At 32.4% G+C, this 115343-nt stretch carries 102 protein-coding genes, 1 tRNA gene and 3 pseudogenes (1 of these 106 running past the window's edge); 69 read left to right on the top strand and 37 right to left on the bottom strand.

Going from position 1 to position 115343, the window contains the following annotated elements; translation table 11 throughout:
- Positions 1 to 1455, bottom strand: a 1455-nt coding sequence (locus LBP67_04055) for an IgGFc-binding protein (protein MDR2084149.1), incomplete at its 3' end; no start/stop codon positions are given.
- A gap of 329 nt (positions 1456 to 1784) precedes the next feature.
- On the opposite strand from LBP67_04055, the gene LBP67_04060 reads away from it, so the two are divergent.
- Both LBP67_04060 and LBP67_04065 read left to right on the top strand, forming a co-directional pair.
- The gene (locus LBP67_04060; protein MDR2084150.1) at positions 1785 to 3482 is read left to right on the top strand and encodes an alpha/beta hydrolase fold domain-containing protein; all 1698 of its coding nucleotides are present in this window, start codon (positions 1785 to 1787) and stop codon (positions 3480 to 3482) included.
- A complete protein-coding gene (locus LBP67_04065) occupies positions 3472 to 4419 on the top strand; it encodes a DMT family transporter (GenBank protein ID MDR2084151.1) in 948 nt (315 codons plus the stop codon). The genes LBP67_04060 and LBP67_04065 overlap by 11 nt, the downstream gene beginning before the upstream one ends.
- A gap of 33 nt (positions 4420 to 4452) precedes the next feature.
- Here the strand turns inward: LBP67_04065 and LBP67_04070 are convergent, their stop codons facing one another.
- From LBP67_04070 to LBP67_04080, 3 genes are read right to left on the bottom strand one after another with little or no spacing between them, the layout of a single operon-like run.
- Positions 4453 to 4929, bottom strand: a complete 477-nt coding sequence (locus LBP67_04070) for a DUF456 domain-containing protein (protein MDR2084152.1) — start codon at positions 4927 to 4929, stop codon at positions 4453 to 4455.
- Between the two features lie 2 nt (positions 4930 to 4931).
- Positions 4932 to 5939, bottom strand: coding sequence for a DUF3078 domain-containing protein (locus LBP67_04075; GenBank protein ID MDR2084153.1), 1008 nt, complete (start codon positions 5937 to 5939; stop codon positions 4932 to 4934).
- A gap of 29 nt (positions 5940 to 5968) precedes the next feature.
- Positions 5969 to 7999 (bottom strand): S9 family peptidase, encoded by a 2031-nt coding sequence (locus LBP67_04080; GenBank protein MDR2084154.1) that lies wholly within the window; start codon positions 7997 to 7999, stop codon positions 5969 to 5971.
- Between the two features lie 299 nt (positions 8000 to 8298).
- On the opposite strand from LBP67_04080, the gene LBP67_04085 reads away from it, so the two are divergent.
- The 10 genes and pseudogenes from LBP67_04085 to LBP67_04130 all read left to right on the top strand — a co-directional run bounded on the left by LBP67_04085 (position 8299) and on the right by LBP67_04130 (position 16591).
- Entirely contained in the window at positions 8299 to 8559 is a 261-nt protein-coding gene (locus LBP67_04085) for a hypothetical protein (GenBank protein ID MDR2084155.1), read from the top strand.
- 21 nt (positions 8560 to 8580) lie between these two features.
- Positions 8581 to 10416: a DNA mismatch repair endonuclease MutL gene (gene mutL, locus LBP67_04090; GenBank protein ID MDR2084156.1), complete on the top strand. Its 1836-nt coding sequence runs from the start codon at positions 8581 to 8583 to the stop codon at positions 10414 to 10416.
- A gap of 17 nt (positions 10417 to 10433) precedes the next feature.
- Positions 10434 to 11291, top strand: a complete 858-nt coding sequence (locus LBP67_04095; GenBank protein MDR2084157.1) for a rhomboid family intramembrane serine protease — start codon at positions 10434 to 10436, stop codon at positions 11289 to 11291.
- Between the two features lie 4 nt (positions 11292 to 11295).
- Positions 11296 to 12198 (top strand): rhomboid family intramembrane serine protease, encoded by a 903-nt coding sequence (locus LBP67_04100; protein MDR2084158.1) that lies wholly within the window; start codon positions 11296 to 11298, stop codon positions 12196 to 12198.
- Between the two features lie 37 nt (positions 12199 to 12235).
- The gene (locus tag LBP67_04105; protein ID MDR2084159.1) at positions 12236 to 13315 is read left to right on the top strand and encodes an endonuclease/exonuclease/phosphatase family protein; all 1080 of its coding nucleotides are present in this window, start codon (positions 12236 to 12238) and stop codon (positions 13313 to 13315) included.
- Complete coding sequence (uvrB, locus tag LBP67_04110; GenBank protein MDR2084160.1) at positions 13312 to 15345, top strand: excinuclease ABC subunit UvrB; 2034 nt, start codon at positions 13312 to 13314, stop codon at positions 15343 to 15345. The genes LBP67_04105 and uvrB overlap by 4 nt, the downstream gene beginning before the upstream one ends.
- Positions 15326 to 15766, top strand: coding sequence for an SsrA-binding protein SmpB (smpB, locus tag LBP67_04115; GenBank protein ID MDR2084161.1), 441 nt, complete (start codon positions 15326 to 15328; stop codon positions 15764 to 15766). Before uvrB ends, smpB begins: the two co-directional genes overlap by 20 nt.
- Positions 15767 to 15836: 70 nt before the next feature.
- Positions 15837 to 16058: pseudogene (locus LBP67_04120) on the top strand ((4Fe-4S)-binding protein).
- A gap of 75 nt (positions 16059 to 16133) precedes the next feature.
- Positions 16134 to 16277, top strand: a complete 144-nt coding sequence (locus LBP67_04125; GenBank protein ID MDR2084162.1) for a CDGSH iron-sulfur domain-containing protein — start codon at positions 16134 to 16136, stop codon at positions 16275 to 16277.
- A gap of 17 nt (positions 16278 to 16294) precedes the next feature.
- The gene (locus LBP67_04130) at positions 16295 to 16591 is read left to right on the top strand and encodes an N-acetyltransferase (GenBank protein ID MDR2084163.1); all 297 of its coding nucleotides are present in this window, start codon (positions 16295 to 16297) and stop codon (positions 16589 to 16591) included.
- Positions 16592 to 16728: 137 nt separating this feature from the next.
- On the opposite strand, the gene LBP67_04135 is transcribed toward LBP67_04130, so the two are convergent.
- Positions 16729 to 17457 (bottom strand): hypothetical protein, encoded by a 729-nt coding sequence (locus LBP67_04135; GenBank protein MDR2084164.1) that lies wholly within the window; start codon positions 17455 to 17457, stop codon positions 16729 to 16731.
- 243 nt (positions 17458 to 17700) lie between these two features.
- Here LBP67_04135 and LBP67_04140 point away from each other — a divergent pair.
- From LBP67_04140 to LBP67_04210, 15 genes are all read left to right on the top strand, one after another.
- Positions 17701 to 17772: transfer RNA gene (locus LBP67_04140), tRNA-Met, on the top strand.
- Positions 17773 to 17830: 58 nt separating this feature from the next.
- Complete coding sequence (gene era / locus LBP67_04145; protein MDR2084165.1) at positions 17831 to 18724, top strand: GTPase Era; 894 nt, start codon at positions 17831 to 17833, stop codon at positions 18722 to 18724.
- 7 nt (positions 18725 to 18731) lie between these two features.
- Entirely contained in the window at positions 18732 to 20036 is a 1305-nt protein-coding gene (gene der / locus LBP67_04150) for a ribosome biogenesis GTPase Der (GenBank protein ID MDR2084166.1), read from the top strand.
- A 9-nt stretch (positions 20037 to 20045) separates the two neighbouring features.
- The gene (locus LBP67_04155) at positions 20046 to 20414 is read left to right on the top strand and encodes an RNA-binding S4 domain-containing protein (GenBank protein ID MDR2084167.1); all 369 of its coding nucleotides are present in this window, start codon (positions 20046 to 20048) and stop codon (positions 20412 to 20414) included.
- A gap of 455 nt (positions 20415 to 20869) precedes the next feature.
- Positions 20870 to 21682, top strand: a complete 813-nt coding sequence (locus LBP67_04160; GenBank protein MDR2084168.1) for a hypothetical protein — start codon at positions 20870 to 20872, stop codon at positions 21680 to 21682.
- Between the two features lie 152 nt (positions 21683 to 21834).
- Positions 21835 to 22653, top strand: coding sequence for a class D beta-lactamase (gene blaOXA, locus LBP67_04165; protein ID MDR2084169.1), 819 nt, complete (start codon positions 21835 to 21837; stop codon positions 22651 to 22653).
- Between the two features lie 193 nt (positions 22654 to 22846).
- Complete coding sequence (locus tag LBP67_04170; protein ID MDR2084170.1) at positions 22847 to 23521, top strand: DUF1963 domain-containing protein; 675 nt, start codon at positions 22847 to 22849, stop codon at positions 23519 to 23521.
- 179 nt (positions 23522 to 23700) lie between these two features.
- Complete coding sequence (gene nudC / locus LBP67_04175) at positions 23701 to 24525, top strand: NAD(+) diphosphatase (GenBank protein ID MDR2084171.1); 825 nt, start codon at positions 23701 to 23703, stop codon at positions 24523 to 24525.
- Positions 24526 to 24605: 80 nt separating this feature from the next.
- Positions 24606 to 25277, top strand: a complete 672-nt coding sequence (locus tag LBP67_04180; GenBank protein MDR2084172.1) for a hypothetical protein — start codon at positions 24606 to 24608, stop codon at positions 25275 to 25277.
- Between the two features lie 195 nt (positions 25278 to 25472).
- Positions 25473 to 26303: a hypothetical protein gene (locus LBP67_04185; protein ID MDR2084173.1), complete on the top strand. Its 831-nt coding sequence runs from the start codon at positions 25473 to 25475 to the stop codon at positions 26301 to 26303.
- A gap of 249 nt (positions 26304 to 26552) precedes the next feature.
- On the top strand, positions 26553 to 27770 hold the full coding sequence (locus LBP67_04190; GenBank protein ID MDR2084174.1) for a C45 family peptidase: 1218 nt from the start codon (positions 26553 to 26555) through the stop codon (positions 27768 to 27770).
- Positions 27771 to 27851: 81 nt separating this feature from the next.
- Entirely contained in the window at positions 27852 to 28718 is an 867-nt protein-coding gene (locus LBP67_04195; protein MDR2084175.1) for a hypothetical protein, read from the top strand.
- Between the two features lie 172 nt (positions 28719 to 28890).
- A complete protein-coding gene (locus LBP67_04200) occupies positions 28891 to 29964 on the top strand; it encodes an alpha/beta hydrolase (protein MDR2084176.1) in 1074 nt (357 codons plus the stop codon).
- Positions 29965 to 29993: 29 nt separating this feature from the next.
- Positions 29994 to 30446, top strand: a complete 453-nt coding sequence (locus tag LBP67_04205; protein ID MDR2084177.1) for a GNAT family N-acetyltransferase — start codon at positions 29994 to 29996, stop codon at positions 30444 to 30446.
- A gap of 141 nt (positions 30447 to 30587) precedes the next feature.
- A complete protein-coding gene (locus LBP67_04210) occupies positions 30588 to 31472 on the top strand; it encodes a class I SAM-dependent methyltransferase (protein MDR2084178.1) in 885 nt (294 codons plus the stop codon).
- A 5-nt stretch (positions 31473 to 31477) separates the two neighbouring features.
- Here the strand turns inward: LBP67_04210 and LBP67_04215 are convergent, their stop codons facing one another.
- Entirely contained in the window at positions 31478 to 31663 is a 186-nt protein-coding gene (locus tag LBP67_04215; GenBank protein ID MDR2084179.1) for a hypothetical protein, read from the bottom strand.
- Between the two features lie 58 nt (positions 31664 to 31721).
- Here LBP67_04215 and LBP67_04220 point away from each other — a divergent pair, with 58 nt between their 5' ends.
- The 7 genes from LBP67_04220 to LBP67_04250 all read left to right on the top strand — a co-directional run bounded on the left by LBP67_04220 (position 31722) and on the right by LBP67_04250 (position 38130).
- Complete coding sequence (locus LBP67_04220) at positions 31722 to 33335, top strand: beta-lactamase family protein (protein MDR2084180.1); 1614 nt, start codon at positions 31722 to 31724, stop codon at positions 33333 to 33335.
- A gap of 219 nt (positions 33336 to 33554) precedes the next feature.
- Positions 33555 to 33866, top strand: a complete 312-nt coding sequence (locus tag LBP67_04225; protein MDR2084181.1) for a DUF1905 domain-containing protein — start codon at positions 33555 to 33557, stop codon at positions 33864 to 33866.
- A 152-nt stretch (positions 33867 to 34018) separates the two neighbouring features.
- Positions 34019 to 34768: a GNAT family N-acetyltransferase gene (locus tag LBP67_04230; GenBank protein ID MDR2084182.1), complete on the top strand. Its 750-nt coding sequence runs from the start codon at positions 34019 to 34021 to the stop codon at positions 34766 to 34768.
- Positions 34765 to 35373 carry a GrpB family protein gene (locus tag LBP67_04235; protein ID MDR2084183.1) on the top strand — a complete coding sequence of 203 codons (609 nt, stop codon included), beginning with the start codon at positions 34765 to 34767 and terminating at the stop codon, positions 35371 to 35373. Before LBP67_04230 ends, LBP67_04235 begins: the two co-directional genes overlap by 4 nt.
- A 90-nt stretch (positions 35374 to 35463) precedes the next feature.
- Positions 35464 to 36186: a class I SAM-dependent methyltransferase gene (locus LBP67_04240; protein MDR2084184.1), complete on the top strand. Its 723-nt coding sequence runs from the start codon at positions 35464 to 35466 to the stop codon at positions 36184 to 36186.
- Positions 36187 to 36568: 382 nt separating this feature from the next.
- Positions 36569 to 37153: a hypothetical protein gene (locus tag LBP67_04245; protein ID MDR2084185.1), complete on the top strand. Its 585-nt coding sequence runs from the start codon at positions 36569 to 36571 to the stop codon at positions 37151 to 37153.
- 125 nt (positions 37154 to 37278) lie between these two features.
- Positions 37279 to 38130 carry a GNAT family N-acetyltransferase gene (locus tag LBP67_04250; protein MDR2084186.1) on the top strand — a complete coding sequence of 284 codons (852 nt, stop codon included), beginning with the start codon at positions 37279 to 37281 and terminating at the stop codon, positions 38128 to 38130.
- Between the two features lie 145 nt (positions 38131 to 38275).
- Here the strand turns inward: LBP67_04250 and LBP67_04255 are convergent, their stop codons facing one another.
- The 3 genes from LBP67_04255 to LBP67_04265 all read right to left on the bottom strand — a co-directional run bounded on the left by LBP67_04255 (position 38276) and on the right by LBP67_04265 (position 40750).
- Positions 38276 to 39625 (bottom strand): HAMP domain-containing histidine kinase, encoded by a 1350-nt coding sequence (locus LBP67_04255; GenBank protein MDR2084187.1) that lies wholly within the window; start codon positions 39623 to 39625, stop codon positions 38276 to 38278.
- 83 nt (positions 39626 to 39708) lie between these two features.
- Positions 39709 to 40017, bottom strand: a complete 309-nt coding sequence (locus LBP67_04260; GenBank protein MDR2084188.1) for a four helix bundle protein — start codon at positions 40015 to 40017, stop codon at positions 39709 to 39711.
- A gap of 49 nt (positions 40018 to 40066) precedes the next feature.
- Positions 40067 to 40750, bottom strand: coding sequence for a response regulator transcription factor (locus tag LBP67_04265; GenBank protein MDR2084189.1), 684 nt, complete (start codon positions 40748 to 40750; stop codon positions 40067 to 40069).
- Between the two features lie 223 nt (positions 40751 to 40973).
- Here LBP67_04265 and LBP67_04270 point away from each other — a divergent pair, with 223 nt between their 5' ends.
- Complete coding sequence (locus LBP67_04270) at positions 40974 to 41378, top strand: hypothetical protein (GenBank protein ID MDR2084190.1); 405 nt, start codon at positions 40974 to 40976, stop codon at positions 41376 to 41378.
- A gap of 243 nt (positions 41379 to 41621) precedes the next feature.
- On the opposite strand, the gene LBP67_04275 is transcribed toward LBP67_04270, so the two are convergent.
- Positions 41622 to 42161, bottom strand: coding sequence for a methylated-DNA--[protein]-cysteine S-methyltransferase (locus LBP67_04275; GenBank protein MDR2084191.1), 540 nt, complete (start codon positions 42159 to 42161; stop codon positions 41622 to 41624).
- 292 nt (positions 42162 to 42453) lie between these two features.
- Between LBP67_04275 and LBP67_04280 the strand changes: the two genes are divergently transcribed.
- Entirely contained in the window at positions 42454 to 43653 is a 1200-nt protein-coding gene (locus LBP67_04280; GenBank protein ID MDR2084192.1) for an acyloxyacyl hydrolase, read from the top strand.
- A gap of 203 nt (positions 43654 to 43856) precedes the next feature.
- Positions 43857 to 44753, top strand: a complete 897-nt coding sequence (locus LBP67_04285) for a DMT family transporter (protein ID MDR2084193.1) — start codon at positions 43857 to 43859, stop codon at positions 44751 to 44753.
- Positions 44754 to 44794: 41 nt separating this feature from the next.
- On the opposite strand, the gene LBP67_04290 is transcribed toward LBP67_04285, so the two are convergent.
- A complete protein-coding gene (locus LBP67_04290; GenBank protein ID MDR2084194.1) occupies positions 44795 to 47890 on the bottom strand; it encodes a CusA/CzcA family heavy metal efflux RND transporter in 3096 nt (1031 codons plus the stop codon).
- A 585-nt stretch (positions 47891 to 48475) separates the two neighbouring features.
- Here LBP67_04290 and LBP67_04295 point away from each other — a divergent pair.
- From LBP67_04295 to LBP67_04320, 6 genes are all read left to right on the top strand, one after another.
- Positions 48476 to 48820, top strand: a complete 345-nt coding sequence (locus tag LBP67_04295) for a hypothetical protein (protein MDR2084195.1) — start codon at positions 48476 to 48478, stop codon at positions 48818 to 48820.
- A 75-nt stretch (positions 48821 to 48895) separates the two neighbouring features.
- On the top strand, positions 48896 to 49129 hold the full coding sequence (locus LBP67_04300) for a 4Fe-4S binding protein (protein ID MDR2084196.1): 234 nt from the start codon (positions 48896 to 48898) through the stop codon (positions 49127 to 49129).
- Between the two features lie 177 nt (positions 49130 to 49306).
- A complete protein-coding gene (locus tag LBP67_04305; protein ID MDR2084197.1) occupies positions 49307 to 49699 on the top strand; it encodes a hypothetical protein in 393 nt (130 codons plus the stop codon).
- The gene (locus tag LBP67_04310; GenBank protein MDR2084198.1) at positions 49692 to 50261 is read left to right on the top strand and encodes an RNA polymerase sigma factor; all 570 of its coding nucleotides are present in this window, start codon (positions 49692 to 49694) and stop codon (positions 50259 to 50261) included. Before LBP67_04305 ends, LBP67_04310 begins: the two co-directional genes overlap by 8 nt.
- Before the next feature lie 274 nt (positions 50262 to 50535).
- Entirely contained in the window at positions 50536 to 52866 is a 2331-nt protein-coding gene (locus LBP67_04315) for a glycoside hydrolase family 3 C-terminal domain-containing protein (protein MDR2084199.1), read from the top strand.
- 260 nt (positions 52867 to 53126) lie between these two features.
- On the top strand, positions 53127 to 55073 hold the full coding sequence (locus tag LBP67_04320; protein ID MDR2084200.1) for a Na+/H+ antiporter: 1947 nt from the start codon (positions 53127 to 53129) through the stop codon (positions 55071 to 55073).
- 37 nt (positions 55074 to 55110) lie between these two features.
- Here LBP67_04320 and LBP67_04325 read toward each other — a convergent pair whose 3' ends face one another.
- A complete protein-coding gene (locus LBP67_04325; GenBank protein ID MDR2084201.1) occupies positions 55111 to 56214 on the bottom strand; it encodes an efflux RND transporter periplasmic adaptor subunit in 1104 nt (367 codons plus the stop codon).
- A 241-nt stretch (positions 56215 to 56455) separates the two neighbouring features.
- Positions 56456 to 57754 (bottom strand): TolC family protein, encoded by a 1299-nt coding sequence (locus LBP67_04330; protein MDR2084202.1) that lies wholly within the window; start codon positions 57752 to 57754, stop codon positions 56456 to 56458.
- 294 nt (positions 57755 to 58048) lie between these two features.
- Between LBP67_04330 and LBP67_04335 the strand changes: the two genes are divergently transcribed.
- The 4 genes from LBP67_04335 to pruA all read left to right on the top strand — a co-directional run bounded on the left by LBP67_04335 (position 58049) and on the right by pruA (position 62873).
- On the top strand, positions 58049 to 59524 hold the full coding sequence (locus LBP67_04335) for an alpha/beta fold hydrolase (GenBank protein ID MDR2084203.1): 1476 nt from the start codon (positions 58049 to 58051) through the stop codon (positions 59522 to 59524).
- Positions 59525 to 59881: 357 nt separating this feature from the next.
- Positions 59882 to 60607, top strand: coding sequence for a hypothetical protein (locus LBP67_04340; GenBank protein MDR2084204.1), 726 nt, complete (start codon positions 59882 to 59884; stop codon positions 60605 to 60607).
- Positions 60608 to 60632: 25 nt separating this feature from the next.
- Entirely contained in the window at positions 60633 to 61058 is a 426-nt protein-coding gene (locus LBP67_04345; GenBank protein MDR2084205.1) for a GNAT family N-acetyltransferase, read from the top strand.
- Between the two features lie 189 nt (positions 61059 to 61247).
- On the top strand, positions 61248 to 62873 hold the full coding sequence (gene pruA / locus LBP67_04350) for an L-glutamate gamma-semialdehyde dehydrogenase (protein MDR2084206.1): 1626 nt from the start codon (positions 61248 to 61250) through the stop codon (positions 62871 to 62873).
- Positions 62874 to 63090: 217 nt separating this feature from the next.
- Here the strand turns inward: pruA and xth are convergent, their stop codons facing one another.
- The 3 genes from xth to LBP67_04365 form a co-directional block, all read right to left on the bottom strand.
- Positions 63091 to 63852, bottom strand: a complete 762-nt coding sequence (gene xth / locus LBP67_04355; GenBank protein ID MDR2084207.1) for an exodeoxyribonuclease III — start codon at positions 63850 to 63852, stop codon at positions 63091 to 63093.
- A 5-nt stretch (positions 63853 to 63857) separates the two neighbouring features.
- Positions 63858 to 65150, bottom strand: coding sequence for a methionine adenosyltransferase (metK, locus tag LBP67_04360; GenBank protein MDR2084208.1), 1293 nt, complete (start codon positions 65148 to 65150; stop codon positions 63858 to 63860).
- A gap of 336 nt (positions 65151 to 65486) precedes the next feature.
- Positions 65487 to 65840: a hypothetical protein gene (locus LBP67_04365; protein MDR2084209.1), complete on the bottom strand. Its 354-nt coding sequence runs from the start codon at positions 65838 to 65840 to the stop codon at positions 65487 to 65489.
- 223 nt (positions 65841 to 66063) lie between these two features.
- Here LBP67_04365 and LBP67_04370 point away from each other — a divergent pair, with 223 nt between their 5' ends.
- Positions 66064 to 66762, top strand: a complete 699-nt coding sequence (locus tag LBP67_04370; protein MDR2084210.1) for a class I SAM-dependent methyltransferase — start codon at positions 66064 to 66066, stop codon at positions 66760 to 66762.
- On the opposite strand, the gene LBP67_04375 is transcribed toward LBP67_04370, so the two are convergent.
- Positions 66759 to 67301, bottom strand: a complete 543-nt coding sequence (locus tag LBP67_04375) for a GNAT family N-acetyltransferase (GenBank protein ID MDR2084211.1) — start codon at positions 67299 to 67301, stop codon at positions 66759 to 66761. The two genes, LBP67_04370 and LBP67_04375, sit on opposite strands and share 4 nt — an antisense overlap.
- 142 nt (positions 67302 to 67443) lie before the next feature.
- Between LBP67_04375 and LBP67_04380 the strand changes: the two genes are divergently transcribed.
- Positions 67444 to 68235 (top strand): patatin-like phospholipase family protein, encoded by a 792-nt coding sequence (locus LBP67_04380; GenBank protein MDR2084212.1) that lies wholly within the window; start codon positions 67444 to 67446, stop codon positions 68233 to 68235.
- Between the two features lie 93 nt (positions 68236 to 68328).
- Here LBP67_04380 and LBP67_04385 read toward each other — a convergent pair whose 3' ends face one another.
- The 3 genes from LBP67_04385 to LBP67_04395 are packed head-to-tail and all read right to left on the bottom strand — an operon-like array spanning position 68329 to position 72378.
- Positions 68329 to 69225: an alpha/beta hydrolase gene (locus tag LBP67_04385; protein MDR2084213.1), complete on the bottom strand. Its 897-nt coding sequence runs from the start codon at positions 69223 to 69225 to the stop codon at positions 68329 to 68331.
- A 48-nt stretch (positions 69226 to 69273) separates the two neighbouring features.
- Positions 69274 to 70386: a glycosyltransferase family 4 protein gene (locus LBP67_04390; protein ID MDR2084214.1), complete on the bottom strand. Its 1113-nt coding sequence runs from the start codon at positions 70384 to 70386 to the stop codon at positions 69274 to 69276.
- A complete protein-coding gene (locus LBP67_04395) occupies positions 70387 to 72378 on the bottom strand; it encodes a DUF4954 family protein (GenBank protein MDR2084215.1) in 1992 nt (663 codons plus the stop codon).
- Positions 72379 to 72679: 301 nt separating this feature from the next.
- Between LBP67_04395 and LBP67_04400 the strand changes: the two genes are divergently transcribed.
- The 4 genes from LBP67_04400 (at position 72680) to LBP67_04415 (ending at position 77765) form a co-directional block, all read left to right on the top strand.
- Positions 72680 to 74395, top strand: a complete 1716-nt coding sequence (locus LBP67_04400; protein MDR2084216.1) for a Na/Pi cotransporter family protein — start codon at positions 72680 to 72682, stop codon at positions 74393 to 74395.
- Between the two features lie 17 nt (positions 74396 to 74412).
- Positions 74413 to 76131 (top strand): Na/Pi cotransporter family protein, encoded by a 1719-nt coding sequence (locus LBP67_04405; protein ID MDR2084217.1) that lies wholly within the window; start codon positions 74413 to 74415, stop codon positions 76129 to 76131.
- On the top strand, positions 76124 to 76900 hold the full coding sequence (truA, locus tag LBP67_04410; GenBank protein ID MDR2084218.1) for a tRNA pseudouridine(38-40) synthase TruA: 777 nt from the start codon (positions 76124 to 76126) through the stop codon (positions 76898 to 76900). Before LBP67_04405 ends, truA begins: the two co-directional genes overlap by 8 nt.
- A 127-nt stretch (positions 76901 to 77027) precedes the next feature.
- Complete coding sequence (locus LBP67_04415) at positions 77028 to 77765, top strand: WYL domain-containing protein (GenBank protein MDR2084219.1); 738 nt, start codon at positions 77028 to 77030, stop codon at positions 77763 to 77765.
- Here the strand turns inward: LBP67_04415 and LBP67_04420 are convergent.
- From LBP67_04420 to LBP67_04430, 3 genes are read right to left on the bottom strand one after another with little or no spacing between them, the layout of a single operon-like run.
- A complete protein-coding gene (locus LBP67_04420; protein MDR2084220.1) occupies positions 77749 to 78774 on the bottom strand; it encodes a deoxyhypusine synthase in 1026 nt (341 codons plus the stop codon). The genes LBP67_04415 and LBP67_04420 overlap by 17 nt on opposite strands.
- A 29-nt stretch (positions 78775 to 78803) precedes the next feature.
- Positions 78804 to 79655, bottom strand: a complete 852-nt coding sequence (gene speB, locus LBP67_04425) for an agmatinase (GenBank protein MDR2084221.1) — start codon at positions 79653 to 79655, stop codon at positions 78804 to 78806.
- Between the two features lie 12 nt (positions 79656 to 79667).
- Positions 79668 to 80042 (bottom strand): DUF3127 domain-containing protein, encoded by a 375-nt coding sequence (locus LBP67_04430; GenBank protein ID MDR2084222.1) that lies wholly within the window; start codon positions 80040 to 80042, stop codon positions 79668 to 79670.
- Positions 80043 to 80370: 328 nt separating this feature from the next.
- On the opposite strand from LBP67_04430, the gene LBP67_04435 reads away from it, so the two are divergent.
- From LBP67_04435 to LBP67_04450, 4 genes and pseudogenes are all read left to right on the top strand, one after another.
- A complete protein-coding gene (locus LBP67_04435) occupies positions 80371 to 82041 on the top strand; it encodes a hypothetical protein (GenBank protein ID MDR2084223.1) in 1671 nt (556 codons plus the stop codon).
- Positions 82042 to 82188: 147 nt separating this feature from the next.
- Positions 82189 to 83370, top strand: a pseudogene (locus LBP67_04440) (DUF5723 family protein).
- Positions 83371 to 83493: 123 nt separating this feature from the next.
- A pseudogene (locus LBP67_04445) lies at positions 83494 to 83637 on the top strand (thrombospondin type 3 repeat-containing protein).
- 39 nt (positions 83638 to 83676) lie between these two features.
- Positions 83677 to 84438: an OmpA family protein gene (locus tag LBP67_04450; GenBank protein ID MDR2084224.1), complete on the top strand. Its 762-nt coding sequence runs from the start codon at positions 83677 to 83679 to the stop codon at positions 84436 to 84438.
- 243 nt (positions 84439 to 84681) lie between these two features.
- Here LBP67_04450 and LBP67_04455 read toward each other — a convergent pair whose 3' ends face one another.
- The 5 genes from LBP67_04455 to LBP67_04475 form a co-directional block, all read right to left on the bottom strand.
- Positions 84682 to 85338: a YggS family pyridoxal phosphate-dependent enzyme gene (locus LBP67_04455; protein MDR2084225.1), complete on the bottom strand. Its 657-nt coding sequence runs from the start codon at positions 85336 to 85338 to the stop codon at positions 84682 to 84684.
- The gene (locus tag LBP67_04460; protein MDR2084226.1) at positions 85286 to 86752 is read right to left on the bottom strand and encodes an O-antigen ligase family protein; all 1467 of its coding nucleotides are present in this window, start codon (positions 86750 to 86752) and stop codon (positions 85286 to 85288) included. The genes LBP67_04455 and LBP67_04460 overlap by 53 nt, the downstream gene beginning before the upstream one ends.
- Complete coding sequence (locus LBP67_04465; protein ID MDR2084227.1) at positions 86739 to 87734, bottom strand: hypothetical protein; 996 nt, start codon at positions 87732 to 87734, stop codon at positions 86739 to 86741. The genes LBP67_04460 and LBP67_04465 overlap by 14 nt, the downstream gene beginning before the upstream one ends.
- Positions 87735 to 87762: 28 nt before the next feature.
- Positions 87763 to 88872: a hypothetical protein gene (locus tag LBP67_04470; GenBank protein MDR2084228.1), complete on the bottom strand. Its 1110-nt coding sequence runs from the start codon at positions 88870 to 88872 to the stop codon at positions 87763 to 87765.
- Positions 88873 to 88947: 75 nt separating this feature from the next.
- The gene (locus LBP67_04475) at positions 88948 to 90405 is read right to left on the bottom strand and encodes an oligosaccharide flippase family protein (protein MDR2084229.1); all 1458 of its coding nucleotides are present in this window, start codon (positions 90403 to 90405) and stop codon (positions 88948 to 88950) included.
- A gap of 86 nt (positions 90406 to 90491) precedes the next feature.
- Between LBP67_04475 and purD the strand changes: the two genes are divergently transcribed.
- From purD to LBP67_04495, 4 genes are read left to right on the top strand one after another with little or no spacing between them, the layout of a single operon-like run.
- Positions 90492 to 91766, top strand: a complete 1275-nt coding sequence (gene purD, locus LBP67_04480; protein MDR2084230.1) for a phosphoribosylamine--glycine ligase — start codon at positions 90492 to 90494, stop codon at positions 91764 to 91766.
- Positions 91763 to 92740 carry a hypothetical protein gene (locus tag LBP67_04485; protein MDR2084231.1) on the top strand — a complete coding sequence of 326 codons (978 nt, stop codon included), beginning with the start codon at positions 91763 to 91765 and terminating at the stop codon, positions 92738 to 92740. The genes purD and LBP67_04485 overlap by 4 nt, the downstream gene beginning before the upstream one ends.
- Positions 92733 to 93326 carry a ribonuclease HII gene (locus LBP67_04490; protein ID MDR2084232.1) on the top strand — a complete coding sequence of 198 codons (594 nt, stop codon included), beginning with the start codon at positions 92733 to 92735 and terminating at the stop codon, positions 93324 to 93326. The genes LBP67_04485 and LBP67_04490 overlap by 8 nt, the downstream gene beginning before the upstream one ends.
- Before the next feature lie 51 nt (positions 93327 to 93377).
- The gene (locus LBP67_04495; GenBank protein MDR2084233.1) at positions 93378 to 95300 is read left to right on the top strand and encodes a hypothetical protein; all 1923 of its coding nucleotides are present in this window, start codon (positions 93378 to 93380) and stop codon (positions 95298 to 95300) included.
- 4 nt (positions 95301 to 95304) lie between these two features.
- Here the strand turns inward: LBP67_04495 and LBP67_04500 are convergent, their stop codons facing one another.
- From LBP67_04500 to LBP67_04510, 3 genes are all read right to left on the bottom strand, one after another.
- Positions 95305 to 96189, bottom strand: coding sequence for a LytTR family transcriptional regulator DNA-binding domain-containing protein (locus LBP67_04500; GenBank protein MDR2084234.1), 885 nt, complete (start codon positions 96187 to 96189; stop codon positions 95305 to 95307).
- 292 nt (positions 96190 to 96481) lie between these two features.
- Positions 96482 to 100303, bottom strand: a complete 3822-nt coding sequence (locus LBP67_04505; protein ID MDR2084235.1) for a C25 family cysteine peptidase — start codon at positions 100301 to 100303, stop codon at positions 96482 to 96484.
- 166 nt (positions 100304 to 100469) lie between these two features.
- Complete coding sequence (locus LBP67_04510) at positions 100470 to 101141, bottom strand: hypothetical protein (protein ID MDR2084236.1); 672 nt, start codon at positions 101139 to 101141, stop codon at positions 100470 to 100472.
- Positions 101142 to 101343: 202 nt separating this feature from the next.
- On the opposite strand from LBP67_04510, the gene LBP67_04515 reads away from it, so the two are divergent.
- The 6 genes from LBP67_04515 (at position 101344) to LBP67_04540 (ending at position 108479) form a co-directional block, all read left to right on the top strand.
- Positions 101344 to 102066, top strand: a complete 723-nt coding sequence (locus LBP67_04515) for a (Fe-S)-binding protein (protein ID MDR2084237.1) — start codon at positions 101344 to 101346, stop codon at positions 102064 to 102066.
- 8 nt (positions 102067 to 102074) lie between these two features.
- Positions 102075 to 104210: an RNA-binding transcriptional accessory protein gene (locus LBP67_04520; GenBank protein ID MDR2084238.1), complete on the top strand. Its 2136-nt coding sequence runs from the start codon at positions 102075 to 102077 to the stop codon at positions 104208 to 104210.
- Between the two features lie 197 nt (positions 104211 to 104407).
- A complete protein-coding gene (locus tag LBP67_04525) occupies positions 104408 to 105262 on the top strand; it encodes a PorT family protein (protein ID MDR2084239.1) in 855 nt (284 codons plus the stop codon).
- Positions 105262 to 105753, top strand: coding sequence for a C-GCAxxG-C-C family protein (locus LBP67_04530; protein MDR2084240.1), 492 nt, complete (start codon positions 105262 to 105264; stop codon positions 105751 to 105753). The genes LBP67_04525 and LBP67_04530 overlap by 1 nt, the downstream gene beginning before the upstream one ends.
- A 162-nt stretch (positions 105754 to 105915) precedes the next feature.
- A complete protein-coding gene (gene rpsO / locus LBP67_04535; protein ID MDR2084241.1) occupies positions 105916 to 106185 on the top strand; it encodes a 30S ribosomal protein S15 in 270 nt (89 codons plus the stop codon).
- Positions 106186 to 106271: 86 nt separating this feature from the next.
- Positions 106272 to 108479: a polyribonucleotide nucleotidyltransferase gene (locus LBP67_04540; protein ID MDR2084242.1), complete on the top strand. Its 2208-nt coding sequence runs from the start codon at positions 106272 to 106274 to the stop codon at positions 108477 to 108479.
- Positions 108480 to 108591: 112 nt separating this feature from the next.
- Here the strand turns inward: LBP67_04540 and LBP67_04545 are convergent, their stop codons facing one another.
- The 4 genes from LBP67_04545 to LBP67_04560 form a co-directional block, all read right to left on the bottom strand.
- A complete protein-coding gene (locus tag LBP67_04545) occupies positions 108592 to 109407 on the bottom strand; it encodes a ZIP family metal transporter (protein MDR2084243.1) in 816 nt (271 codons plus the stop codon).
- A gap of 6 nt (positions 109408 to 109413) precedes the next feature.
- On the bottom strand, positions 109414 to 109926 hold the full coding sequence (locus tag LBP67_04550; GenBank protein ID MDR2084244.1) for a ferritin: 513 nt from the start codon (positions 109924 to 109926) through the stop codon (positions 109414 to 109416).
- Positions 109927 to 109952: 26 nt separating this feature from the next.
- The gene (locus tag LBP67_04555; protein MDR2084245.1) at positions 109953 to 110783 is read right to left on the bottom strand and encodes a deoxyribonuclease IV; all 831 of its coding nucleotides are present in this window, start codon (positions 110781 to 110783) and stop codon (positions 109953 to 109955) included.
- A 128-nt stretch (positions 110784 to 110911) separates the two neighbouring features.
- Positions 110912 to 112420: a potassium/proton antiporter gene (locus LBP67_04560; GenBank protein MDR2084246.1), complete on the bottom strand. Its 1509-nt coding sequence runs from the start codon at positions 112418 to 112420 to the stop codon at positions 110912 to 110914.
- Positions 112421 to 112556: 136 nt separating this feature from the next.
- Here LBP67_04560 and LBP67_04565 point away from each other — a divergent pair, with 136 nt between their 5' ends.
- On the top strand, positions 112557 to 113273 hold the full coding sequence (locus LBP67_04565; GenBank protein MDR2084247.1) for a 2-C-methyl-D-erythritol 4-phosphate cytidylyltransferase: 717 nt from the start codon (positions 112557 to 112559) through the stop codon (positions 113271 to 113273).
- Positions 113274 to 113389: 116 nt separating this feature from the next.
- Complete coding sequence (gene ubiE / locus LBP67_04570; GenBank protein ID MDR2084248.1) at positions 113390 to 114121, top strand: bifunctional demethylmenaquinone methyltransferase/2-methoxy-6-polyprenyl-1,4-benzoquinol methylase UbiE; 732 nt, start codon at positions 113390 to 113392, stop codon at positions 114119 to 114121.
- Between the two features lie 181 nt (positions 114122 to 114302).
- Here the strand turns inward: ubiE and LBP67_04575 are convergent, their stop codons facing one another.
- Both LBP67_04575 and LBP67_04580 read right to left on the bottom strand, forming a co-directional pair.
- Positions 114303 to 114497 (bottom strand): hypothetical protein, encoded by a 195-nt coding sequence (locus LBP67_04575; GenBank protein ID MDR2084249.1) that lies wholly within the window; start codon positions 114495 to 114497, stop codon positions 114303 to 114305.
- 613 nt (positions 114498 to 115110) lie between these two features.
- Positions 115111 to 115343, bottom strand: partial view of an epoxyqueuosine reductase QueH gene (locus LBP67_04580; GenBank protein MDR2084250.1) — the end only. It continues 436 nt past the right edge of the window; 233 of the gene's 669 nt are visible here — the last part of the coding sequence; its start codon lies off the right edge, out of view; it ends in the stop codon at positions 115111 to 115113.

The raw sequence follows: 115343 nt of genomic DNA on the forward strand, positions 1-115343 counted from the left end.
CTCTGAACGGAAATCTATAGGTACATCTACACAATATTTTTGATTGCTCGCTATCTCGTTGCTCAAAATGTCATCTATGTACATAAACTGTGTTAACATACTGCCTCCAATTGAACACATAAAACCATAAGACATATTAGTTGATACGACACTTGCAATAACGCCGCTTTGGCTGGTAACGGTATACACCTGATTAGTCAAAATGTCTGTATATCCATAAGAATATTCAGGTGTTTCAGGGATAGGATTCATATAAATATTCGCATTATTAACTTGTACACTATTTGCATGAGCGGTAAGAGCAATAATATCAATAAAGGCGCCTGTCGCATTCCCATGCTCCGGTGTAGTAATAATAAAATCTTTACAGGCTTGTTCTCTGGAAGCAATCATAGTAATAGATGGATTAATATTATATGTGGAATGTATTGTACAAGGTTTATCTGCATTTAATGCAATAGCATCAATATCATAAAAATTTCCATTAGATTCACCCTTATTCAGATTATCAAAAGGATTTCCGCTTGTATGCACAATTGAAGTATTATCGTACAAACCTGTAATTGTGAGAAATATTGGAGAAGTGGGATTAGAATCAATCATAACAGAAGCTAACTGTTTACCACAATATTTTATTGGAAATGTTTGATCATATGTATGTGAAGATTTCATTTGATATTGAGGATCCGGAGATTGAGACAATTCATAAGTCTGAGAATTACCCTGAAAAACCGCAATCTGTCCGCCTTGAACAACCTCAACCCAGGAGCCGGTTAAGCCGACTTTATATTCCGCTAACTGGCTTGATCCCGCCGGATGCTCCGCACCAACCATATATACCTGTCCCCGGTTTAGGGTTATCTCAAAAGGAACATTTTTTGGCTTGCCGTCATTGGTAGCTAACTTCGGCGTAATACGGACCCGGGTATTATTGGTCGTAGCAAGGATTGCAAATTGTGCAGCAAAAACCCCTCCGCAATTATCAAGATAATATCTCGTACCTGCGGTTGTTATAGAATATTCTTTCCCCAAACATCTAACTGGGAGTACAATTGTTGCATCAAAAGAAGTATTTGCTTGATTTGAAGCATATATACTAATATTATCAAGTGATGTGATAACTAAACCGGTGCTTACAACACTACCATAAACATCAGTATATGCTTCGTTATATGGAATGGTAACTTCTGTTACTTGCATAGCACCGACAACAAAATTTTGTGTGTAACCTGTGTTAGGATTAACAATAGTACCCGTTGTAGCATTTCGAGCAATAATTGTTAAGCGTAATTTCTCCATATTTGGATCGCCCCCGGCATTAGGATAACATCCTTTTTTCGCATTCTTCATAAAAGTTACCCAAAACTCTTTACCCTCTGTTGATGGAGCCGCACTTTGAGGAAATACTTTTATTACAATTAAAGAAAAAATAATTAAGATTAATATTTTTTTCATAAACATCTTTGTAGAACCAATTGAAAATAATAAAAATAAAAACAAAATAAAGTCTAATAAAACATTAAACAACTATCATTTGACTTTAAATTAAATATATGAATAACAATGTAAACATTACATCATTTTTTAGAAAAAAAATACTTACAAATGTATAAAATTTTTATAAAAAAACAAAACAATCTTTTAATTTAATAAAAATTTCTTTTCCCCATTTCAATATATTAACAAAATTGATACGACAAAAAATAATTATTAAAAATAAAACAACGTTATTTATAAAATATTTAAGCATAAAAATATTATTTTTGCAGGCAAAATCATGTTTCATGAAACATCTATTTTTCTATATTGTTTTTTTTATAATCATATTCGTATCTTGTGATTCAAACACACCTGTTAACTCAAACACTGATAATGTTTCTGGTAAAAACCATATAATTGTTGAAACAGGAAATAAAACTGATAACGGATTAATGTATTCGGACTTCTTCTATAGTGATAATTTTTATAAACCTATTAATAAAGATTGTCCTATATATATTATTCCGGCAAATAAAAACAGTAATGTTTACGCTTACTTTTTTATTAATGATAAATCTGATAAAACCTCTTTAATTCCTATATTCAGTGATGATAATGGAAACCTGTTTCATGAGGAATGTAAATTTAAAATCAATTATATTGATTTACAAAACAATGATAAAATTACTGTTAATTATACCGAAACTAAAAAGAAGTTATTTTTTAAATCTAAAAAAGAATATAATCATACTTTTACCAAAAATATATCTAATAATAATTTCGTAAAAAACAGGTACAAAAATGAAGTGTTTGATAGTTACAAGTTAATAGATGATATTAAATATGGCACTGCTGTAGGATATTGGACAAATTATTCTACCGAAGGAGACAATGATAATTATATTGATATTGTTAAAAGTCAGGCTAAACATTTGGTAAAATCTCAAAAAAAACTTGATCTTTACATGGATATATATTATCCTGAAAATGACTTTGTAGAAAAGAGGCCTTTGATTATGATGATTCATGGAGGCGGATTTTTTATTGGTGACAAAAAGAATTCCTTTATGCAAGATATGTGCCCATATCTGGCAAAATGCGGTTATACGGTTGCTTCAATAGATTATCGTTTAGGATATATTCCTTCTCAAGCCAACATAGACAGAATCGGTTATCAAGCTCTACAAGATGCAAGAGCTGCAATGAGATATCTTGTTAAAAATGCAAATAAATACAACATTGATACTGCAAGAATTTATGTGGCCGGCACAAGTGCAGGCGCAATTACAGGTTTAAATATGGCCTTCATGGAAGAAGAATTTATTCCAGAAAGTGTAAAAGGCGGATTTTTAAGGTCTCCATTGGGTGGATTGGATGACAGCGGCAATAAACATAAAGAGTCTTTCAAGGTTAAAGCTGTTATTAATATGTGGGGCGCCGTACATGACTCTGCTATGATATCACCAAATAAAGATATTGCAATTCTATCTGTTCACGGCGATGCCGATATGGTGGTTCCTTACGAGCACGCAAATCCATTTTTAGATGCTGGAAAAATTGCAGAATGGCTTACTAATAAACTTTGCGGCTCTAAAGTAATTCATCGCAGAGCAAAGGAAAATAAATATTCTTCCGAAAAATTAATTCCGATTCAGGGAGGAGGACATGGCCCCATATATGATGAGAAAAATCAACTCAATGACAATTATTATATGATTAAAGATGAAATGACTTCTTTTCTTTATAACTTAAACAATAAAGATCTTAATGAAATAACTATTGATGATCTTAATGTTAATTTCGAAGATAATATCATCAAGATCAATCCGACACATGAAAGCATTCACAGTTATTATATAAATGTTGTCGGTGGCTGTATAACTCAAGATAAAAAAAATAATTATAATACTACCTGGTTCTCAAATGTAAATGATAGATTCTACGAATTTCATATTACAAATAAAATCGGGGCGTGTAAAACTTTAAAACTTTATGTCAACTAATATAGAAAACAAAAATATCAGTAAAAAAACTGCAATATCAATATCAGGAAGTATCGCTGTTGCTATCGCTGCAATAATGTGGGGCGTTGACGGCGTATTATTAACGCCAAGATTACTCGATAACACCGGTCATCCTCTGAATACGAGCTTCGTTGTTTTTATATTACACCTAATTCCTTTTATTATAATGAATTTTGTGTTTTATAAACAATATAGCACTCTTAAGCAATTTAATTTAAAGGATTATATATACATGACCTTAGTTGCACTTCTGGGCGGCGCACTGGGAACAATGTGTATTGTGAAAGCTTTGTTTTTGGTAAATTTTCAAAATCTTACTATTGTTGCATTATTACAAAAACTACAACCGATATTCGCAATAATTCTTTCCGTAATTATACTTAAAGAAAAATTATCAAAGCAATATTTCCTTTGGGCTGCATTAGCTTTAGTTTCAGGATATATTATGACATTCGGGTTCAATTTACCTGCATCGGCCGACGATAATATTATTCAAGCATCGCTATATGCCCTTGGCGCAGCGTTTTGCTTTGGCTCATCAACAGTTTTCTCAAAAATATTGCTTAATAAGTACACATCGCCTACCATCACGTTTTTCAGATACGGATTTACTACGATTATAGCCTTAATTATATGTTTAATCTCCGGATCTCTCCTTCAATTTCAGATAGTTCCGATGAAAACTTGGGCGATATTTTTATTGATTGGTTTTACAACCGGTTCGGGCGCAATATTTCTTTATTATTACGGTTTAAAGAAAATCAAAGCTTCTGTATCAAGTATTTTAGAATTATTTTTCCCAATTACTGCGGCTCTTTTGGATTATTTCATCAATAATAATACGATGACTGCCGTTCAATGGATTGCTGCTGCAATAATGATATTCTCAATAGTCAGATTATCCAAGAAAGAATAAATTTATATTTGTAACTTAAGATTTACAAATTCATTAAAACAAGTTCGAAAAAAATTCATAGGTAATCCAACCTGATGTAGCAATTTTCAAACCGGTACCGAAGACAAATCCTAATAGTGAAGCAAATCCGGATTTAAAAGCTATTGCCGAATCTTTTCCGCTTATTAATTCTCCTACCACTGCTCCAAGAAACGGGCCAACAATAATTCCCCATGGAGCAAAAAAGAATCCTATAATCAATCCTATTGCCGAGCCCCAAGTGCCCCATTTACTACCTCCGAGTTTTTTCGTACTCCAAACCGGAACTACATTATCAATAACAGTAACAATTACCACTATTCCGGCCAACAACCACATATATTCAGAAGTAAAAGGGTGCCTACTGCTCAACTGCAACATTAACAATCCGATAAAAGAAATAGGCGGTCCAGGAAGTACAGGCAAAACGCATCCCAAAAGTCCGACAATAATAAAAATAGCCCCCAATATATACAAAAATATATCCATAATTATCAAAATTTAAATTTTATTCCTAAACCGAAACTTTCATGAAATTGTACTTTTGGAACATTTTTTACAACAACCTGCACACCGTTAATCTCCTCATATACAGGAAATTTTATATCATCATCGTAAACCAATCGCCAAAATAAATTAGTACTAAAATGTTTAGTTATTGAAAATACGAATTTTCCTTCCCAATCAATATCAAAATTCCATCTATTAGCTTCTTTTTCATCCAAATAATTATTATGTAACTCAAGTTTGGATGAAATATCAATTCTTTTTGCAACAGTTTGATTATATTTAATCACAAAATTAAACCCGATCTCCGACCTGAATTTTTTACCGGGATTTATCATAACTCCAAACTCATCATATACGGCAGGCGTTACTCCGAATGAACCTTTATTTGCCAGTTCTTCATTCAACACAAAAGTAAATTTACCTGAAAGCGCAGATGCAAATATTGAAAGCGGCTTAACCGGAATAATTTCCACGCCCCAAGAAATCGTCAAATAAGCAGGAGCAAAAAAAGCCGAAATATAAACGGAATCATTGGGATAAGTATAACCGTAATCAAATTGCGATTTCAAATCAACAAGTAAAGAGTAAGATAATACTTTATTTAGTCGGTAATTCAATTGAGAATAATAATTGAGTTTATCATCAGTTTTTCTTATTGGCGCATCAACTTCGGCGAGCAACATTTTACCGTAACCCAATGAAAGAGAGTTGATATAAGTAATTGTTTCACGTTCATAGCTCACTTTGCCGTCGAATAAAACAGTTCCGGCGATGGAATTATTACCGCCAGCCGACCAATTTGTATATGAATATTGATTGAAAGTTAAGCTCGTGATAAAGGAATGTTTCCAATATGAAACTTTTTTGATACTATCTGCAGTCGGAATACTATCTTGCGTAACTAAGAGTAATGTATCCGTGCTATACCGGGCGAATACAACATTACTACATATCAACATGCATAATACCAATATCAATTTCCGACTAAACATTTTATTTTAACGCTGTATTAGAATTAATATTATTTTAAATATTTATCAAGCCAATTTTTAAATTCCCGCTGCCATAAAACAGCATTTTGCGGTTTCAGAACAAAATGTGTTTCATCATTAAAAAATAATAGACGAGCCGGAATATCCTGCAGTCTCGCACAATTGAAGGCTTCCAAACTTTGTGTGTAAGGAATTCTATAATCATGTTCTCCAACAATAATTAAAATCGGAGTATCCCATTTGTTTGCAAAAAGATGCGGAGAAAATTCCGCATAACTTTTTGGTTGCGGATTTAACCAATAAGCTCCTTCATAATCGTAATTAGTGAAAAAGTTTTCTTCAGTTGAACCGTACATGCTGTAAAAATTGAAAATTCCACAATGAGATATGAAAGTCTTGAAGCGTTTATCATGGTTTCCGGCCAACCAGTAAACAGAATAACCGCCGTAACTCGCACCCACGGCTCCGAGTCTATCTTCATCAATAAATGGTTCTTTTGATAAAATATCAACAGTTTGCAGATAATCTTGCTGATTCAATCCGCCGTAATCACCCGAAATCTGATCATTCCATTCCTGTCCGAAAGTCGGTAATCCCCTCCTATTCGGCGCCATTACAATATAACCGTTAGCAGCCATCATTTGAAAATTCCAACGATACGACCAGCCATTAGTAACATCCGATTGCGGACCGCCCTGGCAAAATAAAATTGCCGGATATTTATCATTTTCATCAAAAAATGGAGGATAAATTACCCAAACAAGCATATCCTTATCGTCAACGGTTTTAATCCATCTTTCTTCAACCTTTCCCATTTCCAAAGTCGATAATAAGTTATCATTAACATGAGTAATCTGCATTTCTTTTCCCGTTTTGATATCAATTTTAAATATTTCATTGGGATATGACATTGTTTGTTTTACACCGATAATAAATTTACCGGCAGGAATATATTCTACATAATTATGTGAGCCATTTGTGATTTGAGATATTTTATTTCCCTTTAAATTTAATTCATAAATATTATATGCCGCATGACGGCCGCTGATAAAATATATTTTATCGCCGTTTTTACTCCACTTAAAATCATGACTGCTCTGATCAAAACCTTCGGAAAGGTCTTTTACTTCATTTGTTTTAAGATTGATAAGCATTATGCGTTCCTTATCGGCTTCAAAACCCGGAGTTTCCATACTTCTCCAGACAATATAATTATTATCTGGGGAAAATACGGGATCAAAGTCGTAACCTTCATTAAATTCAGTAATATTCTTAGTTGTCTTATTGTGAACATCATAAAGATAAATATCCGAATTTGTACTAATTGAATATTCTTTTCCTGTTAACTTTTTGCAAGTATAAGCAAGGAGTTTACCATCGTCAGACCACGCAACCTGCTCCATTCCGCCAAAAGGATTCATAGGCGAATCAAATTTCATATTTTTTAGAATATCAGTACCGGCGCTGATATTTCCGTCAGCAGATAGAATTGTAACAAATAAATGACTATAAGCGTAATCATGCCATGAATCCCAATGCCTATACATCAAATCATCAAAAATACGTGCATTAATCAAAGGTAAATCAGGATTTTCCTCAGCCGGAGTTTTATCTAATTTCACATCTTGCGCATATACAATTTGTTTTCCGTCGGTAGAAAATTTGAAAGAGTTTATTCCATCCTTAATATTACTGACTTGAGTAACATTTGCACCTTGATAATCGGCAGAAAATATTTGCATTCCGTTATTATCACTTAAGGCAAGAAAATATATAAGATTATTTGTAGGATGAAATACAGCATTATAAATTGATCCTGTAAAATCTATAAGTTTGTGTGAAACATCATCTTTCAGATTTAGCAGGTAAATATCTCTATTACCGGTGTTTTTTTGAAGATCATAGTTAGTAATTCCGTAGATAATTTTAGATTGGTCGGGCGATAACTGTACATCGTTTAATCTGCCGAAACGCCATAAATCTTCAGGAGTCATTGCTCTTTTTTGTGCAAAAGAACAAAACGACAATAATACTAATGAGATTAATAAGAATTTTTTCATATAATTAATATTAAGTTTGTTATTTGATTTGATATTATAATATAAATTGATATGATGCATTGCATCTACAAGTTAAGTCTGAAATCAAAATTAAAATGCAAATATAATTTAAAACTCAGGAAGAATTGGAAATGATTTATTCCTTTTAACGATTTTTTATAATTGCAATAATACCGGAGATTTGTTTTTGTAAACAATACTAATAAGACGCTGATAAATCGGTTTTATCCATTTTAATATGTTTTATTTATTTTATAAGTTTTTTATATTAACTTTGCAAGTACAAAAACTCGAGTGTTATGGCAAATTTTTTAAATCCGGGAAAACCGCGACAATTTAATATTCAGACCCGACATTATGATCCTAAAAAGGAACATGAGAAGATGAAGGAAAAGAAAGCAGAAGGAAAAAATGAGGAATATAACGAATATCGTCGCGAAATGATGCGTAGTGAATGGAAAACTCAACGTATAGAAGAAAAAAAGAGCAAGACACAAAAAAGACTAATTATTTATGTCATTTTGGCAGCGCTTCTTTTGGCATTTATTTTGATGATCTAAGGAACTTTAATTGAATATAGTATGTCTGATCTTATTAGGCTTTTACCTGAAAATGTTGCTAATCAAATTGCCGCCGGTGAGGTTGTACAACGCCCGGCTTCTGTGGTAAAAGAACTATTGGAAAACGCGGTTGACGCAAAAGCTTCTAAAATAACTCTTATTATTAAAGATGCAGGTAGATTGTTGATACAAGTAATCGACAACGGTATAGGCATGTCCGAAACCGATGCCCGATTGAGTTTCGAAAGGCATGCAACTTCAAAGATACATTCCGCAGACGACCTCTTCAAATTAAACACTTTAGGATTTCGCGGGGAAGCATTAGCTTCTATCGCTGCCGTTGCACAGGTTGAAATGAAAACCAAAAAAGCAGACAATGAACTCGGCACTAAAATAATTATTGAAGGAAGTAAATTGGTTTCTCAAGAGGAATGCACCTGTGATACAGGCACTTCTATCTCTGTGAAAAATCTTTTCTTTAATATTCCGGTTAGAAGAAACTTTTTGAAATCTAATACTCAGGAGCTTAAATTAATCATTGAAGAATTTTACAAAGTTGCTCTTATTAATCCGCACATTCATTTTGCAGTTTATAATAACGACAATTTATTATATGATTTAATTCCTGAAAATTTCAAGCAACGTATTGTAAACCTTATAAATAAATCATACAAGGAAAAATTAATTCCTTTAGAAATAGACATTGAAAATATTAAGATTTCAGGATTTATTTGCAAACCTGAACATGCTAAAAAATCGCGCGGCGACCAATATTTATTTGTAAATAATCGTTTTATAAAACATCAATACCTGAAACACGCTATAGAATCTTCTTATCAGGAGATTATTCCCGCAGATATGTTTCCGATGTTTTTTATTAAAATTGACATTGAACCGGAATTGATTGACGTTAATATTCATCCGACAAAAACAGAAATCAACTTTCAGGATGCGAGTACTTTGTATTCCATTTTGAAATCAGGAATGAAAAGAGCTTTCGGGTCTTTCAGCATTCAAGTACCTTCTATTGATTTTGGCAGTACTCCGGAATTTGCTCCTATTACCGACAACAGACCTGTAGTGCCGCCAAATATTAAATTAAATCCGAATTATGATCCTTTCGACGGATTTGCAAATGTCAAAAAGAATAGCGAAAACAATTCAAATTGGCAAGAATTTTATTCGGAACTGAATAATCAATATAAAAATACTTTCGGCAATAATGATGAAAGAGAATCTGACAATAAAAGTAATATTGAATCCGGGGTTCTGTTCGAGAAAAAAAATGAATTTATTTTCGGTGAAACTTTTATTCAGTTTAAAAATAAATATATCATAGGCACTATCAATAAAGGAATCATAATTATTGATCAACAAAGAGCTCATGAAAGAATTTTATTTGAGGAATATTTGGATAAACTCAAGAAAAATACTCCTGCAACACAGATTGATATGTTCCCCGAAACAATAACTGTAAATTTCGATGAAGCATTAATTCTTGATGAAACAAAAGATTTATTTGCAAGCATCGGATTTATGTACGAAAAACTCGGTAAAACTAATTATGTTATCAATTCTCATCCCGAAAACATAAGTACCGACGAGATAAAAGACTTTTTTGAAAATGTCTTGATGAATCTGAAAATGGAAACCGGAAAAATTGTGAACGACAGGCATACTGCCATTGCAAAATCAATGACAACCAGAACCAGGATCAGGGAAAACACAATATTACACAATCTTGAAATGCGTAATATTGCAGAAAAATTATTCAAATGTAAAATAAGTGATGTCGATCTGAAAGGTAATCCGACTTATGCAATAATCGACATGGACGCAGTAGAAAACATATTATAAACTAATTATCTTAAAGAATGAGTGAACGTCAATATTCTCCGCAAAGATTCTCAATTTTACCGCCGGTAGTTAAAAACTTATTAATTATTAACGTACTGGTTTATTTAGCAACGATTGTCTGTAATATGGCTTTCCATATAGACCTCAATGATTATATCGGGTTGAGGTATCCGGGTGCCAGCGATTTTCGTTTTTATCAGTTTTTCACTTACATGTTTGCACATGGTTCATTCAGTCATTTGTTCTTCAATATGTTTGCATTATGGATGTTCGGCAGCGTTATTGAAAACGCCTTCGGTGAAAAACGATTTATCATCTATTATTTAGTTTGCGGTTTTGGTGCGGCGCTGACTCATTATGCAGTAGCTTTTTTCGAAATCAATCCGATCGTACATTCAATCAATTATATAATTGATAATCCTACTGCCGAAAATATTTTCGCTTTTGTTAAAAATCACAAATTCAATATTTCACAATATTCAGATATTGAAATACGCAACGGATTGGCAAGTTTTAACGCAAGCCTGAATACTTTACAATATAACAATCATGATTCTGCGGCAATTCAAACATGTATAAATTTCTTAACCGAATACAAGGAATATTTCAAGAATATACCTAATGTTGTCGGCGCGTCAGGTGCAATTTACGGATTACTTTTAGCTTTCGGAATGCTTTTCCCCAACTCGTTGATATATTTATATTTCTTTATACCTATAAAAGCAAAATGGTTTGTAATTATTTTCGGTGTAATTGAGTTGGTATCAGGTATAACTTCTACCGGTAATATTGCACATTTTGCACACCTCGGAGGTATGATTTTCGGTGTTTTCTTAATTATATATTGGAGGAAAAAAGGCGTTTTGCGAATATAATTTTATGTATAAAAACAATTATAATAGAAGAAATTACGGAGTTAAAGACTTTTTTAAATCTAAGTCGGCATTATCAACATTAATATTGATTAATATTATTATTTGGTTGATTATTGCCTTGATAGATGTTTTTTGTTTTCTGTTTAATAAATCGTCACCGCTCGCGGCAGCAAACATTTCCAACAACAGTATGCAATGGCTGGCCTTGCCGTCGGATTTAAATTCATTGTTGCATAAACCGTGGACAATAATTACTTACATGTTTGTTCACAGTAATTTCTTTCATATTTTTTTCAATATGTTCACTTTATTTTACGCCGGAAAGTTATTTATGACGTACTTCCGTAAAAATCAATTACTTTGGACATATTTTTTCGGAGGAATTATTGGTGCCGCATTTTTTATAGGTGCGATGAATATTTTCCCTGTTTTCATCGAACAAAATACCAATTTTCACCTGATTGGTGCTTCGGCAGCGGTTTTGGCAATATTAGTTACAATAGCTACTTACATTCCGAATCTCGAAATTAATTTATGGCTCTTGGGAAGAGTCAAATTAAAATATTTGGCTTTAATCTTAATTCTGATTGATGTTTTAAGTATTTCTGCCGGAAATGCCGGCGGACATTTTTCTCATCTCGGCGGCATGCTTTATGGATTTTGTTACGGATTTTATCTGAGAAGGAATCATAACAGACATCTAAGCAGCTTTTTTCAAAGATTATCAAATCGTTTTAAAAATTTAAAGAAAGATCGGAACTATAAAAATCAAGTCAGAGAAGAAAAGAAAAAATCGGAAGAAAATCAACAAAATATAGATAACATTTTAGCAAAAGTTAGCAAATCGGGATACGGTAGCCTAACAAAAGAAGAAAAAGATTTGTTATTTTCCAAAAGTAAGAAGTAATTGCGAGTAAGCAAGTAAAAAGTGAAAAGAAAAAATAGTGAAAGACAAGAAAAATAAGAGTAACCGGTTTGGTGTTGTCGGTATTATAATGATACTGTGCAACATTATTGTATCTATACTTTTGGTATTTTCAATTTTTGCCGGATACTTTAAACCTTCACAACATCCTCTTACTGTTTTTCTGGGAATAATATTTCCGTATTTATTTATATTACAAATATTTTTTCTTATTTATTTTATATTAAAAAGAAGTAAGTTTTCTTTTATTCCTATTCTTTTTCTCTGCCTTTCTATTCCGTCTTGCCAGAAAATATGGTCGCCGGGAAATAATAAAAAAATCGACAATAAATCGTTAAAAATCATATCATTTAACGTTAAAAATCTAACAACAGGAAAAAATTCCAATGCACAAACTCCCGTTGACGACTTTTACAAATATCTTGAAGAATCGAATGCCGATATTATTAATTTGCAAGAATATAATATGTATAATATTCAAAGAGATTTGGATAAATTAAAAAAGATAACAAACACAAAACATGTTGCTTACACACATTACTATCCGAACAAACCTAAGTTTGCGATCATAACTTTGTCGAAATATCCGATAATAAACATAGAAAGTATCAGAGCCGAAGGAAAAAGTTATGCTGTTGCGAGCGATATTCTTATTGGAAACGATACGATAAAAATCATTAATGTTCATCTTCAATCTATTTATTTAAATTTGGATGAGATAAATTCGATACCGAATAATACTGAAGAGGCGAAAATATTATCTAAAAAAGTTTACGGCAAAGTTGTTTATGCCGCACAAAAAAGAGAAAGGCAAGTTGAAAAAATACTTTATAATATTGGAAAAGATCCTAAGAAGACTATTTTATGCGGCGATTTCAATGACACGCCGAATTCTTACACATACCGACAAATAAATCAAGTAATGACGGACATTTTTATTAAACATGGAAATGGTTTCGGATTTACTTTTAAAGAATTACCTTTGTTAAGAATCGATTATATGTTTACGAGCAAGGATATGAATCCGCTTAATTTTTATATCAACAGGCAATCGGATTTATCCGACCATAATATAATAATCGGGGAGATCAAATTATGAATGAATTTATACTAAGATCGGATTTTAAGCCAACCGGCGATCAACCGGAAGCAATAAAAGAACTTACCGAAAGTGTTGAACGCGGTGATCCGGCTCAGGTATTGCTTGGTGTTACCGGATCTGGAAAAACTTTTACAATGGCAAATGTTATTGCAAACACGGGAAAACCAACACTTGTGCTTAGTCATAATAAAACTTTGGCAGCACAATTATACGGTGAGTTTATGCAGTTCTTTCCCGAAAATGCAGTAGAATATTTTGTTTCATATTACGATTATTATCAACCGGAAGCTTTTATTCCGACTACAAATACATATATTGAAAAAGATCTTCAAATTAACGAGAATATTGAAAAATTACGTTTAAGTACAACATCTTCTCTACTTTCAGGGAGACGCGATATTGTTGTTGTTTCTTCGGTTTCCTGTTTATACGGAATCGGAAATCCTGTTGAGTTCCACAATACTTTGATTGAACTCGCAACAGGAATGACAATGGATATGACTTTATTTCTCAATAAGTTGGTTATTGCTCTTTATTCCCGCGACGAAAGAAATTTTAAACACGGAAATTTCCGTATTAAGGGAGATACAATTGATGTTTATCCGCCCTACTCCGATGATGCTGTGAGAGTTGTTTTCTGGGGCGATGAAATTGAGTCAATTTCTATTGTTGAGGTCTTAACCGGCAAAATTATCAGTGAACAACCCAGCATTATAATTTATCCGGCAAATATTTTCGTTACATCACCGGAAACGATGAAACGCGCTACAGGAGCTATTCAGCAAGATTTATTTAAACAGGTTGAATATTTTAAAGAGATTGGAAAGCATTTCGAAGCTAAGAGATTGGAAGACCGTGTGACTTTTGACCTGGAAATGATGAGAGAATTAGGATATTGTCCCGGAATTGAAAATTATTCGAGATATATGGACGGACGAGCACCCGGAACGCGTCCTTTCTGTCTTTTGGATTATTTTCCCGAAGATTTTTTGATGATTGTTGATGAAAGTCATGTTACAATTCCTCAAATACGGGCAATGTACGGCGGAGACAGATCCAGAAAGGAAGTTCTTGTTGAGTTCGGATTTAGATTACCGGCTGCATTGGATAACAGACCATTGAAATTTGAAGAATACGAAGCTCTTACGCCTCAAACAATTTACGTAAGTGCAACTCCTGCAGACTACGAGTTAAATCGTTCGGGAGGCGTAATTGTAGAACAAATTATTCGTCCTACAGGATTATTAGAACCACCGATTGAAATACGCCCGAGCCTTAACCAGATGGATGATTTAACTGATGAGATTGAACTTGTGGTAAGTAGAAATGAGAGAGTTTTGGTAACAACATTAACTAAACGTATGGCTGAAGAATTGGCTCAGTTTCTTGCAAATCGCGGTGTTCGTTGCCAATACATTCATTCCGATGTTGATACTCTTGAAAGAATGGAAATAATGCGCGGCCTGCGTCTCGGACACTTTGATGTTTTGATTGGTGTAAACTTGCTTCGCGAAGGTTTGGACTTACCGGAAGTTTCTCTGGTTGCAATTCTTGATGCCGATAAAGAAGGTTTTCTTCGTTCCGAAAGATCTTTGACACAAACTGCAGGAAGAGCCGCCAGAAATATCAACAGTAAGGTTATCTTTTATGCAGATAAAATTACTGATTCCATGCAAAAAACTATCGATGAAACAAATCGTAAAAGAGAAAAACAAACTGCATACAATATTGCAAACAACATTACTCCCACGCAAATTCAAAAATCAAAAGAAAATATTCTTAGTCAAACGGTTATTGCATCTGCTCACACTGATGAATATCATTTGGATGAAAAGATCACAAATATTGCTTCCGACCCGGTAATTAAGTATATGAATAAAAATGAAATCGAGAAGTTGATAAAGACGACCAAGAAAAAGATGGAAGCCGCTGTAAAAGAATTAGATTTTATTAAAGCTGCAAGCCTGCGTGATGAGTTAATTAAACTACATAATTTATTGGATAAAGATGATAGAAATAAAAAATAAAAAAGCCGGATATCAATTTTATCTTTTAGGAGAACTTACCGCTGGTATAGTACTCACCGGCACCGAGATAAAATCTATCCGCGAAGGAAAAGCAAATCTTACCGATGCATATTGCTCTTTTATCGGTGACGAATTGTTTGTAATGAACATGCATATTGCGGAATACAAATACGGTACTCACTACAACCATGAACCTAAAAGAAAGCGTAAACTTTTACTTAACGCTCGTGAGCTTAGAAAGTTAAAAATCCAAATCAATGAAAAAGGTTACACAATTATTCCTGTCAAATTATTTGTAAATGAAAAGGGATTAGCTAAACTTTTGATTTCATTGGCAAAAGGTAAAAAATTATACGATAAACGTGAAAGTTTGAAAGAGAAAGATACCGAACGATCATTGAGAAGACTTAAAGAGGAATAACATAATTTTAAGAATATAAAAAATCCTACTTCAAATATCAAAAAAACAGAATACTCAAAAATAAAAAATTATGAACGGAATTGTAAAGGAATACACAAACGGCGAGGTAACCGTAATTTGGAAACCTGATTTATGTATACACGCAACTTTATGTTGGAAAGGTTTACCGGAAGTTTTTGATCCTAAGAAAAGACCATGGATAAATATCAACGGAGCAAATACCGAAAGAATTATCAAACAAGTTGAAGAATGCCCGTCGGGAGCATTATCTTTTTACAAAAACAAGGATAAAACTGATAAAACAGACAAAATTGATAACGCAAAAGATGATTTTGTGAAAGTTAAGGTAATGAAAGACGGTCCATTAATGGTTTATGGCGATTTAATGGTAGAAGGTATCGACGGCAGCAAAATGAAAAAAGAAAAATGCACCGCATTTTGTCGTTGCGGAGTATCTAAAAACAAGCCGTATTGCGACGGCACTCATAAAGAAATAAATTTTAATGATTAATATAAAATTTTTAAATTATGATTATTAGACACGATGACAATGGAGAAAACGGCGTTTTTTACGCTGTTGAAAATGAATTAAAAGATGAAGCGATAGGTGAAATGACCTATTCATGGGTAAACAACAACACAATTGCTATCAATCATACACATGTGATTGACAGGTATCAGAATCAAGGTATCGGCAAGCAAATGGTAGCAAAATGTGTTAATTTTGCCAGAAAAGAGAACTTGAAGATTATTCCTATTTGCAGGTATGCAAAAGCTATATTCGACAGAACACCGGAATATAGTGACGTAGCAATAAACAGATAGTCAGTAAAAAATATAATGCATAAGATTTAGTTTAATTTTGTGCATTATATTTATCGTTTAATTTTGCACTTCAATTGATAATTATTAATAGTAAGATTATCTAAGTGAATTTTATTGCCTCCGCAGTAATAAATTTATTACGATTTATTGGCCTTTTTCAAAAAATTCAGAACACTCTCCGCTGCTCTATTACTGAAATCCGGAAGTTTTTCATCAATATCATTTACTAAATCTCTGAAAACTTCTCTTCTGTTCTTTTCTTCATACTTACAATTAAAATCTGCTAAAGGCAATTCAAAATATTTGTGAATTTTGATAATTTCCTTCTTAGAAAGACAAAGCATCGGACGAAGTATATAAAAACCAGTTCTGTCCAAGAAAGTGAAGGGCATTAAAGTATCCAAAAGTTTATGATAATCCATGTTCATCAATAAAGTTTCAAGCAAGTCATCGGCATGATGGCCGAACGCCACTTTATTAATATTACGGGCTTTCAAATGCTCTACCAAAGCTCCCTTGCGCAACTTCGAACATGTATAACAAATTCCTTTATCCGGAACAGGCAAATTATGATCATCAACATAAATATTCATAAACTCAACATCCAAATCTTTACAATAATCCTCCAAAATTTTTGTGTCATGTTTATCATAAACCTGCACATGTACAGCAATGATTTTAAAATTGATATGCGAAAATCTACGAATATATTCCAAAATCAACAACAAAGTTATACTATCTACCCCACCGGAAAGTCCTACAGCAATAATTTCATTATCTTCAATTAAGTTAAAATCTTTTATAACTCTCAACACCTTACCGGAAAACCATTTATTGGTATTTTTGTTGTGCTTTAATACAATCATGATTTGCAAAGATAATAATATTACACTTCCGCATTCATTTAGCGGTAACCATTTTAAGCTAAGTTTGAAATCTCTTCAATTAAAATTTATTTCATAATTAATAATATTATTTCGCACGAAATACGACTCAACCTCTGTATTCTTAATTCTCTTAATTTATATTAAATCTTTATCATTACAAAAAATATTTCAAAAAATCTTGTGAATTAAAAAAAAGTTGTATCTTTGCACTCTAAATAATGATGCGGGGTGGAGCAGTGGTAGCTCGTTGGGCTCATAACCCAAAGGTCATTGGTTCGATCCCAATCCCCGCTACAAACTAAGGGGCTTAAGTGCCCCTATTTTTTTGCCAATAGCGTAGTAATCAACAATTATGGAAAACGAACATAAATCCGGATTTGTTAATATTATAGGGAAACCTAATGCCGGTAAATCAACTTTGATGAACGGATTGGTTGGTGAAAACCTTTCAATCATTACATCCAAAGCACAAACTACCAGGCACAGAATTATGGGAATCGTTAACTCTGATGATTTTCAAATTGTTTATTCCGATACTCCGGGAATCATTCAAAGGCCTGCTTATAAACTGCAGGAATCTATGATGAATTTCGTGGAAGGCGCTTTCATTGATGCCGATGTTTTTCTTCTGATAATTGATGTTACTGATGAAACAAAATTCGATGAAAAAGTTATCCGGAGAATAACAAATTCCGAAAAACCTGTTATAGTTATCATAAACAAAATTGATTTGATTGACGAAAAGAAAACAGAAACAATAGTTGAGCATTGGGCTGAAATATTTCCCGACTCCCCTATTATTCCCGTATCTGCTCTCCACAAATTTAATTTAGAACCGATAATAAAAATAATTGTTGATAAACTTCCTGTTAGTCCGCCATTTTTTCCTAAAGACGACTTGACAGACAAACCCACAAAATTCTTTGTAAGCGAAATTATCAGAGAAAAAATCTTGATGAATTACAAACAGGAAATTCCTTATTCTTGCGAAGTTTACGTTGAGGAATACAAGGAAGAAAATAATATTGACAAGATTAGAGCAATTATATATGTTGCTCGCGATTCGCAAAAAGGAATTATCATCGGTAAAAAAGCTGCCGCTATAAAAAAATTAGGTATAGAGGCACGTAAAGATATCGAAGATTTTTTGCAAAAAAGAGTTCATCTTGAACTTTATGTTAAGGTCATGAAAGAATGGCGAAATAATGAAATAATGCTCAGAAATTTCGGTTACACTCAAAAATAGGATTATTATGTCGAATATTTTAGCTATAGTAGGACGACCAAATGTTGGGAAATCAACATTATTCAACAGATTGGTCGGTCAAAGACAAGCGATTGTTGATGCGGTTAGTGGGGTTACCCGCGACAGGCATTACGGAAAATCCGACTGGAACGGAATATCTTTTTCCGTAATTGATACCGGCGGTTATGTTGAGAACTCCGAAGATGTTTTTCAATCGGAAATCTCCAAGCAAATACGTTTAGCTATTGACGAAGCCGATGTTATTTTATTTTTGATGGATATAACCGAAGGTTTAAATCCGATGGATGAAGATGTTGCCAACATTCTTCGCAAATGCAAAAAACCTATTGTACTTGCTTGTAACAAAACCGACACTCCTACCCGTTTTTACGATGCAGGAGAATTTTATTCATTAGGCTTAGGCGAAATATTTCCGATTTCCGCGATGAGCGGTTCCGGGACTGGTGAAATGTTAGATGAAATCGTAAAACACTTCAACCCGGAAAGCGACAATAAAGAAATTGAACTTCCGCGATTTGCAGTAATCGGCAGGCCGAATGTCGGAAAATCTTCTATTATTAATGCATTTCTCGGTAACGAAAGAAATATTGTAACTTCTGTTGCGGGAACCACAAGAGATTCCATCTATACTGAATACAATAATTTCGGGTTTCATTTCTATCTTGTTGACACGGCTGGTGTTAGAAAAAAGTCTAAAGTTGAGGAAGATATTGAGTTCTATTCTGTAATGAGATCCGTACGAACAATTGAATACAGCGATGTTTGTATTTTGATGTTGGATGCTACGCAAGGTCTGGAAAGTCAGGATCTTAATTTATTCTCACTCGCACAAAGAAATAATAAAGGCATTGTAATTGTTGTAAACAAATGGGATTTGGTCGAAAAAGACAATAACACTCACTTGGAATACAAAAAACTTATTCAGGAAAAGATTGCTCCATTCACAGATGTTCCGATAATTTTCACATCGGTAATAAATAAACAACGTATTTTCAATGTTGTAGAAACGGCCGTAAGAGTTTATGAAAACAAAACAAGACATATAAGCACATCCAAACTCAATGATATTTTACTACCCCTTTTAAAAGACAACCCGCCGCCGATGCACAAAGGTAAAACGGTAAAAATAAAATATATCACACAATTAAAGAAAGATTATCCTATTTTTATATTTTTCTGCAATTTACCGCAATATGTAAAAGAACCTTACAAACGCTATGTTGAAAACAGAATGCGCGAGCTTTTCGATTTCAATGGAGTTCCTATAACTTTATATTTCAGAGAAAAATAATTTCTTGACATGAGAATAGACAAATGGTTGTGGTGCGTACGTGTTTATAAAACCCGGACTTTAGCCACTGAAGCCTGTAATGCAGGTAAAATAAATATTGACGGAATTGATTGTAAGCCATCTCGAAAAATATCTTTGAATGATATTATAAATATCAAAATAACTCCTATCACAAAGACATTGAAGGTTTTGGATTTTCCGAAATCACGTGTCGGAGCTAAATTACTCCCCGTTTATATTGAAGATATCACACCGCCGGAAGAATACGAAAAAATTGAAATGCTCAAAATGCAAAAAACCGAATGGCGTGATCCACGTACAGGCCGCCCAACAAAAAGGGAGAGACGCGAGATTGAAAAATTCAAAGAAGAAAATTAAACATTGAAAGTTAAAAATTAATTTGTTGATATCATTAATTATTATTCGATTCGTTATTTCTTTCCTCTTTTGATATAACAATTTTCAGTCGAATGATTTCCATTTCGTTACCGGGTTATATTAATTCAATTAATACAAATTTTTAATCCGATCATTTAACATTCAAAATACAGAAATATCTTGATTGAAAGATAAATTTATCTGTATTAACAAATACAAAAATCCTAAGATAGAAGATGATTTCAACCTATCTGTAAACATAAGATTTTGTATAATATTCAAATTTTCTTTATCTTTGTGAAATTTTCTTAAAAAACGAAGTACGTAAAAAATAATATAGTTAATGACTAAACATCTAATGATAAGAAAAATAGAAAATTTTATAAAATGACAGACGAAACAGATGGTTCATGTATTTATGAGTTAGCGTACATAAACAACAAACAAATAGAAACATGAAACAAGCATTGAAAAATCTAACAGCTCAATATTGTCCTTTTTTGTACGATATTATAAAGAATAAAGAATCTATATGGGATAAAGTATCCAATAAGTTTGAGGAAAAACTTGAAATTGCAAAAGATATAATAACTAATAAAGGACAGATTCTAACAGAGAATTCACTTCCCATTTTGTTAGGAAAAGCAGAAGAGGGAGATAGTATTTCAAAGGATTTTTTGAAATTTATTGATTCCGAAATTAAATACTTATTTGATTCAAGTCCAATAGAGTTGAAAGAAAAAACCGTTGGCTTATGCAAACGATTATTTTTAGAATTTGATACAGTTGAGCTATCGAAACCAAATCCAACGTATTTAAATGGAGTCGCAGAAATACTCGTCATTAACAAGTTAATAAAATCAGGAGAGTACACACTATTATCTATTGAAGAAAATCTTTCTAATGGGAAAAGTGCTGATTTTTTATTGAAAAAAAATGAAACAAATGAAAAGTCTTACGTTGAGGTTTTTAATATTCATGTTGATGATGAAAAGGTTTCAAATTTTGAAGATTTTAAAACTTTTATAGATAAACGGATAGAAGATAAATACTCAAATAAAACTAGTGGATTAGATGGAAGTACCAAACAAATATTTTTCTTATGTCCTGTTATTTGGAGTGGAGATAGTATTGCGAGCATATTGAAAGAATATGATGAAAAATTCAGTTTGCAATCCAAGAATATTTTAAATCCTTGTTCTTTAGTTCAGATAGATTGCAAAGGTACAAAATATTATCATTTTGGGCTTAATAATTACGTCCGCTAACACGCAGTTTGCTGTAATGTGGGTGTCGCCCGCTGGAAAGTCCTAGCGGACTTTCCAGCGGGCGACACCGCACGAACATTCTGGAAACCCGCACTACAGCAAGCTGCCAAAACGTTAGTCGTCATGCGGGCAGAATGAGCAAAATTTTTAGAATGAAGAAAATAAATATAAAAATAGGATTAATGATTTTGGCAATGAGCATTGCCTTGAATGGTTTTGCAAATAAGCCGAAAGAACTGTCTGAATTGAAAAATATATTCGATAAATTCAAAGTCAGCGGTTCAATTCTTATTTATAACCAGAAAGAGAATGTTTATTCGGGATACAATTTGGAAAGGTGCAATGTCACATTTTGTCCAGCTTCGACTTTTAAAATTCCGAATACATTGATTGCTCTTGAAAGCGGGATTGCAACGTCCGAAACGATTTTTGAATGGAATGGAGAAAGTCGAAAATTTTCAGGTTGGGAAAAAGATATGACTCTTAAAGAAGCATTCAAAGCGTCCGCAGTTCCTGTTTATCAAGAAATCGCACAGCGTGTTGGAGTTGAGAAAATGAGATATTATACTCAACTTTTCAATTATGGAAACTTAGAAATAACCGCTGAAAACATTGATAAATTTTGGTTGGAAGGAAATTCAGCGATTACACAATATCAACAAATCTATTTTTTGCAGAAATTGTACAACTTGGAATTGCCTGTTCGAGAAGAATCCATGAAGCAAGTTAAAGAAATTATGCAATATGAAACAGGCAATAATTATTCAATCAGTGGAAAAACAGGTTGGGCTGTTCGCCAAAAAGAAGATATAACTTGGTTTGTGGGTTATGTGGAAACAAATGATAATGTCTATTTTTTTGCAACAAACGTTACTTCAACCGAAAATACAAACACAGAAACATTTGGGCAAGTACGAATTGAGCTGACAAAAGAAGTTTTGAACGAGTTGAAAATTATAAATAGCAATTAAAATGCATGAACTGCCAGCAAGCGGTTTTGCGTCAAGCGGGGCGCATGTCCGCAGAAAATCTTGTTTGATTTTATAAGTTTCGTGTCCACTTGTGTTCATCAGCCCTACGCTAATCCGATGACTGTGTGTGCAATTTTAGCGACATCATGGGTGAAAGTACCTCAGTATAATTTTCAGAAAATCAAAAAATAATATGAAAAAGCATTCTAAAGAAAACAAAAAACAAAATGAACAAAGAAGATTACAGAATCAACTCATTAATCAGAATAAGTCTTCGCTAAGCCATTTAGTTAACGGAGCCACAAAAATTATTGCAACCCCAAGCTCTAAACCGATAGAGAATACACAATTTGAATCCCATGTTGGCGGTCAGCCTTATTTTGAAAAAATCGAAGAATGGGACTATGGTTTATGGCCTAAAACAAAAAAAGGGAAAAAGTTAGATTTTGTTTTACAAATATTTAATGATGGTAATATTGCAATGCCGCAAAATATAAAACTTGTACAGTTCTTTTTAGATATGGACAATCTGCCAACCGAGACTTCAGATGATGGCTGGGAGATAATAGTGTATGAGGAACTAAATCCTGAAAACTTTGTATTTATCGAAAATCCCAAAGGGCTTAACGGCGTTCGTTACCGTGAGTTCGAATTTAAACCGACATCACTATACGGCAATGAAATTGACAGCAGATTAGGTGGTTCCCCGCATTGGCTTCAGTTTGGCACAAATGAGTTTGATGAATATTATCTATTGCTACAAATAGATTCATTTGATATTGGTGTAACGTGGCATGATTGTGGTGTTGCCTATATATTTTACGAACCTAAAAGTAAAAAAATAGGATTTCGTTTAGAATCTTGTTGAAAACACCTATACTTCACTAAAAAATTGCAACACAATAAGCAGCTTGGTAGTAATGTGTGCATAACCAGAAACATCATCGCCCTACCGAAAATAAAATCCCGACGAATTGCGTTATCTTTGAAACTTGAAACAATAAAAAAACAATAAAAACAATTGAATATATTCATTAACAAAGTATTATGTTTCAAGATATAGCTCCTCACAATTTTAATATAAGCTACCGAGACTGGAAGCCACAGAATCACGACTATCTGATTTCATGTAATGATAATCAAGTATTGATTTGTCAAAATGAAAATTTTCATTTCCCTACAATATCTGACATATTTCAATATCATGATTCCAACCAACTCGTTTATCTATTTGAAATTGACGGACACAGATGTTTTCTTTCATTGGAACGGCTGAAAGAAACAGAAAAGTTCAAGTATCAGGATATACGCTCACTAACTAATAGACAACCTAATTGGTTGTGTTTTGGAAGTGCTATTGCAATGCACCTTACTCGTTGGTATCAGAATAATCAATTTTGCGGCAGGTGTACGCATCGTATGCTACCGAAAGAAAACGAAAGAGCTTTACACTGTCCGAAATGCAACTCGGTGGTTTATCCCAAAATAAACCCTGTGCTTATTGTTGCAGTTACAAATGGCGAAAAGCTGCTTTTAGCCAAAAATACTAATACCGCCTATAAAAACTATGGTCTTATCTCAGGGTTTATGGAAGTGGGAGAAACATTAGAAGATACTGTAAAGCGTGAAGTAAAGGAAGAAGTCGGACTGACTGTTAAAAACATACGTTACTATAAAAGTCAGCCTTGGGCATTTTCCGAATCTGTATTAATAGGTTTCTTTGCGGAAGTTGAAGGAAGTGATGAACCTTTTTTAGATGGAAACGAACTGACCGAGGCCAAATGGTTTTCAAGAGAAGAGTTACCCGCATTTGACTCCCGTTTTAGTCTTACTTGGGATATGATTGAGAGTTTCCGTTTTCGAGAAATTTGAGTTTTTTTGATACGCAATCGCCAATGTTTGCGGTTATGTTGAAAAATACAGATATGTAGATAAATATAACATTTGATTAAATGAAGAAATTTTATAAAACAATATTTATTGCTGGACTTATTTTAATCAGCACTTTTGAATTACAAGCGCAAACGACTGATAATAACCTTAACCAAGTTGACTTGATGAAAAAGTTTGTTGGTCGTTGGAAATGCGAATTGGGTAATGACACAATATTAATTAGCGAAAATATTGAGTTTGGGACAGGATTAGTATGTAATAGTCAGGTCATTGCAAACGACAAGATTATTAATTCAGTGAAACAGCTTTACGGATACGACAAAAAAACAGACAAATTTATTGTCGCTGAACTTATAGAATCTTCCCCTGTCATAGAGATTTGTTCCACTTGGTTCACTTCTGCAACTACCGGAGAACTTGTTATTACTAATCCTGATAATGCTCCTTTTAGATTTAAATTTGAATTTAAGACACCCGATTCGATTGAACAGACTGCCATACAAAATAATACTGATAAAAATTTTATTGATGCCATTATTATAAAATCGCCTTATGACAGAAATAGAAATATAACAAAAGAAGCTTCGCTTTTTGATACCGTTTATTTAGCCGACACAAGAATAAATCAATATGCAAAGGAAGATACAATTTTCGTTTATGTATTAAGAAATGCTAAGGTAAATATAAGTGAAGTTATTAAAGAGGAGAAAAAACAACAAAAAAATCGGTAAAATGAAAAATTGTGAATCCCAGCGTACAACGAAGCGGTTTGGCATTATGTGAGAGACTAAAAAAATTTCCATTGAAAAACAATTCCATGAAAATAAACACAATAATTTTACTACTTTTTTGCTTATATTCTTGTAATCAGCAAAATAAAAGCAACATTTCAGTAATCGAAAAAAAATAATCAAACTGTATTCAATATGAATAATGGATGTATATCATTAGAAGCGACAATGTGCGATTCTATTCATGGTGAATTTGCTTTAGACAATGGTATGGGAATATCTTTATTAGACAGTACATTTTTCTATTCGAAATTTGATACATCAAAATTTATTCTCAAAAAAGATAATTCATACGATTATTTTAAGTTTCAGGTCTATTATGGAGAAATACCTGTTTACATTGGAGAGCATAAGTTTATTATTATAGAATTTCGTGTGAAAAACTGCAGAGATTTGGGTATTCCCGATTTGAATGGAATAATTGGTGCGGAAGCTTTTATTTCAAAAATAACTGTTGTGGATTTTGAAACCCAAAATATATCTTTTATGGATTCGCTCTCGGTTGATTCCCTGTACGAAAAGATTCCGATGCATTCACCGATGGATAGAAGTAATGGCCATTCGAAATTTGTCGATATTACATTTTATAACAACAATAAAGAGGCTATAAATGGATTTATTCAATTTGATTTAGGACTTAATGGAACAGAATTACAATGTAATCAATCTTTTGCAAAACAAATAGCAAAAACAGAAAAGCATGTGACAGGTAATATACACACTCCTACACAAAAAAACAAAGTTCAATTTTGGAATATCAACTCTTTAAAACTGGGAAAATACTACATTCACAATATCGAATTGGTTACATCGTATATTGAAATGAATGGTAAGTTAGAAGACCCAATGTTAATGTTTAAAGAAGGAGACGGATGTTTTGGGTTGGAATTTATAAAAAGATTTAATCTTATTGTCGATTACAAAACAGATTTTCTTTATTTAAAGCCTAATAAATACTTTGACTAAACATGAGATTAAAATGTTATAACAACCAAATGATACAAAAACCAGTGCATAACAAGCAGCGGAGTGTTATTCCGCACCACTCCAAGCCAGCCGGACGTTGCATGCGATTTTATGATACGCCACCGCTCAAAAACAACAATTAATTAAAAAAAGAAGCGTTAAAACAAAGTGAGAAAAACCAACTTTCTGAAAATACTAATATTGACAATGATAACTGTTTTGTGTGTTGATACAGCGTTTCCGTGCAGTATGTATAAAGTAACAGCCAATGGAAAAACAATGGTTGGCAACAACGAAGACAGTTGGGGACGAGATGCAAGAATTTGGTTTGAACAAGGGATAAATGGAAAATTTGGTGTTGTGTGTGTAGGTTATGCTCGTAAACAACCGCGTCCCGATGGGGCAATGAATGAATACGGACTTGCATTTGATGCATTTACAATGCAACACAAAGCCAACATTCACGAAAAAGACCCGAATAAAAAAGATTTTTCCTACACACATATAAAAACCATAATGCAACAGTGCAAAACGGTAGATGAAGTGTATACATTCCTTGAAGAATTAAATTTACACATTCTTAACGGAAGTCCGATTTTTAATGGTGGTATGCTCTTGTTTGTGGACAAAACAGGTAAATATTTGGTTGTGGAAGCCAGTAAAATGACTTTTGGAAATGACGATAAATTTGTTTTGGCAAACTTCAGCATTTGCGATACCAAAGATTTTAGCACAATAAAATTGGAACGCTATCGAAAAGGCATTACGTTTTTGAATAATAAAAAGTTAGACACAAGCCTTTCTTTTTGCACGGCTTTATCTGATACAATGAGCGTGAACAGAGCAAAAGTCGGGGATGGCACACTCTACACAAACATCTACGACCTTGATGAAGGCCTGATTTATCTTTACTTTTTTCACGATTTCAGCAAGCGTGTAACTTTTAACCTAAAAGAAGAACTGGCAAAAGGCGACCATTCATACAACTTTACTGAATTATTTCCCGGCAATAAGAACTATCAAAAATTTCTTGACTACAAAACACCTCAAAACAATAAAGTTATTTTTATTTTCATCGTTGCTTGTGGCCTGTTATTCTTTTTCTCTGCATTATTTTTTCTAATAAATTTCTGGGCATCAAACACAAATTACAAATATCTGAAACTTGGAATATCTGCATTAAGTATTGCAATGTGTGTATATACTTATGTACTTCTCAGAAATGAAGGGATTTTTTATTTCCCTTCACCTTATAATAACGGAATCTCCTTTGTTGTTTCGCTAACTTCTTATTTGCCGTTCGTGTTGCTTGTTGCGATAATTCCATTGCTGATTATTACGGTAAAAATCTTTAAACAAAAAAAGTGGAGCGGTTTTGCTAAATGGTTGCTCGCAATAAATAACTTTGCTTACATTATTCTAATCGGACTGTTTGCATATTGGAAACTGTTTGATATTTTTAACTAAACTGATGATAAGCAACGAATTGCATGCAACAATCGGTTTAGCATCATTTGTTCGAAAGTACAATAACAAAAAAGATAATATATGAAGAAAAAAATATTTTTTGGAATAATTTTTACGATAATAACAAGTATTTCTGTTTTTGGTTGTACTTGGGAATTGATAAAAGAAAAAACATGGGGAACGAAACACTTCCCAACAGAACAAATTGTTTTTTACGAATCTTTGAATGGTTTGAAAAAAGCCATTTATCAACTTAATGGAAGCGGGCGCTGTGCTGTTCGTTCTTTTATATACGACATTGAATTAAAAGGAGATAGCATTTACTTGATAGACGCTTTGGATTTAGAACCGAATGTGCCGTCCAAAAAACGAGAAAGCGAATTATTATTACCTTTTATGCTATATCTAAAAAATGAAGTGTTAATTTTAGAAAATTTAGAATTTACAAAAGTTTCTGATTTACCTCTAATCTGTAATTGGCTAGAGACTTACAGTGGAAATAACATCATACCTATTGAAAAACTGAAAGCAATACCCATTCAAAAAAAAATGATATATGATAAGCACACCGTAAATTTTGGGCCAAACCCTGAAAATTGCGGTATTGACAACAATCCTGCATTGACAGAAGCAGAAGCAATTTTTTTGAATGAATATTTAAGTGTTCCTATTCAATTAATGGAATTTGATTTTAACAATAAAAAGATACTATTTGTAACTGGTAGTAATGGAAGAACAATTGGATCGAAAAATGCATATTTTGATAATATAAAGGAATGGAAAGTAAAACATAATAGCAAAATTGCTACCTCACTGATTGTTTTGGCCGATAGTGATAAAATGAAATATGGATATGATGCTATTTTAACATATTGGGTAAAAGTATTAATCAATTCAAAGGTAAAGAATAAAATATTACAACGAGCAAATGAGAGGGACAAAGAATAATAAAATGCTTATTACAATGAGAATATAGAAACTTGACACATAAATTACGCCAACAAATAACAACCAATTTGACTTCAGGAGGTAAAAACTCGAATTGGCATTATTAGAAAATTTTGCAAGAATAATATATATAAACAAAAAATACCGTAACCCATGAAAAAATAGATAGTTTATGAAGAAAAAAATTAAAATCATTTTGCTTATCATACTAAGTATAGTTATTATACTTGGTATTTTTCTATGTGTATATTTTTATAGGAACATGAATTATGATAAAAACACAGATAAAATACTATCCAAAGCCGGTTTTATTGAAAAACAAGTTACATTAGATGACGGAACAATTTTAAACTATGGCGAAGGAGCAAATAATGGCATTCCGCTTTTATTGATACACGGTCAATCAACCTATTGGAAAAATTATGTAAAAGTACTTCCCGAATTAACTAAGCATTATCATGTTTTTGCGATAGATTGTCACGGACACGGAAAATCAAGTAAAAACAGAAAAAAATATACGGCGGAAAAAATGTGCAAAGATTTTATCTGGTTCATCGAAAACGTGATAGGTCAGCCCGCTATTGTTTCGGGTCATTCATCAGGAGGACTGCTAACCGCTTGGTTAGCTTCTAATTCTCCTCAAAATGTAATCGGAATTGTAATTGAAGATGCTCCGTTTTTTGCGACGGAACCGCAACGTTGTCAGAAAACATTTGCATGGCTCGACCAATTTCAGGTAATTCATAAGTTTCTTAATCAGACAAAAGAAACAAATTATACGCGCTTCTATCTCGAAAATTGTTACATGCAGACTTTTTTTGGCGCTTCTTGGACAAATATTAAGAAATATGCTTTTAACTATATCAATAAGAATCCTGAAAAAAATTTGCGGATATTCTATCTTCCTCCTGCTATGAATAAAACCTTTGACTTGCTTTCGGGAAAATATGATTTGCATTTCGGAGATACATTTTATGATTGCTCATGGTTTAAAAATTTTGATCAAACCGAAGTTTTGTCAAAAATAAAATGTCCTTCGGTCTTAATTCATACAAATTGGAGTTATAATGATGACGGAATACTTCTCGGTGCAATGGACGGCACAGACGCGCAAAAAGCACATGAACTCATTGTATCAAACAAACTTATGAAAATTAATTCGGGCCATAATTCTCACGATGAAAAACCAAAAGAATTTAATAAAATTATGATTGAATTTCTTGATAATATTAATGTAAAGAAATAAATAAGATCACATGCAAATAATATAAATATATGGAAATTAAAAAGATAATTAAGGATAAAGAACGTTTTATGGACTTGCTGCTATTGGGCGATGAACAGGAAAGTATGATTAACAAATACTTAGAAAGAGGTGAATTATTTGCATTATATGACACCGATTTAAAAACTGTTTGTGTTGTAACACAGGAAGACGAAAACACTTTCGAAATCAAAAATATTGCAACTTACGAAAAAGAACAAGGGAAAGGATACGGAAGTTCAATGATAAAATATGTAATTGAAAATTATAAAGATAAATGTGATACGCTATTAGTAGGCACAGGCGACGACGATAAAATATTATCATTTTACAAAAAGTTCGGATTTGTTTATTCTCATACTGTAAAAGACTTTTTCATAGATAATTGCGATCATGAAATGTTTGAAAACGGAAAACAATTGAGAGATATGATTTATTTAAAAGTAATTGTATCTAAACGATGAAATAATGACAAATAATTTGCTGGCTAGCAAACGATATACATCAGATAAGGTTTTATCACACCCTGACTGTTTTTACAGAATTTGTGCTGCCCGAACACCAAATTGTCGTAAGTTGTGTTATTTAGCTGAAAGAGTAAAACTATGAACGATTTGACAGAATATATTGATTTACCGATTGAGTTTAATCAAAGTAAAAATCTGTTTCATAAAGAAATAAATGAAACAATGAAATTTACGGAATCAAAACTTAACGCGATTCTTAATTTAGGCGAAATAACTCCAAATAATTTAAGTTTATTGATTGACTACACCACAGAAAAAGTGCTGCAGGAATTTTGTCGCATAAATCAGTATTTTTCATTTCAAAAAAAGGATAAATCCGATTTAAAAACAATTTATTGGAATTTATATCAGAGCTTAGTAAAAAATGACTATCCTATTGATATAATATCTCAAAATCATTACGAGAATTTGAAAATTTGGTTAGAAAATACAAATCCATTTTCACGAGAGATATATCAAGAAAAAGAATCAGTTATTGAATCTGTTGTGTGTTCGGAATATAGTGCAATCATGCAAAAAAAGATTCTTCAATTAGATTTTGCTTACTTACGGGAGCCTATTTTGGATATTGGTTGCGGAAAAACAGGGAATTTGATAAGTGACTTACGCAAAAATGAGTTCGAAGTATATGGAATAGAGAGATTTTCAAGTAATTTACCATATATTGAAAAGGCGGATTGGCTCGAATTTGATTATGGAATTGAGAAATGGGGTACAATTGTCAGTAACTTAGGGTTTTCGAATCATTTTATTCACAATCATTTACGGGAAGAAGGAAGTTTTATTGAATATGCAAATAAGTATATGGATATTTTGAAATCGTTAAAAATCGGTGGAAGTTTCCATTATGCTCCGGATTTACCATTCGTAGAAAAATACCTGGATAAAAGGAATTTTTTGATTACGAAACGTGATATTGAAGATTTATCATTTAAAACAACAATAATAAAACGATTAAAGTAAAAACACTAACACGCGATAAACGGTTTTACGTCAGGCTTAAGTTTAGTCGCAGTTTGACAGTTAGTATTGATTTCGTCCGTCCACCCCACTGATACCGCTCGTTTTGCGCAAGTGGGTTCAACCTCCTGCAATGTTGACGAATATTTCTTATCTTTGTTGTCTAAAGTGTAAGCTACCTGACGACAATACAAGCCCGATAGGTTTTGAAAACATATAATTGAAATAAAATTTAAATAAAATAAACCGGATATGAGAAAAGTATTAATTTTATCATTAATAGCATGTTTAATAGGATTTGAAGGATATTCCCAAAATATTGACAAAACAAAATTAGATGCTTACTTTGATACGCTTGCAAAAAACGATAAATTTATGGGAAGCGTTGCCGTATCGCATAATGGAGAACTGATATATACGAAATCTGTCGGATTTTCCGACATTGAAAAGGGGTTAAAAGCAAATGAAGATACAAAATATAAAATCGCATCCATATCTAAAACATTTACGGCAGTGCTGATTTTCATTGCTATTGATGAAGGCATATTAAATCCCGATCAAACAATTGATAAATTCTTTCCTGAAATTAATAATGCCGAAAAGATAACCATCTCACACTTGCTTTACCATAGGAGCGGAATATTTGACGACAATTCATATACAGATTACACTAATCAACCAGAAACAACACAGGAAACACTTGAAAGGATAACTAACGCACAAACTGACTTTGAGCCCGGCACCAAAGCAAGATACGGCAATGTGAACTTCATTTTGCTGTCGTATATCCTTGAAAAAATTTATCAGAAATCTTTTCCCGAAATACTTGAAGAAAAAATCACTAAACCTACAGGTTTGAAAAACACTTATTGCGTGAATAATGTCAATAATGATGCATGTAAATCATATAAATACGTTTGGGAAATAGAACACGGAAATAACGAATATAGCTGGGAAAGTGAACCTGAAATTGACTTGTCTGTATTGTTGGGTGCAGTGGGTATCGCTTCCAATGCTGTTGATTTGGTTCTGTTCAGCGATGCCCTGTTCAACGGAAAATTGATTTCAGACCATAGTCTGCAGCAAATGGAAACTATTAAAGACGGCTATGGAATGGGGCTCATGCAAATACCTTTTGGCAACCGGACTGGTTTCGGACATTCTGGTAATATAGATGCTTTCAGTTCAATATTCGTTCACTTTCCCGATAGTAAAGTCTCGTTTGCTCTTACTGCCAATGGATTGAATTATAACAGAGATCATATTGCCTACGTTGTATTGAGCACTGTTTACAACATGTCGTTTGAAATTCCTGAATTCGGTTCCCTTGCTTACAATTTAACTGATGATGAGTTGGAGCAATACGTAGGTATTTATTCAAACGAGCAAATTTCTGGGAAAATTACCGTAATCAGAATTAATAATCAATTGTTTGGAGCAATGACAGACTCTTATGTTCCCCTTAAAGCAGTTGGAAAAAACAAATTTGTGTTTGAAGATGAAGGAATTGTTTTAGAATTTAATCCGGTGAACAGGTCTATGATATTTATGCAAGGCGGTCAAACAGTAAGTCTTATAAGAGTCTCAAATCCCGAATTTAACACAACCCTAACTAACGAAGATCTGGATAAATATTTGGGCGTTTATTTAAGTGAACAAATCACCATAAAAATTACCATCATCAAAGCTTATCATAAGTTGTTTGCCCATGTGACCGGAAGGAATTCTTTAATGCTTTTGGAAACAACAGAAAAAGACAAATTCGAGTTTGCTGAAGAAGGCATCATTTTAGAATTTAATCAGAACAACAAAACTTTGGTAGTGAAACAGGGCAATAGAATATTAAGTTTCATACGAAAAGACTGAAAAACAGTTTCTTGTTTGTCTAAATTCGCAAAGTAAAATAAACAATAGTTCGATTTAGGACTTATCTAAATAAGATACTGCCTACAAAATATGCTTATATTTGCAAAAAAAATGTAAACAAACTGGTATTGGTGGAGCGGACAAAACAATGCCATATTCCGAAGTATTCAGTCATGGCAAAGTTTCAAGAGAATTGAGAATATAAAATGATTTATTAAAATGAAAATTAAAGGAATACAATACGAATTTTCCGCAAAAGTTTGGCATTATTCGGTCACTGCCGGCATGAATGGCTGGCACATAGTTTGTCTGCCGAAAGAATTGGCAAGTGAAATACGGGAAAACCTGAAATTTTTGGAAGAAGGTTGGGGACGTCTAAAGACTACTGCAAAAATTGGCAGCACCGAATGGAAAACCGCAATTTGGTTTGACACAAAACATGAAACTTATCTACTTCCCATTAAAGCAGAAATCAGAAAAAAAGAAAATATTGAAATCGACAAGGAGGTCGATATTACTATTTGGATATAGAATAAATAGTAAATATGCGGCCGGCAAGCTTCCAACCGTGCTGCAATGGGTTTAAACATTTAGGAAAAGTTTGCCGAAAAAGAAAAATATCCCACCTGAATTTACTACATTTGTATTTCATAATCTGTCATTAACGATAACAACGTGACATAATGAATAATGATTTTATAAACTTAACAACAGAAAACCTTGCCGATGAGCATTTATGCTGCATTATCCGAAGTAAGAAACCTCATCCTGGTGTTGAAGCAAAACGAAAATGGCTTTCCGACCGACTAAAAGAAGGTCATGTCTTTAGAAAGTTAAATGCCAAGGCTACCGTTTTTATTGAATATGCTCCCCTTGAAACAGCCTGGGTTCCAATAACAGGCGAGAACTATTATTATATCTATTGCTTGTGGGTTTTGGGTAGTTACAAAGGAAATGGGTATGCCGAATCGTTGATGGAATATTGTTTGTCTGATGCCAGAGAGAAGGGTAAATCAGGTATTTGTATGCTCGGAGCAAAAAAACAAAAATCTTGGCTTTCTGATCAATCATTTGCAAAGAAATTTGGATTCGAGATTGTAGACACGACTGGTAATGAATATGAATTGCTTGCGATTTCTTTTGACGGAACAAAACCAAAGTTCGCACAGAATGCTAAAATCCAAGAAATTGAAAACAAAGAGTTGACAATTTATTATGATATGCAATGCCCTTATGTCTATCAAAGTATTGAGATGGTAAAACAATACTGTGAAATGAATGATGTTCCTGTTTCTTTAATTCAAGTAGATACTTTGCAAAAAGCCAAAGACTTACCTTGTGTTTTCAATAACTGGGCAGTGTTCTATAAAGGAAAGTTTGAGACGGTGAATTTGCTGGAGATCGCCTACTTAAAGAGGATACTCAAAAAATGAAAACTGAGAAAATAAATTTCGATAACTTAACTGAAGAACAAGTCGGTAGGCTTTTTCCTATTCGGATTGAACCTTACAATCCTGATTGGAAAACGCTTTTTGAACAAGAGAGGTTATTGATAAAAAATGTGTTTTTAGACGATGCACCGCTTAATATCGAACATTTCGGCAGCACTTCGGTTGAAGGACTTGCCTCCAAACCAACGATTGATATTTTGGTTGAAGTATCAAAACTAAGTGAAGAGTTAAAACAGACTATTACTAAAAAGATGGAAAATATTGGGTATCGAAATATGCATAATGCCGAAAAGGAAAATAAAATGACTTTTGGGAAAGGATACTATGAAAATTATACCTGTACGCAAACCTATCATGTGCATATTCGCGAAAAAGACAATTTACCGCAGGATGAAATCCTTTTCCGTGATTATTTGCGACAAAATCCCGATGCACGCGATAAGTACGCAGAATTGAAGTATGCTTTAGCCGAAAAATATCAATTTAATCGCGAAGATTATACACATGGAAAAACCGAATTTATCAAAAGAATCACCGAACAACAAAAGAAAAAATATAACAACGACCGACTAAATGCCAAAAATTAACAAAGCATTTGCCGTCAAGCGTAATTTTGTAGTGGTTTGATAATTACTATAATTTCATTCAATCGAAAAAACTGCCAGACGTTAGCAATAATGCAAAGCAATGAATATATTATTGAAACAACAAATATAATTAATGAGCTGATGGATTATTACTCTAAAAATCTGAATACAAACAAACTGCAGAAATGTTATGAAGTTGCACCATTAAGAATTCAACAACTCTTAAAAGAAGAAATAAATTTTATCAAAAAAAGACTTTCAATAAATGATGTTGTCTTAGATTTAGGTTGCGGATATGGAAGAGTGGCTATCGAATTGATTGGAGAATGTAAGAAAGTTATAGGAATTGATATTTCACCTGATAATATCGAGTTGGCTAACAACCTGTATAACAATGTTAAAAATCTTCAATTTTACAAAATGAATGCAATAAAATTGGATTTTCCTGCCGGTATGTTTGATGTTACTATTTGTATTCAAAATGGCATCTCCGCATTTAAAGAAGATCCGCATTTATTATTAACTGAAGCATTAAGAGTTACAAAAAGAGGAGGAACGGTTTTATTTTCCAGTTATTCGGATAAGATTTGGGAAGACAGATTACATTGGTTTCAAATTCAGGCTGATGAAGAATTATTGGGAAAAATAGATTATGAACAAACAAAAAACGGTATTATTGTATGCCAAGACGGATTTACGGCCACAACCTATTCAGAAAATGATTTTTTAAATTTAGCATCAAAATGCAATGTTAATGCGGATATCTATGAAGTGGATGATTCTACTATTTTTTGTGAAATTAAAAAGGAGTAAATAATCGAATATAATAATTTTGAAATACAGCAATTATACAAATCGCAACAAAAACGGATATCAAAGATTTAAAATCTGAATTAAAATAAAAACTGTCAAAGAAATGAAGAAAAAACAGATAACAATGTTTTAAGCCAATTAATTATTGATTTCATGACCATATTTCTCATTTATAATAAAATTTATTTGAAATATTTTTCAATGACAAGATAAATATGAAATCAATAAGTAAATGATTGCCTAACAAGTGTTTTCGCATAATGATAATGGAAACATCTTATATAAAACTTTTTACTTACATTTGCATTACTGCTTCGGCAAAAGTGTTAAACGGAATAACTTCATTTCGTCAAACCCTCAACCGTTATTAATAAATATTTAAATGATGGCATTACCACAAGACATAAAAGAAAAATTTTATAAGACAATCAAAGGCGACATTTCAACTGATAATTTTGAACAATGGTTATATTCGAACAAAGAGCTTGAAAGATATTTGGACTCTGACGACTACCTTGACCTGATTTCATTAGATTTCAAGAAAAACGGAGCGAAATATGAACTTTGCGAATTACTCAAAAAACATATTGATCTCGGTGAGTTTGAAACATACAAAATGCTTGAACTTCTGAATGAAGCGAAAAAAAAGAACGAGCGGCTTCCATATATTTTAATGGAGTTCTACGACTTATATTGTAAAGGTTATGCTTTTCTTCAAGACCTTGGAATTGGAATCGGACTGGCAGTTCAAGTGCCAAGTATAAACGACTCAACTGCCGAAACTTGGGATGAATTAACAATTGAACAACAAAAAGAATTACTTGATAGTTTTTCGCCGAAACTTGAAAAATATATTGAAGAAGTTATTTACTGTCTTGAAATGAAGAAAATTATTTTGACAGGTAAGCAAGACGAAATTGGTCGGTACGGCTATGAAGACTTAAGAACAGAAGAGGAGAAGAAATAAGAACTCTTTGTAAAAACACCGAAAAACAAAGAAACAGGCACTTCAACATGTAAAAATTCAACTCGCGGAGAACAAGCAGACAAAAAATGATGGAAATTTTGGAAATAAGAATAACGAAAAAGTAAATGGAAATAAAATCACTCAATAAAACAGATTTTGATGCGATATTTAAAGCATTCAATACGGCATTCATTGATTACGAACTACAATTAAACAAAGTACAACTTCAAGCTATGTTTAAAAGACGAGGTTTTAATCCTGCTTTATCATTTGGTGCATTTGAAGGAGATAAAATAGTGGCTTTCACTTGTAATGGAATAGGAAATTTCAATGGAATACCAACAGCATACGATACAGGAACCGGAACAATCAAAGACTATAGAGGAAAAGGCTTGGCTACAAAAATTTTCGAATATTCTATTCCGTATTTAAAAGAAGCAAATATAAAACAATATATACTGGAAGTATTACAACATAATACAAAAGCAGTTTCCGTTTATAGAAAGCTTAATTTTGAGGTTACCCGTGAATTTAATTATTTTACACAATCCGATAAAGAAATCCGTAATGAAATCAAAAATACAGACAAATCTTATTCAATCAAGCAAATAGATATTAGAAAAATCGATTCGATTACAAGTTTTTGGGACTTCTACCCTTCATGGCAGAATAGTTTCGAATCAATTGAAAGAGCAATCGATGATTTTATTAGCCTGGGAGTATTTAATGAAGATGAACTTATCGGATATTGTGTTTTTGAACCAATTTCGGGAGATATTACCCAGTTAGCTGTGGATAAACAACATAGAAGGAAAGGAGTTGCGTCTATATTAATTCATGAAATAATCAAATTGAATAAATATAACTCTGTAAAAATTTTAAATACGGATATTTCATGTAATTCAATTACTGAATTTCTGAAAGCTAAAAATATAAATATTAAGGGTAAACAATTCGAAATGATAAGAAAGCTATAAACTGTTTGTCATACTACAAGATTGATTATTGAAAATTCAGCAATAATTCTAATCAATAAATATCAATATAATTTTATCATATCCACAATAGCATCAAACAAACTTAAACTAATTCGAATATACTCTATTCCTCGACAAACAAATTTCAGTTTTTGAAAAACAGTTCAACTCTCGTTCCCTTTCCTTCTTCAGATTCAATCTGATAAGCAATATTATTTTTCTCCAAAATACGCAAAGCAATAGACAACCCGATGCCGCTACCTTGCATTTGATTGGCATTATCGGCTCTGTAAAATGGTTTGCTGACATGGGAAAGTTGATCGGCAGGAATACCGATTCCTTTATCGGTAATGGAAAGATGGAGATATTCTCCCTGCTTATAAAGTCGCGCTTCCACTGTAATTCCCTGCGAATATTTAACTGCATTTTCCAATAAATTATACAGAGCCATCAGAAGTTGCATGGCATCAACATTTATGTTTAATACTGCCTCGTCTTCAACTTTAATATCAACGGAAACCATTATTTTAGATTGCGGATAATTATCGCTGAGTTTGGCAATTATTTCCCAAATCAACTCATCAATACGCATAGGAGACATACTTGGAGAATCTTTGCGTAAATCCGATATAACCATTAACGTATCTAAGATTTCTTCCAATTGATGTATTTGGGTAATTAATTTTTGAGCCAGTTGATCGTATTCATCGGGCGATCGGTCCTTAATTGAAAAAACTTCCAAATTACCAAGCATTGCTGTCAGTGGTGTTTTAAATTCGTGAGTAACATAGCGAACAAAATTTTTGCGTATAATCATTGTTTCGGAAATTCTTTCCAAAAGCTCGTTAAATGTTTCCGTTAAATTTTGTAATTCATCATGTGTATCAGGTGATTCTATACGTAAGCTTTCATCTCCAACAGGAATATTTTTTACCTGATTTACTACTTTGCTAAAGGGGCGGTATGCTATAGATGCCATCCACATACTTAATAAGACAATCGCAATTATTCCGATGAGGAACAAAATAACAAGTATCCAAAGTAAAGACCGCATTTGTCCGGTTAATAGAGCCCGTTTTTCTTTTGTAATAACAACAAAATCTCCTTGATTATCTTCATAAAAGATACCATAACATAAATAATCTGTATCAGTAAATTCCAGTTTTTGTTTTTGACGTATTTTATCCAATAAATCTGTTGAAATAACGGGAAATTCGGCTCCCCAAACAATAATATTATTAACGTTATATATCTGATAATAAGTGTTTAACACAAGTTCTTTAAATTGTTTCTTAACACTTTCAAATTCTTCCGTATTCAATTCATCTTCTTCTAAATAAAAATAAGCGGTAATCAGAGCAGTTTTTTCCAAATCAGAATAAATTCCATTTTTAGTATTATTGGAATACAATCCATAGATTAGCACTGCAATAATGATAAAGATAATCCCAAATACTATTGAGCTGAATAAACTGAGACGGGTTTGTACTTTCATTTGATGGTAGTAATTTAAAAATTAAGAAGTTATGTATTGTTAATTATTTTTTTGTAATGAATGTTTAATATTCTGAATACAACTTATATAAGTGAATTCAGCTGGATTTCTATATTCACATTAATATAGTCAAGGTACTTGGATAAAATTATGTAATTGCATTCCTCAATACTGCTTTGTGCGATGTTGAAGAATCGTAATTTATTAATTTTTCCCTTTTTCTTATGTCTTTCAACAATATTAGCAGGGATTGATACGACTGCTTTTAGAAACCGAGAAGTTAATTCGCATAATTCAAAATCTGGAAATTTCTTAATACATTTATTGCCTTGTAAAACAAAAGAGCGCTCTTTCCGCCACATTACCAAATCATTAAATGATTGCGATTCCATATTTGTATTTTATTACACTAACTAACTGTCTTTACTTCCAAAATTTCTTCTAACTTCCTCCCTTAATCATATACCCCACTCCCTTTATCGTTTCGATAAGTTTATTATCATACTCATTATCAATTTTATTTCTTAGATAAGATATATAAACGTCCACAACATTTGTATTGGTATCGTAATTTAAGCCCCAAACAGTATCCAATATTTGCGTACGGGAAAGAACTTTGTTCTTGTGTTCCAACAGATATTGTAGTAACTTGAATTCTTGAAATGTTAATTTAATTTCTTTTCCGTTTCGTTCAACCTTGTATTGATCTATATAAAGCTTCAGGTCATCACACTCCAAAATATTCGAAGGCGTATCGTAAGAAAGCTTTACTCTCCGGGTTAAGGCGTTAATACGGGAAATCAATTCTTTGAAATGAAAAGGTTTGGCAAGATAATCATCAGCGCCGTAGTCCAACGCTTTTACCTTGTCATCAGGTTCTCCGAGAGCACTCAATACAAGTACCGGCGTATGTATTTTTCGATAGCGGATATATTGTAATAATTCAATCCCATCAATATCCGGCAACATAATATCCAGCAAAATTACATCCCATTGTTTTCCGGTAATTAACTCTCTTCCAACCGAACCATTTTCTGCTAAAACAATTGAAAAACCGCTTTCTTCCAAACCTTTAACAATAAATTCGCTGATACGTCTGTTGTCTTCTATTAAAAGGATATTCATGTAAATGATATTTTTAAGTTACAAAGGTAGTTATTTTTCGGGGAATTAACAATTTAGGTAATAAAGAAGTTAGAGCACTTAGAGAAGTTAAGGATAGTGATATAAAGTTGTCTTTCAATTACATCTTAGTTATTTTTAATGTTAATATGATTTTATTTGTCAACTTTTGTTAAATTTGCAGATTGATATACATCAGTTTGACTAAAAACAAAAACAAACATATATGAAAAGTTCGAATCGTTTATTGAAGTATTTTCTTTATTTTTTTCTGGTTTGTGTAGGAATTATAATTGGTGTAGCCATACGTCATTATACGAATGTACCTCTTGAAGAAACAATAAATATTGTTGATGTGGCTACACTTTTGGTTACGGTATTTCTTGCCGTTTATATCCCTGAAGTTCTTGACCGCAGATTACAAGTGCAACGTGATAAAAAGGTTTTGATAGAAAACAGGATTAATGAATTTCAAACACTTCAAAGAAAGATAAATACACTGGTACAGGATGATGATGCTATGAATGAAAAGAATTATTTAACTATCAAAAACGAATTGGATGTGTCGTTGCATAAGCTTGAAATCATTTCGACACTCATAAAAATATGCCAATTTCGGCTCATCATTTGAAGAAGAAATAGCAAGTATTGAAGATTTATGCGGAAAACATCGCGATCTTCTACTAATTAAAAATACAGAGAAAAATAAATTCATTTATTCTGACAAAATTCAGCAGGAGGAAGAAACTTTATTTAATGATATAGATAAAGCAACGAGTTTATTATTGTTCAAAATAAGCGATGCCGAGTCAAAGACACGATATTAATTTTATAAAAATTAATACTCATTGCTGTTATTAAACCGATTAACAATTTATTCAAAGTCAAAATCCAGTTGCGGTGTTTGCAAATGAGATTCCAATTCCAGAAGTTTCTTTTTTGCTTGAAGTCCGCCTGCATATCCGACCAACTTTCTATCGCTTCCAATAATCCGGTGGCAAGGAATGAAAATTGAAATAGCATTAGCTCCATTAGCCGCAGCAACTGCGCGAATCGCATTTACATTGTTAATCCGTTTAGATAATTCCAAATAAGTTTCAGTAGTTCCGTAAGGTATCTGCAAAAGTTTATCCCATACACTTTTTTGAAACTCTGTTCCTATAAGCAAAAGAGGAATATCGAATTGAGTTCTTTTTCTATCGAAATACTCTTCCAGCTGATGAACGGCCATTTGAACGGCAACCGAATTTTCTTCCGAATATTCGGTTTTCAGACTTTTTTGTATTCTTGAATCAATAGCAGCTCTTGACTTTCTATACCTCCAATCACATAAACATATTTGTTCATTATAAGAACCTATTATCAATTCGCCGAAAGGAGATTTATAATACTGTATTTTAACCGGTTGTTCCATACCTAAAATTTTTATAAATTATTGATTATTATTATAAGATTTTACAATTTTCAAACTTCAGAAATTGTTAAAACTTTGAAAGTTTGAGTAACTCTAATCATTAAAATGCAAATATATATATAAAAGTTCATCTAAGAAATGTATTTATATTTAAACATATTAAAATTTAAAATAAAAAAGTTCAACACCTGAAATAGTCCAATCACTACCTTAATTTATCTCTTTACAAATGCATATTTTTATAATTCCTTTGCAGAATTCATTTTATGTAAACAAAAAACACAGCAAAATTATGCGTAAGGTAAGATTTCTTTTATTACTGTGTTGTTTTTGTATTTGTACGATAACACAAGCTCAAAAATTTGACAAGAAACATTTATCAATCGAAGGACAAGTCTCTTTTGGGAAAATGGCTAAGCTCGATTCCAAGATAAAAGAGGTTTTGCTCAGCAACGATGTGCGTTTTTACGATTTGTCGTTAAATTATAATACACTACCTTCCGATAGTAGTCGTTTCGCTTCGGCATACAATTATCCTACTTTCGGATTAGGATTTACTGTTGCCGATTTTAGTAGCGTACATTTAACTAACCAATCTCGTATTAATACAATCTTTGTATTATCAGGTTTTATCGACAGAAATCTTATCCGCAATAAACATTTAAGTTTTGGTTATAAATTAAACGCCGGTCTGGCTTATGCAAATAATCCTTATGATCCGATTAAAAATCCGGATAATATATTTATCAGTTCTCCTTTGATGGTATATATCGGTTTTGGATTTAATGTAAAATACAAACCTGTCAACCGGCTTGCAATTGGTTTAAGCGCTGATTTCAGACATATCTCAAATGGTCGTACGGGGATGCCGAATAAAGGCATAAATATGTTTTCGGCAGGAGTTTCCGCAACTTATTATTTAGACAAACAGCAGTCAGATTTTACGAAAATACACAAAAATGATAAATACAGAAAACATTTAATTTACCATTTAGCGCTACATAGCGGAATACAAAGTTCAATTGAGGAATGGAGTCTTTATTCTGAAAAAGAAGCTGACCCGGCGAAAAAGAAAACGGACTTTCAAAAATATCCTATTATTTCACTGTCTGCAGATATAATGTATAGATATTCCCTCAAATTTGGGACAGGAATAGGTGTTGACTTATTCTATACTTCCCACACCGATAAACTAAAGGAATGGGATTCCGCTTTGTCGGGTATAAACACCAGCAGACAGGAATATAATCCTTTATCTGTTGGGCTTTCAATAAATCAGGAAGTATATTATAAAAATTTATCCCTATTTGTTGCCGTCGGATATTATGTTTATCGTGAATTGGGATTACAGAAAAAAGAAAAATTTTATCAGCGAGCCGGATTCCGATATTACCTGCCTCCAACTAATTCCGTTTTCATGGGAATTTCCATCAAAGCTCACAAATTCTGTACAGCCGATTATCTGGAATTTTCCATCGGTTACAAATTCTGACAAATAATTTTATCAGAACAACAAAAGATTTTTTCACATAGCGACAGATTAATTTCAGTACAATGTAACGCTTTGGAATATGATTGCATTTCTTATCTTTGCACTCAATTAAAATTTTATCAAAACATTTTATAAGTTAATGAAAATAAGAAGTTTATTAAATGTAAATGTTTTTATTTTATTAAAACACTTTTTGTAGAGATATGAATTCAAGATTAAAAGGTATTTTGTTCGGCATAATAGCTGCCATTGCTTACGGAACTAATCCGCTTTTCTCCTTACCGCTTTATGCGGAAGGATTAACTCCAGACTCCGTATTGTTTTATCGTTATGGAATAGGCGTAGTTCTTCTCGGTATAATACTTCTCATTAAAGGAGAATCATTAAAAATCAAGAGAAAAGAAATATTGCCTTTATTTCTTTTCGGTATAATGTTTGCCTTATCCTCGCTATTTCTATATCAAAGCTTTCTCTATATGGATGCAGGTATTGCTTCCACAATACTGTTTATATATCCGGTATTGGTTGCCGTAATAATGGCTGTGTTTTTTAAGGAAAAAGCATCTTGGCTGACATATTCTTGCATAGTTTTAGCAATGATAGGAATCGCTCTTCTTTACAAAGGTAACGGAGAAACTGTATTAAGTACTACCGGACTGATTTTAGTAGCACTTTCATCACTTTTTTATGCTATTTATATTGTAGCTGTCGATCACTCTTCGATACGAACAATGCCACCGGGTAAATTGACCTTTTGGGCCTTACTTTTCGGAAGTATGGTTTTTGTGGTACGAACTAATTTCTTAACTGAATTACAACCTGTTCCTCCAAATGTTTACAGCTGGGTAAATATTATCGGCATTGCACTGTTTCCAACAATAATATCTTTACTTTTTATAAATATTTCTATCAAAAATATTGGCCCGACTTATGCTGCAATTTTTGGTGCTCTTGAACCGGTTACTGCTCTCATTATCGGTATATTTGTATTTCACGAAGTGATAACAATAAGGATAGCTATCGGAGCATTATTAATTTTGATTGCAGTTACACTCATTGTATCGAGTAATACTATTATTGAAAGATTTAAGAGGAGTTAAGATGTTAAATAACGAGCACATCTAACTCCTCTATTTTTTTCCTAACTTCTTTCCCGATATTCTTTCCTGTACGCATAATAAAAAATCTGCGGAAGAACAGTAAAAGAAAGTATCATACAAACAATTACGCCGCCAACTATCATAATCGCTAAAGGTTTTTGAACTTCCGACCCCATTCCGGTTGATAAAGCAGCCGGAAGTAATCCCATCGAGCCCATCAATGCAATCATCAATACAGGACGAATACGTCTTTTGACAGCCTGGTCGATAGCAACATGCAGATTGCGAACTTGTTGTAAACGTTTTTTCATCAAAGACATTAGTAATATACTATCTATTGATACAATGCCTAATAAAATGATGAATCCGACACCTGCCGAAATTCCAAAAGTTGTTCCTGTTACCCAAAGCGATAAAAATCCGCCTATAAAAGCAAACGCCATAGCACAGACAGAAATTAATGTGTCTTTAACTGTTCCGAAATGCATATATAGTAAGAATATTATCAAAGCAAGAACAATGGGAATTACCATCATCAAGCGTTTGGATGCACGCTGCTGGCTTTCAAATTCTCCGGCCCATTCCATTTTATTGCCGGCCGCGAGTTGCACGTTCTCACCAACTCTCTGTTGAGCTTCTGCAATGGTAGAACCTAAATCACGATCGCGAATGCTGAAACCGACACTTACGTAACGACTACTTCCTTCCCTGTAAATGAATGCAGGTCCGGTAATAAAACGAATATCGGCGATCTCTTTCAACGGAACCTGTTTTCCGTCCATAGTCGGAATGAGAATATTGCCGATTTTTTCTTCATTATCGCGAAAATATTTCTGGAAACGAATAACAACATCGAACATTCGTTCATTTTCATAAAAATGTGTTGCCGCTTTACCTCCTATTGCCATTTCAACTACAGCCTGAGCGTCCTGCATGGAAACGGCATAACGCGCCATCCGCGATTCTTCCAGTTTTAGCTGCAATTCGGGGAGACCTATGCTACGGAAAACATTCACATCTTCCACCCCGCGAACATCTTTGATTGCGTTTGCTGTTTGATTTGCCAAATCCTCCAATTCCCGCAAATCGTTTCCGAAAATTTTTATAACCAGAGAACTTTTAACACCTGCAACGTATTCTTCCACATTATCTTGTATGGGCTGACTAAAGGCAACCACAATTCCAGGATAAACGCTGAATACATCCTGCATTTCTTCAATTATTCCATCTTTTGAGATTTTTCGATTCCACTTCTTTTCAGGTTTTAATTCAACATGAAATTCTATATTGAAAAATCCGGTTGCATCCGTTCCGTCATTGGGACGACCCGTCTGGGTAAGAATAAAATCAATCTCGTCAAATTTCTGTAACTTGTGTTTCATCTCTTTGGTTAAGCGCACCGATTCATCAAGATTAACGCTGTTAGGCAAAGTAGCACGGATATAAATGGCGCCTTCGTTCATGCTGGGAATAAACTCTGTTCCCCAGAAGTTGAAACGCACCAGACAAATAACCAATAAAACAACAAATGAAACAATAACACTTTTCCGGTGACGAGATGAGAAGGCATACAAAGCGTATATTTTAGATGTAAAAAATTCGCTGATACGATTTCTCCTCTCTTTTATAGGCTTTTTAAGTAATATTTTACACATGACCGGAACATAAGTCAAAGAAAGGATAAGCGAACCGAGCAAAGCATACGCCAACGTAAAAGCAAGCGGTTTAAACATTTTTCCTTCCACCTTTTCGAAAGAAAAAATAGGAATCAAAGCCACAACCAAAATGATTTGTGCAAAGAAAATATGGGTAGCCACATTTCCGGCACTTTTCTTTATCAATCCGTCTTTGCTCAAACGTGTAAAACGACTTCCCAATTCCCGCGATCGCTGTTCCATCGAAACATATATCGCTTCAACAATAACCAATGTCCCTTCTAATAACAAACCAAAATCCAGCGCTCCCATGGATATTAAGTTCATCGGCAAACCTTGAATACGGAGCATAATCACAGCAAACAGAAATGATAACGGAATCACCGATGCTACGATCAGAGTAGTGCGCCAGTTGAAAAGGAAAATAAATACAATTATCGAAACCAACAAAATACCTTCCAGCATATTTTTCATCACTGTGTTCAAAGTATTATCTACAAGCTTTTCCCTGTCCATAAACGGTTCTATCTTTACTTCTTCAGGGAGAATACGGTCGTTCAACTCCCCTATCTTTACTTTCAGTCGGGAAATCACTTCACTGGGATTTTCGCCACGAAGCATAATTACAATACCTTGTACAACATCATCTTCGCAGTTTAATCCTACCTGTCCCAATCGGGGTTTTGAAGACACACTCACTTCAGCTACCTGCTTGACTCTCACCGGCGTACTTCCTTTTACCTCAATCAAGATATTTTCGATATCTTCTACGCTTTCCAGCAATCCGATTCCACGTACAACATAAGCCTGACTACCTTTCTGTATCATATCGCCACCGACATTGATATTGCTGTTTCCAACGGCTTCGTACACCTGCAGGGGCGAGAGATCGTAATTCTGTAATTCTACCGGATTGACCTTTATTTCATAAATTTTTTCTTCTCCTCCGAAACTGGCAATGGTTGCAACTCCGGGTACCGACAACAATTCACGCTGCACTACCCATTCGTTTATTGCTGCTACCTCCCGGATAGGCAAATCGCTCCGCAAAATATAACGGAATATCTCTCCAGTTGCTCCCGAAGGCGGTTCGATAGAAAGTTCCGCTCCATCTGGCAAGTCAATATCCTGCATACGGTTGGACGCATATTGCTGGGCATAAAAATCATCAACGCCGTCTTCGAACAAAACCGTAACTACAGAAAGTCCGAACAAGGAAGTAGAACGCACATCCGTTTTACGAGGAATAGTATTAAGCTGCTGCATAATCGGCAGCGTAATGAACTTCTCAACCTCTTCGGCGCTACGCCCAGGCCATTGGGCGATAATTTTTACCCTTGTATTGGTAACATCGGGGTAAGCTTCTATAGGTGTGTTCTTAAAACATATAACTCCACCTATCAATAAAATACCTGTAAGAAACAGAATCAGGATATGATTCTTTAAGGAAAAGGCGATTATTTTTTCAACTAATTTATGCATACGATTTTAGAATTATTAGCTATGAGTTATGAATTATGGGGTTAGAGGAGTTTAGATGGCGGTGTGTATATGAAATCATTGAAAAGTAAATAGAATGAAAAAAGAATAATAATCTGATATTTTGAAACATTTCTTTTTCGATTTTTCCATAAAATAATACCTTAATAACTTCTTCGGTTTCTTCTAAATTATTAACTTCTTTAACTTCTATCATCATTAACTCTATTACCTTATACTAATTTCATAACTTCCCTGACTTCGATTAATATCTTACTTACTCTCATTTATAATGCAAAAGTAATCTCCCAAGATTAGATGCTTTTTTGAATCAGATTAAAATAGGATTAGAAAAACCATCATCGTTAATGTATTTATACTGAATCATGCAATCTCCAAACTCATTCGACTTCTTAGCTTTTATATCTTCTTCAAATCCAAAACATTAATCAAAATTCCATATTCAATAAAAATAAAAAATACTTTTTTTTCTCTTTCATTAAAATATTTTTCATTCTAAGTTGTCAGCATAAATAGAGAGGCCTCTAAAAATAAAATAACAAAATATAAATTTTAAAAAGTAAAATAATGACAACAAGAAATTTTGGAAAGGGATTCTTCGGAAGAAATCCTTTCGATAAAGAAGCAAGAAAAAAGTTTCAAGAAGAATGGTCTAAAATGACCGATAGTGAAAAATTAGACTTTATGAACAAAAGAGTAGAAAATATGGGAAAAGATCATTTTTCGGTAGAAGCTATTGATGCCCGCTGTGAAGAATGGAAGAAGAAAACGCCGGAAGAAAAACAAGCCTTCGTTGATAAGAAAAAGGAAGTTATGGAAAAACATTTCGAAGGTCATTTTGGCGGACACGGTTTTGGATTCGGAGAACGTGAAAACTGTTTTTTCGGCATGCAGACATCAGATAATAAATAATTGATTACAAAAACAAAAACCGATTGCTTAAATAATCCAATCGGTTTTTGTTTTTATAAACATCAGCAATAAAATATGATAGACAATAAATCAAACATATTAAGCAAAATTAGTACACCATACATCTGGATAAATACTCGTGATTGTAGAGCGTGTTGGAAATGTGTGGATAACTGTCCCGAACATATCATCGGAAAAACCGGATTTTTATGGCATAAACATATTGTAATACAAAATGAAGATAATTGCACCGGATGTAAAAAATGTATGCAAATCTGTCCCAATGGAGTATTTAATGAAATAAAATAAGGCTTAAATATGAATTGCCATAACATAGTTTTTTATAATTTAGCAGATGGTTTTACATGAAAAATAAACATAAATAATATGGAATGATCATGGCCGATTTCTCACTTAATAAAGTGTAATTAAGTCATGCGGTTACATATTATCAGATTGAAAAATAACAAACAAAAGTATTTAATTATGAAAAGATTAAAATTTTTAATGCCGATAGGTTTTTTATTGATTGTTGCGGGATTCAGCGCAATTTTAATGTTGTTATGGAACTGGCTGATGCCTTCCATATTCGGATTAATTACGATTAATTTCTGGCAAGCACTGGGAATATTTATCCTTGCACGCATTTTGTTCAGCAGTTTTGGAGGCGGAAAAATGCACATGGGTAAAATGATGGGCCACAATCATCACTTCAATCCTATTCATGAAAAATGGGCAAAAATGACTCCTGAACAGCGAAAAGAATTTATCGAAAAAAGAAGAAAATTCGGTTTCGGACATCCCCCAAGAGAGGATTTTTTCGAAAGAGAATTTCATAAAGATAATGAAAACGGAGAATGTAATAAGGATAATGGATAAACCGAAAGAACAGGAAAATGTAGAAAAAATCTTTTCCGAACATCAATCCAAACTAAAAGCGTTTATTCGTAAACGAGTTTCAAATGAGGAAGATTCGGAAGATATTCTGCAGGATGTTTTCTATCAATTGCTGAAAACGATAGAGACCGGGCTTAATCCGATTGAACAAGTAACGGCTTGGCTTTACCGCGTTACGCGTAATACGATTATCAATAAAGGAAAGAAGAAGCGGGAAGAACAACTTCCGGAATATCAATACGATGAAGACGATAAGATGTTGAATGATTTTTCGGAAGTGTTGTTCGGCAATGCTTCCGCTTCTTCACCGGAAACGGAGTATATGCGTTCATTGGTTTGGGAGGAATTGGAAAAAGCTTTGACGGAACTTCCTCCCGAACAACGCGAAATCTTTGAACTTACCGAACTTGACGGGCTTTCCGTAAAAGAAATATCCCAAGCTACCGGCGTATCCGTCAACACATTGTTATCCCGGAAACACTATGCAGTAAAACATTTACGTAAACGTTTGGAAACATTGTATAATGATTTGATTTATTATTGATTTTCGGTAAAACATTTCTTTAAGTATTTAAAAATACAATACATTCTGATTTTGGAAGGTTAAAACTTTTATAGAATGAATCTTTTCAAAAGAAGTTATCTGACTTATAATTAATGAATAAAATAAACTTTTCCGGCATCTAAGACAAAGGGATAACTCAATAGTGTTTTTATAATTATTATATTGTAAAAAAGACAATAATAACTCAAAGTTCCTTTTTTCTTATTGCCATTTCCTCTACTTTTCTTAAGTTTGCACTTCAAACAAAAACGATATGAAACATTTCTTCCTTTCTGCTGCTCTTTTTATTATTTCTCTTTATTCGCTTTTTTCACAGATTCCGGATTATAAAAAGCCGGAAAAGAGCGTTGAAGAACGTGCAGAACATCTACTTACCCTTATGACTATTGAGGAAAAGGTAGGTCAGTTAGTTTGCGTCTTAGGTTGGGAGATGTATGAGAAAAAGGGAGATAGCGTAACCCATTCAAAAAAATTTGAAGAATTGCTTTCAAAGTATCATGTCGGTATGTACTGGGCGGTTTATCGTGCGGATCCGTGGACACAAAAGACTTTAGAAACAGGACTTTCGCCTCGCCAGGCGGCCGAAGCAGGAAATGCCATGCAGAGATATGCCGTTGAAAATACGCGTTTGGGAATTCCTATTTTTATTGCGGAAGAAGCACCGCATGGCCATATGGCGATAGGTGCGACTGTTTTTCCTACCGGTATTGGTCAGGCTTCAACCTGGAATCCGGAATTATTGGAAAAGATGGGAGAAGTTATCGCTAGAGAGATACGTTTGCAAGGCGGACATATCAGTTACGGCCCGGTATTAGATTTGTCTCGGGATCCGCGTTGGTCGAGAGTTGAGGAGAGCTACGGAGAAGATCCGGTACTTAGTGCAAAATTAGCCGCTGCAATTGTGAAAGGAACCGGTGGCGGAAATATTGTTGATACTCAAACAACTATTGTTACTCTGAAACATTTAATTGCATACGGGATTCCTGAAGGCGGGCATAACGGAAATACGGCATTTGTCGGCTACCGTGAACTGCATGAGAACTTTCTGCCGCCTTTTAAAGCTGCTATCGATGCCGGCGCTCTTTCAGTAATGACCGGCTATAATTCTATTGACGGAATCCCTTGTACTTCAAATGGCTATCTATTAACCGATGTTCTTCGTAATCAATGGGGTTTTAAAGGGTTTACCATCTCAGACCTGAATAGTGTTGCAGGTATTAGCAATGGGCATTTTGTTGCGGAAAATTCTAAAGAAGCGGGAAAATTAGCAATCATTGCCGGCCTGAACGTCGATTTAGGAGGAGATTCTTTTTTACAATTAATTGAAGCAGTGAAGAATGCTGAGATTCCGGAAAGCCTTGTTGATACTGCCGTACTTCGGATTTTGAAACTGAAATTTGAAATGGGGCTTTTTGATAATCCCTATGTTGATCCGGTAAATGCAGAGCAGTATGTGCGTTCCCCCGAACATATAGCGATAGCCCGTGATATAGCAAAAGAGTCGATTATTTTATTGAAAAATGACACTATTCTTCCTTTGCAGCGAAATGTGAAAATAGCGCTGATCGGGCCGAATGCCGATAATATTTATAATCAGTTAGGAGATTATACGGCGCCCCAACCGGAGGAAAATGTAATTACTGTTTTGAGAGGATTGCAGGCATATACTTCACCTGAAAATGTTCGATATGTGAAAGGTTGTGCTATTCGAGATACATTACAGTCCGACATTGAGGCCGCTGTTGAGGCTGCCTTGCAGTCTGATGTGGTTGTTGCGGTAGTCGGCGGATCCAGCGCCCGCGATTTCAAAACATCATATCAGGAAACCGGCGCTGCAATTGTGGATAACCGGTATATCAGTGATATGGAATCCGGAGAGGGATTTGACCGTGCAGATTTGAATCTTCCAGGACATCAATTAAAACTTCTACAAGCTTTAAAATCAACAGGTAAACCGCTAATTGTTATATATATTCAAGGACGGCCGTTGAATATGAATTGGGCAGCAGAACATGCCGATGCCTTGTTCACTGCCTGGTATCCCGGACAAGAAGGTGGATATGCAGTTGCAGATGTGCTTTATGGAGAATACAACCCTGCGGGGCGTCTGCCTATTTCCGTGCCGAAATCCGTAGGTCAGTTGCCGGTCTATTACAATAAAAAAAATCCACAGGGGCATGATTACCTTGAAATGACGGCTAAGCCGCTCTACGAATTCGGTTACGGATTGAGCTACACAACGTTTCAATATGGCAATCTGAACTTTGAACAGAAAGGGAAACATGCTGTTGAAGTCTCTTTTACTGTGAAAAACAATGGAAATTTGGATGGAGATGAGGTTGTGCAATTATATCTTCGCGACCACTATGCGTCTGTTGTACAACCGGTCAAGCAGCTAAAACATTTTCAACGAATTCATCTCAAACGTGGCGAATCCCAAACAATTCGTTTTCTGCTCACACCCGAGGATTTTAGTATTATTGATAAAGAATTCCGATATATCGTTGAACCGGGAGAGGTTTCAATTTTGATTGGGAGTTCTTCCGAAGATATTAGATTGGAAAGCATTTGGAAGCTGGATTGATATTCCGTTAAATCTAACTTTCCTTTTTTATTTTTCAGAATTTTCAAAAATTTATCTCATTAATATGAGTTTTATAAATCATTGGAAATTAATTACGGATTATTAAACATGATTTGGATAACTTTAAAAGTAATTAGATTCGAATGTCGATTATCACAAACAAGTGAATGTATCAATAAAATTCAGATATAATTAAAATATTTTCTCTTCCAATTTGTCTAATATATAAAAATGTTCTAAAAAATAATTATAAAAAATATATGATTACATTCGAATATATCTTGATATTATTGATAGCCATACTTTTATCAAATTTAATCAATAGATTTTTACCGGCAGTATCCGTTCCAATTATACAAATTATATTAGGAATAATAATTTCATTTGTGCCGTTTGGTTTTAACATTGAACTAAATCCCGATTTATTCTTTGTGCTTTTTATTGCACCATTAGTTTACAATACTAGCATGCTGCTGGATAAGAGAATGTTTTGGTCATTGAAGATGCCAATTTTAAACATGGCGGTTATTTTAGTATTGATAACGGTTTTGGGTGTTGGTTATCTAGTTCATTTTATGATTCCAACACTTCCACTTGCTGTTGCTTTTATGTTGATTGGTGCATTAGGACCAACCGATGATGTAGCTATCCATTCTGTTTCGCAAAAAGTACCTATTCCTAAAAAATTGATGAATATGCTTACCGGAGAATCCATCATAAATGACGCGACCGGTATTGTTTGTTTTCAATTCGCATTAGCGGCAGTAGTAATGGGATCTTTTTCTGCTGCTGGTGCAACAAAACAATTGCTTATTGTGGGTATTGGCGGAATACTTGTAGGGTTATCATTTACTATTATTAAACGTCAGCTTGTTAAATGGATTCGCAAATTGGGCATGGATAATGTTACCTTACACACTTTAATTGAAATATTACCGCCTTTCTTTGTTTATTTGTTTGCCGAAAAGTTAGGTGTTAGCGGAATATTGGCAGTATTTGCAGCAGGCATAACACAATCATTCGGCAAAGAAAGAATAGATCCGAGTACTGCAAATCTAAATATCGCATCAAAGAATATTTGGAATATGCTTTCTTTTACTCTTGAAGGAATTGTTTACCTGATTCTCGGAATGCAATTACCTATGGTTTTACAAACATTTAAAAACAATACCTATTCATATTCGGTAGGAATGTTACTTTTATTCGTTCTTATCATAACAGTATCTTTTGCAATAATTAGATTTGTTTGGTTCTATCTAACAACTCGAAAAAAGTCGTTTTTTGAAAAAAACGAGCCGATAAAAAAATGGAAGGCGGCACTTATTTTCAGTCTTGCAGGTGCAAGAGGAGCAGTTACAATGGCGAGTGTATTATCTATACCTGTTTTATTAAGTGACGGAACTGCTTTTCCTCAGCGTGATTTAATAATTTTGCTATCAACAGGAGTAATTCTGTTATCGCTTATCATAACTAATTTCATTCTTCCCGTTGTAGTCGGAAAATCAGATAAATCAACAAAAGAGATAAAGGAGAATGAAGCATGTATTGAAATTTTATGTAATGTTGTTGATGCACTTGAAAAATCTGCAACAAAAGAAAATGAAATAGCCGAAAGAATGATTCTGAGCAGGTATAAACACAGGATTCAGAACTTACGGTACACTCATACCGATAAAAATAAGGAAAAGATGCTGCGAAATGAAGCTCGGGAATGGGAAAAACAAAATACTATTCTTCTTATAGAGAGCGGTAGTATAGATGAAGCGGTTGGAAATCGATATTTGTATTCAATAAACAAACATCTAAAATTTCCGGTTTTATTTTCCGGTAAAAAAAGAAAAAAACGTTTTAAACATAAATTCCATGATAAAGAATTTCATTTTGAAGTATTAAAACTAAAGGAAATCAATGATTCATTTGTTATTAAAAAGCTAATTGAGCGGCAACAATATGACAATAGTTATGAGTTGAAGAAAGTACTTTCAGAATATGAATCCAATTTACTTAATATGAATAATATGATTGCAATGGCAGGACGAAGAAAAGATTTTGCAAAAATAGAAATTGCTATGACTGAAGTTGCATCAACTGCATTTCAAATCGAACGCGATAATATACAAGCAATGTTCGAGTCTGGACGCATTTCACGTGAGAAAGCTAAAGAACTTCGTAATAATCTTATGTATATGGAAGCTGAACTAAAATAATCCGTTTTTCTCTAACTTCGATAACTCCTTTAAATTCTTAACTCCGTCCCTTCTTCAACTCTTCATAAATCAACAACTGATTTCCGATGACAATATTATCTCCTTCTTGAATTCCCGAAGCAATATAAGAAACACCGTTATGACTACCTTGCAGAACCACTTCCTTCATCTTATAACTTTCATTATTTTTATCCGCGACCACTAAAAAATATCTGTTATCATCAAAAATCAATGCATTAGATGAAACTGTTAAGAATTGTTGATTATCTTGTTTTTGTAATGTAACTAATACCGACATTTCCGGTTTGAATTTTAAATCCGAGTTAGAAATCGGAATTCTCGCTTTCAAAACCTTTTCTTCCGGATCGAATACTTGTGAAAGTGTTTTGATTTTTCCTTTAAAAATTTCACCGGGATAAGAAAGCGTTGTTATATCAACCTCCATACCTTCATGCACAAATTGTAAATTTCCGGCATATACATTGGCTGAAATCCATACCGTACTTAAATCGGCAATAGTAAAAACTATTTCACCTCCTGACGAAATAGTGCTTCCAGACGAAATATTTTTATCTACTATAAACCCCGTCATCGGCGCTTTAACAGAAAAAGTTCCGTTCAACTCATTATATCCATACAAAAACATATCCGTTTCCGTCTTTTGGAGAGACGCTCTACATTGATTTAACCGCGCTTCCACTTCTAATAATTCTCGTTCGGACAACATACCGGAATCAAACATAGATTGAGCACTTTTGAGTTCTCGCTCAACAATCTTTTTCTCCGCTTTTAATGAAGTTTGTTCCGATAACAACTGTGTTAGTTCCGTACTACGAATGTCAAAAAGTATATCTCCTTTCTTAACTTTATCGCCTAAAGAAAAATAAGTTTTCTCCACTACTCCACTAATTAAGGGAGAATAATGTATGATTTTATCCGGGTCGTATTCCACCTTTCCGGTTAGAGTCAAACCTTCCTGCCTATTACTCAAAACCGCTTGAGTAGTTTTTACTTCCTTTAGAAAATCAGTATGGATTTCACCATTGAGCCCGTCGTTTTCCTTATTTATACCTTTTGAGCAAGAAACCGCACAAGATGCCGCGATGCCCGCAATTAATAATATAATTTTCTTGTTTATCATTTTGTTTTTGTTTTTTGGGTTAAAAAAATCAGAAAGTTGTACCAGGGTTTAAATTGTTGATTTATAATAAATAACGAAGAAAGCAAGATGAAAAAATAATAATAACCTATAATCACAAAGATTTTACTTTTCACACTTTTTTAATCAGTATATCAGAATAAAAAAATCATATTCAATAATTAATCATCTTAACTTTCTCCATATTTATTAACTTAATAACTCCTTAAACCTCTCTAACTTATTATTCAATATCTTCTCCAACAACATATTGTAACTCTTCAAATTGCTGTCCGATATTTTTCTTTACCGACAACATGGTTTGTTTAGTGTTTTTATAACTTTCCATAAAATCAATATATTCCAACATACTGATATTTCGTTTCAACAGATTCTCGGTATAGACATCCAGCATACTGTCAATTTCAGACAACAAACTGTTATTCTTCATTTTCAAAAAGAAGTCATACACAGAGCCATAATTATTAAAAGCTTGCTCAACTTCCTGTAGTACCAAATTCTGTTGCTGTTGAAACAAATATTCACTTTGCACTTTATTATAGTGAGCAATTCGTATATTTCCCTGATTCCGATTTATTATGGGCAAATCTATATTTAATCCGAACCCAACAAAATTCTTCCACACACCGCCATAACGGTCATAATTAACGCTTAACTCCAGATTCGGAGCACGTTGCGACTTTTCGTAAGAAATAGACTTTTCAAAATATTGTGTTTGAAGTTGGGAATATTTTAAGTCGTGGCGAGAATCTTTAGCTTGTTGAAATAAATTTTGTAATGAAATTTCTGCCGGATTTTTATACTCTTTTCCATCAGTAACGATTTCCAAGACAATTTGAGTTTGAATATTGAGTAGAGTTCTCAGCATTTTTTGCCGTTCATTATATTCCAATCGCACCTCATGTCTCTCATTTTCCAATTCCAGAAGTGATGATTGCAAGCGGAGCAGTTCGCTTTTAGAAACATTTCCTAAAGAGACTTGAGCTTGATAATTTTCAATCAGCTTATCAAACGCCTCTATTTGATTTGACAATATTGTTTGATATTCTTGCAAATAAACAAGGTCATATATAGATTTTCGTAATTCCGCCTTTAATGATCTCAACATGTCACCAAACTCTTCTACAGCCATTTCTTTAGAAACCTTTTCCATTTTCATCAACTTTCTCCGCTGTCCGGCAATTTGAATAAACTGACTTAATTCAACGCTGAACTCCGTATTTCTACCGAAATTTCCAAACAAAGGAGGAATTACCTCATCAATGCCTTCGCGTTGTGAAGATGTACTCCAAAAATTGATTTGGCTTATTGAAAGTGATGGGTTTTCCCATAATTTTGCCTGTGTTATCGCTGCGTCGGCAATATCAATATTATATTGTTGAGCTATAATTTCCAGATTTTGTTTCAGGAACATGATTTCCGCTTCTTCCTGAGTTATTTTTTGAACTTGCTGAGTCCGGGCAGGGAGAACGAAAACCATCCAACAGCAAAAAACAGATAACATATAAAGATATTTTTTCATATCTACTTCGCAATTTTATTGCTGCAAAAGTATATCCCTAATATTAGACAGAATTTTGAAGAGGATTAAAATTAGATTAGAAAAGTAAAAATAATAAGATAAAGATTCATTTCTTCTAATGTTAAATAGATTTCGTTTTCAATTTTATTTTTTTATTTAATAAAAACGGCAATCAATTTATCACATTAAATATGAACGGATTCGGATTAGTTGTATTTGGATATTATAAATAATTTATTTCCTTTAACTTTGCCGACAGTTTTTATGTAAATTTTCATATCAAAGAAAAAATATATGTCAGCAAATAAAAATCTTCATTCTGAAATAGCTTTCAAAAGAATTGATAATTATCCCGGGAAACCAACAATAATTTTTCTTCACGATTCATGGGGCAGTATTAATTTATTGCGTGATTTTCCGGAAAAATTGGGAGAATTAACCGAATGTAATGTGCTTATATATGATCGGCAAGGTTACGGAGAATCAGGTCCGTTTTCGTATTCCAAACGTAACAATGATTACATGGAGCTGGAAGCGGATATTCTGAACGAACTTTTAGATTATTGGAAAATAGATAAAGCTATACTTTTCGGACATAGTGACGGAGGGTCTATTTCTTTGATAACAGCGGCAAAATACCCCTCAAAAATCGTAGGAGTTATTACTGAAGGCGCACATGTTTTCGTAGAAGATATTACTGTTAACGGAATAAAAGATGCTGTTAAGCTTTATCAAACCGGCAATTTAAAATCCAAATTAGAGAAATATCACGGTGAAAAAACCGATTCAATGTTTTGGGCTTGGGCCGATACATGGACATCGGAAGAATTTCGGACCTGGAATATTGAAAGTTTTTTGCCTGCAATCCATTGTGATCTGCTTGTTATTCAAGGTGCTGACGACGAATATGGAACATTGGAACAAGTTACTAAAATAGTAACCCAAACGAGCGGACAAGCTTCAAAATTGATTATTCCGAATGCTAAGCATTCTCCACATAAAGAAGTTCCCAATTTAGTTTTAGAAAAATCCGCAGAATTTATTAAACAATTGTTTGATGATGAAAATAAAAACGCATCTATCCGGGAAGTTTCCAAAGCTTCTTTTAGAAAACATAAAAATAAATTTAAAGGTATAATCTTCGATTTAGACGGCACATTGGTAAACTCGCTTGAAGACTTGGCTGGTTCAATGAATAAAGTATTACAAAATCATAACTTCCCTACTCATTCATTAGCCGACTACAAAATTTTTGTCGGCAAAGGAATTTTAAATTTAGTTCGCTCTTCTTTACCGAAAACAATACAGGATGAACAAACCGTTAAATCATGTTATCAACAAATGGTTAGTATTTATAAAGACAATTGCATCATTAAAACCGCACCGTATGACGGTATAATTGATTTACTTAACGAATTGAAATATAGAAAAATAAAATTAGCCGTACTTTCAAACAAAGCAGATGAATTAACAAAAAAGATAGTTCAAACATTAATGCCGGATTATTTCGATGTGGTTTTAGGATTAACAAGCGAAGAGCTCAGAAAACCCAATCCGTTTGTCGCATTAAAAATAAGCAATTTTTTTCAAATTGATAGTGAAAATATGATTTATGTCGGCGACTCCGGCATTGATATGCAAACCGCTCAAAATGCAAAAATGTTTGGTGTTGGTGTAACTTGGGGATTTCGAACCGAAGAAGAATTAATCGTTAACGGCGCTCAAGAGATATTAAATCACCCGTCAGATTTAATAAAAATTATTTCTTAATTAATGTGTTTATAAAATATTATTTATATCCTATTGATTGTGAGTAATTCAACCTAAAATCATATTAATAAAATACAAAACACTAAAAGTTTCTTCTAATTATATCTAATCTTAATTTTGTAAATTGGGAAAATATTAGCGCCAAAATTTAGCAGCTATACTAATGTGGTTATCATAATTTACACAACAATATTGGGATATTTTAATTAATGAGTTTGAATCAATCAAGAGTACTATTGAAATTTTCCTTCAAACCGAAATAAATATATCACAAATAAGAATCAAAAAGTTGCATATTTACTTATCTTTGTAAACATTTTGTGTTCAGACAAATCATGTAAAGCGAATAAAATATCTATGTTAAAAAAATATCCCAAAAGAAGAATCGAATTACCTGATAACTACCTGAAGATATATTCGGAGCATTATAAAAGTAATCGGGAAGGAGATACATCAGCAGCATCATTGTCAAAAAAGATGGAATCGTGGATGCATAAAAAAGTTGCACAAGATGTAATCAATGATAAAAACAAATCTACACTTGAAATCGGAGCCGGCACATTAAACCAACTAACTTACGAAAATCCGGTTCCCTATGATATCATTGAGCCTTTCACCGAATTATATCAAAATTCAAAACTTCTTGATAATATTAATGAAATTTATAATGATATTGAGAATGTACCTGAAACAAAAAAATACGAAAGAATTACATCGGTTGCCACATTTGAGCATATATTAAATTTGCCTACTGTTGTTGCTAAAACTTGCTTACTATTAGATAAAGACGGAACTTTGCGCGCATCTATTCCAAACGAAGGCAGTATTCTATGGACATTAGGCTGGAAATTGACAACTGGTGTGGAGTTTCGACTAAAATACGGTTTAAAATACGGTCTTTTAATGAAATACGAACATGTAAATTCCGCAAAAGAAATTATTGAAGTAATCAAATATTTTTATAAAAACGTAAAATGTTCTTATTTCGGAATTAACAAGACGTTAGCTTTCTATATTTTCCTCGAATGTTCCAATCCGAATATTGATTTGGCAAAGGAATATTTGAATAATTCTTTAAATTAATAAATTAAATAAATCCACAAATCCATTGAAAATAAAACAATTAACAACCGTTAATCAAAAAGTATTAAACAAAATTAATTCTTTGCTGCCTGAGTTATTTGAAAATGCATCGGTATTAAGTCTTCAACAACTCGAAGAAATGATTAATGACGATAATACTACTATCTTTATTGCTGAAGAAAATGAAGAGATTATAGGAATGCTTACTTTTGTAATTTATAGAATTCCAAGCGGTTTGAAAGCTTGGATAGAAGATGTAGTTGTTGATAAAGAGTATCAGGGAAAAGGTATAGGAAAAATATTGGTTCAGAGAGCAATTGATTATGCTAAGGAATTAGGTATTAATAAAATAGATTTAACATCAAGTTTATTCAGAGTTGCTGCAAATATTCTATACCCTAAACTCGGATTTAAGAAAAGGGAAACAAATGTATATCGTTTAGAAATATAAAACAACATTATACTAATAACTGAACTTAACAAATAAAACAAAACTTTGCTGCAAAAAACTCATCTTTCACATACAGATTGTAGCGATATTCTAATCTAAATTTCTACACTTTATTTAAGACATTATATTTGATTTATCAGAAAAAAGTTAGTAGCTTTGCCGAATAATTTTTTAATTTTAAATACAGACATGAATAACGCGATTTTTAAATTTCCAAACCCAAACAATGAACCGATAAAAGGTTACATGCCGGGCAGTCCAGAACGTATTGAGCTTGAAAAAGAATTGAAACGCCAATCAAGCACTGAAATTGAAATTCCGCTTCTAATAGGAGGTAAAGAAGTTAGAACAGGCGTAACTAAAAAAGTTACAATGCCTCACAATCATCAACATGTATTGGCTACTTTCCACTGTGCAACGGAAGAAACAGTTAAGATGGCTATTGACGCTGCTTTAAAAGCAAAAGAAGAATGGCAAAAAATGCCTTGGGTGGAAAGAGGTTCTATCCTTCTTCGTGCTGCAGAAATGATTGCTAAACCGTACCGTGCTACAATGAACGCAGCAACAATGCTCGGTCAAAGTAAAAATGCATATCAAGCAGAGATTGACTCAGCTTGTGAAGCTATAGACTTTTTAAGATATAATGCGCATTTTGCAGGACAAATCTATGAAGATCAACCAAAATCTGACGCAACTCAACTTAACAGAATGGAATACAGACCTCTCGAAGGTTTTGTTTATACAATATCTCCTTTCAACTTTACTGCTATTGCTACTAATTTGAATATGACTCCTATTATGATGGGTAACACCACCTTATGGAAACCTGCTACAACAGCGGTTCTTTCAAATTATTATGCAGCAAAGATTTTCTTGGAAGCAGGCGTTCCCGGCGGAGTATTTAACTTTGTTCCTGGTCAAGGTAGCCTTATCAGCGGTGTTGCTCTTAAACATAGAGCTCTCGCAGGTATTCACTTTACAGGATCTACATGGACCTTTAACAACTTCTGGAAAACCATCAGCGAAAATATTGAAAACTACGGCACTTATCCGAAAATCGTTGGTGAAACAGGTGGTAAAGATTTCGTTTTCGTTCACAATTCGTCTAATCCTATCGAAGTGGCTACCGCACTCGTTCGCGGCTCATTCGAGTATCAAGGACAAAAATGTTCGGCTTCTTCGCGTTCTTATATACCAAAATCTTTATGGAAAGAAATTAAGGAAGAGCTTGAAAAACAAGTTTCCGAAATTAAAATGGGTGATGTTGCCGATTTCGGCGTAACATTGGGTGCCGTAATTGATGAAGCTGCTTTCGACAGTATAATGAAATATGTTAACAAAGCTAAGGAAGATAAAGATTGTGAATTTATTACCGGCGGTAAAGCTGATAAGAGCAAGGGATATTTTATTGAACCTACGATTATCAAAACAACTAATCCTCATTCTGATACAATGGTTAACGAATTATTCGGACCGGTATTGACTATTTATGTTTATGATGATGAAAAGTTAGATGAAGCTATTGAACTTTGTAATACAACATCTCCGTATTCGCTAACAGGTTCTATATTCTCTAATGACAGAGCCGCAACATTGAAGATATTTGAAAAACTTCAGTATGCTTCTGGTAATTTATATATCAACGATAAATCAACAGGTGCTGTTGTAGGTATGCAACCATTCGGCGGCGGAAGAGCATCCGGAACTAATGATAAGGCGGGAAGTAAACTCAATTTATTCCGTTGGACAAGTCCGAGAGCTATAAAGGAAGTTTTCGTTCCTCCTACACATTTCAGTTATCCTTATATGAAATAGTTACTTTCGGATTTAATCTCGAATTCTTAAAACTATAACATAATAAAAAAGCAGACTCAAATATGGGTCTGCTTTTTTTATAGTAATATACGTTGTTTGATTTATTTAACAGAATATAAGAGTTGTTTCGTTGCTACACAATTTTCAATAACAGAAATTCATGTAGTTTCTTCCATATTAACTGTGAAGAATCTGACTCGTAATCCAATACTTAAAATTACAGTTCAATTGCTATAGGACAATGATCCGAAAACATCACATCCGAATGAATTTCAGCGGATTTCAATCTGTCTTTTAAACCTTCGGTTACAATATGATAATCTATACGCCAGCCAAGGTTTTTAGCTCTGGCATTAGATCTAAAACTCCACCAGGTATATTGTTCCGGATCTTTATTGAATTCTCTGAAAGCATCAACTAATCCAGAATCTACATATTTATCAAACCATTCTCTTTCTTCAGGAAGAAATCCGGACATCTTTTCATGTTTTTCAGGTTTGTTAATATCAATTGGTTTGTGGCAAATATTATGATCGCCGCAAATCAAGATATTCGGTCGAGTTTTCTTCAAATCATTAATATAATTATGAAATAAATCCAGAAATTGCATTTTTAATCCTTGACGTTCTTCGCCTGAAGTTCCGGATGGAATATAAACACAAATTATACTAACATCTCCGATATCTGCTCTGATAACACGACCTTCGGCATCAAAGAAATCATTGCCTATACCTTTACTGAAAAAATCGATTTTCAATTTGCTGAAAATTGCTACGCCACTATAACCTTTCTTCTGTGCGGAATTAATTATAATATGTTCATATCCTAATTCCCTAAATAAATTAAGATCGATATCGCTTTCCAAAGCTTTTATTTCTTGTAAACAAAGCACATCAGGATCAACTTTTTTAAGCCAATCTAATAAACCTTTGTTTAATGAAGCTCTGATTCCATTTACATTATACGAAATTACCTTCATTTAGACTAATTTTTAAAGAAAATATTTTTGATTTTATCTACATAATCAAGTTTTTCCCAAGTAAACAATTCAACTTCCAATTCTTTTTCTCCCGAATATTGAGATTTAAAAACTTTTTTAACAATTTGGGGAGTCCTTCCCAAATGTCCGTATGAAGCTGTTTCCGAATAAATAGGATTAAGAAGTTTCAATCTTTGAATGATCGAAACCGGACGTAAATCAAAGATTTCACCAACTTTCAGGGCAATTTCTCCATCAGTAAGTTTAACCTTTGATGTTCCGTAAGTATCAATAAAAATATTTATAGGTTCGGCAACACCAATTGCATAAGAGACTTGAACGAGAATTTCATCTGCTACTCCTGCCGCAACCAAATTTTTAGCAATATGGCGTGCTGCATAAGCTGCAGAACGATCAACTTTCGACGGATCTTTTCCCGAAAAAGCGCCGCCGCCGTGGGGAGCCTTTCCTCCGTATGTATCCACAATAATCTTTCTGCCGGTAAGTCCTGTGTCTCCTGCCGGGCCACCGATTACAAACTTTCCGGTCGGATTAACATGAAGGGTATAATTATTATCAAAAAGTTTTTGCGTTCTCACATCTAATTTTTTCACTACACGCGGAAGCAGAATATCAATCACATCTTTATTAATCTTAGAAAGCATCTCCGCATCGGCATTTGCAATATCTTCAGGAGAATTTGATTTTGGTCTGATAAAATCATCATGTTGTGTTGAAACCACTATTGTATGAATTCTTTTCGGTGATTTATCATCATTATACTCTATAGTTACTTGCGATTTCGCATCCGGGCGTAAATATTTCATTTCTCTGTTTTCGCGACGGATATCCGCTAATTCCTTAAGTATAACGTGAGAAATCTCCAAAGTCAAGGGCATGTAATTTTCCGTTTCGCGCGATGCGTATCCAAACATCATTCCTTGATCGCCGGCACCTTGATTAAGAGGATCTGTTCTCTCTACACCTCTGTTAATATCAGGAGATTGTTCATGAATTGAAGACAGAACTCCGCAGGAATCACCTTGGAATCCATATTCACTTTTAGTATAACCTATTCTATTGATAACATCACGGGCAATTTTCTGTACGTCAACATAAGCATTCGACTTAACTTCTCCGGAGATGATAACCTGTCCGGTAGTTACTAAAGTTTCGCAAGCAACTTTCGAATTGCAATCGAAAGCCAAAAGTTCGTCTAATATTGAATCTGAAATTTGGTCTGATACTTTATCCGGATGACCTTCGGATACAGACTCTGAAGTAAATAAATAACTCATATATAATTTATTTTAATATAAAAACTATGAAAGATGTAAACGAAAGCGAGGAGAAATATTATTTTAGCATTTTTTCTCGTGGTTGCAATCAATTCAAATCTTTCCACTAATTAATTTTGCAAAGATAACATAATAATTAAAAATTTGGAATTACTAATAAAGAAAATTATTTTTCAAATTCAATTTATAAATGTAATTCATTTGTCCAGAACGAAATAAGAAATATTTTTTTAGAACACTCAGGGTTTAAATCACAAGTGGCCGAAAGAAATAATCTCCCGACCACTTGGGTGTTCAATAAAGGACTTTTTACAACGACAATATGACAATAGTCTATTAAAATATAAATATAGACTTTAGCACATACTGGTTATAATAATGTAATCCATAGTCACCTGATGATGTTGTTACAGTAATTGTTAAATTACTCAGACTTGTATCAACCATAAAAATAGCAATAGAATAATAATTTCCTCCCTGATAACAAGCAGCACCAATTACTACACTTTTTTGTTCCACCATAACATCATTATTGGAATTAACCCAAGTTACTGTAATTGTAGCAGTAGTGAGAAACTCAGTAGTTTGAACCTCAACTTCAAGAGGCCCCATCTTCTTACTTTGTCCGAACATTGCCGTTGAAAACAAAAATAATGGCAACAACACCAATAAGAACTTAAAATTTTTCATAATTTCATCCCTTTAATAAATTTATTATGCAAAGATAAAATTTTATTATAATAGTTAATAATATGTAAATTATATTTACGCTTTTTATATTTACCGTTTTTGCATTATAACAATTTATATATTAACAAAATTATTTTTCAATAAATATTCTATAAACAGAATCATAAAGTTGCAAGGTAAATATTTAAAGTTATTTGGCTAACTTTGCAGCAAACTACAAAATATGAGCAAAAATGATGTTTACGGTAAAGGTTTGTTAGATTATTACCAAGGTAAAAAAGACGCTGAATTTATTGTGGAAAGCGATATTGCCGAAACTGAAATATGGCCTATCAAATTATTTTTCAGAGATTATTATGATATGCCGAAAATTGAAAAAACCGCATTGAAAGAAGCAAAAGGAAAAACTCTTGATGTTGGCGCCGGCGCCGGTAGCCACTCGCTTATACTTCAAGAAAAAGGATTTGACGTTACAGCTATAGATATTTCTCCGGGAGCCATACAGGTAATGCAAAAAAGAGGATTAAAAAAAGTGTTGCATGAAGATTTCTTTGCTTTAAATGAAAATGAGAAATACGATACTATATTGATGTTAATGAATGGCATTGGAATTACCGGCAACATCAATAATCTTGATAATTTTTTTATTAAAGCAAAAAACCTATTGAACAAAAACGGAAAGATTATTTTAGATTCTTCGGATTTGATTTATTTATATAATGATGGAACTTTTCCGGAAAAATATTATGGAGAAATAAACTACAGATTCATATATAACAATGAACATGGGGAAGAATTTTCCTGGATTTTTGTAGATTTTGAAACTTTGCGCAGATATGCGGAATCAAACGGTTTTACTTGCGAAAAAATATATGAAGATGCTCACTTTATGTATCTTGCTAAGCTGATGATTAACATTTAAATCCATTCTCTTTTAAGAATACTGTAAACTTCTATATCAAAAAATTTATCTTCACTATAAAACTCTCCGTCTCTTTCTATTCCTTCAAATTTAAAGCCCAAGCGTTTCGGAATATTTATGCTTTTTATATTTCCCACAGCACATTTAATCTGTATTCTATTTAAATTTAACGTTTCAAAAGCATAATCAATCATCTTTTCCACAGATTCTGTTATGATACCTTTACCCTGATAATCAGCAGAAAGCCAATACCCTATTTCAGTTCTTTTGTTCAGAAAATCAATCTCCTTAAATGCAATCAATCCAACAAATTGTTCATCATAAATTATAGAATAAACAATATCCTTAAATCTGGAATTATTATTTAGAATAGAATTGACAAAATCTTCCGAATCGGAAACAGATTGCGTATAATCAACAAAAGGAAGCCACTCCTTAAAATACTCTCTATGTTTATCTATTGCGTTAAAGATAGCAACAGCATCAGTAAAACGAATTAATCTGAGATATAAATTATTATTTATTTTTAAAGTTTCCATTTTAATATGATTATTTAAAATGCAAATTTACCATAATAATATTGAACTAAATATTTTTATTGAAATATCTATTATCTTTGAAGAAAATTTCGAATTACTAAATTTATTTTATAACTATTTGATAATAACCATTCCTATAGAAATGAATAAAAAAAAGCACAAAATTGGATTTGCATTTAGCGGCGGCGGAGCAAGAGCATTTGCAGAGCTAGGGGTTGTTGAAGCATTTTTAGAGTACGGCATTAAACCTGAAATTGTATCCGGAGTCAGCGCCGGTTCTCTTGTAGGCGCTTTTACCGCAGAAGGCCATAAACCAGCAGAAGTACTTGACCTCTTTAAAGATTTGACATTTAAAGAATTTACCGATATTAAGCTTCCTAATCAACAAGGAATTTCAAAAACCACAAGAATTCGCGCTTTCTTAAAAGAACACCTAAAGTCACGTACATTTGAAGATTTGAATATTCCGCTTCACGTGCTTGCTACAAATTTCGATGAAGGAACAACGGTAGAATTTTCAAAAGGATTGCTTATTGCACCGCTTGCGGCATCCTGCTCTTTTCCTGTTGTCTTTGCCCCTACTATAATCAATAAAGTCAAGTATGTCGACGGCGGTTTATTTAAGAATTTTCCGGTTACCACAATTAGAGATAAATGTGAATTTATTGTCGGAGTCAATATCAATCCTAAAAGTTTACAAAAAACGTCGGAAACTATTTTGGGTACCGTAGAAAGATGTGTTCATTTTGTTCTTGATGCAAATACTTACGAAGATGACCCAATTTGTAATATATTAATTAAGCCGGAAGCTCTCGGTGAATATTCTTTGTTTGATGTTAAATATAGAATGGAAATTTTTGAAATAGGTTATATTGAAGCGGTGAAAGCCATTAAGTTACACGACAGAATTCTGAAAAAGTATAAAAACTGTTGAAAGTGAATATAAAAGACAGAGAATCATAAGTAATAATAAAATGTTTTTAAATCACTTTCTAAGTCTATTCATTTAATATTTTTAAATATAAATTTATAAACAATATTTAATTACATAATTAAATAAAGTATCAAAAAACTGTTTGTCGGTTTCAGAATCATTATCCAAACCATGCCCGGAGTTCTCATATATAAACAATTGAGAATCTATTTCGTTTTCTATCAGCATTTCATATAATATTGTCGCATTTGTAATTGGAACAATATCATCTAAAGAGCCGTAAGCTAATAATGTAGGTGGTATATTCTGTTTCACATAATATGCGGGCGAAATGCTTTTTATCTCATTCTCATAAGAATATATATCATCAATAGTAATTTCAAAGCCTAACAGATATGAAAGACAAGATTGAATGTACGAAGACGAATGCATTGAAAGATAACTTTCATCCAGAAAATCCGTAGGTCCGCACTGGCTGACACAAAGCACTACAGGAATCGGAGATGATGAATAATATTTATAAGAATATAACAAAGATAAATGCCCTCCGGCCGAAGCTCCCATCAAAATAATTTTCTTAAGCTGAATATTTTCTTCCGATGCAAAATCCTTAATCTTAGAAATCGCCGCATAAATATCATCAAGCATATCCTGACAATCGGCATTATCTCCAAACATGCGGTAATTCATTGTCGCGGATACAAGACTCGATATCTTGCTGGCATTTCTGATTGCACCGTCGTAAGAACTTTTATCACCACTCGACCAGCCGCCTCCGTGAATAAATAAAATGCACGAACCATATCCTACAGTTGACTGCGGTTCCAAAGGGAAAGCTATGTCTAATTTTTGCGCATCACTTGTGCCGTAATTAATATCATTATAAATTCTAACTCCGTCTTCATCAATATAATTCGGTTTTAAATTATTATTGCAAGCGACAAACAGAAATTGGAGTGAAATTATTACTGAAATAAAATGTTTCTTCAAGATTTTTATACTGGTTTTAATGTAGTAAAACGGATATAGATTATATTTTTATTTTAAACTTTTATAAATATCCATTATTTGCGAAGCAATTATTTGTCTATCAAACTTTTTGATATGTTCCTTTCCAGCGTTAACAAGTTTGTCTCTCAAGTCTTTATTATTAAGCATCTGTATTATCGCGTCCGCAAGTTCATCAACATTTCTAACATCTACATAAAACGCGCCGTCGCCGGCAGCTTCATTAAAGCAACCCTCTTTATTAGTAATGACAGGGGTTCCGCAGGTTAATGATTCAATAAGCGGAATACCAAATCCTTCGAAAATCGACGGATATATCATAAATTCGGCTAAATGATAAAAAACTTTCAACTCGGCCGTACTTACAGAATGGAGAAAATGGACATTATTAATATGATTTAATTTTATATACTCTTTTAGATAATTCACATATTCCGTTTTCCTTCCGATAATATAAAAAGGAATATCAATATTATGTTTATTCAAAGCTTCAATTACAGAAAGTACATTTTTTCTTTCCTCAATATTTCCGACAGAAATAATAAAATTATCGGGGAGATTATATTTGTTTCTGACAATTTGCACATATTTATTATCAAGTTCTGTTCCGAAATAAGGATTGCAAGGCTGATAGATAACAGAGATTTTATTGCCGGGAAAATGAAAAAACTCCATTATATCGTATTTGGTTTGATTACTAACAGCAATAATTCTGTCGGCGTGCATTATTGCATAATTAGCTTTCTTTTTGTAAATAAAGCTGTTAATAGGTCCGAACAATTCGGGATGTCTCAAGAAAATAACATCATGTATCGTAACAACCTTTTTACTTTTATAATTAACGATTTTGGGAGGAAGTTCGCCGCTAAGCCCGTGGAAGACATCAAGATTATAACTCTTTAGAAATGAACTTAAAAAAACCGACCGCCAAATAGACGGAAAATATTTCCAAAGAAACTTCGGCGTAATTATCTCGGCATTAAGTTTCTCAGCAAAATCAATGTATTTTTTTAACTTCGGTGTAAACAAAAAATAATTATCTTGCGGATAAAATTCATTCAAAGCGGAAATAATATTTCTACTATAATTTCCCAATCCGCTATCGTTATTAAATGCTCTTTTGGCATCAAAACCTATATTCATTTAATCTGCGATCTTTTTCAGTTTATTAATAATTTTATTTCCGAGAGCCGACTTTCTCTCAATATGATTAAGTACTTCTTTTACAAATTTATTATTTTCGAAATTTCCTCTTACACTTTCGAAATCCATTTCACAAGTATCATCTTCACCATCAGCACCAAATCCAGTTTTAGACAAACTACCGAATTCTTTTTTCGCATCTTCATAAAGTAATTCATCTAACTCAACAACAGCATTTTTCCAATTATTAACCACATTCATCACATCAGAAACAGTAAACTCGGAATAAGACTTTTCGAAAGATTCTTCAATCTTGTTTAAAGCCCAAGTCCATTCGTAACTATAATAATTTTGATGTATTTCTCTAAATCTATTGTTTATATCATCAAGCGACAATTTATTAGTTTCAATATCAGTTAATAATTTTTGAATTTCACTTTTAGGTGCGATTAATCCTGCCAAATCAATCCAAACGCCATTACCTATTTCAGTATCAGGTTTCAAAGCATTGGTCAAATCTTTATATGATTCAATATTAACATTTTCGATACGACTAATTAAAGAATTACCTAAAAATTTTATAATAGCCATTTCATACAATTTCAGGCCTTTGTTTAAACTGGAATTTTTGATTTTAGTGCTTTTATATGTATACCAATTGGAGGTATTTCCGGAAATATTTTGAAGATTGTGCAAAATATCCAGAGCTTTATACATTCTATGAATGGTAAACGGACTTAATAAGTTGAAATTAACGCAATCCGCCGAATTTGTTAATTTTCGTTTATCTCTCAAAGGCCATTTTTGCGCATCACGGATTGTTCCTACGCTTTTCAAATTAATTCCGGGAACTAAAATACTTTCATTATCATTTTCAATCAAATACGAAAACGGAATATCCGAAGTATCCGAATTACTCGTATGCCTACCCATAACAACTGTAAATGGTCCTATTTTCGCAGGCCACATTATATAAGAACCGGAAGCGGTTTTAGCTCCTCTTTCCAAAATCCCTTGATGAACTGGACCCAATTTATAAAGATGATTACTTTGATTGGAGCCGCTACCTGCATTCATAAAAGAAAACTGACCGGCAATTAATAATGTGCTTTTGTGATGCGTAACTGTAAACGGACCCGCAAAGATTGAGCACGCTTCTCCGTGATAACCAACACAGTTAGCAAAGAAAAGTGAATTTTCGGCAGAATACTGTTTCCCCAAAACACAAGATTCTCCGACAAAACAATTGATAAGCAATACACCATCGGTAATGTTACTTCCGTTGGAAACAATGAAATTTTCGGCAATAACGCCCAATCCGACGTAAGTTGATGCAACTTCGCAACTATTTATACTACCGTTTCGCAAGCGAAAAACATTATCAATACGGGCATGGGAACCTATTTTCACATCTTTGATAACCTTACAGCTGGTTATAGAAGAATTTTTTCCTACTATACCCATATTTGATTTCACAGAAAGCGAATAATCATCAATAAGTTTATTTAAAACATCTATAGTATGGGTTTTATCTCTATACATTGCAAGCACATAAGCAATCTGTGCCGAAAGATTATCATAGATTTGAACATCTCTTCCGCCGGTTTCACACATTACGGCAACCGAAGTGCCGTTGCCGAAAGTTGTTTCGCCTTCGACAGACATAATATCAACATTATCGATTAAAACATTGTCCTCGATAATATAATTTGCCAAATAACTTCTAACCTGATTTATACAAACATTATCTCCTATTCTGCAATTATGAATTGTAGCATTGGATATTCCGGTTTGTCTTATAACATTTCCGGGTAAAACGAATTCGTCTTCAAATCTTCCGAGAAATACTTCACCGGAAAAATTTGTATTTCTAATATTTTTTGTGGAAAAACCTTCGGCAACAACCGAAATTAATGTCCAATCTTTGCACCGGCAACCTTTACTTTCTAAGTCCAAAATTTCTATGTCGGTTAATTTTCGATATTCTTTCATAAATACATTATCCGATTAACTTGCAAATATAGTAAAAACAATTAACAATGATATTTATTGTGGCAATTAGTGAAAATAGAATAATTTTAATAAAATTGATAAAATAATTTTGAAATACCGGATATAGTCGTTAAAAAAATAATTTCGAAAATTTTGTTTTTTTTCAATTAAAGAATATAAAACTCTGAACTCTAAACCTTAAACTTTATACCCTAAAAGTTATCAACAACAATTAATTTTTTACTATTTTTTCTTACTTTTGCGCATGAAAAAATAAATTCGCAACTCAAAAAATGAGAGTATGAAAATTTTTGAAATTATTAGACTAATCCTCGAACTCGCCGGTTCTCTCTGCATGTTTCTTTTCGGCATAAAAATGATGAGTGATTCTCTTCAGAAAGTTGCCGGAAGCAAAATGCGTTCGATTTTATACAAGATGACATCAAACAGGTTTAAAGGAGTTTTCACAGGATTCCTTGTCACATCGGTTATACAATCATCGTCAGCATCTACGGTAATGGTCATTAGTTTTGTCAATGCAGGATTGATGTCGTTGACAGCTGCAATTAGTGTCATTATGGGTGCAAACATCGGAACAACAGTAACCGCGTGGCTCATCTCTTTGTTAGGATTTAAAGTTTCAATGGCAACTATATCTTTACCGCTAATGGGTTTAGGATTGCCTTTCTTATTTTCAAAAAAAGACAAACAACGTTCTATAGGAGAGTTAATTATAGGTTTTGGAATTTTATTTATAGGTTTAGAATTTCTTAAATCATCCATCCCGGACATACAATCAAATCCGGAATTTTTTAACTTCTTGGGCAATTTGACAGACAAAGGATTTTGGTCGATATTGATTTTCGTATTAATAGGCACTTTACTTACAATTATTTTGCAATCATCAAGTGCTACGATGGCTTTGACATTAGTACTTTGTTTTAACGGAGTTCTATCTTTCGAATGCGGTGCCGCAATGGTTCTTGGAGAAAATATCGGGACAACAATTACCGCGAATATTGCCGCCCTGGTCGGAAATATATCTGCCAGGCGTGCTGCCTTTGCACATACATTATTCAATTTAATAGGCGTTATCTGGATGCTTATAATATTCTTTCCTTTCTTACATGCAGTAGATTATTTCATAGTAAAATTAACAGGAGTATCCGCTTTCGGAGATCCTAATTCAGAAGCCGTCAGAGTTGCAATCCCAATAGCATTGTCTATCTTCCATACATCATTCAATCTTATTAACACTTTTATTCTGATCTGGTTTACTGATTCGATTGCTAAATTTGTTACTTGGGTTATTAAAGATAAAAACACTGACGAAAGTTTCCGCCTGAAGTATATCACACAAGGAATCATGAATACCAGCGAGTTAGCAACAATTCAAGCTAAAAAAGAAATAGTATTCATGGCTCAGCAAACCAACAAGATGATAGAAATGTTACCGGAATTGCTTACAACCGATAATGAAAAAGATCTCAAGCCGTTAGGAATTAAAATGGATAAATATGAAGAAATATCAGACAGGATGTTACTCGAAATAAGTAAATATCTTGCAAGTATTACAAAAAATTCCGAAGTAAGTGCTGCTGTTGCCGATAGAATCATCGCCATGCTTAAAATTATTGATGAAATTGAACGTATTGCAGACAGATGTTATCAATTCTACAGAGAAATTTCAGCCAAAGTCACAAACAAAATCAGTTTCACGGAAAATGTTACAAAAGAGTTATTGGTGATGGTTGAATATACTCAAGAAGCATATAATAATATGACCAAAAATTTATCGGAAGACTATCATAAAATTAATCTTGTACCGGGAAATAATATCGAAAAAAAGATTAATGAACAAAGAGATGAATTGAGAACTATGAACGCCGAAATGATCCGTAATAATCAAATAAGTTTTGAGGCAAGCAGTTCTTTAAACGAGATATTTTCAACATATGAAAGAATCGGTGATATCATCCAAAATGTAAATAAATCTATCGCAACCGTGAAAGAATAATAATTTAAAAAGAGAGAATGAATACTTTTGATATTATTACCTTAATCCTTCAACTTGCCGGTTCTCTTTGCCTGTTTCTTTTCGGTATTAAAATGATGAGCGATTCGCTTCAGAAAGTTGCCGGAAGTAAAATGCGCTCTATTTTATACAGAATGACTTCGAACAGATTCAAAGGAGTTTGTACCGGATTTCTTATTACAACAGTTATTCAATCATCGTCAGCATCAACAGTGATGGTTATTAGCTTTGTAAACGCCGGACTAATGTCATTGACCGCGGCAATAAGCGTTATCATGGGCGCAAACATAGGAACAACAGTTACTGCATGGCTCATTTCATTACTCGGATTTAAGGTTTCGATGGCAACAATATCATTGCCGTTAATGGGAGTTGCACTACCCTTCTTATTTTCAAAAAAAGACAAACAACGCTCAATAGGAGAATTAATAATCGGATTCGGCCTTTTATTTATCGGGCTGGAATTTCTAAAAAGCTCAATTCCAGATATTCAATCAAATCCGGAAACATTTGGTTTTTTATCAAATTGGACTGGTAAAGGATATTTTTCAATAATTCTTTTTGTTTTTATAGGTTCGCTGCTTACAATAATTCTACAATCGTCGAGTGCAACAATGGCACTTACTTTGGTATTATGTTTCAACGGAGTTTTACCTTTCGAGTGTGGTGCCGCTATGGTTCTCGGAGAAAATATCGGAACAACGATTACCGCAAACATTGCAGCACTTGTAGGAAATATATCCGCCAGACGAGCGGCATTTGCTCACTTTATTTTCAATTTTTTCGGAGTAGTATGGATGTTGCTCCTGTTCTATCCTTTCCTTCACGCAATAGACTTTTTTATTGAAAAATCATCCGGCGTTTCCGCTTTCGGCGATCCGAACAATCCTGATGTCAGACTTGCGATACCAATAGCATTATCAATATTCCATACCACATTTAATATCATCAACACATCCATCCTCATCTGGTTCACAAAATCAATTGCAAAATTCGTAAGCTGGATTATCAGAGATAAAAATACCGATGAAACTTTCCGTTTGAAATATATTTCACAGGGATTAATGAATACCAGTGAATTGGCAACAATTCAAGCCAAGAAGGAAATCGTTTTTATGGCTCAGCAAACTAAAAAAATGATTGTAATGTTACCCGATTTATTAATTGTTGATAATGAAAAGGAACTTAAACAATTGGGTGATAAAATGCAAAAATATGAAGAGATTTCCGACAGAATGTTGCTCGAAATAAGCAAATATCTTGCAAGTATCACTAAGCATTCTGAGGTAAGTTCTGCTGTTTCAGACAGTATTATTGCCATGCTTAAAATTATTGATGAAATTGAACGTATAGCCGATAGATGTTATCAATTTTATAGAGTAATAACATTTAAGTTTAAAAACAAAATTAAATTCGACGAAAATGTAACAAAAGAATTGTTAGTAATGTCGGAATATATTGAGGAAGCGTTTTTGAATATGCTTAATAACTTATCCGAGGACTATCATAAAATTGATCTGTCGCCCGGTAATATTATTGAAAGAAAGATTAACGACAAACGGGATGAATTGAGAACAATAAATGCCGGAATGCTTCGTAATAATGAGATTGAATTTAATGCGAGTAATTCTCTGAATGAGATCTTCTCTACTTATGAAAGAATCGGTGATATTATTCAGAATGTAAACAAATCAATAGCAACTGTTACCGATGAATAATTTTTATAAGCGATATTTTCTAAACTTAGAATATAACGGACAAAAATATCACGGATGGCAATTACAACCAAATGCCAACACTGTTCAAGCTGAAATTGAGAAAGCCTTGAGATATATTATAAAAAAGGAAACTTCGGTTGTTGGCTGCGGCAGAACAGATACAGGCGTACATGCTTCAGACTTTTATTTACATTTTGATCTTGAAAAAGAGCTAGATATTAATACTACCGATTTTTTATATAAACTTAATGGTATTTTACCGGAAGATATCAAGATAAAGAAGTTGTTAATACCTGAGAATAATGAGACTCACGCTCGGTTCTCCGCAACTGAAAGAACCTACAATTACACAATCATTTCAGAGAAAGACCCGTTTATGTTTGATTTTGCCTATCATTTTTCAGCAAAACTTGATCTCGGCATTATGAATGAAGCTTGTGAAGTTTTAAAAGAGTATCTTGATTTCAGTAGCTTCTCAAAAACTGGGACCGACGTTATGACCAACAATTGTATAATCAAAGACGCACACTGGCAGAAACAAGAGCATATAATTGTGTTTACAATCACTGCCGACAGATTCTTACGAAATATGGTTCGTGCAATCAGCGGCACAATGTTGGAAATTGGAATGAATAAAATTACTATTGATGATTTCAGAAATATCATTGAAAGTCAAGATCGTTCTAACGCTGGAGCATCCGTACCCGCAAAAGGATTATGCTTAACGGAAGTTAAATATGAAGGATGTAAATTTGTTGAGGCAAATTAAAAAAGACAAGAAAGCGGAAAAACAAGAGAAATAATACGAACATAAATCTACTTTGTTTCATACATTTCGCAAAACAAAAATTTTCAACTTTCAATTAATAAAATTATCTTTGCAATAAATCTCAAAAATGTCGAAAAAAATAATTGATAGATATATTTGGCTGATAGAAACCGTGGTTAAAGCCGGTGAAGACGGTATTACTTATAAAGATATTAATAAGCGTTGGATGAAAGCAGCAATATCTAATGGTGAAAAATACCCTTTAAGAACATTTCATAATCACAGAAGTGAAATCTCAACCATTTTTAATATAGATATTGCTTGTAATTCTGTTACAAATACTTATTATATTGATCTAAAAAAATTACGAAAAAGACATAGTAAATCGAATAAGTTATTACTAAGCTTCTTAGCGGGATTAAGCCAAGATACGATTGATTACGAAGAAACTGATGACATTAATGTTATTGAAGCAAAAAAAGAGAAAACCGTAAAAAAAGTTATTGATAAAGATACAAATATCAGTAATGAATTAACAAATGAATTAGACAGCAATCCTATTGAAATTCAATTACAAATTTATTCCCCATTAAAGGAGCAGATAAAATCGAATCCTATTCATCATTCTCAAAAAGAAATATCAAGCACTTCATCAAGCATAATAATTTCTCTGCTGCTTAATCCGTCCGATTCATTTAACCAATTAATATTATCCTACGGTGATCAGGCTGAAATACTTTCACCTAACAGTTTAAGAAAAGATATCACCGATATAATCGGCAAGGCGATGAAGCGTTATACCGCCGCAAAGCCTGCCAAGAAGAAAAAGGAAGAAAAAGACGACGGTATTATTGAGCTTTGGTAAATAATTCAGCCCAATTTTTATATTCGCGCTTTTCCCATATTTTGCTGTGATAAGCGTAACTTGCAATAAGCGGTATTACCGTAGTGGCTTCGGCATAAACCATTTGTTCATGAATAATACTAACTTTACCCCAAGAGGAAGCTTCTTTCAAAGTTGATGAAGAACAAGCACCGTCACGAACATCAGCAACAGTAATTTGAACTGCATATTTATGCATAGGAACATCGTGACCGAGAATCTCAGCACAAACTACAGTATCTTGGGCGAAATTCTTAGGAACGCCGCCGCCAACCATAAGCAAGCCTGTTGTATTAGCTGCTATTTTTATTTGAGTTAATTCCAGAAAATCCTTAACAGAATCTATAGAAAGATGTTTATCTGGATTTTCCCATTGATGTTTAACCAGACCAAAGCCGGCACTACAATCCGAAAAAGCCGGACAGAATATCGGAACGCCACATTCGTATGCTGTTTGGATTAAGGAATCCTTTTTAACCGAATTTTTTGTCAACCACTTTCCTACTTCATGTAGAAATTCCCTTGATGAATAAGGTCTCTTTTCCAAAGAATCGGCTATTAATTTGATAGTATCATCACAATTCTGCAATTCTTCTTCATCAATAAATGTATCATAAATTCTATCAATATACAAATCACGTAAAGTAGTATCCGGGATATCAAGACTACCTTTATAATGTTTAAAACCAATGGCTTCAAAGAAATCCATATCTATTATTGAAGCACCTGTAGAAACAACAACATCAACCATTTTGTTTTTGATCATATCAACATAAACCTGCATACAACCGCCAGCACTGGTACTTCCTGCAAGAGTAAGAATATTGGTACATTCTTTTTCTTCCAGCATCAACATATAAATATCAGCAGCAGCAGCGGTATCGCGTGATGTAAATGACATTTTCCGCATGGCATTAATCAAATCAGTTGAATCGATTTTCTTAATATCGATATGCTCAATGGTTTCTTTTAATAAATCCGATTTTTTCATTTTTAAAAACTTTAAATTTATTTAAATAATTATTTTTCCAAAAATTTATATGATAAAATTTGATAAATAAGTTTTGAAGCAAGGAAGTCGGATGCTTTCATTTCTTCATTAGGAGCAAGTTCAACTACATCCATTCCTACAAGATTCTTTTTGTCAATAACTTTTTTAATCAAATTGATTATATCTCTGTATGATAATCCGTCCGGCTCAGGTGTTCCCGTACAAGGAAGGAACGCAGGATCAAGAACATCCAAATCTATAGTCAAATACACATTATCCGAAAGTTGATTAACAACTTTATCAATCCAATTTTCTTTAGTGTACTTAATATCATGAGAATAAAAAATTCTCTCAGGATCAATATTTTCTTTTTCTTCAATGCAAGAACTTCTGATACCGACTTGTGTAACCGGACAAATTTCTTTGCCGCGAGCCATAACGCAAGCATGATTGAATTTTGACCCTTCGTATTCATCTCTCATATCCGAGTGAGCATCTAACTGAAGTATAGAGATATTTTCGAAAGACTCTCCTATTGCTTGAAAAGCACCGATACTAACAGAATGTTCACCGCCAAGAATTACGGGAAACTTCTTGTCATCAAATATTTTTTTGATAATAGGCTTAAGCTTCACGGCCAGTTCTTCCGGAGTTTCAACATCTACTATATTGTCATTAGTATGAATACCTTTCAAATACACTTCAGAATCTGTCTCAATATCATATAATTCCATATTTTCCGAAGCTTCAAGAATAGCTTGCGGACCTTTATCGGCACCTTTAATCCAAGTACTGGTACCATCATAAGGTACCGGAACAACAACTATTTCCGCAGTTGAATAATTTGTTAAATCTTCGGTTAATCCTCCGTAATTTGTCATATCAATTAAAAATTAAAAGGGCAAATCATCTGCCTCATTATTATCCAAATAAGACGGTGGCGGCACATCCGGCAAAGACTCATAATTAGGAGGGTAATTGTTTGAAGCAGGGGTAGTTTCATTACTCGCCTCAACTTTCCATGCCTTAACATCGGTGTACCATTTTCCATTGAATTCTCTGCTTTCAACATCAAAATTAATATCCAAAATAGCACCTATGTTTAATATACTTTCATTTATTTTATCACCCCATATATTAACACATATTTTTTTAGGATAATTTTCCAAAGTTTCAACAATAATAGATAATTTTTTCCATTCTTGTCCGGTTTTTCCGACACCTGTTTGCAATGGCAAAACTTCTACCAATTTAGTTTTCAGCTGCATATACTTTTATTTTAAGATTAAAATTTAATGCAAAAATACCATTATTTTTCTAACAATAAATTAATTTCTAATTATTTATAAAATTTTAGAAATCTTTATTTTACATTTGTAAGTAAGAACAAATATACACTAAAATTAATTGCTGATAATCAAAGGAATACCAAAAATAAGGATGTAACATAATATAAATTCGAATTAAAATAAAAAAAATTTCAAAAATGAATACAATCAAAATGCAAGTTTATTAGAATAATTAAATATCTTTGCATTACGTTTATTCGTTAATATTTACTAAAATAACAATTAATAACCAATAAAATTAATGATTATGAGAAAAACCACAAAGAGATTACTCTTTACACTTGTTGTTTTCTCGGCATTAGTAACTTCTTGTTACAATGATGTTGAATTAAACAATATAGAGAAAGAGATTTTAATTGACCACGCGTTAGTAACGCCAGTAGGTACAATCAACGTTTCTTCAGAAAAATTCTTAACCAGAATGGATTCCGCTGAGTTTATTTACACCAACGGTGATGGTGAAATGGGCATGGAAATCAATGACAGTTTTGAAATTGAATTCAGAAATGTTAATTTACTTTCATATGCTACTCCTGCAAATTTTGCGAATAGCTTTACTTCTTCGGATATTACAATACCTGCGGGAGGAAATCATGAATTTGCTATTAGTCAGGAATTCATGTGGAATTTCGGCGTTAACTCGAATGTAGCAAATGAACGTATTGATGTTGCCGAACTCGGACTTTTAACTATTAATTCGGTTTTATCTTTAAATAATATTAACATTAATCCCTCAGATGTTACAGTAAAATTATCATTTGGGAATCGCATTGTTAATACAAGCACCGGACAAGCATACGTGCCAACTTACAATGGAAGTGCCGAATCGGTTAATTTTGTACCTGTAACAATAGATTTTTCATCAAATAATCCTACCCCAAGTAGTTCAATTCCTGTACAAGTAACGCTTGTTGTTAACAACAGTAGTTCAAGCAATTTAGTTGTTACAAATTCTGCCAATTTTAATTTAGCCGTTGATATACAAGCTATTGAATATGAAATTTTATACGGATATTTTAAACCTTCGAATAATGCTACTAAAACAAAAGAATATGATATCACTTTCATTGATGACCTTGTAGAAGGAACTATTCGAATTGTTAATCCTAACATTTTATTAAATGTAGGAAATTCTGTCGGAGAATCATTAACTTTTGATGTTAGTAATATTAATTTTTCAAATACGAGTGATCCAAGTATTAAGGCTAAATTATTTTTTAATGGCGGCTCTGATTCTTATAATTTTAACTTAGCTAAACCTGCGACAATAGGCGAAACTGTTTATACCGAAGAATCTTTTACCACCGAAAATACAAATTTCAACAATGTTCTTGAAAACAAGATATTTCCGGGAAAATTTGAGATTACGACAAAGGTTTCAGCTGCGGAAAGTAATCCTATTGATTATTTACACAAGAACTCAAAGATTACGGTGAATATCAAAACTATTTTACCTTTCGAATTTAATGAAAATACAAGTTATATTGTTCTTGACACATTAGACAATATAAATATTGAAATAGGAGAAAACTTACAACTCAATGATGATTCACCATTATATATTGATACAGCGTTAATCGTAATAAATGTTAGTAACGGATTGCCTTTAAACATAAAACTAACGCCGGTATTTTATGATTCTTTATCAAATCAATTAAATTTCAATACCGATGAATATTATAATGTTAATCCGCCAACCATTAATTCTCAAGGATTTGCTGTTCCTCCTATTGAAGAACAACAAATTATTATAAAGATCAAACATGAGCATATAAATTTATTAGAGACATTGGATCATATAGTTTATTACATGTATGTTGATACCAAAGAAGCGAATTCGGCAAATATTCAGGAGTCGGATATGATCGAAATACGTGCAGGTGTGTATATAAGATTTGATTCCATTTTAAATTACTAATCACAAAAATTTAGAATTATGAAAAAGTTTAAAAATATATTCACTTTGATTGTAATTGCCGTTATTGCTCTGCAATCTACTATTTTACGTGCACAAGATAATATCTCCACTTTATATTTCATGGAAAACTCGCCTTTGCGTCACACAATGAATCCTGCTTTCCAACCTGACTATAAATTTTACATTAGTATTCCGGGGCTTGGTTATGATAATTTCAGTTTAGTTAATACTAACTTAAGCGTTAAAGACTTCGTATATAATAATGAAGACGGTAAAACTATATCATTTTTACATCCAGAAGGTAATAAAGATAATTTTTATAATATTTTGAAAAACTCCGGCCCAATGCTAACAGCAGATGTTAGTGTAAGTATATTAGGTTTCGGTTGGAAAGGAAAGAATGATAAATCATATTATACTTTCGGACTTGATGCCAAAGTTGACGGAGCTTTTACTTTAGCAAAAGATTTTTTTAAGTTAGCTTTATACGGAACTCCTGATTTAACAAACAATGTTTATGACTTGAGTAACACATATGTTAATGTAAATGCTTATTTAGATTTCGCTTTCGGATATTCCCATAAGATAAATGAAAAATGGAATGTCGGAGGTAAAGTTAAGTTTTTATATGGTATTGCTAATGCTAATGCAGACTTTGGTCAATTTGATTTAACAGCTGGTATTGATAAATGGACTGCATTGGGAAGTGGTATGATAAATATTGCCGGCCCAATAGACGTAACGCTTGGTGAGCAAATTAAAGATACTGAATTTGAATTCTCCTCTAAAGTCGGTGACTATATTAAGCCTTCCGGTTTAGGTTTTGGAATTGATTTGGGTGCTACATACAACCCTATTGAACAACTGACTTTATCAGTTGCATTGACAGATCTTGGTATGATAAGATGGAATAAAAACATTACCAATATCAGTTATTCTATCGATTATATGTTTGATGGTTTGAATATCGGTGATATTAATCTCAAACAATTTAGTTTAAATGATTTAACAGATTCATTGCTCAACTCCATTACTGAAGCTTTCGTAACAAATCAAACTACAGTAAAATACAATACTGCAACTCAAGCAAAATTATTAGTTGGAGCTGAAGCCAATTTCTTTCAAAACAGATTAGGTGTCGGAATTCTTTCCAAAACAACAAAATACGGTTCAAAATTTATGGAAGAAGTCACACTTGCAGTTAATGGCCGTCCGATTCAATGGGCAAATATTTCTTTATCATACTCGTTGATACATGGTAAATTTAGCACATTCGGTTTCGGTATTGGTTTAAGATCAGGGCCTATTCATTGGATGTTTGTTGCTGATTATGTTCCTATTGTTTATGCTTCATACACAGCTGACGGTTCTAATTCGAAAATCCCTGTACCTTACAATACTAAAGGATTTAACTTTGGTTTAGGTATCAACGTTGTTATTCCGGATAAAAAAGATTCCGATAAGGATGGTGTTATCGACAAATACGATTTATGCCCTGATACTCCTCGAGGTGTCAAAGTTGACGCAAGCGGTTGTCCGCTTGATACAGATAAAGACGGAGTTCCTGATTACTTAGACGAATGTCCGGATACTCCTATTCAAGCCTATGGCTATGTTGACGCTAAAGGTTGTCCGATTGATACTGATGGCGATGGTGTGCCGGATTATATTGACAGATGTCCGGATACACCAAAAGAAGCTTACGGTTACATTGACGAATATGGTTGTCCGTTAGATACCGATGGTGACGGTGTACCTGATTATTTAGACGAATGTCCCGATACTCCGCAAGGTGTTCGTGTTGATGCTAAAGGTTGTCCGATTGACACTGATGGTGACGGGGTGCCAGATTATTTAGACGAATGTCCTGATACTCCTAAAGAAGCATATAACTTCATTGATGAAAAAGGATGTCCTAAAGATACTGATGGTGATACAGTACCTGATTATTTAGATGATTGTCCGAATACTCCTGGTGTACCTGAAAATAACGGTTGTCCGGAAATCAAGAAAGAAGTTCGCACCTTAATTGAAAAAGCTTTACAAGGTATTCAATTCGAAACTAATAAAGCTACTATTAAATCTTCTTCTTATAAACTACTCAATGATATGGCTGCAGAATTTATAGCCAATCCTGAATATAAGATAGAGATTCAAGGTCATACTGATAATACAGGTAGAGCGGAATACAACCAAGAACTTTCTGAACGTAGAGCTCAAGCCGTTAAAGATTATTTAGTAGGTAAAGGTGTTCCCGAATCACGAATGAAAGCAGTTGGCTACGGGATAACGAAACCAATTGCAGATAATAACACAGCTGCAGGCAGAGCTAAAAACAGACGTGTTGAGTTTTTGATTACTTATGAAGAAGTTCATTTTGAAACTGTAAAACCTTAATTAATCAAAATATTAATTTAATAAAAAAAGCCGATAGAAATAAATCTATCGGCTTTTTTTATAGAATACTTTTCACTTTCTAAGTTTAATAATTTTTACAATTAATGTCACTTTCTAAGTCTAGACAAAGCCCCCTTATACCTTATCCAAAGTTTCACTTTCTAAGTCTATCAAAAATTTAAATAAAATAATTGTAGTTGTATTCCTTAACTGAATATAAAACAATTGAGAAAAAATATTAAATCAATCCGCAAATAAAGCGGTGCCGATGCGTATTAACGTAGCACCTTCTTCAATAGCAATCTGGTAATCATTAGACATACCCATTGATAATTCTTTGAAAGAATCTTTCTCTTTAAAGAATCTTTCTTTAATAATATCAAAATAAGATTTCAAAAGTTTAAATTCATTTCTGATTTTATTTTCATCACCTGTAAAGGTTGCCATTCCCATTACACCAATAATATTAATATTATTCAACTCTTTATATTTCGGAGATTCTAAATATTCAATTATTTCGTCAATATTAAAACCTTGTTTTGAAATCTCATCTGCAATATGAAATTCTAAAAGCACATCAATTACTCTGTTAACTTTAAATGCTTCATTATTTATTTGTTCAAATAACCGAAAAGAATCAATACTGTGAATAATAGAAACAAATTCAATAATATTTTTGATTTTATTAGTTTGAAGATGTCCAATAAAATGCCATTGGATATCTTTAGGAAGTTCATTATATTTTTCTTGTAATTCTAATGGGCGATTTTCACCGAACACACGTTGTCCGGCATTATAGATTTGCAGAATATTATTAATAGTTTGATGTTTCGAGACAGCGACCAATTTAACATTGCTCGGAAGGCTCTTGATTATTTTTTGATAATTGTTTAGATTCATTTCTGTATTTAATATCCAACGACACAACTATTGCGGCATTAAGCCAGAATATAACTGCGGCTTTATCAATATCAAGGTAATTATTCATTATTCCATGAATCATATATGTTAACAAAGCTAACATACAACATAATGCCATATTTTTATCGAATTTATGCGACGACTTCCAATAGACTCGGTTAGCAGTAGCAATAATTGCAATAAATAAAATAATTGTAGTTATCATACCAAGCAATCCCCTCTCCGCCAAAGGCCCCAGATACTCGCTATGAGCATTACCTTTGTCGCCGGCATTTGTACTTGAAATAGTCTTATCTTTTGCGAGTTGAAAAGGTGCATAAACAAATTGATATGTTCCCGGTCCCCAACCGAAAACAGGTCTTTCTTCAAACATTCTAATAGCTGATTGCCATCTGTTTATTCTTTCAAGATTAGATGCATCGGTTGAAATATTAGTTGCGGATTTAAGATGTTCCACAAGATCTTGACTTGAATTTTGATTATTCCTGGAAAGCTGCAACAGTATCTGGTCTTGAAAAGCAAAAAATAATGCTAAAACAGCAGAACCTGTAATAACAATATATCGCATTTTCACTCTTAATTTAAAAAGAATAAAAACCATTAATGCAGCAATTCCGCTAACCCAAGCAGCTCTCGTATATGAAAATATTGTACCTAATAAAATTATTACCGTAATACCTAAAGAAATTAATCTCTTATTTTTGGGATAAGTTTTATCAAAAGTATAGAACAATAAAAAAGGCAAGATAAAAACTACAATAGCACCATAACTCGTGTGTTCCGGAAAAAATGGTTTCATGGCCCAAAAACTTGCACGTTTGGAAAATCCGTATTGAGAATGATGTATTATAGTATAAATAACAACAAAGGTCATTGCTATTATATAAGCCCATTGATATTTATTGATATTTTCCTGTGATTTAAAAATTTTAGTTGCAATAAAGAAACATGGAATAATAAACCAGATTTGTGCTAAAAGATGCTTAAATGACACAATCGGCATTTCACTCGTTATACAGGTTATAAAGTACCAAACAAGACTAATAATAACACAAATAGAAACCGGATGTTTAAGTATATCTTTATCGAATTTATGATCATACAATATCTTTAGCAGAATAATAAAAGTATATATTAAAAGCATTGGTTCATCTGGGACACTTGCGGTAATCCCAAATTCTTCAATATTCATACTAATAGATAAGGGAGTTAAAAAAGTTATTATTAATAAAACTTTCTCAAGAGCAAAAAAATACAAACATGCTACACCTATCAAAACAGGAATAGCTATTGGCATCCAATGTATTTCCTTAACAACACAAAAAATAACAAATATTAAAAATGCTGCACTAAAACAATAAATGCCAAGTATCTTTTGCTTATCTGTAAACACGCTTCTTAACTATTTTTTTGGTAGGAATATTTTCTGCAATAACAAATCCAACATAAGATATTAAGAATGCCGCCGCCGCTGCAAATAAAACAATTACCCAACGAACTGGGGTTGATTTTTTATCCGCAGGATAAGGATGAGTCAAAATACTCGTATATGTAAATTCTTTTTGTAAGTTAGAATAAGCATAAAAATATCTGTCCCAAAATTCCTCCATAGATTTATTCAGGGTAATTAACTGCAGTAAATTATTAATATAATCCGGACCATAATTATCAATTGAAATCGAACTAGACGATGAAGATTGATCATTATTAGCTTTTTTAGCATCCATCCCTAATGCTCTTGACAATGCATATAAAATATTATTATCTGTTCCTAAATCCTCTAATTGAGAAGAAATATTATTTAAGTTATCTAAAGACCATTCATGTGTTTTCTCATAAACAGATATTACTTCTTGAAACTTTTCTTTATGAACATTTCTAATTTTTATATCAATAAAGTTTATAATCGCATTAACCATATCACATGCAATTTGAGGATCTTTATCATAAACAATAATATTGATTGCCTCATATGAATTTTGTTCAATTCTAACATTACGATTATACTCATTTAAAATATAAGTTAAAGATTTGGGAGCATTTTTATCAATTTTATAATGTTCATACAAATTAAACTCCTCAATTACTTTCCATTTTATATCTGTTGATAAAAACCATTGATATAATTGTTCAGACGGACTTTCTTCTGAATATTCCGAAATATTTGACGGATAAACCACAGCAACTGATTTGTATCGTGGAGTAATAAACTTTGGCGAGGAAAAGATTACTCCTATTACTATACCAACAATTGTTATTATTATAATATGAAATTTACGTTTCCATAAAACATCCCAAAGTTTTTTTGCTGAGAAAAAATTATTCATATCTTCTTCTATTTTTTTATTATCGACTGTTATTTTGTTATTAATCACCTCTAGTTTATTTTCTGCAACAGTAATTTTATGTGTTTTTATTTTTAAACTTTTTTTTTACAGCATTTGACTCATCATCAATATTACTTACCCCATGATTCTTATCCTTCTTTTTACTAGTTTTTAATGTTGAAATCATCGGATATAATACTTCAAAAAGTACAATAATTATTATTGTCATAAGAAATACTGAGATGGTTGATATAACTACAATTAACCATCTAATCGGATACGATTTCTTTTCAGCAGGATATGCATCCGATATTATAAATTTCTGAGTTAATTCTTGCTCTGCATCAGCTTTTGCTTCTTCATACTTTACTTTAATTAAACTCAATTGCCTCTTATCATAATCCAACTGATCTCTAATTGATACATAAGGAGTTCCGTATCTAGCTAAAATATCAATTTGTTTTTGCAGCTCTTCAATTCCTTTTTTGTTTCCATTAGCAATCTGGATGGCCATTTGTTGATTAATCATCTCGGATTGAGTTTCATAATCATTAATACCCAAAGAACGAAGTATTGCAAGCGAATCCTCCATTTTCTGTATATCATTAACCAAATTAGTATATGTTTGCTCAACAATTTTATATGCTTGCAACGCTCTTTCCTTTTGCATAATTACGCTAACCGAATCATATAATGCTGCAATTTCATTTGCAATATCTGCTGCCATCTGCGCATCTTTATCTAAAACAGTTACAGATACCGCCATAAATTCAGTACGCCTAAATTTTATATTATCATTATATGCTTTATTTAGTTTTGTATATTTATATGTTGAGTTCGAAAAGCCATAATGTTCCAATAAATTAAACTTTTCCACAACTCTATCTCTAATTTTATTAGAACCCAAAACCTGTAGCATTTGATCTATTTGTTCATCTTCTCCGTATTGAAGTATATCTTGCTTTATACTTACCTGATCGGTCAATAAAGCTTTAGAAATAGAATTACTTGAAGAGGGAAACATTACCACTTGCGATTTATACTTAGGAGTAATAAATATCGGGGAAGAAAAGAAAGATGAAAGTATAACTGTAATTACAGTTAGCCATAACAACAACTTATAATTCTTTAAAAGGATATTTATAAAGAAACCCGATTCTAATTGATTGTCTATGTTAGATTTCATTAGCAATATTTAACATTCAAAAAAGTTTGTAAAGATATATATTTTTTTTTATTTGATTGGATTTTATAATAAATTTTACTCATTAGTCTTAATAATCTTAATTAGTTCTTTGACATTTACCATATTAAGCATTAAAGCTCCTATTACAACTAAAGCAACAATTATTATTGATTTATAATACCAAGCAAAATCTAAATTTATAGTTAGATAACCGAATGCAACAACTATAGCAATCAGAGCCAATATTCGTAACAATGTTTTAATAACATTTTTTGTAATTTTAAATTTAAATGTTCTCTTTATTGCAATCAGTTGAAATATAACCACTAAAGATTGTGTTGCGGCACCGGTTATTGCAGCACCAATAACTTGACCTTTCGGAATTAAAATTAGGTTTAATACGAAATTAAACAACATGCATATTCCTGCAATAATATTCAATTGCTTTAAACTACCGTTTGCCGTTAACAAAGTACCAAAAATATAACCATAAGACATTCCCGGCAGGCAAAACATTAATATCCTACACACTTGCGCTGAAATAAGAATATCATCTTTATACAATAAATCCATTAATTCATAAGAATAAAACCAGGATATAGCAATAATACTAAGAACAAATATAGTAAGAATATTAAACGCAATACCAACTAAACTCTTAACATCTTCCTTTTCAGCTATCATCTTAGAAAACATAGGTAAAAGCAAAACTGCAAATAAATATGAAAAGTTTGACAATGCTTCTAATAATCTGAAAGAATGTGCATAGATACCAACTTGAATTTGACCTTCAGCGCCGGGAATCATTTGTGTAAGCATCACAGAATCAACTCTATTGTAAAAAGACATCAATAATGTTAAAGTTGCATAAGGCAAACTTTGTTTCAATATCTTAAAGAAAAAGGTGCTATTCCACTGCAACCGTTTAAATTTTGCTTTTTTTATTACGATGATTAATGCTACTAAAGCTGTTAGTAAATATGCAACCGTCTGAGAATAAATAAACCATTCTATCTTAAATACTCCCGTAAACATCTTAGAATACAAAAGTATAGAACAGAATATAATCAATAAAAATTTATCTAAAATCGACAGAAAACTATCCGTAACAAACATCAATAATCCTGAAATGTTCGATCGTAAATATAAAATAAACGACAGCAGAAATTGATTGACTGCAAGTATTCCCAAAAGATAAAATTGTCGTGAATCATATCCTAGGAAATAAGCAATTACAAAAGCTATTAGTATATAAACCAGGCCTAAAAGTAATCGCAGAGTAAGAATTGAAGAAAAGTTTTCTTTAAGAAATGAAGAATCTTGTGCGATATTTCGATTGTTAAAATTCACAATTCCCATATCCAAGAGGATATTGATTATAAAAGTGAAGTTAAAAATCGAAAGGTATAATCCGTATTCTTGAGGTCCTACTACAACTTGTACTGTTCTGTCTATAAAAAAAAAGTAAAACGGCTTAATAAGCACGTTCAACAAAACAAGAAGAATAAGGTTAAGAATAAATTTTCGCTTCATTAATAAAATTTAAACTGCAAAAATAACATTATTATATTTAGTCAAACGAGACATTTGTAAAAATGTTATCTTTGCAGGAAAAAATTATGAATGTACTTTTATTAGGTTCAGGCGGCAGAGAACATGCTATTGCATATAAAATCTCAGAAAGCAAACTTCTTGATAAACTATATATTGCTCCGGGCAACGGCGGAACTCTTAAACTCGGCACAAATCTTAAAATAGACATTTCCGATTTCCCACTTATAAGTAAATACATTACTGAATATAATATTGATATGCTTATCGTTGGTCCGGAAATTCCGTTATCGGAAGGTATCTGCGATTTTATTGCTCCTCTCCACAAAGATTTGATGATTATTGGCCCTACAAAACAAGGAGCAATGCTGGAAAGTAGTAAAGAATTTTCCAAAAGATTTATGTTAAAATACAATATTCCTACAGCCAAATACAAAGCATTCACAAAACATACTATAAATGATGGGTATGATTTTCTTGAGAATTTAAAATCACCGCCATACGTGTTAAAAGCCGACGGATTAGCAGCGGGAAAAGGAGTAATAATAGTAGATAATTTGGATGACGCAGAAACAAATTTGAAGGAAATGTTAGAAGGTGAAAAATTTGGAAAATCCGGCTCTACTGTTGTTATTGAAGAATATCTTAGGGGAATTGAATTATCCGTATTTATTATTACCGACGGTAAAAATTACCTTTTATTACCTGAAGCTAAGGATTATAAAAGAATCGGAGAAAATGATACCGGACCAAATACCGGTGGAATGGGCTCCGTATCTCCCGTACCTTTTGCAGATAAATCTTTTATGTCTAAAGTAGAAGAAAAAATAATTAAACCTACAATTATTGGTCTACAAGAAGAATTTATAGATTATACGGGTTTTATTTTTTTCGGATTGATGAATTGCGACGGTGAACCTTATGTAATTGAATATAACTGTAGAATGGGTGATCCTGAAACTGAATCCGTATTTCCACGTATTAAAAGCGATATTCTTGAAATCTTTGCCGCTGCTGCAAATAAACAATTAGACAAAATAGAATTAAATATTGATACGAGAACTGCTGCCGCAATTATGCTTGTTTCAGAAGGATATCCAAACGATTATAACAAAGGAATGAAAATAACAATTGATGCACCCGATGCATTAATATTTCATGCGGGGACAAAAGTTGATGAAAACAATGAATTGATTGCTAACGGCGGAAGAGTAATAGCTGCCTGTGCATTCGGAGATTCTGTCAGCGAAGCATTTACAAACGCTTATAAAGTTGCTGATAAAATTAATTTCGAGAATAAATATTTACGCTACGACTTAGGCAAAGACCTTATTAAAAAATGATAGTAAAATTTTTTGGAAAGACATATCCGATTACAATAGTTGTTCTGGTAATCATTGCTTTGGCAACTCAATTGCCTTGTGTAATATTTCCGGGAAAATTTTTTGTAACCGATCATTACTCTCCTATCATTAACCTAATTAGATATTTATATAAAATTTCTCCTTTTTTATCATCATCTGTTTTATTAGTATGCTTCTTTGCATGTTTATTTACTATTGATAAAATTAATACAAACAACCTGCTGATTTCAAAGACATCATTACTACCTCCTATTGTTTTTGCATTATTATTTCAGTTTCAATTATATAATCCGGCGTTGATTGCAAATATGCTTGTTTTAATAAGTATAAACAGATTACTCAATATTAACTCACAAGAAGAAAATGCATATAATGAAGTTGATTTTTTTGCAGCAGGTTTTATGGTCGGCATTGCCACATTAACAGATTTACCGGCTGTATTATTTCTACTTTTTATTATTATTGCGGTTTTTGTAATAGGAGCAGCATATAAATTCAGAGATATACTTATAATTATAACCGGATTTACACTTCCTCTGATTATTTGGTTATTCATTGAATTTGTATCGGGTGATATAAACAGTACTGCTGGTTTTTTCAATCCGCTGAAAGTTAATTTTGAAATTTTTAGAAATATTTTTTCAATAACCGATTATATTTTTATCGGATATATTGTTTTGCTTATAATAATAAGCATTATCTTCGTTTACAGTAAACTCTATAAAATGAATATTGCTCTTAGAAATAAATATTTATTTTTTATAATAATAATGGTTATCTCCTTGATTCTTGTTGTAATATTCAATTATCCCATAACCTATTTATTGATGTCTTTACCGATACTATCAATACTTCTTTCCTATTTAATGATAAATATTAAAAGCTTTTGGGCTGATATACTCTTTTGTCTTTTGGCAATAATTCCCGCAATATATACCTTCATTAATGCTTGAAAATACATATAAAAATTATAAAATAGTTGCCGGTTGTGATGAGGCTGGAAGAGGCTGTTTGGCCGGACCTGTATTTGCTTCTGCTGTAATATTACCTATTGGATGTAAAATAGACACCTTAAATGATTCGAAGAAACTAACTGAAAAACAAAGATATAAACTCAGAGATATTATCCAAGAGGTTGCGATTGATTTTTCTGTGGCAATGGTTGATAATGATGAAATTGACAAAATCAATATTCTAAATGCTTCTTTCTTAGCAATGCACCGCGCTTTGGATGGTTTAAAATCAAACCCGGAATTCATTTTGATCGACGGAAACCGTTTTAATAAATATAAAGATATTAATCATGAATGCATTATTAAAGGAGATGGTAAGTTTTCCTGTATTGCTGCGGCATCAATACTTGCAAAAACGTATCGCGATGATTTTATGAATTACATCGATAAAGAACACCCTAACTATTTTTGGAAAAAGAACAAGGGCTACCCTACCAAAAAACATGCCGATGCTATTTTGCAGTATGGTTTTACCGAATATCATAGAAAGTCATTTAACGTACCGGGTCAAACGAAATTATTTTAATATATTTGCAATCAAATTATTCTTTTCTTGAGTTGATATAATTAATTTATAATGAGAACAAATAAAACAGCTGTAATACTAATTGTACTATTATTGATTTTCGCTTTTGCCAGTGTTTTTATAGTACTTTACGATATAAATAATAAGAATAAAGAAGATATTATCTTATCACTTACTAAAACCAACTCGCAATACATAATTGATGCATCAAATTTTGAATTGCTCAGCAATACTTTCAATTCAACATCTTTCGACGAATTTATTTCGAAAAATATAAAAAATTACGAAATAATAAGGAGTAATATAAGCAAGATACAATCAGACAGTGTTTTTTATAGTAGGATAATGAGCAGTCGTTCCTTACTTGCAACATACAACGACGGAGACTGGATTCTTCTTATCAAAACTAATTCTAATATTAAGCCTAATATTGAAGGCCATAAAGGTCATTTCGGCAGTTATCACTACATTTCTTCAAGTAAATTCGAAAGAAATTTCATAAATACAGTAAATAACAGCTCAATAACGCATGTAATTAATTCACGTGCAAACACATCCGATTTACATATAATTGAAGCAATAAAATCCGATGAGGAAATCGCATGGATTGGCCATGATCTTTATTTTAACAACCAAAATATTGATATTTTATCATTCTATTCTCCCGCAAAGAAACTAAATAATGATATTTCAAAAAATAATTCAACATTAATCCAAGCTTTTGCAAAGAATAAAAAATCATATAATTATACTTTTCAAAACAATAATGCTGTCAGTGTTTTAAAAGCAAGTTATTCAAGTAATCTGATAGTTGATAATAGTATTGAAATTGTGAATGGGGCTCCCGCCCAAGAAGAGGAAATATCCGAGAACACAAATAATAATGAAACTTTTGTAAGTCCATTACCTGAAACCAATCCTAATATAGATCCTTTAGCTTTATACTCATCTAATAACAAAATAATTTCAGGTCCATTTTATGTTAACAATCATACTAATCAACAAGGAAATATCATAATTCAAGATTCTGATAATATTGTATATTTCCTTACAACAACAGGAACCGTAAAATGGAGGTTTAATCTTGATTCAAAAATTATCGGGGATATAACCGAAATGGATTCTTATAATAATAACAAAATACAGTATTTGTTTAATACAACAAGTCGTATGTATTTACTCACAATTTTAGGTGACAATGTAAAAGGATTTCCATTAAAACTTCCTGTTCATGCACAAAACCAAATCTTACTTGATTTTACAAACATTGATAATTTTAATTTATTGTACGCAGGTATTGATAATAATGCCTATATTCTTAAATACAATAAGGGAGATTTGAGATTGCATACTAAAATTGAAAATATTTATCCTACAGAAAAAATGTTTGATGTTGTATTTACCGGTAAAAATAAACATTTTGTAATTAATCGAAATGACAATTCACATATATTCTACACATTCACTGGTTCGTTATATTTTACAGTAGATAAATCATACTCATCAGGAAAAAATCCTTCATTCTTTGAAAACAAAACCAATTCCAAAGGCTCCTATGTTGTAAATGATAATCAAGGAAGGCTATCTTATATTTCAAGAAATAAAGAAACAGAATACACTGAATTCGGTAAATTCGACAAAGAAAACTATTTCGAATATTTAGACATTACGGGAAATGGGGATAGTGATTTTATTTTTATTGATAAAAATAAAATCAGTGCATACGATAAATTTAAAAGTTTAATTTTTAATTCTGAAATAAAATTCACTAGTATTGATTATGTAAAATTTAAGACTTACAAAAATATTGTGAAAATAATTGTTTATTCCGAAAAAGACAGTAAAGCAATGATTTTTAACTATAACAGGCAAACTAAAAAGTTAAGTAAAGACACATATAAAGCGACAACTCGTCCTGATGTTACTTTCAGTAATAGTTTAATTATTGAAACTAATCATCTATATTTAAAATAATTGATTAGTTATTGGAAGAATGTTTCAGAAAATGTTCTGTAACGTTTTTGTTATAAGTTTTCGAAACAGGTATATCGTCAATTCCTTCAAGATCAAGTTCTATATATACTCCTAATTTATCTCTACGGATAACCTTTACATGCTCAAAGTTAACCATATATGATCTGTGACATCTGATAATATTTGTACCTTCCAATTGTTTATCTAAAGTTCTTAATGTGTTTCTTAAAAGAAAATCTGATAATTTACCTTTATTCAGATACTTAATAGCAACATAATTATCTGCCGATTCTAAATAAATTATATTCTCGATTGTTATTGAGATTCTAAAAACACCATTATTGTCGCGAAAAACAATTACGGAACTATCTAATGGATGTGTAATTTCTTCTCTTTCTTTTTCACTTTCAATTTGTTTCAATCTTCTGCTTTTATCTTGCAATGCAAAATAAAGTGTTGAAATAATATAGGGTAAACTTATTATTAAAGCTACATAACTCACAGCCGATTTAAAATTATCAATAATATTATATAAACCCGGAAATTTATCAAAATTAATAATTAATGAAAAAATTGTGTAAAGTATTGCTAATAAAACTATCTCACACAAAAGCCAAATTATATATTGAATATAATAAAATGAGTGTTTGTTAGCATATAAACGCATTATAAACCTACTAATTGTTAGTGCAATTATACCAGTCAAAACTAATATCAGTGATCGAAAGAAAAAATTTAAACTATAGATATCATATTTATCTAACCAAGAGAAAGGATTGTATATATATACAAAAAGTAAACCGAAAACCGCCGTAAATAAAACAAAGCTAAGAATACTCTTAACTTCAGTAAAATATTTAGGGACTAATTTTCGTGTTTCTTTCATCATAAAATTTTTGCAAAGATAACAAATTGTTTAATGTTTAGTGTTTAAGGATTGGAGATTTTTTGGGAAAGAAATTTTCTGAAAGTGTTTTGAAGTAATAGACTTAGAAAGTGAAATTCTGATAAAAACTTGAGTGATTTTTCCTTTAAACTTAGAAAGTGGAAGTTTTATATAAAAAAGCAAAAAAGAATTTTAAATTTTGCATATTAATCTTTATATAAACTTAGAAAGTATAATACATAAAAAAAAGCCCGAATCCGGGCTTTTTTTTATGTATTATACTTATTCAGAAGAACTATTCCTTAATAATTTTCTTAGTAATAACATTTTTGGGAGTAATAACTTTAAACATATAAACTCCTTTATTAAATCTTGATATATCAACAGAAGTCATATTATTTATGTTTTGCTTATGGACTAAACTTCCATTTAAATTATATACTTGAAGTTCAATTTTATAATTTTCATTATCACTATTGAAACTTATAAATACTTGATTAGTTGCAGGATTTGGATAAATAGAGATATCAAATTGATTATAATCAAATATTCCTGCGCAATTATCAATATTAATTTTAATAGATTTTTTTACGATATAGCCTTTTTCATCAATAGCTTCTAATTCAATAACAACATAATTACCTTCAAACAAAGACATATCAAGAGAAAGATATCTATCCGTATTACCAGTAGACCATTTATATTGAATAAATCCATCTCCTCCATCCAAATTAAATTCAGACTGTCTACAAACTGTTGTGTCATTTCCGAAAGGTATTGCAGTTGGTATGATAAGAGGAGTATCAAAGAACTCTAAATATTTTTCAAGTAAAGAATTAACATCTCCTTCTAAACCACCATATTCAAAAGATGAACCGATAACTTTATATGTTCCTGCATCATATGCTGTTGCACCGCCAAACTCCACTGGTGAATTATTAAATATTTGAAATGCGGGAGCAGTAGCTGTTTGATAGTCTATTCTTAAATTATCTCCATTATACGAAAAAATCAAATCTTCTGTAAAACTGCCCTCAACTCCAACAATATTAGTAAAACCCTTTAACCACGACTCTTCATTTTTATCGCCTATAACATTAAAGTATTCAAAAAGTCCGTAATTTTTATCAAAATCCCAAAAAGAACCACTTTCTAAATAGAGTCTTCCGCCATTTTCAAGATACTCAATTAATATTTTTTGATATGCTTGTGTCAAAACAAAGTTTTCCGGATAAATACCTAAGGACAAAAAGATAAGAGAGTAATTTGATAATTCGTTAATAGTTGGCATTGTTGTTACATAGGGACATTGAGCTCCCGAGAGTTTAAAAATATCCTCTTTTAATTTAGGCATCGAATTATTATTACCATCAAGATCAATAATAAGAATTGATGTTGAACCAATATAAGTTATACATTTCTCTACAAGAACTTTGTCCATCTCATCCGTAAATTTTGTTTCAAAGTAAGATACGAAACTTTCAGGACATTCACTATCTACAGTAAAATCAAATTCGACAGTGAATGATTCACCTACGGATAATTCGCTTATAACAACAGATTGTTCTGAAACCGTAACATAAATATCGCATGGTTCAACAGTAACAACCACATTCTTAGCAGGATAATTTCCATAATTTATATAAACGAGTTTAAGCCTTCCTTCTTCTCCAGGTTCTAATTTTCCATTATTATTTCCAGTTTTTTCACTAACTTCATAAGAATTTAAGCTTATAAGAGGAGCAACTATTGTTGAATAAAAAGAGTTATTAATATCATTTTCAAACTTAAGATAAAAAAGACATTCAGAGGTCATTGCATCTACATCAACAATATATTTAATATTCTCAATCAAAGTTGTTTCTCCAGGCTGTAAGGCCGGGATTGTTATTTCATTAGTAATCAATAATATGTATTGATTATTACATAAAATTGTAGCATTCAGTTCCGGAGCCGCAATTAATCCGATATTTTCAATCGTCAGATTTATCAATATTTCTTCTCCATGATTAATGATTCCATCGTTATTTCCAAGTATATCACTAAAGCTATTTTCAATACTAAACTTAAAACTATTATTAACTACCTTTAAATTTTGAAAATAATGGAACCTATTATGTGCGGTAATATGAAGTTCCAGCACATCATTAACATCAAGATTTAATGAGGAAAGATTTATATTTACTAATCCATTTTCATCAGAAGTCGTTCGATAAATGAGAGTATTATCTTTCATTAATGCAATTCGTGCGAAAGCCGTATTACAAACAAACTGCAAATTTTCATCAGGGAAAATTATATTTGAAATATTAACTGTAATCTCAGTTGGTTTTTGAGTCCAGACTTCCATAGAAGGGTCGCCAAAAAGGTTAACTTCATAGGCTGTCCACCTAAAATAGCCGCTTTCATTCAACCAACTTGTGTATTTCTCTTTGGAATATCTATTCGCGTCGCCAACTTTCGGATAATTTGCATTATAAATACCATCATAAAACAACCTGTCATAGAATTGTGAGGAACTGTTTGTGCCACCTGGCATATACCAACCATAACGTGAATTTGCAATACAAGCTACATTTGCAGTAGGCAGAGTTGATATAATTTCCGCAAAACAATCGGTTGTACCATAAGAGTTCTCACCAGTATTTCTATTATCCATTGAACCATTATAACATCCTTGAGAATAGTGAATTACAAAAGATCTACTAATACCATCATTTGTAAAATTATTTGTTGTTAATGATGCGTTACCAATTTTCATATTGTAATCAACATTCGAATGACCTAAATGATTCAACATATTAACGCCTTTTTCATTATATGCTTTTTTGATATCGGCCAGGCCCCAGTTTTTATCACGTTCATATAAGCGTGAAATTTCTATATTCTCAGGTATTCCTGCAGAATAAAACCCATGATTATATGTGCCGGCAACTATTTCATCTTTATAATTTCCTCCCCATGTATATGAATCTAAAGATTCACCAACCATCAATGCTTTTTCAATATCATCAACTACAGGGCGGTCTTGATACAACATTAATTTATTAATAAAGTTATTTAGCTCATCGTGACTATCAATACATAGTCTTCCAACACTTACTTCTGCATAATAATCAATCTCGTCCGGTTCTCCCCACAAATCATTATTATTTTCATTCCATGTTCCGTTGAGATTCGAATAATACATATCAGCCGGAATACACGGATCATCTAATGCTGCAAAACCTCTGCACGGAATAATATTTTCAGACTCATTTTTAGTATCAGCATCGCCAACAAGAATTAAATATTGCAAACTTTTATTATCATAATAATCTTTTACACAATTTCTTATCTTATCCTGATTATCTACACCCGAATATTTCTGATATATATTTTCGGTAGTTTCTATTGCTGTATAATATCCGAATTTATTTTTAAAAACACTATACTCATCTAATTGTGATGCATATTCCGAAGAAGTAATAAATAAAACATCAACCTCATCGTTACTTTTTACATTATTATAAGAGTACGATTTTAATGCAGAGTTATTATTTACAAGATTATTAATTCTAGTAATTGTTTGAATTTTATTATTTGCCTGAAATTCTGATTTTTTATCCTTAGAATTATTCTTGAAAGTAATACTTTTTATCAACTTTATTACACCATCCGCAGGATAATATTCTGCTGCATATATACTTAAAGACGTAATACCGTATCCTCCCAAATAATGAGTTTTTGTAGCATTAATATTTATTGAAGGATATTTTGAATTTGATAAATATATTTCGTCATTTTCAACTATGTTGATAGTTTTATTTTCACTTGAAATAGGGACAGGAGTCGCTGCCGGTAATAACTTCCCCTCTACAACATTATCATAATACTCGATATCCGTAATTGTTATTCCTACTGATGCTCTATCTTGTTCTTCGAGTATAGAATAATGCATAAATGGAATAATCGGATTCCCTGGCATTGTAATTTCATGCAGGTCTTCATAAATCAGCTCAATATATTCGCCATTATTGATTATATCAGGATAATCGAATTCTAATCTTATTTCTTGAGAAAACAAATTCAAAGCCAACGAAGCTAAAAAAATTGATAGTAATATTATTTTTTTCATATAAACATAATTTTAATTTCTTATTAATAATTTAAATATACTATTAACTCATCGTAAAATATATAACATGCAAAGATAAACTTTTTAACAATACTTTAATTCTATAATAGCAGAAATTTAGGGTTAGTATATAACTTAATAAATATGATTATTAAAAATTTTATTATCATTCAATGATATAGAATTTATCCTCATTTTTATAATCATAATATTGATGAGCATCTACATAATTTTTAATGTCACCAAATATCTTATCAAAAATTAAATTAACAAAATCGTTTTTTATTTCATTTTTTAAATAAAAAGTATAACTGCTCCATTTATATTTTACATAATTCTTTATTTTCCTATGGATTTGAGGATTTTTGTGAATATATATCCATACGTTTCGTAAATACTTTTCGGAAGTAATTAACTTTCTTCTAAAATTCTTTCTAAAAAGGCTTCCGGATCGATTAAACACTTTATTGAAAGCTTTTGCATATGACATAAAACATCTACGCAACATTTCACTTATAATAATACTAACAACATTTCGCTTGCCAATAATCCGATGACGTTTAATAACTTTATCCAAACCTTTTACCATAGGTATTTGTTTTACAATTTCATTATATGATTTAACTCTAAATAGAAGATGATAGTGGTTATCCATTAAACAAGTGCCAATAATATCTACAAACTGTCCTAAATATTTATCTAATTTGGACAGAAAATATATTCTATTTTCATTTGTCTTAAAAATATTTCCCCCATTATTACCTTGATTAAAAACATGATAAATCTGATCTTCTAACATTGGTTGATGCAAATTAGACCAACTATTCGGGTTTTTCATAATAAAAAATTTTAGTATTATAAATATAATTGCAGAAATTGTCAATTTGCACCCATAAACAAAGTTTCATTAAACTTTCTAAGTCTATCAGAATTTTAAATGCATTTATATTAAAACCTGTTATTACGGTTGAATATATTTTTTACTAAACATAAAATGTATTTTTTTTCTATCTTTGCGCATTATTACATTACTTCATCTCATGACTGTTGACTTATTCGTTCCATGCTATATTGACCAATTTCATCCAGAAACTGCTTTTAATGCCATTAAAATTTTAGAAAAATGTGGTATTGAAGTAAATTACAATCCAGAACAAACCTGTTGTGGAAAAGAAGTTTATGATGCTGGATTTTTTGATAAAGCTAAAATTCTTAGTGAAAAATTTCTGGATGATTTTAACAACAAAAATATTATTGTAGGACTGTCACCTGCTTGTGTTAGTCATATACAAACTAATTATCAAAATATATTCCACAATTCAGGAAGTCATTATGACTATTTAGAAATCAGAAATAATATTTTTGAATTAACAGATTTTCTCGTAAATAAAATAAGAATGATAGATTTTGGTGCAAATTTCGAAGCGAATGCATATTATCATGATTCATGTCATGCTCTTAGAAAGTATTCGCATTGTCTCAAAGAAGAGCCGCGTATATTGTTAAATAATATTATTGGATTAAATCTTATTGAAGTAGAAGATTATGAGTGTTGTGGGTTTGGTGGACTTTTTTCTGTAAAATACAATTCAATTTCATCCGCAATGACAGCTCAAAAAGTTCAAAAAGCCATGCAATTAGGTGTTTCTCATATTATTTCAGCCGATTGCTCATGTTTGATGAATCTTAATGCATACATCAAAAAACATAATTTACCTATTTCAACAATTCATATTGCTGATGTAATTGCAAATTCTTTATAAAAATTAATATGACTGAAGAAGTTTTTTATCAAAAAATAGCATCTCAACTCAATTTAAATTTCATACAAGTAAAAAATACCATAGAATTACTCGAAAGTGGTAATACTATACCATTTATTGCCCGATATAGAAAAGAAGCTACCGGAAGTTTAAGCGAAGTTATAATTGCCTCGATAAATAATTTACTTTCTAAGTTTAAGGAAATAGAAAAACGTCGCGAATATATCTTGCAAACAATTCTTGAATTAGATCAATTAACTGATGAATTAAAGCAACAAATTGAGAATGTAGAAACACTTGAGGAGTTGGAAGATTTATACCTTCCGTATAAACCCAAAAGAAGAACTAGAGCTACAATTGCAAGAGAAAAAGGTTTGGAAGGTTTAGCCAAAATCATTATGGCTCAAAATTACAATGATATTGAAGCTATTGCAGAGAAATTTCTTAATGAGGAAAAAGAGGTTTTTTTAGTTGAAGAAGCTATTGTCGGAGCATCAGACATAATTGCTGAATGGGTTAATGAAAATGCTTATGTTCGATCCCGTATACGCAAATTATTTGAAAATGAGGCTTATATTCTTTCAAAAATTATAAATTCAAAAGAGGAGGAAGGTTCATTATATAAGCAGTATTTTGATTATAAAGAACTGGCTAAAAAGGCCCCATCTCACAGAATTCTTGCTGTCTTTAGAGGAGAGAATGAAAAATTCTTGCGTGTAAACATAACTCCGGATAAAGATAAGGCTATTATGATTCTTGAAAAGTTTTTTGTTAAAAATGATTCTCAAGCAGCTGAAATCGTTACATCTGCTATAAAAGATTCATATAGCAGATTAATGGAACCTTCTATCGAAACTGAAATCCGTGCGACACTAAAAGAAAAAGCCGATAAAGCCGCGATTGAAGTTTTTTCTGACAATCTTAGGCAGCTTCTAATGACTCCACCATTATATAATAAAAATGTTTTAGCCATTGACCCTGGATTTAGAACCGGATGTAAAGTTACCATTCTTGATAAAACAGGAAAATTGCTTAATAATGTTACTATTTATCCGCATCCTCCTGAAAACAAAGTTAAGGATGCAATAAACAAGTTAACATATCTTGTCGAAGCATACAAAATTGATGCAATAGCTATAGGCAACGGTACCGCCGGTAGAGAAACCGAAAATTTTATTAAGCGAATTCATTTTAATAGAGATATTATAGCTGTAATGGTTAACGAAAGTGGGGCTTCAATCTACAGTGCTTCTGCAATAGCACGCGAAGAATTTCCAGATTACGATTTAACTGTTCGCGGCTCCGTTTCAATAGGTCGTAGGTTGATTGATCCGCTTGCAGAATTAGTAAAAATTGATCCGAAATCTATTGGTGTCGGCCAATATCAACATGACGTAAACCAAACAAAATTGCAAGAAAGTTTAAATCAAGTTGTTGAAAGCTGTGTAAATTCAGTTGGTGTTGATGTTAATACCGCTTCGAAGCAATTACTAACTTATGTTTCAGGTTTAGGTCCGGTTTTAGCTCAAAATATCATTGATTACAGAAATCAAAATTCCAATTTCTCTTCAAGAGAAGAATTAAAAAAAGTTGCTCGCTATGGAAATAAAGCATTTGAACAATCAGCAGGTTTCCTCAGAATTAGAAATGGTAAAAATTCCTTAGACAACAGTGCGGTTCATCCGGAATCTTATCCTATAGTGGAAAAAATGGCCTTAGACTTAGAAAGTGATATTAAGGAGCTCATTGGCAACAAAAAACTCCTCGAAAAAATCAATCTCAATAAATACATCACTAAAGATGTCGGATTACCTACTTTAAACGACATCATAAATGAATTAGCAAAACCAGGTCGCGATCCGCGTAACGAATTTGAAATATTTGAATTTGACAAAAATATCAATTCTATTCAAGATGTCAGAGAAGGAATGGTATTACCTGGAATCATAACTAATATAACCTCTTTCGGAGCTTTCGTAGATATTGGGGTTCACCAAGACGGTTTGGTACATATTTCTCAAATAGCAGATAAATATATTTCCGATCCTTCTGAGTATGTAAAGTTGAATCAAAAAGTTATGGTAAAAGTTTTGGAAGTTGATGTCGACAGAAAAAGGATTTCATTATCAATGAAAAATATATAACCCGTTTTTTCGTTATGATTTAGGTTAGTAATATTAAAAAATTATTAATATGAAATCATCATAGCAAATAATTTATCTAAGCGAATAAAAAAAATAATCTATATTCGTTTCATGATTAAAAATTAAGTTTTATTGAAATCAAGTATTTGTCAATATATACAATTTAATTAAAAAAAAATAAACAAAAATATTTACGCATGAAAAAACATCTTTTAAAGCATACATTATTAATTATTACGTTTATATTGTTTTGCTTTACTTCTGATGCACAAATAATAAAAGCATATGTTGCCGGTGGATGCAATCTATCACAAATTGATGGAGATCAGGCATACGGTTACAAAAAATTCGGGGCAAACGTCGGAATAGGAGTAAATTTTAACATTCTTCCTTTTATGTCGGCATCAATTGAAGCAAATTTTAATCAAAAGGGCGCTAAACAGAAAGCCACTATTTACAACATTGAAACCGATCGTACTGGAGCATACAAAATAAATATCAACTATGCCGAGATACCTATTTTGTTATATTTTACAGACAAAGATCAATTATTTAAATTTGGTGTTGGTTTTTCATACGCAAGAATGGTTAATAATGCACGCGAAGAATGTTACAGAACAGATCATTCAAATTATATCATATATAACAAAACTGATGCAATGATTTCTTATGCAGATTTTGTTCCAGTCAATGAATCATTAAAAAACTTCGAATATTATGAAGTAGTTAAAGAATGGAATGAAAAAAACGGGAAACTAAATTCTAATGATTTCAGTGTGATTGCCAGTATCGAAGCAAGAATTTGGCAAAGATTGAAATTTGAGGTAAGATTTGCTTATTCATTAAAGCATTTAAGAACTTCTGATTATTACAGACAATATGTTAATGAAATTCCGGATGGTGTAGAAACTTACCAGGACGGAGAATTTTTGGCTTTCAAAAGAAAAGAATATAACAATACTTTAAGTTTCAGATTAATTTATGTTTTCAACGAAAGACAAGCCGAAAGAAATAAGGCATTAATTTCAACACGACAAGGAGATTTGAGATAATGAAAGAAGAAACGAAGGAATTAGCAGAATTAGCATATAAACTTGCTTACGACTATGATTTGGAATACGGATTTTGTCCGCAATGTGTATTAGCTGCAATTCAAGATATTAAAGACGATATTCCTGATGACTTGATTAAATCGTCACAAACATTAAGCGGCGGCGGCGGATTAATGGGTATAGGTTCATGCGGTGCTTTGCAAGGCGGATTATTAGCTATTGGCTTTTATCACGGTCGACAACGAAAAGACTTTGGGCGAAAAAGAAATATTCTTGCTTTAGAATTGTCAAGTCAATTAATAAAAAAGTTCAAAGAAGTTTATGGCGATAATATTTCATGTTTTGGAATTCAAAAGATGATGAGCGGGAGGAGTTTTAATAATTGGGATCCCGAAGATGCTAAGGCGTTCCGTGAAAGTGTTTGTAAAAAAGGTTGTGCTGAACTTTCAGGTAATGTTGCAAAATGGACGATTGAATTATTGGAAAAATAAGTATAAAGGAAAAAATACAAAAAATAAATAATCAAATAAGAAACAAAGTCCGGAAACTGAAAACTTCTAATTTATTTTTTGTCGGAAAAAACATTTAATTAAAAAAATTATTGTACTTTTGCAGTTCGAATTTAGTATCGTAAAATTATAAAGAAAAAAAATATGTATTTAAGTCCGGAAATTAAGGAGAATTTTTTCAAAGAACACGGTAGTTCAATAAGTGATACCGGTTCAACAGAAGGTCAAATAGCTTTGTTCTCATACAGAATCAAACATTTAACCGAACATTTGAAAAAAAATAAAAAAGATTTGGTAACCGAACGCTCACTTGTACGTTTGGTAGGTAAAAGAAGGAAACTTCTTGATTACCTAAAAAAGAATGATATCGAAAGATATAGGGCTATCGTTAAAAAGCTCGGATTAAGAAAGTAATTTCTAAAAAAAATAAAAGGCAATTAAAAGTTGATTGCCTTTTTTTATATTTATATAGTTTTAAATAAGTCATAATAAAAAATAAAATGTCAATACAAGGAATAACTTCATCTTTTAAGTTACCTAACGGAGAAGAAGTAATCATAGAAACCGGAAAATTAGCTAAACAAGCCAACGGTTCAGCGGTTGTTAAGATTGGTGACACAATGCTACTTGCAACGGTTGTAGCAAAAGAGGAAGCTGCAGAAAATACTGATTTTATGCCTCTTTCTGTTGAATATAAAGAAAAATATTACTCTGTCGGAAGATTTCCGGGTGGATTCTTCAAACGTGAGGCCAAACCTTCGGATTATGAAATATTAATTTCAAGATTAGTTGATAGAGCTTTACGCCCCTTATTTCCTGATGATTTTCACGCTGAAGTACAAGTGCAAGTTACTCTTATATCGGGAAATAAAAACGTTCTTCCCGATGCATACGCTGCTCTTGCGGCTTCATCTGCAATTGCAGTTTCCGACATCCCGTTTCATGGTGCAATATCTGAGGTCAGAGTAGCTCAAATCAACGGAGAGTTCGTCATCAATCCTAAAGTTGATGAACTTGAAAATTCGACTCTCGAATTAATCGTTGCCGCTGATAAAGATAACATTATGATGGTTGAAGGCGAATGTAAAGAGGTTTCGGAAGAAACAATGATAGATGCGCTTAAATTTGCTCACGATGCAATCAAAATACAATGTAAAGCTCAAGAAGAACTCGCAGCTAAAATTGAGAAAGCCCAAAATAAATACGAATACAGTCACGAAACAAATGATGAAGAACTTCGCAATAAGATTTATGATTTTTGTTATGATAGATGCTACGGGGTTGCCGGCTCTCACATCAGTAATAAAAAATTAAGATCACAAAAATTCAATGAAATAAAAGATGATTTTATAGCTGAATTAAGCGAAGAAGAAGCCGAAGAAAAGGCTTTTATGATTGATAGATATTTCCACGATACGGAAAAAGAAGCAATAAGAAATTATATTCTAGATAACAAAAAACGTATTGATGGAAGAAATCTTGATGAAATAAGACCTATTTGGTGCGAAGTTGATTATTTGCCTTCAGCACACGGATCGGCAATATTTACAAGAGGTGAAACACAATCATTAACCGCCGTAACTCTCGGAACAAAATTAGACGAACAGATTATTGACGGTGCCATTGTTGAAGGGAAAGAGAAATTAATCTTACATTATAACTTTCCTTCATTCTCAACAGGTGAGGTAAGACCTTCAAGAGGCGTAAGTCGTCGCGAAGTCGGTCACGGGAACTTAGCATTAAGAGCTTTAAAAGGTATGATCCCTGATGATCCTGAAGTTAATCCGTATACAATTCGTATAGTTTCTGATATTTTAGAATCGAACGGTTCATCTTCAATGGCTACTGTTTGTGCAGGAACTCTTGCACTTATGGATGCCGGCGTAAAAATGAAAAAACCTGTTACCGGAATTGCTATGGGTTTAATCACAGATAACAACCGTTACGTTGTTTTATCCGATATATTAGGTGATGAAGATCATCTTGGCGATATGGACTTCAAAGTTACCGGAACTAGAGACGGAATTACAGCTTGTCAAATGGATATCAAAGTTGACGGATTACCTTACGAAATATTAGCTAAAGCTTTGGATCAAGCAAAGCAAGGCAGATTACATATCCTTAATAAAATCTCGGAAACTTTAGCAGAACCAAGAACCGACTACAAACCACATGTTCCACGAATTGAATCTATGATTATTGATAAAGAATTTATCGGGGCTGTAATTGGTCCGGGTGGAAAAATAATTCAAGATATTCAGGCTACAACTAATTCTACAATTGTTATTGAAGAAGTTGATAATAAGGGCATTATTCAGATTTTTGCTCCTGATTACGAATCTATTACTGCAGCTAAAGATAGGATTAAGACTATTATTGCAAAACCTGAGGTTGGTGAAATTTATACAGGAAAAGTAAAATCTATTTTAGATTTCGGGGCTTTTGTCGAGTTTTTACCTGGTAAAGAAGGTTTATTACATGTTTCTGAAATTGCCTGGGAAAAGGTTGATGATGTCAATAAATATATGAAAATAGGTGATAGTATTGAAGTCAAATTAATTGAAATTGATCCTAAAACAGGAAAATTCAGACTTTCAAGAAAAGCTTTATTACCAAAACCGGAAGGTTATCAACCGCCACAAAGAGATAATCGAAATAATAATAGACCAGATAACAGAAACAATAATAACAGACCGAAGAAAGATTAAAAAAATAACAGTCAACAATTAATAAAATAATTAGAGTATTTCTGTAAAGAGATACTCTTTTTTTATTTATGTAATTAAATAAGGGAAAAACCTAAAGTCAATTTTAATGATATCACGATAATGCAACGTCCAATATCATCATAATAGCAAAACCTACCATTGTTGCTATTGTTGCAATGTCTCCGTATTTTGATCTTTGTGATTCGGGAATAATTTCTTCAACCACAACATAAATCATAGCTCCTGCCGCAAATGACAAAGCATAAGGAAGAAACCGTGTCATTGATGCTGCTATTACCGCACCTAAAACAGCTCCAACAATTTCTACCGTTCCGGATAGTTGTCCGTAGAAGAAACTCTTTTTTCGTGAGAAACCTTCACTAAGCAATGGTGCCGATACTGCAAATCCTTCGGGAATATTTTGTAAACCAATACCTAAAGTCAATGTAATTGCTCCCATAAGCCCTATACTTTCTGCACCTCCTGTTGCTAAAGCTCCAAAAGCAACACCACAAGCCAAACCTTCAGGGAAATTATGTAAAGTTACGGCAAAGATCATTAAAGAAGATCTTTTCATTTTGGTTCTTGGACCTTCACGTTCACTCGTTGGTGCACCGATATGCAAATGTGGAACAACATAATCCATAAGTCGTAAAAATAATCCACCCAACAAAAAACCGACTACAGCGGGCACCCAAGCTATCATTCCGGCAGATGCTGCCATATCTATAGACGGCATTAATAACGACCAAAAGCTGGCAGCAAGCATAATTCCTGCAGCACAGCCAAGCATTATTGCCGATACTTTCGGCGAAATCTTTTTAAATAAAAACACAAATGCAGCTCCCAAAGCGGTCATAGCCCATGTAAAAACACCGGCTATAAATGCTTGGGAAACTACATTTAATGAGATAAATTTTTCTAACAAAATAACTTATTTCTTCATTTTCATGAAATTATCTTTCATAACTTTAATATCTGCCAACCAATCTTCGATATCATGCTCATGTTCAAGCTCATCGTTTAAGATACTAACAGCCATTTCATAAGTAGCATAATCTTTTCCGAAAGTAAAATCGGCGATTTCTTGATAACGAAGTATAGCGCAACGTTCGCCTCTCAAGTTTTGTTCAAGAATTACTTCAACATAAGGATCTACAGGAGCTTCATAAGCACATCTTGCTTTTTCAAACCAATCTTTAGGATTTAATAATGGAGTTCCTTCAAGTTGGATAATTCTATCTACAACTAATTCGGCGTGTGATAATTCTTCATTAGCATGTGTTAGTAATTCCGGCTCAATTTCGCTACGCATAGGACCTTCCATCATACGAGCACCTATCCAATATTGATAATAAGCCAACCATTCTTCAGCCAAAGCTGCATTTAACATTTCAATTAATTTTTCGACATCTAATTTAGATATCAAAACTGCTTCTTTTCCCATGATAATTTGTTTTTAAAGTTAATAATTTAAAGATATAATTTTTTTAATAAAGTAATCTCGCTTTTGAAACCATCCAATTCATTAGGAGTTTCCAAATAAAACGGCAAATGTTTTAAAGCAGGATGATTAATCACATTCCCGAATGTCTCCAATCCCAGCATTCCATCCCCTATTTTCTGATGGCGATCTTTATGACTCCCCGGTTCATTCATACTATCATTTAAATGGATTGCTTTCAATTTATCTAATCCGATTATGTCATCAAACTCATCCAAAACTCTATCAAGATTATTAACGATGTCATAACCGGCATCACTGACATGGCAAGTATCAAAACAAACTCCGATATGTTCGGAAAATTTTATCTCATTCAATATTTGCTTAATTTCTTCAAATTTTCCTCCAATTTCCGTACCTTTTCCCGACATAGTTTCAAGCAAAACAGTTGTTGTTTGATTTTGCTTTAGAACTGAATTTAATGTGTCAGTAATTAACTCAATTCCTTTCTCAACACCTTGTCCGACATGGTTTCCCGGATGCAGATTATACATGTTACCAGGTACTTCTTCCATTCTCTCAAGATCGTCTTTTAATGTATTTACAGCAAATTCTCTAATATGACTTTCTGCAGCACACGGATTCATAGTGTAAGGTGCATGTGCTAAAATTTTACCGAACTTATGCGCTTTGGCAAAATTAGTGAAAGCCATCACATCACTTTTATCAATATCTTTAGCCTGACCTCCACGCGGATTTCTTGTGAAAAATTGGAAAGTATTAGCACCAATGCTTAGGGCTTCTTCACCCATATTTAGAAATCCTTTCGAAGACGATAGATGACATCCTATATAAAACATAATTTATCTACAATTACATTAAAAATTCTGAAATTATATTGTACCTGTTTTATTCTGCAAAAGTATAAAATAAATACCGTTTTTTTATTCTTATTATTATATTTGTTTAAATAAATATCAATTAAAATTTAAACCGAATATCCTTTAACTCCAAGTTCTTGATAAGTTTTTTTAAGAGCTTCCTCATCATCAGTAATTATCAACATAACATCATTTTTTTCCAAAATAGAATTCCCTCGAGGAATAAAATAATGGTTCCCGCGCTTTATCATAACAACCAAAGATTTTTCAGGTATCGGAATATTCATAAGTTTATTTCCGTTACGCAAACTATCTTCATTAACAACAACTTCCGACATTGCCGATTTTACTTCGTCAGAAAAATCAAATTCGACACCAAATTCACTTTTCTTTTTAATCTCTACATCTTTATTTGCCAATCCAAGTAATTTTGCTGCTGAGGCAACAGTTGTACCTTGTACAAGCATTGATAGTAAAGTGATAAAAAATACGATATTAAAAATATCTTGAGCATAAGGAATTTCTGCAACAACAGGATATGTTGCAAAAATTATAGGTACTGCACCTCTTAATCCAACCCAAGAGACATATAAACGTGCCTTCATCGTTAATTTTCTAAAAGGAGCTAAAGATATTAATACGGATAAAGGTCTTCCGAGAATTATCATAAATATTCCGATGAGAAGGCCTAACAATGCGATTGATCCTAATTCTTTAACATTAACTAAAAGGCCGAGTACCAAGAACATAATGATTTGAAATAACCAAGTCAATCCATCATAAAATTTAACAATTGATTTTTTATGAACAAATTTAGAATTACCTATAACTAATCCTCCTATATAAACTGCAAGATATCCGTTAGCCCTCAATACTTCGGAAAGAGAAAAAATAAAGAAGGTAGTAACAAGCATGAGTACCATATATAACCCGTCATTATTCAAATTGATTTTATTGATTACCCACACCATAAGTTTACCTAATAAGAATCCGAAAACGGCACCCGCAATAAATTTATAGAAAAAGCTACCAACAATCATCCAAGCACCGGGGGCTTCTACACCCGGTTGTAAAATTTGTATAAGAACAATAGTTAACAAATATGCCATAGGGTCGTTACTACCGCTTTCGAGCTCAAGTAAAGGGCGAAGGTTTTGTTTTAATCTGGCACTTTTAGATCTTAAGATTGCAAAAACCGTCGCCGAATCGGTTGAAGACATTACAGCAGCAAGCAAGAGCGATTCAGCAAAATTTAATGATAATCTGTTACTTATCGGAGTGAAATTAGTTATCCACCAAATAAAAGTTCCTGTTAATAAAGCGGTCAATAAAACTCCTAAAGTTGCCAATACTATCCCTTCTTTTGCAACCGGCTTAATATCAGAGTATTTTGTATCCATACCGCCGGAAAATAAGATAATACACAAAGCGGCCATACCGATATTCTGAGCAACCTTCGGATTGTCAAATGGAATAAAATTTCCGGCAAACATTCCAAGCAATAAAAATAATAACAATACAGGAACACCGAATTTGTAACCTGTTTTGGAAATTAAAATGCTTATAAAGATTAATACAGAACCACCTAAAAGAAAATATATCGGGGAAATAACCATAGTCTTTATCTTTTTTAATTTTAAAATGCGAATTTACGTGATTTTTATCAAAAATAATATTTAATTCTTACTTTTGCTAAAATTTTTAATTTCTTTTAAGAAAAATATTTATGACTTCTAATAATATATCTAATTCATGAACATTGCAATAATATTAGCCGGCGGTACCGGAACAAGGCTCGGTGGGGAATTACCTAAGCAATTTATTAAAATTGCGGGGAAGAGTATCATTGAACATTCAATTGATGCCTTTGAGAAAAATAATAATATTGATAAAATATCTATTGTGATTAATGAAAATTATTTTCAACCACTAAATGGTATTATTAATACGAATAAATACAGGAAAATAGATAAGATAATTAAAGGCGGAAACGAGCGTTATAAATCGAGTTTAAATGCAATAAAAGCATATTCTGAAGCTGTCAATGACAATTTAATTTTTCACGATGCGGCTAGGCCATTAGTTTCTCAAAGAATCATTAATGAAACAATTATGGCTTTGAAAAATTTTAATGCCGCAACTGTAGCTATTCCATCATCAAATACTATATATAAAATTAATACAGAAATCAAAACAATTGAATCAGTTCCAGATAGAAGAAATTTATATTGCGCTCAAACACCACAAGCATTTAAGTTATTTACAATAAAAAAAGCATACGAATTATTTTTAGAAGACGGCAATTTTTTCGCTACTGATGATTGTGGGATACTTTCTAAGTTTATTCCTGATGAAGAAATTTATATCATAAATGGCGATGTTAATAATATTAAGATTACTTATAGTGAGGAAGTCCGTGTAGCTGAAGAACTTATTAAATTCAAAATGAATGGATATGATAAAGAATAGTATAATTTAAACCACTATTAAACTTAGAAAGTGCATATTTAAAATTTAAATACCCTTTACATAATGTTTAAAGAAAGAATTACATGTTTTCTAAACTTAGAAAGTGAAATATAAAGATGTTAACCAACAAAAAGAATATCGATATTTTCAATGATATAGCAAAAACTTATGATAGAATAAACCATTATCTCTCATTGAATATTGATAAATATTGGAGAAATAAAGCTTTAGCAAAACACATTGATAAATCTACAGCAAAAGTTTTGGATATTGCATGTGGGACGGGTGATTTTGCAATAAATGCAGCTCAACTTGGTGCTAATAATATTATCGGAATTGACTTATCTACTAAAATGCTTGATATAGCAAAAGAGAAAATTAAAAAGAAAAATCTTGATAATATAATTCATGTTCAAGAAGGCGATTGCAATTCTTTAGATTTTGACGATAACACTTTCGACATAGCAACAATTGCTTTCGGCGTCAGAAATTTTGAAAATTTAGATAAAAGTTTAAATGAGGTTTTACGTGTTTTAAAAGATGGGGGCAAAATAATTATTCTCGAATTTACAAGTCCCAGAAATAAGGTTTTCAAAAGAATGTACAATTTTTACATTAAAAATATTTTACCTTCAATAGGAAGACTGATCTCAGGAAATAAAGGAGCATATATATATTTGCCTACAAGTATAGGAGAATTTCTGCAATATGAAGAATTTACAAGATATTTAAAAAGAATTGGATTTAAAAATGTTTATTATAAATCCCTGACAGCAGGGATTGCAAGTGTATATTATGGGGAAGTTTTGAAGATGAAATTATTAAAAATTAGTAATTTCAATTTCTAGTATAAAAAAACAATTGATAATTTTTATTTATGCTTATATCGAGTTCGAGAAAAGGTATGCTATAAGACTTAGAAAGTGATTATAAAAATGCTATAAATCTGTATTAGTCTCACTCTGAAATAGCTTGCAATATTAATATTGTAAGCTATTTCAGAGTGAGACAATCCAAAACCAATAAATCCTACCCACGACTATCCATGCTCGCTTCATCGGGATTAATTCTATCAGTTGCAACTTTTACTTCGTCATCGGTCAAACCTGTTTCACCCAAAGGTTTTTCATTGGCCACAATTTCATCCATTGTCATATCAATTTCTTGTTTTTTCTCACAAGCAGATTGGATTTTTGATTCGTTGTTTTTTTTGTTTTCCTTCATATTATTAGAACTTTAAATTATTTTTTCGGTTGAATTTTTGAATTACAAAAGTAATTAATTTAATGAAAATAGATAATAGAAAGTGTATATAATTATTAATCTTAACTTAAATCTGTTTTTACACCATAATTCGAAAGTGTTTTTATTAATATTGATAACTATTTCAATAAAAATTAATTTTTCTCAATCATGTTATTAATCATAAAATATATTTAATATTCTACATAAATTTATAGTTTTGAAAAACGTAGTATAAATCTACAAACAAAAGGTGAACAATGATTCCTTCTCTATTTGTATTAATAATCATTGTCGATACAATGAACCTTATTGCTCAAACCCAACCTACTTCTATGCATTTAAAGCCAAACTGAGTTATTAGTTACAATATTAAGGCTACATATATTTATACCCTTCCGAATAGATTTCTGCATAATCAGCGCCGTTATCAGTAATATTACGGTTATAGCTACTTAATTAAGTTTCCTTAAGTCTCATTCCTATACCTTCTATTTAGCAACTGATTAATACAATACCAACAATTATGATCGCCATAAAAACATTTTATTTTTTTAATTTGAGTTTAAATTATTAATAATATTTTAGCATAAAATTATTTTAATATGCAAGTAATTGATTTAGAATATATACACCCACAATACTCCTGTCTATAAATACCATATATTTTTGAAAGTTCAATCGAACGTTTATATCCTTCTTTCTTTTTAAAATCTGATAATAAGTATTTTAATCCGTACTTTTCGGCAAGTTCACCGCCGATCTTATTTAACTTATCAGCATTCTTCATCGGACTAACGGAAAGTGTAGTTGTGAAATAATCGAAAT

The organism is Bacteroidales bacterium (assembly GCA_031276035.1).
GTDB lineage: Bacteria > Bacteroidota > Bacteroidia > Bacteroidales > BM520 > RGIG7150.

Excerpts from the sequence above, each read along its gene's own strand:
- LBP67_04060 (MDR2084150.1), top strand. The coding sequence starts at position 1,785 with ATGAAACATCTATTTTTCTATATTGTTTTTTTTATAATCATATTCGTA.
- LBP67_04065 (MDR2084151.1), top strand. The coding sequence starts at position 3,472 with ATGTCAACTAATATAGAAAACAAAAATATCAGTAAAAAAACTGCAATA.
- LBP67_04075 (MDR2084153.1), bottom strand. The coding sequence starts at position 5,939 with ATGTTTAGTCGGAAATTGATATTGGTATTATGCATGTTGATATGTAGT.
- LBP67_04080 (MDR2084154.1), bottom strand. The coding sequence starts at position 7,999 with ATGAAAAAATTCTTATTAATCTCATTAGTATTATTGTCGTTTTGTTCT.
- LBP67_04085 (MDR2084155.1), top strand. The coding sequence starts at position 8,299 with ATGGCAAATTTTTTAAATCCGGGAAAACCGCGACAATTTAATATTCAG.
- mutL (MDR2084156.1), top strand. The coding sequence starts at position 8,581 with ATGTCTGATCTTATTAGGCTTTTACCTGAAAATGTTGCTAATCAAATT.
- LBP67_04095 (MDR2084157.1), top strand. The coding sequence starts at position 10,434 with ATGAGTGAACGTCAATATTCTCCGCAAAGATTCTCAATTTTACCGCCG.
- LBP67_04100 (MDR2084158.1), top strand. The coding sequence starts at position 11,296 with ATGTATAAAAACAATTATAATAGAAGAAATTACGGAGTTAAAGACTTT.
- uvrB (MDR2084160.1), top strand. The coding sequence starts at position 13,312 with ATGAATGAATTTATACTAAGATCGGATTTTAAGCCAACCGGCGATCAA.
- smpB (MDR2084161.1), top strand. The coding sequence starts at position 15,326 with ATGATAGAAATAAAAAATAAAAAAGCCGGATATCAATTTTATCTTTTA.
- LBP67_04125 (MDR2084162.1), top strand. The coding sequence starts at position 16,134 with ATGGTTTATGGCGATTTAATGGTAGAAGGTATCGACGGCAGCAAAATG.
- LBP67_04130 (MDR2084163.1), top strand. The coding sequence starts at position 16,295 with ATGATTATTAGACACGATGACAATGGAGAAAACGGCGTTTTTTACGCT.
- LBP67_04135 (MDR2084164.1), bottom strand. The coding sequence starts at position 17,457 with ATGATTGTATTAAAGCACAACAAAAATACCAATAAATGGTTTTCCGGT.
- era (MDR2084165.1), top strand. The coding sequence starts at position 17,831 with ATGGAAAACGAACATAAATCCGGATTTGTTAATATTATAGGGAAACCT.
- der (MDR2084166.1), top strand. The coding sequence starts at position 18,732 with ATGTCGAATATTTTAGCTATAGTAGGACGACCAAATGTTGGGAAATCA.
- LBP67_04155 (MDR2084167.1), top strand. The coding sequence starts at position 20,046 with ATGAGAATAGACAAATGGTTGTGGTGCGTACGTGTTTATAAAACCCGG.
- LBP67_04160 (MDR2084168.1), top strand. The coding sequence starts at position 20,870 with ATGAAACAAGCATTGAAAAATCTAACAGCTCAATATTGTCCTTTTTTG.
- blaOXA (MDR2084169.1), top strand. The coding sequence starts at position 21,835 with ATGAAGAAAATAAATATAAAAATAGGATTAATGATTTTGGCAATGAGC.
- LBP67_04170 (MDR2084170.1), top strand. The coding sequence starts at position 22,847 with ATGAAAAAGCATTCTAAAGAAAACAAAAAACAAAATGAACAAAGAAGA.
- nudC (MDR2084171.1), top strand. The coding sequence starts at position 23,701 with ATGTTTCAAGATATAGCTCCTCACAATTTTAATATAAGCTACCGAGAC.
- LBP67_04180 (MDR2084172.1), top strand. The coding sequence starts at position 24,606 with ATGAAGAAATTTTATAAAACAATATTTATTGCTGGACTTATTTTAATC.
- LBP67_04185 (MDR2084173.1), top strand. The coding sequence starts at position 25,473 with ATGAATAATGGATGTATATCATTAGAAGCGACAATGTGCGATTCTATT.
- LBP67_04190 (MDR2084174.1), top strand. The coding sequence starts at position 26,553 with ATGTATAAAGTAACAGCCAATGGAAAAACAATGGTTGGCAACAACGAA.
- LBP67_04195 (MDR2084175.1), top strand. The coding sequence starts at position 27,852 with ATGAAGAAAAAAATATTTTTTGGAATAATTTTTACGATAATAACAAGT.
- LBP67_04200 (MDR2084176.1), top strand. The coding sequence starts at position 28,891 with ATGAAGAAAAAAATTAAAATCATTTTGCTTATCATACTAAGTATAGTT.
- LBP67_04205 (MDR2084177.1), top strand. The coding sequence starts at position 29,994 with ATGGAAATTAAAAAGATAATTAAGGATAAAGAACGTTTTATGGACTTG.
- LBP67_04210 (MDR2084178.1), top strand. The coding sequence starts at position 30,588 with ATGAACGATTTGACAGAATATATTGATTTACCGATTGAGTTTAATCAA.
- LBP67_04220 (MDR2084180.1), top strand. The coding sequence starts at position 31,722 with ATGAGAAAAGTATTAATTTTATCATTAATAGCATGTTTAATAGGATTT.
- LBP67_04225 (MDR2084181.1), top strand. The coding sequence starts at position 33,555 with ATGAAAATTAAAGGAATACAATACGAATTTTCCGCAAAAGTTTGGCAT.
- LBP67_04230 (MDR2084182.1), top strand. The coding sequence starts at position 34,019 with ATGAATAATGATTTTATAAACTTAACAACAGAAAACCTTGCCGATGAG.
- LBP67_04235 (MDR2084183.1), top strand. The coding sequence starts at position 34,765 with ATGAAAACTGAGAAAATAAATTTCGATAACTTAACTGAAGAACAAGTC.
- LBP67_04240 (MDR2084184.1), top strand. The coding sequence starts at position 35,464 with ATGCAAAGCAATGAATATATTATTGAAACAACAAATATAATTAATGAG.
- LBP67_04245 (MDR2084185.1), top strand. The coding sequence starts at position 36,569 with ATGATGGCATTACCACAAGACATAAAAGAAAAATTTTATAAGACAATC.
- LBP67_04250 (MDR2084186.1), top strand. The coding sequence starts at position 37,279 with ATGGAAATAAAATCACTCAATAAAACAGATTTTGATGCGATATTTAAA.
- LBP67_04255 (MDR2084187.1), bottom strand. The coding sequence starts at position 39,625 with ATGAAAGTACAAACCCGTCTCAGTTTATTCAGCTCAATAGTATTTGGG.
- LBP67_04260 (MDR2084188.1), bottom strand. The coding sequence starts at position 40,017 with ATGGAATCGCAATCATTTAATGATTTGGTAATGTGGCGGAAAGAGCGC.
- LBP67_04265 (MDR2084189.1), bottom strand. The coding sequence starts at position 40,750 with ATGAATATCCTTTTAATAGAAGACAACAGACGTATCAGCGAATTTATT.
- LBP67_04270 (MDR2084190.1), top strand. The coding sequence starts at position 40,974 with ATGAAAAGTTCGAATCGTTTATTGAAGTATTTTCTTTATTTTTTTCTG.
- LBP67_04275 (MDR2084191.1), bottom strand. The coding sequence starts at position 42,161 with ATGGAACAACCGGTTAAAATACAGTATTATAAATCTCCTTTCGGCGAA.
- LBP67_04280 (MDR2084192.1), top strand. The coding sequence starts at position 42,454 with ATGCGTAAGGTAAGATTTCTTTTATTACTGTGTTGTTTTTGTATTTGT.
- LBP67_04285 (MDR2084193.1), top strand. The coding sequence starts at position 43,857 with ATGAATTCAAGATTAAAAGGTATTTTGTTCGGCATAATAGCTGCCATT.
- LBP67_04290 (MDR2084194.1), bottom strand. The coding sequence starts at position 47,890 with ATGCATAAATTAGTTGAAAAAATAATCGCCTTTTCCTTAAAGAATCAT.
- LBP67_04295 (MDR2084195.1), top strand. The coding sequence starts at position 48,476 with ATGACAACAAGAAATTTTGGAAAGGGATTCTTCGGAAGAAATCCTTTC.
- LBP67_04300 (MDR2084196.1), top strand. The coding sequence starts at position 48,896 with ATGATAGACAATAAATCAAACATATTAAGCAAAATTAGTACACCATAC.
- LBP67_04305 (MDR2084197.1), top strand. The coding sequence starts at position 49,307 with ATGAAAAGATTAAAATTTTTAATGCCGATAGGTTTTTTATTGATTGTT.
- LBP67_04310 (MDR2084198.1), top strand. The coding sequence starts at position 49,692 with ATGGATAAACCGAAAGAACAGGAAAATGTAGAAAAAATCTTTTCCGAA.
- LBP67_04315 (MDR2084199.1), top strand. The coding sequence starts at position 50,536 with ATGAAACATTTCTTCCTTTCTGCTGCTCTTTTTATTATTTCTCTTTAT.
- LBP67_04320 (MDR2084200.1), top strand. The coding sequence starts at position 53,127 with ATGATTACATTCGAATATATCTTGATATTATTGATAGCCATACTTTTA.
- LBP67_04325 (MDR2084201.1), bottom strand. The coding sequence starts at position 56,214 with ATGATAAACAAGAAAATTATATTATTAATTGCGGGCATCGCGGCATCT.
- LBP67_04330 (MDR2084202.1), bottom strand. The coding sequence starts at position 57,754 with ATGAAAAAATATCTTTATATGTTATCTGTTTTTTGCTGTTGGATGGTT.
- LBP67_04335 (MDR2084203.1), top strand. The coding sequence starts at position 58,049 with ATGTCAGCAAATAAAAATCTTCATTCTGAAATAGCTTTCAAAAGAATT.
- LBP67_04340 (MDR2084204.1), top strand. The coding sequence starts at position 59,882 with ATGTTAAAAAAATATCCCAAAAGAAGAATCGAATTACCTGATAACTAC.
- pruA (MDR2084206.1), top strand. The coding sequence starts at position 61,248 with ATGAATAACGCGATTTTTAAATTTCCAAACCCAAACAATGAACCGATA.
- xth (MDR2084207.1), bottom strand. The coding sequence starts at position 63,852 with ATGAAGGTAATTTCGTATAATGTAAATGGAATCAGAGCTTCATTAAAC.
- metK (MDR2084208.1), bottom strand. The coding sequence starts at position 65,150 with ATGAGTTATTTATTTACTTCAGAGTCTGTATCCGAAGGTCATCCGGAT.
- LBP67_04365 (MDR2084209.1), bottom strand. The coding sequence starts at position 65,840 with ATGAAAAATTTTAAGTTCTTATTGGTGTTGTTGCCATTATTTTTGTTT.
- LBP67_04370 (MDR2084210.1), top strand. The coding sequence starts at position 66,064 with ATGAGCAAAAATGATGTTTACGGTAAAGGTTTGTTAGATTATTACCAA.
- LBP67_04375 (MDR2084211.1), bottom strand. The coding sequence starts at position 67,301 with ATGGAAACTTTAAAAATAAATAATAATTTATATCTCAGATTAATTCGT.
- LBP67_04380 (MDR2084212.1), top strand. The coding sequence starts at position 67,444 with ATGAATAAAAAAAAGCACAAAATTGGATTTGCATTTAGCGGCGGCGGA.
- LBP67_04390 (MDR2084214.1), bottom strand. The coding sequence starts at position 70,386 with ATGAATATAGGTTTTGATGCCAAAAGAGCATTTAATAACGATAGCGGA.
- LBP67_04395 (MDR2084215.1), bottom strand. The coding sequence starts at position 72,378 with ATGAAAGAATATCGAAAATTAACCGACATAGAAATTTTGGACTTAGAA.
- LBP67_04400 (MDR2084216.1), top strand. The coding sequence starts at position 72,680 with ATGAAAATTTTTGAAATTATTAGACTAATCCTCGAACTCGCCGGTTCT.
- LBP67_04405 (MDR2084217.1), top strand. The coding sequence starts at position 74,413 with ATGAATACTTTTGATATTATTACCTTAATCCTTCAACTTGCCGGTTCT.
- truA (MDR2084218.1), top strand. The coding sequence starts at position 76,124 with ATGAATAATTTTTATAAGCGATATTTTCTAAACTTAGAATATAACGGA.
- LBP67_04415 (MDR2084219.1), top strand. The coding sequence starts at position 77,028 with ATGTCGAAAAAAATAATTGATAGATATATTTGGCTGATAGAAACCGTG.
- LBP67_04420 (MDR2084220.1), bottom strand. The coding sequence starts at position 78,774 with ATGAAAAAATCGGATTTATTAAAAGAAACCATTGAGCATATCGATATT.
- speB (MDR2084221.1), bottom strand. The coding sequence starts at position 79,655 with ATGACAAATTACGGAGGATTAACCGAAGATTTAACAAATTATTCAACT.
- LBP67_04430 (MDR2084222.1), bottom strand. The coding sequence starts at position 80,042 with ATGCAGCTGAAAACTAAATTGGTAGAAGTTTTGCCATTGCAAACAGGT.
- LBP67_04435 (MDR2084223.1), top strand. The coding sequence starts at position 80,371 with ATGAGAAAAACCACAAAGAGATTACTCTTTACACTTGTTGTTTTCTCG.
- LBP67_04455 (MDR2084225.1), bottom strand. The coding sequence starts at position 85,338 with ATGAATCTAAACAATTATCAAAAAATAATCAAGAGCCTTCCGAGCAAT.
- LBP67_04470 (MDR2084228.1), bottom strand. The coding sequence starts at position 88,872 with ATGAAATCTAACATAGACAATCAATTAGAATCGGGTTTCTTTATAAAT.
- LBP67_04475 (MDR2084229.1), bottom strand. The coding sequence starts at position 90,405 with ATGAAGCGAAAATTTATTCTTAACCTTATTCTTCTTGTTTTGTTGAAC.
- purD (MDR2084230.1), top strand. The coding sequence starts at position 90,492 with ATGAATGTACTTTTATTAGGTTCAGGCGGCAGAGAACATGCTATTGCA.
- LBP67_04485 (MDR2084231.1), top strand. The coding sequence starts at position 91,763 with ATGATAGTAAAATTTTTTGGAAAGACATATCCGATTACAATAGTTGTT.
- LBP67_04490 (MDR2084232.1), top strand. The coding sequence starts at position 92,733 with ATGCTTGAAAATACATATAAAAATTATAAAATAGTTGCCGGTTGTGAT.
- LBP67_04495 (MDR2084233.1), top strand. The coding sequence starts at position 93,378 with ATGAGAACAAATAAAACAGCTGTAATACTAATTGTACTATTATTGATT.
- LBP67_04500 (MDR2084234.1), bottom strand. The coding sequence starts at position 96,189 with ATGATGAAAGAAACACGAAAATTAGTCCCTAAATATTTTACTGAAGTT.
- LBP67_04505 (MDR2084235.1), bottom strand. The coding sequence starts at position 100,303 with ATGAAAAAAATAATATTACTATCAATTTTTTTAGCTTCGTTGGCTTTG.
- LBP67_04510 (MDR2084236.1), bottom strand. The coding sequence starts at position 101,141 with ATGAAAAACCCGAATAGTTGGTCTAATTTGCATCAACCAATGTTAGAA.
- LBP67_04515 (MDR2084237.1), top strand. The coding sequence starts at position 101,344 with ATGACTGTTGACTTATTCGTTCCATGCTATATTGACCAATTTCATCCA.
- LBP67_04520 (MDR2084238.1), top strand. The coding sequence starts at position 102,075 with ATGACTGAAGAAGTTTTTTATCAAAAAATAGCATCTCAACTCAATTTA.
- LBP67_04525 (MDR2084239.1), top strand. The coding sequence starts at position 104,408 with ATGAAAAAACATCTTTTAAAGCATACATTATTAATTATTACGTTTATA.
- LBP67_04530 (MDR2084240.1), top strand. The coding sequence starts at position 105,262 with ATGAAAGAAGAAACGAAGGAATTAGCAGAATTAGCATATAAACTTGCT.
- rpsO (MDR2084241.1), top strand. The coding sequence starts at position 105,916 with ATGTATTTAAGTCCGGAAATTAAGGAGAATTTTTTCAAAGAACACGGT.
- LBP67_04540 (MDR2084242.1), top strand. The coding sequence starts at position 106,272 with ATGTCAATACAAGGAATAACTTCATCTTTTAAGTTACCTAACGGAGAA.
- LBP67_04550 (MDR2084244.1), bottom strand. The coding sequence starts at position 109,926 with ATGGGAAAAGAAGCAGTTTTGATATCTAAATTAGATGTCGAAAAATTA.
- LBP67_04555 (MDR2084245.1), bottom strand. The coding sequence starts at position 110,783 with ATGTTTTATATAGGATGTCATCTATCGTCTTCGAAAGGATTTCTAAAT.
- LBP67_04560 (MDR2084246.1), bottom strand. The coding sequence starts at position 112,420 with ATGGTTATTTCCCCGATATATTTTCTTTTAGGTGGTTCTGTATTAATC.
- LBP67_04565 (MDR2084247.1), top strand. The coding sequence starts at position 112,557 with ATGAACATTGCAATAATATTAGCCGGCGGTACCGGAACAAGGCTCGGT.
- ubiE (MDR2084248.1), top strand. The coding sequence starts at position 113,390 with ATGTTAACCAACAAAAAGAATATCGATATTTTCAATGATATAGCAAAA.
- LBP67_04575 (MDR2084249.1), bottom strand. The coding sequence starts at position 114,497 with ATGAAGGAAAACAAAAAAAACAACGAATCAAAAATCCAATCTGCTTGT.